The sequence below is a fragment of the Aeromicrobium sp. CFBP 8757 genome (assembly GCF_014841755.1).
Lineage (GTDB): Bacteria > Actinomycetota > Actinomycetes > Propionibacteriales > Nocardioidaceae > Aeromicrobium.
Map to the genome: position 1 here is coordinate 223,404 of NZ_JACYUM010000005.1, position 109,916 is coordinate 333,319.

The window sequence follows — 109,916 nt, forward strand, 5'->3', positions numbered from 1 at the left end:
AGATCCTGGCCGAGCTGGGCATCGTCGACGTCGGCGAGAACCGGCACCCCGAGGCCGGCGACAAGGCCGAGCAGGTCGCCGCGCCCCTGCGCTGGCACTTCCTCGGCGGCCTGCAGACCAACAAGGCCGGTGCCGTGGCCCGCTACGCCGACCTCGTGCACAGCGTCGACCGCGTCAAGCTCGTCAACTCGCTGTCGCGGGGTGCCGAGGCGGCGGACCGGACGCTGACGTGCCTCGTGCAGGTCGACTTCCAGGCCACCGACGCCGGGCGGGCCGGTGTCCTGCCCGACGGCATCGGCGTCGTGGCCGACGCGATCGCCGGCGCACCAGGCCTCGAGCTCGGCGGCCTCATGACCGTCGCGCCGCTCGGCGAGGACCCCCGGCCGCACTTCGACCACCTGGTGCGGTTGTCGGCCGAACTGCGCCGCGACCACCCCGACGCGTCGATCGTGTCGGCCGGCATGAGCGGCGATCTCGAGGCCGCCGTCGCCGCCGGCGCGACACACCTGCGGATCGGGCGTTCGGTGCTCGGCGAGCGTGCCGTCACCGGGTAATCTCAGCACTGTCACAACCGACACGGACCCACGGAGAAATCATGGCTGGCGCAATGCGGAAGGTCGGCGAGTACCTCGGACTCGTCGAACAGGCCGACTTCGACGACGAGTTCGACGAGCTCGAGCCCGACGAGGCCCCGGCCCGGCAGCAGGCGCCCGCGCGTCAGGCCGCTCCCGCCGTCGTGCGCCCCTCGACGGTCTCCAGCATCGACGAGCGCCGTCGTCCCGAGCGCGTCGAGCGCCCTGAGCGTCGCGCCTCCACGGCGTCCGACCTCGCGCGCATCGAGACCGTGACGCCGCGCACCTACAACGACGCCCGCACGGTCGGTGAGCAGTACCGCGCCGGCGTGCCCGTCATCATGAACCTGTCCGAGATCGACGACGACGACGCCAAGCGTCTCGTCGACTTCGCCGCGGGCCTGGTCTTCGCGGTGCACGGATCGATCAACCGCGTCACCGCCAAGGTGTTCCTGCTGTCGCCCGAGAACATCTCGGTCACCGACGAGGACAAGCAGCGCATCGCTGCCGGCGGCTTCTTCAACCAGAGCTGACGGATGGCCACAGTCGGCAACATCCTGCTCTTCGTCCTCTGGATCGCGCTGCTGCTGCTGATCGCCCGGTTCGTGCTCGACTGGGTGCAGATGCTGGCGCGCAACTGGCGTCCCCGCGGTGTCGTGGCGGTGCTGTGCGAGGGTCTGTACTCCGTGACCGACCCGCCGCTGCGCGCCGTCCGCAACGTCATCCCGCCGCTGCGCCTCGGCTCGGTGATGCTCGACCTGTCGCCCATGATCCTGATCATCGGCATCTACATCCTGCAGCGCATCGTCGAGCTCACCTTCTTCTGACCGAGGTCGGTACGCCTGTGGCAGAAGTGAACGCCCACCGAGTACGGTGGAGTCTCCGAGTCCCCAGGACTACCCCGAAACCCGAGGTGTACTCATGCCACTGACGCCAGAGGACGTGCGTAACAAGCGTTTTACGCCAGTCCGTCTTCGCGAAGGCTATGACATGGGCGAAGTTGACCAGTTCCTCGACGAGGTCGAGGCCGAGCTCGAGCGTCTGACGGTCGAGAACGAAGAACTTCGCGCCAAGGTAGCTGCCGCATCGACCGGCGAGCCGACCGGACTGATCCCGGCCCTCTCGTCGTCGACCCCCGCCGCGCAGTCTGCGCCGACCCCTGCGGTGCAGGAGCCGGTGAAGGCTCCCGAGCCCGAGCCCGTCAAGGCTCCCGAGCCCGAGCCGGCCCCCGCGCCGGTCGCCGCGGCTCCGGCGCCGGTCGCGACGCCTCGTCCGTCGATGGGCGACGCCTCCTCGGCGGCCGCCCGTCTGCTCGAGATCGCCTCGACCAACGCCGACCAGCTCATGGACGCGGCCAAGGAAGAGGCCGACCGCATGGTCGGCGAGGCGCGTGCCAAGGCTGAGCGCATCACCAACGAGGCCCGTGGCAAGGCCGACCGCCTCGAGACCGATGCCCGCATCCGCGCGCAGAAGCTCGACGAGGAGACCAACGAGCGCCGCACGGCCGCCGTCGCGACGATCGAGCGCGATCGCTACGAGATCCAGCGCGAGGTCGAGCACCTGCGGGCGTACGAGCGTGAGTACCGCGCCCGGCTCAAGAACTACTTCCAGAGCCAGCTCGACCAGCTCGCGGCCAACGAGAGCACGACGGCCTCGACGCCCGTCCAGGCACCGGCAGACGCGGCCCCGCGCCGTCTCCGCTCGCTGCTCGGCGACGACGAGAACCTCTAGTCACACCGCACCANTTGGTGACGGTGAAGGCGAAGCCCAGCTCGTCGTCGGAGAAGGCCGACGCGTCGGACGTCTCGTTGATCGACGTGGCCAGCACCTCGTCGGCGATGAGGGCGGCGTGGGTGCGCAGCGCGTCGGCCATGCCGCCCTCGGCCGTCCACGTCACCGCGATGCGGTCGCTGATCTCGAGCCCCGACGACTTGCGGGCCTCCTGGATGACGCGGATCGCCTCGCGCGCCGAGCCGGCGAGCCGCAGCTCGTCGTCGAGCTCGAGGTCGAGGGCGACGGTCTCGCCCTGGTCGTTGACGACCGACCAGCCCTCGCGCGGACGCTCCGAGACGACGACGTCGTCGGCGGTGAGCTCGACGGTCCGGCCGTCGACCTCGACGGACGCCGTCGTGCCGCCCAGGAGCGCGTGCGCGACGGCCGCCGGGTCGTCGTGCGCGGCGATCGCGGCGGCGACGGCGGGCGTCCCCTTGCCGAAGCGCTTGCCGAGGTTGCGGAAGTTGCCCTTCAACGAGTACTCGACGAGGTCCTCGCCGCCCTCGCCGAACGGCTGCAGCTCGCGGACGTTGAGCTCCTCGGCGATGTCGGCGCGCAGGTCGGCCTCGAGACGGTGGAAGCTGGCCGAGGCCAGCAGGGCACGTCGCAGGGGCTGACGTGTGCGCACCTTGGCCTCGGCGCGGGCCGCGCGGCCCAGCTCGGTGACGCGGCGCGCGAGGTCGACGCGGGCGCCGAGGCCGTCGACGATCAGCGACTCGTCGGCGACGGGCCACGTCGCGAGGTGCACCGAGGCGGGGGCGTCGGGCGTCACGGGCACGACGACGTCCTGCCACACGCGCTCGGCGATGAACGGCGTGAGGGGTGCCATCAGGCGGGTCAGGACGTCGAGGGTCTCGTGCAGCGTCGCGAAGGCCGCGGCGTCACCGCGCCAGAAGCGGCGGCGCGAGCGGCGCACGTACCAGTTCGACATGTCGTCGACGAAGCCGGCGATCCGCGTGCCGGCGGTCTGGGTGTCGAACTGCTCGAGCGCCGCGGTGACGGCGCGCGTCAGGGTGTGCAGCTCGGACAGCAGCCACTGGTCGAGCACCTCGCGCTCGGCGACCGGCGGGACGCTGCCCGACGTGGGGGTCCACCCCTCCGTGCGGGCGTAGAGGACGTGGAAGGCCGTCGTGTTCCAGTACGTCAGCAGCACCTTGCGGACGATCTCCGACAGTGCCGTGTTGCCGATGCGGCGCGGGGCCCACGGTGAGCCCGAGCACGCCATGAACCAGCGCAGGGCGTCGGCGCCGTGCTCGTCCATCAGCGGCATCGGCAGCAGGATGTTGCCGAGGTGCTTGCTCATCTTCTTGCCGTCCTCGGCCAGGATGTGCCCCAGGCAGACGACGTTCTCGTACGAGCTCTGGTCGAAGACCAGGGTGCCGACGGCCATCAGCGAGTAGAACCAGCCGCGCGTCTGGTCGATCGCCTCGGCGATGTACTGCGCGGGGTACGCCTGCTCGAACTTCTCCTGCGAGCCCTCGGCGTGCGGGTAGCCCCACTGCGCGAACGGCATCGAGCCCGAGTCGAACCAGGCGTCGATGACGTCGGGGACCCGGCGGTACGTGCCCGCCTCGCCCTCGATCTCGAACGTGACCTCGTCGATGTAGGGACGGTGCGGGTCGAGGCCGGACAGGTCGCGTCCCGTGAGGCCCGACAGCTCGGCCAGCGACTCGACGCACACGAGGCGGGACGGATCGGCGTCGTTGCGCCAGATCGGCAGGGGAGTGCCCCAGTACCGGCTGCGCGACAGCGACCAGTCGATGTTGTTGGTCAGCCAGTCGCCGTAGCGGCCGTTCTTGATCGTGCCGGGGAACCAGTTGGTGTCGGCGTTCTCGGCCAGCAGACGGTCCTTGACGGCCGTCGTGCGGATGTACCAGGCGGGCAGCGCGTAGTACATGAGCGGCGTGTGGCAGCGCCAGCAGTGCGGGTACGCGTGCTCGTAGGCCAGCTCGGCGAACATCAGCCCGCGGGACGCGAGGTCGTCGGCGAGCACCCGGTCGGCGGCCTTGAAGAACTGCCCGCCGACGAGCGGGACGTCGTCCTCGAAGTGCCCGTCGGGACGGATCGGGTTGACGACCGGCAGGTCGTACCCCTTGCACACGATCATGTCGTCGGCGCCGAACGCGGGGGACTGGTGCACCAGGCCCGTGCCGTCGTCGGCCGTGACGTAGTCGGCCAGCACCACGAAGTGCGCGGGGCTCGGGAACTCGATGAGCTCGAACGGACGCTGGTAGGTCCACCGCTCCATCTCGGCGCCCGAGAACGTCTCGCCCGTCGTCGTCCAGCCCTCGCCCAGCGCCTTCTCGACCAGCGACTCGGCGACCAGCAGCGTCTCGTCGCCGTCGGTGGCCAGCACGTAGGTGAACGCGGGGTTGACCGCGACGGCGGTGTTCGACACGAGGGTCCAGGGGGTCGTCGTCCACACCAGCATCGACGCGCGCCCGGCCAGCGGGCCGGACGTGAGGGGGAAGCGGACGTAGACCGACGGGTCGGTGATCGTCTCGTAGCCCTGCGCGAGCTCGTGGTCGGACAGCGTCGTGCCGCAGCGCGGGCAGTAGGGGGCGACGCGGTAGTCCTCGGTCAGCAGCCCCTTCTTGAAGATCGTCGACAGCGCCCACCAGACGCTCTCGACGTAGGCCGGCTCCATCGTCCGGTAGGGGTGCTCCATGTCGACCCAGTAGCCCATCCGGTCGGTCATCTCCTCGAAGAGATCGACGTTGCGGACGACGGCCTCGCGGCACTTCGCGTTGAACTCGGCGATGCCGTAGGCCTCGATGTCGGGCTTGCCGTTGAAGCCCAGCTCCTTCTCGACCGCGATCTCGACGGGCAGGCCGTGGCAGTCCCAGCCGGCCTTGCGGTCGACGTGGTAGCCCTGCATCGTCTTGAACCGCGGGAAGACGTCCTTGAAGACGCGGGCCTCGACGTGGTGGGTGCCGGGGGTGCCGTTGGCCGTCGGGGGACCCTCGTAGAACGTCCAGCGCGGAGCGTCGGCCGGGGTGTCGAGCGTCGCCGCGAAGGTGCCCTGGTCGGCCCACAGATCGAGGATCTCGCGCTCCAGGACCGGGAGGTCGACGTGGGCCGGAACCGGCCGGTAGGACGGGCTGTCAGACGCGTGCGAAGTCACACCCTCAATTCTACGGGTGGGCGGCGCGGAGCCTGCGGCGGTGCGAGTTGGCATTGTCCTGACGGGGGTCTAACCTTCGTGCATGCCAAACACCAAGCTCGCCGTGCGAGCGGACGAGACCCCCTGGACCGCAGCCGAGGCCAAGGAGGTCCGCACCGAGCTGGAGGGCGATCTCGCCCGGCTGCGCGTCGAGCTCGACGCCTCGGCCCGCGAGCTGCAGGACCTGCTGCGCGACGGCGTCGACGGTGCCGGCAACGACCAGGCCGACGTCGGCTCCAAGGGCCTCGAGCGCGATGCCGAGATGTCGCTGCGCGCCAACCAGAGCGAGCTGCTGCTGCAGACCGAGAAGGCGCTCGACCGGCTCGAGAAGGGCACCTACGGCCAGTGCGAGGTCTGCGGAGAGGCGATCGGCAAGAATCGTTTGATCGCGTTCCCGCGTGCGACACTGTGCATGACATGCAAGCAGCGCGAGGAGCGTCGCTGAGCCCTGGCGACGACCACGGCGCGACCACGAGGACGTACGTACGGCTGTTCGCCGTCGTCACCGTCGTGTCGCTCGTCCTCGACCAGGTCACCAAGGTCGTGGCCGTCGAGAAGCTGCAGGGCCGTGAGTCGGTCGAGATCCTCCCGGGCGTGCTGTCGCTGACGTTCCTGCGCAACCCCGGCGCCGCGCTCAGCACGGGTGCCGGGTTCACGCTGGTGCTCAGCATCATCGCGATCGCGGTGTGCATCGGCGTCGTCCGCGTCGCGCCCCGGCTGCGCGACCGCGGCTGGGCCGTCGGGCTCGGGCTGCTGCTCTCGGGCGCGCTCGGCAACCTCATGGACCGCATCTTCCGCGAGCCGTCGCCGCTCAAGGGCCACGTCGTCGACTTCATCGACTACGGGGTCTTCGTGGGCAACGTCGCCGACATCGCGCTGACGTTCGCGGCCATCATCATCGTCTGGCGCGCGTGGCGGGGCGTGCGCATCGACGGCACCCGCGAGGAGAAGTCATGACCGCCGACAACGGCACGCACACCGACCTCGACCAGGTCGAGCTCGAGCACCGGGTCATCCAGGTGCCGGAGGGGCTCGAGGGCGAGCGGGTCGACAGCGCCCTCGCGCGTCTGCTGGGCCTGTCGCGCACCCGTGCCAGCGAGCTCGTCGCCGAGGGCCACGTGTCGCTCGACGGCCAGGCGCCCGCCAAGTCCGACCGCGTCTCGGCCGGCTCGGTGCTCGAGGCGTCGATCCCGGCGCCGCGCCGCGCGGTCGTCGTGGCGACCGAGGTCGAGGGCATGCGGCTGGTGTTCCAGGACGACGACATCGTGGTCGTCGACAAGCCCGTCGGCGTCGCGGCGCACCCCAGCGTCGGCTGGTCGGGGCCGACCGTGCTCGACCACCTCGCGGGCGTCGGCATCCGCATCTCGACGTCGGGGGCGCCCGAGCGTCAGGGCATCGTCCACCGTCTCGACGTCGGCACGAGCGGGCTCATGGCGGTCGCCAAGTCCGAGCACGCCTACACCGTGCTCAAGCAGGCGTTCCGCGACCGCTCGGTCGACAAGACGTACCACGCCCTCGTGCAGGGTCACCCCGATCCGCACACCGGCACGATCGACGCGCCGATCGCCCGTCACCCCAAGCACGACTTCAAGTTCACGGTCAAGGACGGCGGCCGCGACAGCATCACGCACTACGACACGCTCGAGGCGCACCGTTTCGCGAGCCTGCTGACGATCAAGCTCGAGACGGGGCGCACCCACCAGATCCGCGTCCACATGAGCGCGATCCACCACCCGTGCGTCGGCGACCTGATGTACGGGGCCGACCCGACGCTGGCCAAGCGCGTCGACCTCGACCGGCAGTGGCTGCACGCGCACAAGCTGGGCTTCGTCCACCCGCGCACGGGCGAGTACGTCGAGTTCGAGTCGCAGTACCCGGACGACCTGGTGCACGCGCTCGAGATCGTCCGCACGATCGACGACAACCCCCTCCCGCGCTGACCCACCCCTCGCGCCGAGCGGTGCGCAGTGGACTTTGTGGGACGGCGTGTCCGGCCACGCCGCACCGGTCGCGGACGTGGATGCACCACTCGCGAGGGGACGGGCCGCCGAGTGGAATGATGGGCGCATGTCCTCCGTCGTGCGCCAGTCCGAGAAGCTCAGGGATGTCCTCTACGACATCCGCGGACCCGTCAGCGCTCGAGCAGCAGCCCTCGAGGCCGAGGGGCACCGCATCCTCAAGCTCAACATCGGCAACCCGCAGCCGTTCGGCTTCGACGCCCCGGCCGAGATCCTGCAGGACGTCATCGCGGCCCTGCCCGACTCCGCCGGCTACTCCGACTCGCGCGGCATCCAGTCGGCGCGCCGGGCCGTCGTGCACAACTACCAGCTGCAGGACGGCTTCCCCGAGATCGACGTCGACGACGTCTGGATCGGCAACGGCGTCTCCGAGCTGATCTCGATCGCCCTGCAGGCGCTGCTCGACAACGGCGACGAGGTGCTGATCCCCGTCCCCGACTACCCGCTGTGGACGGCCGTGACGAACCTCGCTGGCGGTGTGCCCGTGCACTACCGCTGCGACGAGGACAACGACTGGAACCCCGACCTGGCCGACCTCGAGTCGAAGATCACCGACCGCACCAAGGTCATCGTCGTCATCAACCCCAACAACCCGACGGGCGCGGTGTACTCGCGCGAGACGCTCGCGGGCATCGCCGACCTCGCTCGCCGGCACGACCTCGTGCTGATGGCCGACGAGATCTACGACAAGATCCTCTACGACGACGCCGTGCACATCCCGATGGCGAGCGTGGCCCCCGACGTCCTGACGCTGACGTTCAACGGACTGTCGAAGGCGTACCGGGTGTGCGGCTACCGGGCCGGCTGGCTCGTCGTGACAGGTCCTCTGCAGCGTGCGCAGGACTACCTCGAGGGCATCACGTTGCTCGCGTCGATGCGGCTGTGCCCCAACGTGCCGGCGCAGAACGCGATCCAGGTCGCGCTGGGCGGCTACCAGTCGATCAAGGAGCTGATCCTGCCGGGCGGACGGCTGCTCGAGCAGCGCGACACCGCGGTCGCCGAGCTGCGCAAGATCCCCGGCGTCAGCGTCGTCGCGCCGCGCGGCGCGCTGTACACGTTCCCGCGGCTCGATCCCGAGGTGTACCCCATCAAGGACGACCAGCAGCTGGTGCTCGACCTGCTGCTGCAGGAGAAGATCCTGCTGACGCAGGGCACGGGCTTCAACTGGCCCGATCCCGACCACCTGCGCATCGTGACGCTGCCGTGGGCGCGCGACCTCGCCGAGGCGATCCAGCGCCTCGGCAACTTCCTCAGCAGCTACCGCCAGGTCTGACCTGCTGGGCGCGACCGTGAGCGGAGCGAGGCGACGCTCGCGAGCCTCATCAAGTGGGTTCGCCTCGGGCTTCGCCCTCACGCTCGCTGCGCTCCCTGGCGAACGGGGGTGTGGTCGCCAGGGAGGCCGCTTGCGGCCGACCGTGAGCGGAGCGAGGCGACGTTCGCAAGCCTGATCAAGTGGGTTCGCCTCGGGCTTCGCCCTCACGGTCGCTGCGCTCCCTGGCGAACGGGGGTGTGGTCGCCAGGGAGGCCGTCTGCGGCCGACCGTGAGCGGAGCGAGGCGACGTTCGCAGGTGATTCGCCTCGGGCTTCGCCCTCACGGTCGCTGCGCTCCCTGGCGAACGGGGGTGTGGGCACGGTCGCTGCGCTCCTTGGCGAACGAGGAGTGGGCACGGTCGCTCCGCTCCCTGGCGAGCGGGGGTGGCGGACGGGATCCTGAGGCCGAATCGCTGGGTTTCTGTCGGCGTCATGCGGCATGATGTCCTGTGATGTTCCTGATAGGAATACGGAGAGGCATCCAGACATGACCGACATGATCCGGGCGACCGGACTGGTGAAGACGTACAAGGACGTCGAGGCGCTGTCGGGTCTCGACCTGACCGTGCCCGAGGGCAAGGTGCTGGGCCTGCTGGGCCCCAACGGCGCCGGCAAGACCACCGCGGTGCGCATCCTCGCGACGCTGCTCAAGGCGACGTCCGGCACGGCCGAGGTCGCGGGCATCGACGTCGCCAAGGATCCCGACGGCGTCCGGGCGCGCATCGGCCTGTCGGGCCAGTACGCGGCCGTCGACGAGCACCTGACGGGCTTCGAGAACCTGCAGATGGTCGGCCGCCTCTACGGCATGCCCAAGGCCACGGCCTCCCAGCGCGCCCGCGACCTGCTCGAGCGATTCGGTCTCGACGACGCCGGTGACCGCCCGTCGAAGACGTACTCCGGCGGCATGCGCCGCCGGCTCGACCTGGCCGGTGCACTGGTCGCCGAGCCGCCCGTGCTGATCCTCGACGAGCCCACGACGGGCCTCGACGTCCGCAGCCGCCAGCAGATGTGGGGCGTCATCCGCGACCTCGTCGCATCGGGCTCGACGCTGCTGCTGACGACGCAGTACCTCGAGGAGGCCGATCTGCTGGCCGACGACATCGTCGTGATCGACCACGGACGCGCGATCGCCCGCGGCACGGCCGACGAGCTCAAGTCGCAGACCGGCGGCGAGCGCATCGAGATCGTGCTGACCAACGGGAGGCAGCGCGACGCCGCCTCCCGCATCCTGGCCGGCGTCGCGATCGGCGAGGTGCAGACCGGCGACAACGAGCGCGAGCTGACGGCGGCCGTGGACGGGGGAGTGCCCCAGCTGCGCGCCGTGCTCGACGAGCTCGACGCCCAGCGCATCGACGTCCTCGACGTCGGCCTGCGGCGCCCGACGCTCGACGACGTGTTCCTGAGCCTCACGGGACGAGCGGCCGAGACCGCGCCCGACGACACATCCAGCGACGAGGGCACGGAGGTGCCGGCATGACGACCCTGACCCGCCACGCGACCGACGGATGGGTCGTGGCCAAGCGCAACCTCATCAAGATCGTCCGTGTCCCCGAGATCCTCGTGTTCGTGCTGATCTCGCCGATCATGTTCGTGCTGCTGTTCGCGTACGTGTTCGGCGGCGCGATCGACCCCGGCGACGGCGTCAACTACCGCGAGTTCCTGATCGGCGGCATCTTCGCCCAGACCGTCGTGTTCGGCGCGACGTTCACCGGCGCGGGGCTGGCCGAGGACATGCAGAAGGGCATCATCGACCGGTTCCGGTCGCTGCCGATGTCGCGCTCGGCGGTGCTGGTGGGCCGCACGACGTCCGACATCGTCTACAACGTCCTGTCGCTGATCATCATGGCGCTGACGGGCCTGCTGGTCGGCTGGCGCATGCGCGAGGGCGTCGTCGACGCGCTCGCGGGCTTCCTGCTCCTGCTGCTGTTCGCGTACGCGATCAGCTGGATCATGGCGTGGGTCGGCCTGCTGGTCCCGAGCGTCGAGGTCATCAACAACGCCTCGTTCATCGTGATCTTCCCGCTGACGTTCGTGTCCAACGCCTTCGTGCCGCTCGACACGCTGCCGGGCGTGGTCCGGACGTTCGCCGAGTGGAACCCGGTCTCGACCGTCACCCAGGCCTCGCGCGAGCTGTTCGGCAACACGGGGGGCAGGCCGCCGCAGTCCGACGCGTGGGCCATGCAGCACCCCGCCGTCTACACCGTCATGTGGGTCGCGATCATCCTCGTGGTCTTCGTGCCCCTGTCGGTGCGCCAGTACCGCATCGCCAGCAGCCGCTGACGGCGACCGTCAGCCGCCCGAGCGCTTGCGTGCCGCGAACTCGGCGGCCTCGGCGAGGCGGAAGGCCGTGACGTCGGCGATCAGCTCGAGCGGCAGCGGCTCGTCGAGCGAGAACCTGATCGCCGACTTCGAGGTCGAGTACGGCTCGAGCTCGGCCTCGAAGCGGGCGAACGCCCCGGCGGTCGGGAAGAAGTTGAGCGAGGTGTGCTCGGCCTGCCCGGCGAACTGCACCACGACGAGCCCGTGCTGCCGGTACGTCGGCATGTTGTGGCCGATGGTCTCCTCGGCATCCGGCAGCGTCTCGGTGATGACGCGTCGCATCTCGGCCAGCCGCGGCTCGACGTCGTACGTCGCGGCGGCCAGGTAGTCGTCGACGCTCGCGTACGTCTGCTTCTCGCGGTCGGGGTGCCCAGTCATGACCCCAGTATGGGTGCCGACAACTTTTCGTTCGGAGGGCGGGACGGAAGCGGCGGGGTGCGGATTCTCGTCAGGGCCCTCGACTACTCTGGAGACCTTCCCCCGACCCGTCCCAGACCGCACGTCCGTCTGGTCAGATCTCAGCCCCGGAGGCCATCTCTCGATGTCGAGCGACTCGTCATTCGTGCACCTGCACGTGCACACGGAGTACTCGATGCTCGACGGGGCGGCCCTGCTCGACGGACTGTTCGAGCGCACCGCCGAGCTCGAGATGCCGGCCATCGCGATGACCGACCACGGCAACCTGCACGGCGCCTACGACTTCTACAGCAAGGCCAAGGCCCACGGCGTCAAGCCGATCATCGGCATGGAGGCCTACCTCACGCCCAACATCCCGCGCACGGAGAAGAAGGCCGTGCAGTGGAACAAGGGCGCCAAGGACGCCGACGTCGCGGGGCGCGGTGCGTACACGCACATGACGCTGCTGTCCGAGACGACCGAGGGCATGCACAACCTGTTCCGCATCGGCTCGTACGCGAGCCTCGAGGGCCAGTACCGCAAGCCGCGCGCCGACCGCGACCTGCTGCAGCGGTACGGCAAGGGGCTCATCGCGACGACGGGCTGCCCGTCCGGCGAGATCCAGACGTGGCTGCGCATCGGCAACTACGAGAAGGCCCGCGCCTCGGCCGCCGAGTTCCAGGACATCTTCGGCAAGGAGAACTTCTTCCTCGAGCTGATGGACCACGGCCTCGAGATCGAGCGGGTCGTGCGCGACGGGTTGCTGCGTCTCAAGGCCGATCTCGGTCTGCCCGCGATCGCCACCAACGACTCGCACTACACGAGCCCCGAGGACGCCGAGGCCCACTCGGCGCTGCTGTGCGTCCAGTCGGGCAGCACCCTGACCGATCCCAACCGGTTCAAGTTCGACTCCAACGACTTCTACATCAAGTCGGCCGCCGAGATGCGCGACCTGTGGGAGGACCGCTTCGACCTCAAGGAGGCGTGCGACAACACGCTCCTGATCGCCGAGCGCTGCAATGTCGAGTTCACCGAGTCCAACGGTGGCTACATGGCGCGCTTCGACGTCCCCGAGGGCGAGACCGAGGACTCCTGGTTCACCAAGGAGGTCTGGAAGGGCATCGAGAGCCGCTATCCCGCCGGCATCACCGACGAGGTGCGCGCCCGCACCGAGATGGAGCTCGACGTCGTCCGCACCAAGGGCTACTGCGGCTACTACCTCGTGGTCGCCGACTTCATCAACTGGGCCAAGGACAACGGCATCCGCGTCGGCCCCGGCCGTGGCTCGGGTGCCGGCTCGATCGCGGCCTACGCGCTGCGCATCACCGACCTGTGCCCCCTGACGCACGGCCTGATCTTCGAGCGCTTCCTCAACCCCGAGCGCCCGTCGATGCCCGACTTCGACATCGACTTCGACGAGCGTCGTCGCAGCGAGGTCATCCGCTACGTCAGCAACAAGTACGGCGAGGAGCGCGTCGCGATGATCGCGACGTTCGGTCGGCTCAAGTCCAAGGCCGCCATCAAGGACGCCGCCCGCGTCATGGACTACCCGTTCTCGCACGGCGAGCGCATCACCAAGGCGCTGCCCGCCGACATCATGGGCAAGGGCGTCACGCTCAAGGGACTGTTCGACAAGGACGACAAGCGGTACGGCGACGGCGGCGACTTCCGCAAGCTGCACGACGACGACGCCGACGTCCGCAAGATCTACCAGACCGCGCTGGGCCTCGAGGGGCAGATCCGCCAGTGGGGCGTGCACGCCGCCGGCGTCATCATGTCGAGCGATCCGCTGATCGACATCGTGCCGATCATGAAGCGCGAGCAGGACGGCGCGATCATCACGCAGTTCGACTACCCGATGTGCGAGGCGCTCGGGCTGGTCAAGATGGACTTCCTGGGCCTGCGCAACCTGACGGTCCTCGACGACGCGTTGGTCAACATCAAGCGCAACCGCGACATCGACCTCGTGCTGGAGGACCTCGACTTCGAGGACCAGGCGACCTACGACCTGCTGGCGCGCGGCGACACCCTCGGTGTGTTCCAGCTCGACGGCGGCCCCATGCGCGCCCTGCTGCGCAGCATGAAGCCCGACAAGTTCGAGGACATCTCGGCCGTCGGCGCGCTGTACCGTCCGGGCCCGATGGGCGCCGACTCGCACAACAAGTACGCGCGCCGCAAGAACGGCCGCGAGCCGATCGACCCGATTCACCCCGAGCTCGAGAAGCCGCTCGAGACCGTCCTGGGCGAGACGTACGGCCTGATCGTGTACCAGGAGCAGGTCATGGAGATCGCCCAGGTGCTGGCGGGCTTCTCCCTCGGACAGGCCGACAACCTGCGGCGCGCGATGGGCAAGAAGAAGAAGTCCGAGCTCGACAAGCAGTACGCGGGCTTCCAGCAGGGCATGCTCGACCGTGGCTACTCGCAGAAGGCCATCACGACGCTGTGGGACATCCTGCTGCCGTTCTCCGACTACGCCTTCAACAAGGCGCACTCGGCGGCCTACGGCGTCATCTCGTACTGGACGGCCTACCTCAAGGCCAACTACCCGGCCGAGTACATGGCGGCGCTGCTCACCAGCACGCGCGTCGACAAGGACAAGTCCGCGATCTACCTCAACGAGTGCCGGCGCATGGGCATCAAGGTGCTGCCGCCCGACGTCAACGAGTCGGTCTCGAACTTCGCCTCGGTCGGCGCCGACATCCGCTTCGGCCTCGGGGCCATCCGCAACATCGGCGAGAACGTCGTCGCGGGCATCGTCGAGGGCCGGGCCGGGGGACCGTACGCCGACTTCAACGACTTCCTCGACAAGGTCCCGACCCTGGTGTGCAACAAGCGCGTCCTCGACTCGCTGATCAAGGCCGGCGCCTTCGACTCGATGGGCCACCGCCGCCGGGCGCTGACGACCGTCGCCGAGGAGGGGGTCGACCTCTACATCGACCTCAAGCGCCAGGCCGCGATCGGCCAGGACTCGCTGTTCGGCGGCCTGGGCGACGACGTCTTCACGGGCGGACGCGTCGAGGTGCCCGAGCACATGCCCGAGTGGGAGAAGACCCAGCTGCTGGCCTTCGAGCGCGACATGCTGGGCCTGTACGTGTCCGACCACCCGCTGCAGGGCCTCGAGCACGTGCTGCGGGCCAGCAGCGACTGCACGGTCGGCGAGCTGCTGACCAACACCGACCTGCCCGACGGCAGCACGGTGCGCATCTGCGGCCTCATCACGGGCGTGCAGCGACGCATGAGCAAGAAGGGCGACAGCTGGGCCTCGGTGACGATCGAGGACCTCGAGGGCGGCATCGAGGTCATGGTGTTCCCGGGGGCCTACCAGCTGGCCATGCCGGTGCTGGTCCCCGACACGATCGTCGTGGTCAAGGGGCGCGTGCGGCGCAAGGACGACGGCGTCGAGCTCAACGCGCTCGAGGTCACGATGCCCGCGATGGGATCGGGCGGACCCGACCGCCCCATGGTCGTCAGCCTGCCGGTCGCCCGCTGCACGAGCGACACGATCGGCACGTTCAAGCAGGTGCTGTCGGCGCACCCGGGCATGTCCGAGGTGCACCTGCGCCTCATCGGCAACGGCACCACCAAGGTCATGCGCCTCGACGACAGCCTGCGTGTGGCACAGTCGTCCTCACTCATCGCCGACCTCAAAGAGCTGCTGGGACCCCATTGCCTGACCTGAGCGCCACCCCCACGACGTCCGACACCCGCTCCACGGTCCCCGTCCGCCGCCTCGCGATCGTCCTGCTGGGCACGCTGCTGACGGGTCTGGTCGGCGGGCTCGTGTGGCTGTGGCTCGCGCAGCCGGCCGAGTGGGAGGGACGCGACGGAGGCCTCGTGCTGACCGAGGCCGCGGCCCGCGGCCAGTTCTCGGTCGTCGTGGTGTTCGTCCTGGTCGGTGTCATCGCGTCGGTGGTGTCCGGATGGGTCACGGCCCGCCTGCTGCCCGACCTGGGATGGCTCGCGGTGCCGCTCGTCGCGGTGCTCAGCGCCGTCGCCGCGGTCGTCGCGTGGCGCGTCGGGGTCGAGCTCGGCCCGCCCGATCCCTCCACGGTCGCCGGGGTCGCCGACGGCGACCGCGTGCCGGCTCGGTTGGCGGTCGACAACGTCGCACCGTTCCTGGTCTGGCCGATCTTCGGCCTGGTGGGCGTCATCGGCGCGACGTGGTCGGACGGCCGTCGCGACGCGCGCCCGGGCGACCGCGGTGCGGGTGCCGAGGTCAGCGAGCGATTCGAGCCACGACAGCACGGGTGACGCGCACCAGGTCGTCGGGCGCGATCTCGGCCTCGAGCCCGCGGCGTCCGCCCGACACGAAGATCGTCGGCCACTGGGCCGCGCTGCGGTCGACGACCGTGCGGTGCGCCTTCTTCTGGCCGATCGGCGAGATGCCGCCGATGACGTAGCCGGTGGCCCGCTGGGCCTGCCCGGCATCGGCCATCTGGGCCCGCTTGCCGCCCAGGGCGTCCGCGAGCGACTTGAGGTCGAGCGATCCCATGACGGGCACGACCCCGACGCACAGCTCGCCGTCGACGACCGCCATGAGCGTCTTGAAGACGCGTCCCGGGTCGGCGTCGAGCGCCGCGGCGGCCTCCATGCCGAACGAGTCGGCCCGCGGGTCGTGCACGTACGAGTGCGACGTGAACGGCACGCCGGCGCGGTGCAGGGCGACGAACGCTGGGGTCGAGTCGGTGGGCTTGGGGTTGGCTGCCACGGCACCACCGTAGTGCGTCCGTAGACTTGCCGGTGTGATGAGACGTCTCGATCTTCGTTCGCTCGCCCCCTCGCCCGACGAGGCAGCCGTGGTCTACACCGCTGCCGTGCCGCGTGCCGCGGTCGACGTCGAGCACGCCCTGGCCGCCGTCCGTCCGATCTGCGACGACGTGCGGGCGCGTGGCTCGGTCGCGGTGCTCGACGCGGGGAAGAAGTTCGACGGCGTGCGGCCTGCGCAGCTGCGGGTCCCGGCGGCGGCGCTCGCCGACGCCCTGGCCGCCCTCGACCCCGCCATCAGGGCGGCGCTCGAGGAGTCCGTCCGCCGTCTGCGCCAGACGTCGCAGGCCGAGCTCGAGCACAGCCTGACGTCCGACGTCGCCCCCGGCGCGACGGTCGAGCGGCGGATCGTGCCGATGCAGCGCGTCGGCCTCTACGTTCCCGGCGGCCTCGCGCCGCTGCTCAGCACCGTCGTCATGAACGCCGTGCCGGCGCAGGTCGCGGGGGTGCCCGGCATCGCGCTCGCGAGCCCGCCGCAGGCCGAGTTCGGCGGCCTGCCGCACCCGTCGATCCTCGCGGCGTGCGCGCTGCTGGGCATCGACGAGGTGTACGCCGCCGGCGGCGCCCAGGCCCTCGCGATGTTCGCTTACGGCGCGGCCTCCGAGGACGGCACGGTCGACTGCCGCCCGGTGAACCTGATCACGGGCCCGGGCAACATCTACGTCGCGGCGGCCAAGCGTCACCTGCAGGGGACCGTCAGCATCGACTCCGAGGCCGGTCCGACCGAGATCGCCGTCATCGCCGACGCCACGGCCGACCCGGCGTTCGTGGCGGCCGACCTGATCAGCCAGGCCGAGCACGACCCCATGGCCGCCAGCGTGCTGATCACCGACAGCGAGTCGCTGGCCGACGCCGTCGACGTCGAGCTCGCGACCCAGCTCGGCACGACCCGGCACGCCGATCGCGTGCGCACGGCGCTCGACGGCCCCCAGTCCGCGACGGTGCTGGTGCGCGACGTCGACCAGGCCGTCGACGTGGCGAACGGCTACGCCGCCGAGCACCTCGAGGTGCAGACGGCCGATTCCTCGGCGGTCGCGGCGCGCATCGTCAACGCCGGCGCGATCTTCGTCGGGTCGTTCACCCCGGTGTCGCTCGGCGACTACGCGGCCGGCTCCAACCACGTGCTGCCCACGGCCGGCTGCGCGTGCCACTCGTCCGGTCTGTCGGTGCGGGCGTTCTGCAAGAACATGCACGTCGTGACGTACTCCGAGCAGGCGCTGCGCGAGGTCGGCGACCACGTCGTGACCCTCGCCGAGGCCGAGAACCTCCCGTCGCACGGTGCCGCGGTGTCGGTCAGGACGTCACGCTGATGGGCGTGCCCGCCTGGGTGCCGATCCGCGACGAGCTGCGCGACGAGGAGCCCTACGGGGCCCCGCAGCTCGACGTCCCGGTGCAGCTCAACACCAACGAGAACCCGTACGGCCCCAGCGAGGAGACGGCGCGTGACATCGCCGACTCGGTGCACCGGGCCGCGCTGACCCTCAACCGCTACCCGGACCGCGAGGCCCTCGAGCTGCGCACGTCGTTGGCGGGCTACCTCGGTCACGGGCTGACGGCCGACCGGGTGTGGGCGGCGAACGGCTCGAACGAGATCATGCAGCAGGTGCTGCAGGCCTTCGGCGGACCGGGACGCACCGCGGTGTCGTTCGCGCCGACGTACTCGATGTATCCCGAGTACGCCCGCAACACGCACACGCGTTGGGTGGCGGGGCGTCGACGCGACGACTTCGGCCTCGACCTCGACGCCGCGCTGGCGCTGATCGCGAGCGAGCGCCCCGACGTCGTGATCCTGACGTCGCCCAACAACCCCACCGGCACGGCCCTCGACCCGGCGCACACCCGCGCGATCCTCGACGCTGCGCCCGGCGTCGTGGTGGTCGACGAGGCGTACGCGGAGTTCCGCCGCGACGGCACCCCCAGCGCCCTCGAGCTGCTCGACGAGTTCCCGCGGCTGCTGGTCACCCGCACCATGAGCAAGGCGTTCGCGCTGGCCGGCGGACGGCTCGGGTACGTCGCCGCCGATGCCGCGATCATCGACGCCCTGCGCATCGTCCGCCTGCCGTACCACCTGTCGGCGGTCAGCCAGGCCGCCGCGACGGCCGCCCTGCGCCACGAGCCCGAGCTGCTGGCGCAGGTCGACGCCCTGCGCGCGACCCGCGACGGGACGTCCGCGTGGCTGCGCGAGCAGGGCTTCGAGGTCGCCGAGTCCGACGCCAACTTCGTGCTGTTCGGGCGCTTCGACGACCGGCACGCCGTGTGGCAGGGCGTCCTCGACCGGGGCGTCCTGATCCGCGAGGTCGGCCCCCTAGGATGGCTGCGCGTCTCGATCGGCACCCCCGACGAGATGCTCGCGTTCCGATCCGCCCTCCAGGAGGCCACCCGATGAGCCGCACGTCCCGCATCGAGCGCCGCACCTCCGAGTCGCACGTCGTCGTCGAGGTCGACCTCGACGGCTCGGGCGCCCACGACATCTCGACCGGCGTCGGCTTCTACGACCACATGCTGACGGCGTTCTCGCGGCACTCGCTGATCGACCTGACCGTGCGCACCGAGGGCGACCTGCACATCGACGCGCACCACACGGTCGAGGACACCGCGATCTGCCTGGGCCAGGCGCTGCGCGAGGCCCTGGGCGACAAGGTCGGCATCACCCGGTACGGCGACGCGATCGTCCCGCTCGACGAGTCGATCGCCCAGGCCGTCGTCGACGTCTCCGGTCGTCCGTACTTCGTGCACTCGGGCGAGCCCGACCGGCAGATCACCGCGATCATCGGGGGCCAGTACTCCGGCTCGCTGACGGCGCACGTGCTCGAGTCGATCGCGCACCACGCCGCCATGACGATGCACGTGCGCCTGATCGACGGTCGCGACCCGCACCACATCGCCGAGGCGCAGTTCAAGGCCGTGGCGCGCGCGCTCCGGCAGGCGATCGCGCTCGATCCCCGCGAGACGGGCATCCCGAGCACCAAGGGCGCTCTGTGACGCTGCCCAGCGTCGCGGTGCTCGACTACGGCTCGGGCAACCTCCGGTCGGCCATGCGCGCGGTCGAGCGGGCGGGTGCCGAGGCCGTCCTGACCAGTGATCCCGCGGTCGCGGCCGAGGCCGACGGCCTGCTGGTGCCCGGGGTCGGTGCGTTCGAGGCGTGCATGCGCGGGCTGCGCGAGGTCGACGGCGTGCGCATCATCGAGCGTCGCCTCGTCGCGGGACGCCCGGTGCTGGGCATCTGCGTCGGCATGCAGATCCTGTTCGCCGAGGGCATCGAGCACGGCGTGCGCACCGAGGGCTGCTCGGAGTGGCCCGGCGTGATCGAGCGGCTCCAGGCGCCGATCGTGCCGCACATGGGCTGGAACACCGTCGCACCCGGCGACGGGTCGCGGATGTTCGCGGGCATCGCGGACGAGCGGTTCTACTTCGTGCACTCGTACGGCCTGCGCGACTGGGTGCTGTCGCGTCCGCCGGCCATGCCGGAGGCCCGGGTGACGTGGACCGAGTACGGCGGCGACCGGTTCGTCGCGGCGGTCGAGGACGGTCCGCTGTGGGCGACGCAGTTCCACCCCGAGAAGTCGGGCGACGCCGGCATGCTGCTGCTGCAGAACTGGCTCGCGACCCTCTAGTCGTACGACGCGCAGGCCGGTGGATCCGCCACCTTCTCAGCGCGAACGAGGTTGCACATCCACCGTCTGCTCCGTGGTCAGGATGCCTTCAGCCACTTCGTCCAGGCATCCCCGCGGACGCTCTTCGGCGACACGGAGTCGGCCTTGAACGGTGTGTCGTCGCCTGCCTGGTAGCCGGCATCCGCGGCGAACCCGGCCACCTTGATGCGCCGGGGGTTCTTGAGGCACGAGCGCTTGGCCGTGAACTTGACGTAGCCCTTGGCGCCGAGGCGCGCCGTGACCGAGGCGTTGCAGCGCTTGCGCCCCTTGGTGTCGACGACGGCCGCTCGGTCGTCGCCCGAGATGAGGAGGTAGCGGGAAGCCTTCGACGCGCCGTCGAGTCGGAGGCTGGCGATCGGCGTCGTCTCGCCCGAGAGCTCGGCGAACCTGAGGGTGACGGTGATTGACTTCTTGGTGTGCTTGACCCGCATGCTGCGAAGATCCACGCCCGACGCGACGCTGTCCGAGTAGCCGAGCTGGGTGCCGCGCTCGTCGGTGGTCTGGTCGGCGAACGAGATGACGTCGGCGGACTTGTCCCTCAGCGTCGTGGACTGCGCGGAAGCGACCGTGGCGGTCCCGCCGATGACGACGGTGGTGGTCAGGAGCGTCGCGGCGACGCGGGCGCTGGTGCGCATGGGAGCTCTCCTCGGGAGGGTCGTGAGATGGCACCGAACGGTATCCCGGCGAGTCGCCGTCCACGGCTCGCTTCACCGAATCGACACCATGTCTCCCACCGGTCGCCGTGGCGGGCGCGGACGGCCGATAGCATCGCGGCGTGACCCTCGAACTCCTCCCCGCCGTCGACGTCGCCGACGGACAGGCCGTGCGCCTCGTCCAAGGTGCCCTCGGCAGCGAGACGTCCTACGGCTCCCCCCTCGACGCGGCCCTGCAGTGGCAGACCGACGGTGCCGAGTGGATCCACCTCGTCGACCTCGACGCAGCCTTCGGCAAGGGCTCCAACCGCGAGCTCCTCGCGGAGGTCGTCGGACGGCTCGACGTCAAGGTCGAGCTGTCGGGCGGCATCCGCGACGACGCCTCCCTCGAGGCCGCGCTGGCCACCGGGTGCACGCGGGTCAACCTCGGCACCGCGGCGCTCGAGAACCCCGAGTGGTGCGCCAAGGTCGTCGGCCAGCACGGCGACCAGATCGCTGTCGGCCTCGACGTGCGCGGCACGACGCTCGCGGCGCGCGGCTGGACCGAGGAGGGTGGCGACCTGTTCGACGTCCTGGCCCGCCTGGAGCGCGACGGCTGCGCGCGGTACGTCGTCACCGACGTCACGAAGGACGGCACCCTCACGGGTCCGAACCTCGACCTGCTGCGGCGCGTGTGCGAGCAGACCGACAAGCCCGTCGTCGCGTCCGGCGGCGTCTCGAGCCTGCAGGACCTGCGCGACATCGCGACCCTGACGTCGGTCGGCGTCGAGGGCGCGATCGTCGGGAAGGCCCTGTACGCGGGCGCCTTCACGCTGCCCGAGGCGCTGTCGGCCGTCGCCGAGGCCTGACCGTGCCGGGCGCGGACGTGTGGGGCTCGTTCTCCGCCGATCCGCGCGACCCGACCGTCGCGCACCTCCGGGCGTCCGACGCGGACCGTGACCGTGCTGTCGACGTCGTGCGAGACGCGTTCGTCGACGGCCGGCTGACCCGCGACGAGTTCGACACCCGTCGCGATGCCGTGCTGCAGGCGCGCACCGTGGGCGACCTCGTGCCGCCGATGCGCGACCTCGTGCCCACGTCGGGTCGGGCGGTCCGCCGCACCGCCCCCTCACCCGTCGGCACGTCCGACCTCGCCCGGGACGCCGTGCAGCAGTACCGGCGCGACCTGCGCGACGCGCGCAACGGGTGGATCTTCGTCACGACCCTGTGCGTCGCGATCTGGGGCGCGACGAGCGTCGCGGGCGGTGGCCCGTCCTTCTTCTGGCCGGTCTTCCCGTCGCTCGGGATCGGCATCGGGTACTTCTCGACGTGGCTCCGCCGCGATCAGCAGATCGAGCAGATCGAGGAGAAGCTCGTCCGCGAGCGGGAGGCTCGCGAGGTCCGCGAGCGCCGGCACCGCGACTACTAGAGCAGGGGCGGGCACCGCCGGGGCAGGCCGGTAGGCTCGTCCGGTGAGCCTCGCCGTCCGTGTCATCCCGTGCCTGGACGTCGACAACGGTCGCGTCGTCAAGGGCGTCAACTTCGTCGACCTGCGCGATGCGGGCGACCCCGTCGAGATGGCCACGGTCTACGACGCCGAGGGTGCCGACGAGCTGACGTTCCTCGACATCACGGCCTCGTCCGACAGTCGCGGCACGACGTTCGACGTCGTCGGGCGCACCGCCGACCAGGTCTTCATCCCCCTGACGGTCGGGGGAGGGGTGCGCACGCCCGAGGACGTCGACCGGCTGCTGCGCGCCGGCGCCGACAAGGTCGGCATCAACACCGCCGCGATCACCCGCCCCGACGTCATCGCCGAGATCGCCCACCGGTTCGGCAGCCAGGTGCTGGTGCTGAGCGTCGACGCCCGACGCGCGGCCGACCAGCCCAGCGGCTTCGAGGTCACGACGCACGGCGGGCGCCAGTCGGCCGGGATCGACGCCGTCGAGTGGGCCCGACGGGCCACCGAGCTGGGCGCCGGCGAGATCCTGCTCAACTCGATGGACGCCGACGGCACCCGCGACGGATTCGACCTGGAAATGATTCGGGCGGTCCGTGACGTTACACAGGTGCCGCTCATCGCGAGCGGTGGCGCCGGACGGCTCGAGCACTTCGCTCAGGCCGTCGATGCCGGCGCCGACGCAGTGCTCGCCGCGAGTGTCTTCCACTTCGGCGACATGACCATCGGACAGGTGAAAGAGACCTTGCGAGCTTCTGGACATCGTGTCCGCTGACCTGGGCGACGCCCGCACCGACCGCATCACGAGGCGGGGCTTCAGACTGCTCGGACGCGGCATCAGGGAACAGCGGTTCCTGTTCTGGGTGTCGGTCGTCGGCAGTGTGCTGTTCGGCTTCATGACCGTCGCGGACGCCCGCGTGCTGGGCTGGGCCACCGACCACGTCATCCGGCCCTCGTTCGAGGCCGGCGACGTCACGGAGGGCGCCCTGGTCGCCGCGATCGCCCTGTTCATGGCCGTCGCGATCCTGCGCGCCCTGGGCATCGTCGCGCGACGACTGATCGGCGGCATCGTGTACTACCGCCTCGTGGCGGAGTACCGGCGCCGCGTGACGCGCCAGTACCTGACCCTGCCGATGTCGTGGCACCACAAGCACCCCACGGGGCAGCTGCTGTCGAACGCCAACGCCGACGTCGAGGGCGCCTGGGCGGTCTTCATGCCGCTGCCGATGGCGATCGGCGTCATCGCGATGCTGGTCGCGGCGATCGTCGAGATGGTGCGCGCCGACCTCGTGCTGACGCTCGTCGGGCTCGTCGTGTTCCCGGCGCTGTTCGTGATCAACGTGTTCTACCAGCGCTGGCTGTCGCCCAAGGTCGCGCACGCCCAGTCGCTGCGCGGATCGGTCAGCGCAGTGGCGCACGAGTCGTTCGACGGCGCCCTCGTCATCAAGTCGCTGGGCCGCGAGACCGACGAGACCGATCGCTTCCGCGACGTCTCGCACGAGCTGCGCGACGCCAACATCGCGGTCGGACGCATCCGCAGCATCTTCGACCCGCTGCTCGAGGCGCTCCCGAACATCGGCATCCTCGCGGTCGTCGTGCTGGGCGTGGGGCGGGTCGCGAGCGGCGCGGCCGATCCCGGCGACGTCGTGTCCGTCGCGTACCTGTTCACGGTCGTCGCGTTCCCCGTGCGCGCGATCGGCTGGGTGCTGGGCGAGCTGCCGCGCAGCGTCGTCAGCTGGGAGCGGGTCGAGTCGGTGCTCGCCGAGCGCGGCTCGATGCCCTACGGCCCGCAGACGCTGCCCGGACGCGGCGCGGTGGCGCTGGCCGTGCGCGACGTGACGTTCCGCTTCGACGACGCGGACCAGGACGTCCTGCGGCACATCGACCTCGACGTCGAGCCGGGCCGTGTCGTGGCCGTCGTCGGCGCGACGGGCAGCGGCAAGAGCACGCTGACGTCGCTGCTCACGCGTCTGGTCGACCCGCAGGGCGGCACGATCGGCGTGGACGGCGTCGACATCCGCGATCTCACGCACGACGAGCTGGCCTCGGCGATCGCGGTCGTCCCGCAGGGCACGTTCCTGTTCGACGACAGCGTCCGCGCCAACGTGACGCTCGGCGGCGACCACTCCGACGACGAGGTCTGGGAGGCGTTGCGCACGGTGCAGGCCGCCGACTTCGTCGCGTCGCTGCCGCGGGGGCTCGACTCCGAGCTCGGCGAGCGCGGCACGACGCTGTCGGGCGGGCAGCGGCAGCGCCTGTCGCTGGCGCGTGCGCTGGTGCGGCGACCGCGCCTGCTCGTGATGGACGACGCCACGAGCGCCGTCGACCCCGAGGTCGAGCAGCGCATCCTCAAGGCCTTGGCGGCCAGCACGGCCGACGGGGAGGGCCCGACGGTCCTGGTCGTCGCCTACCGCAAGGCCACGATCGCGCTGGCCGACGAGGTCGTCTTCCTCGACGAGGGAGCCATCGCGGCCCGCGGGACCCACGACGAGCTGGTCGAGGCGTCCGCCGACTACCGCAACCTCGTCAACGCGTACGACCAGGCACGGGAGGAGATGTCATGACTCAGGCAGTCGAGAACGACCTCCCCGAGATCACGCCGAGCCGGCAGACCGGCACGCAGATCATCCGGCGCGGGCTCGCCCTGTCGCCGGCGATCAAGGAGGGCCTCGGGTTCACGGTCCTGCTGGCGGTGCTCAGCACGGTCGGCGGCTCGGTCGTGCCGGTCCTGATCCAGCGCACCGTCGACGCGGGCCTCGGCGACGGCGGCGACACGCGGCTGAGCGACATCGGCACGTTCCTCGTGATCGCCTCGGTGCTGATCCTGCTGACGGCCGGCATCGCCTACTGGATGCGCATCCGCCTGTTCAAGGCCAGCGAGACGGGGCTGGCCCAGATGCGGGTCGACGCGTTCCGTCACGTCCACGACCTGTCGATGCTGACGCAGAACTCCGAGCGCCGCGGCGTGCTGGTCTCGCGGGTGACGTCCGACATCGACCAGGTCTCGCAGTTCCTGCAGTTCACGGGCATCCAGATCGTCGTGAGCCTGGGGCAGATCGTCGTCGCCACGGTCATCATGGCCTACTACTCGTGGCAGCTGACGATCGTCGTGATCGTGTGCTTCCTGCCGCTGGCGATCAGCCTCAGGTGGTTCGCGAGCCGCCTGAGCGACGCGTACGACATCGTCCGCCGCACCGTCGGCGAGATGATCGCCGTGATCGCCGAGCCCGTCGTCGGCGCGTCGGTCGTGCGTGCCTACGCGATCGAGGGACGCACGCAGCAGCGGGTCGACGAGGGCATCAAGGGCAACCTCGACGCGAACGTGTCGGCGCAGAAGCTCGTCGCCGTGACGTTCGCGTCGTCCGGCGTCGCCGGGGGACTGGCCAACGGTGCCGTGCTGGCGATCGGCGTCGTGCTGGGGGTCGCCGGCGACCTGTCGATGGGCACCGTCATCGCCTTCGCCTTCCTGGTGGGGCTCTTCGTGGGGCCGGTGCAGACGGCCACGCAGGTGCTGACCGACGCCCAGAACGCCATCGCGTCGTGGCGCCGGGTCATCGACCTGCTCGACACGCCCGCCGACGTCGTCGACCCGGGTGCCGCGGGGGTCTCGCTGCCCGAGGGGTCGCTGGGCGCACGCTTCGACGGCGTGACGTTCGCGTACCCGGGCGGCCCGCCGGTGCTGAGCGACGTCGACGTCGTGCTGGCACCGCGCCAGCGCATCGCCGTCGTGGGCGAGACGGGGTCGGGCAAGACGACGTTCGCCAAGCTGCTGACGCGGCTGATGGACCCGACCGAGGGCACCGTCCGCCTCGGCACCGACCCGCAGGCGGCCGCCGACATCGCGACGGTCTCGTTCGCCGACCTGCGGCGACACGTGCTGATGGTGCCGCAGGAGGGTTTCCTGTTCGACGCGACGCTGCGCGAGAACCTGCTGTACGGCCGGCACGACGCGACCGACGAGCAGCTGCTCGCGGTGGTGTCCGACCTCGAGCTCGACGACTGGTTCGCGAGCCTGCCGCGGGGGCTCGACTCCCAGGTCGGCCAGCGTGGCGAGTCGCTGTCGGCGGGGGAGCGGCAGCTCGTGGCGCTGGTGCGCTCGGCGCTGGCCGATCCCGACCTGATCGTGCTCGACGAGGCGACCAGCGCGGTCGACCCGCAGACCGAGCTGCGCGCCACCCGCGCGCTCGACAAGCTGCTGCTGGGACGCTCGAGCGTCACGATCGCGCACCGGTTGTCGACGGCCGAGAACGCCGACCGCATCCTCGTGTTCGACGCGGGCCGCCTCGTCGAGGACGGCGACCACGCGCAGCTGGTCGACGGGGGCGGCGTCTACGAGCGGCTGCACGCCAGCTGGGTCGCCCAGGCCTCGCTCACGACCCGGGCGGGCGGGTCGGCATGACGACGCCTGAGACACTGGGAGACGTGACCACCCTGGACCCCGCCGTCGCCGCACGGCTCAAGCGCGATGCGGACGGCCTCGTGCCGGCCGTCGTGCAGGACGCGACGACGCACGACGTCCTGATGGTCGGCTGGATGGACGACGAGGCGCTGCACCGCACCCTCACGACGGGCCGTGGCACCTACTGGAGCCGCAGCCGCCAGGAGTACTGGGTCAAGGGCGAGACGTCGGGCCACGTGCAGCACGTCCGCGAGGTGCGGCTCGACTGCGACGGCGACACGTTGCTCGTCAAGGTCGACCAGACCGGCGGCGCCTGCCACACCGGCGACACGACGTGCTTCGACGCGGACCGGCTGCTGTGAGTCGCCGCCGGCTGTACGCGCCCGTGGTGCTCGCGACGCTGGCCGTCGGTGGCCTGGCGTTCTTCGCCGCCGGACGCACGTGGGCCGAGGCGCAGGTCAGGGCCGAGGGGCTCGCCTCGGCGGACGTCGCGGTCAGCGGCACCGACGCGCAGCCGCTCGTCTCGGCGCTCGCGGTCGTCGTCGTCACCGCGGGCCTCGCGATCCTGGCCGCGGGGCCCCGCATGCGTCGGGTCGTGGGCGTGCTGACGATCCTCGTGTCGGCCGGGGCGATCGCCCTGGTGCCCCGGGCGGGCAGCTCGACGCTCGACGACGCGGTGCGGTCGGCCGCCGAGAAGTCGCCCGCGTACACGGGTCCGTCGTCGCTCGGCGACATCTCGTACGGGCCGTGGTACCTGGTGGCGATCGCCGCCTTCGCGGTCGCGGTCGTGCTGGGCGTCGCGATGGTGCGGTTCGCCGGGCGCTGGCCCACCATGAGCAGCCGCTACGACGCGCCGTCCGCGCGCCGTCCGGAGCGGGGCGCCAGTGACGGCGACATGTGGAAGGCCATGGACCGCGGGGACGATCCCACGGCCTAGACGCCGTGGGCGGGCGTAACAGACCCGCACGACGCTCGTTCTCCTAGGTGTGACGCACCACACCGTGGAGAAGGGAACCGTGGCATGAAGATCCTCGTGCACGACTTCAGCGGCCACCCCTTCCAGGTGCAGCTCAGCCGGGAGATCTCCCGCCGCGGCGAGGACGTCGTGTACTCCTCGTGCGGCGCGTACGTCTCGGGCAAGGGACGCCTGACCGCCGGGCCCGGCGAGACGCTGACGTTCCAGACGGTCGGCGACGACATCGTCTTCGACAAGTCCAGCTTCGTGCGGCGGCTGTTCCAGGAGCTCCGTCTCGGTGTCGAGCTCGTGCGCCACGTGCGCACGGTCCGGCCCGACGTCGCCCTCATGTCGAACGTCCAGGTGCCGACGCTGGTCGTGTTCGCCGTCGCCATGGTGCTGACCCGCACGCCGTGGGTGCTGTGGCACCAGGACGTCTACTCCGTCGCGATCCGGTCGTTCGCCGGCGGCAAGCTCTCGCGGTCGTTCGGGTTCGTGGCCCGGGCGTTCGAGGTCGCCGAGCGCTGGTGCTCGCGCCGCGCGGCGGCGGTCGTCGTGATCGCCGAGTCGTTCGTGCCCGTGCACCGGCGGTGGGGCACCGCCGACAAGGTCACCGTGATCCCCAACTGGGCGCCCCTGGACGAGATCGTCCCGCTCGACCGCAAGAACGACTGGGCCGTCGAGAACGAGCTCGACGACACCCTGACCCTGCTCTACTCGGGCACGCTGGGCCTCAAGCACGACCCGGCGCTGCTGGTGTCGCTGGCCGCCGAGGTGCGCCGCGCCGGACGCGACGTGCGACTCGTCGTCGTCAACGAGGGCCCCGCCGTCGGTCTGCTGCGCGCCGAGGCCGAGCGCCGCGCCGTGCCGATCACGCTGCTGCCGTTCCAGCCGTACGAGCGCCTGTCCGAGGTGCTCGCCACCGGCGACCTGCTGGTCGTCCTGCTCGACCAGCAGGCGGGCGCGTTCTCGGTGCCGTCCAAGACCCTGTCGTACCTGTGCGCGGGTCGGCCCGTGCTGGGGCTCATGCCGTGCGAGAACGTCGCCGCCGACCTCGTCAACCGCACGGGCGGCGGCGTGTTCGCGCCCTCCGAGCTCGACATCCCGGCCGCCGGCGCCTGGGCCGCGGAGCTCCTCGGCGACCCCGCCCGTCGCGACCAGATCGGCGAGGCCGCCCGCGAGCTCGCCGAGGGCGAGTTCGCGATGCAGGTCTGCGCCGACCGGTTCGAGCGGGTGCTGCGGTCCACGGCGGAGGGCGCCCGATGAGCGGTGTGACGACGATCGTGACGGGTCCCCGCACGCGGGCGGGCGCCGCCGTCGTCGAGCGCGCGCTGGCGAACGGCGACTCCGTGCACGTCCTGGCCCGGCACGCCGACGATCACGCCGCTCTCTCGGGTGGTGACGTGACCGTGCTGCGCGTCGACCAGGACGTCGACCTGCTCGGGGCCGGCGACGGGCCCGTCCGCCTCGTGGTGTGCGCGCTCGGCCCCGTCCACCCCGACGCCGCTCACGCAGACGCCGAGCTCGAGTCCGCGCACGTCCGCCGCGACCTCGGGGCGATCGAGCGCCTGCTGGTCGCGACGTCCGGCCGACCCGTGGGCGTCGTGCTCGTGTCGTCGGTCATCGCGCTGGCCCCGGGGCCCGACCGCCGCCACTACGGCGGCTGGAAGTGCCTGGTCGAGCAGCGACTCGCCTCCGTCGTGGCCCGCACGTCGCCCCGCGCGACGTTCTCGGTCGTGTACCCGGGGCGCCTCGTGGACGGCCCAGCGCGCCGACGCGTGCCGGGGCTGCACACCACCTACCGCGGCCTCGCCGCCGCGGTCGACATTCTTGGCCGGTCCTCGCGGACGCGCATCAGCGGCATCGATGCTCGTCTGTGGCTGGTCATGCACGGCGCACGACTCCTCCTCACCACGGTTCGACCACCGCGAGCGTCCACTCCCGATCCGTCGCTCGAGCTTCACCTGTCCGCTGACGATAGGAACTCCCACCCATGACCAAGAAGCGCGCTCTCGACATCGTGATCACCGGCCTCGCCGCGGTGATCTGGGTCCCCGTCCTGACCCTCGCGGCACTGGCCGTCCTGGTCCTCAGCGGCCGGCCCGTGCTCTACCGCTCCATGCGTCGCGTCTCGAACGACGACGTCCTGCGCATCGTCAAGTTCCGCACGATGGTCAAGAACGCCGAGGCCCTCGTCAACCGCTCGACCGTCCCGATCCAGAACGACGTTCGCTTCCTGAACATCGCGCCCGACTCGCCGCTGTACACCCGCATCGGCCGTCTGCTGGAACGCTGCGGCATCACCGAGATCCCGCAGCTCGTGCACGTGCTGCGCGGCGAGATGAGCATCGTGGGCAACCGCCCGCTGCCCGAGAACGTGGTCTCGGCGCTGCGCGACGAGTACCCGACGGCGAGTGACCGGTTCCTGACCAAGTCGGGACTGACGGGCCCGGCCCAGCTCGTCGGACGGTCGGCGCTGACCGATCTCGAGCGACTGACCCTCGAGGGCGCCTACTGCCGTGCCTGCGTCCGTCGCTACTCGATCTGGCTCGACGTCTCGATCCTGTTCGCGACGGTCATGATCGTCATCGGCATCAAGAAGGCCTACACGTACCAGGGCGTCCTCGACCTGATCGACCGTCGTTCACGCTCCAGCCGTCGCACGCTGGTCACGGTCGTGGCGGAGGCCGACGAGGTCATCGCGACCGAGGCCGTCTGACCGGGGCGCGACACCCGCCCGGCCGGCGCCGGGTGCGTGAGCCGGCACCGCCGTCACCCAGTAGTCTGGGCTCAGTTCCAGCCACCACGAGGAGAGTCTCACCCATGCACGGATCGTCGCCCGCCGCCTGGACCGGAGTAATCATGTGCCTCGTCGGCATCACGATCGGTGGCATCGCGCTGATCCCCGATCCCAACTGGGTCCTGTTCACGATCGGCACCGTCATCGCGCTCGCAGCCGGTGTCGTCGCCCGCATCATGTCGGCCGCCGGCATGGGTGCCGAGCGCGCCAGCGAGCACTGAGCCGGCGCCGGGGTGAGCGACCAGCCGCAGTACCCGCGCTACCCGGGTGAGGACCCCGAGCCCTCCGGCGAGCGGCCGACCGAGTCCGCTCCGGCACCGACGCAGGGATGGGGCCAGGCTCCTCCGCCGCCGTCCTACGGTCAGGCTCCTCCGCCGCCCGCATACGGCCAGGCCCCGCCCGCCTACGGCCAGGCCCCGCCCGCGTACGGCCAGACGCCCGAGCACGGTTTCGGTCCGCCGCCGCAGCAGCAGGGCTACGGCTACCCCCAGCAGGGCTACGGCTACCCGCCGCGTCCGCAGAACTCCACCAAGGCCGTGCTGGGCCTGGTCTTCGGCATCGTCTCGATCATGTTCTGCTACCTCGGCGTGCTGATCGGCCCCGCCGCCATCGTCCTGTCGGTCATGGCGCGCAAGGAGATCGACGCCGCCCCGCACGGGGCCATCGAGGGTCGTGGCATGGCGATCGCCGGTCTGGCGACCGGCATCATCGGCACCGTCATCTGGGCCGCCGTCATCGTGCTGGTCGTGGCCGTGTCGGTCTCGTGAGCCACCCCGACGTCCTCGCGACGTCGACCGCCCGCGCGCTGCGGGCACCCGCCCTGGCGGCCGGTCTCGGGCTGGCCGCGGCCGCCGTGCTGCACCTGCGCGACCCGCACGACTCGGGCACGTACGGCTTCTGCCCGTTCCAGCGGCTGACCGGCCTGCCGTGCCCCGGGTGCGGCGGACTGCGCGCCGTCAACGACCTCACGCGCGGCGACGTGGTGGGTGCCCTCGGCAGCAACGCCGTCGCGGTCGTGATGGTCGCGGCGGCCGTCGTGCTGTGGTGCGTGTGGGTCGTGCGCCGCGTGCGGGGCGACCACACCGCGCAGCTCGTCGCGGTCGGCACGCGCGGCGGCCTGGTGGTGCTCGCGGGGCTGGTCGTCTTCGGGGTGCTGCGCGTGACGCCGTGGGGGTCGTGGCTCGCTCCGTGAGGATGCGGGGGATCACCCCACCAGCGGCATGGCCCACGACAGCACGACCGTGACGATCGCGCCCCCGCCGACCAGCAGACCCGTGAACGCGACGGTGTCGCCGGTCTCGTACCCCTTCGAGGCGGCGATCTCCCGGCGGGCGTGGATCGCGCTGGTGACGGCCGGAAACCCGACCAGCAGCCCCACGAACGGGGAGAGGTAGATCAGCGCGAACGCGAGGAGCCCGCACAGGACGCTGTACACGGCCTTGCGGTTGAGCACCGTCTGCTCCGTGGGACCTGACATGCGCCGAGCATAGTGAGGGCGCCATGGGGTAACCCCGGGAAACACGGCGCCGTGCGCGGGATACCCTAGGACGACAGGCGCGTCACCACTGCAGAGGAGGAGCCATGTCCGTACTCGACGACATCCTCGTCGGCGTGGCCGAGGACCTCGAGGCCCGCATGGCCACGACGTCCCTCGACGACCTCAAGGAGCGCGCCTCCCGCCAGCACCCGGCGCTCGACCCCATGCCGGCCTTCCGGTCCGACGGCGTCTCGGTCATCGCCGAGGTCAAGCGGTCGAGCCCCAGCGAGGGCCGACTCGCCTCGATCAAGGACCCCGCGGCCCTGGCCGCCGACTACGCCGCCGGCGGGGCCGCCGCGATCAGCGTCCTGACCGAGGAGCGTCGCTTCGGCGGCACCCTGGCCGACCTGCGGGCCGTGCGCGGCACGGTCGACGTGCCTCTGCTCCGCAAGGACTTCATCACGACCTCGTACCAGCTCTGGGAGGCCCGCGCCGCGGGCGCCGACATGGCGCTGCTGATCGTCGCGGCCCTCGAGCAGATCGCGCTCGAGAGCCTCATCGAGCGGGCCAGGTCGATCGGGCTGACGCCGCTGGTCGAGGTCAACGACGCCGAGGAGGTCGCCCGGGCTGCCGACGCGGGCGCCGACCTGATCGGCGTCAACGCCCGCAACCTCAAGACCCTCGAGGTCGATCGCACGACCTTCGAGCGTCTGTCGCCGTTGATCCCCGACACCGCCGTCAAGGTCGCGGCCTCCGGCGTCCGCGGTCCCCGCGACGTCATCGACTACGCCAAGGCCGGCGCGCACGTCGTCCTCGTCGGCGAGACGCTCGTGCGCGGCGACGACCCCCGTGCCTCGGTGGCCGACCTGGTCGCCGCCGGTGCGCACCCCGCTCTGCAGCATCGGTGGTAGTGGCGCCGCCGCTCACGCGGTGGCGCGCCCTCGCCTGCACTCCTGCCCTTCGGGGCCACCGATCTGATCGATGAGAGAAGCCATGACCGACGTACAGCCCGCCCCCGCACGACCCGCCTACTCGCAGCCCGACGGCTCGGGACACTTCGGCCGCTTCGGCGGCCGTTTCATGCCCGAGGCGCTGATCGCGCCCCTCGACGAGCTCGACCGCGCCTGGACCGAGGCCAAGGCCGATCCGGCCTTCACCGCCGAGCTCGACCGCATGCTGCGCGAGTACGCCAACGTCCCGAGCCCCCTGTACGAGGCGCACCGCTTCTCGGAGGCCGCCGGCGCGCGCATCCTGCTCAAGCGTGAGGACCTCAACCACACCGGCGCCCACAAGATCCGCAACGTCATCGGCCAGGCCCTGCTGGCCAAGCGCATCGGCAAGCCGCGTGCGATCGCCGAGACGGGTGCCGGCCAGCACGGCGTCGCGTCCGCGACGGCGTGCGCGTACCTCGACCTCGAGTGCACGGTCTACATGGGCGAGGTCGACACCGAGCGCCAGGCGCTCAACGTCGCCCGCATGAAGATGCTGGGCGCCGAGGTCGTGTCGGTCACGAGCGGCAGCCGCACCCTGAAGGACGCGATCAACGAGGCGCTGCGCGACTGGGTCGCGAGCGTCGACACGACGTCGTACCTGTTCGGCACGGCGGCCGGGCCGCACCCGTTCCCGTCGATGGTCCGCGACCTGACGCGCGGCATCGGCGACGAGGCGCGGGCCCAGTGCCTGACGCTCGACGGCCGGCTGCCCGATGCGGCCGTCGCGTGCGTCGGCGGCGGCTCCAACGCCATCGGCCTGTTCACGGCGTTCATCGACGACGCGGACGTCCGGCTGGTCGGCATCGAGGCCGGCGGCGACGGCGTGCAGTCGGGTCGTCACGCCGCGACGATCACGGGTGGCGACGTCGGCGTGCTGCACGGTGCCAGGTCGTTCCTGCTGCAGGACGACGACGGGCAGACCCTCGAGTCGCACTCGATCTCGGCCGGTCTCGACTACCCGGGCGTGGGGCCGGAGCACTCGTTCCTGGCCGACACCGGGCGTGCGTCGTACGTCCCGGCGACCGATGCCGAGGCGATGTCGGCCTTCGACCTGCTGTGCAAGACCGAGGGCATCATCCCGGCCATCGAGTCGGCCCACGCGCTGGCCGGTGCGCTACGCCTGGCCGAGGAGCTCGGACCCGACTCGACGATCCTGGTCAACCTGTCGGGCCGCGGCGACAAGGACGTCCACACGGCGGCGGAGTACTTCGGCCTCATCGACGAACCCGTGGTGCTCGAGCAGGGGGTCGAGGAGTGAGCGGCTCCGCGATCGACGAGCTGTTCGAGCGCACCCGCGCCGAGGACCGCGCCGCGCTGGTCGGCTACCTGCCGGCCGGGTTCCCGACCAAGGAGCTGTCGATCCGGGCCATCCAGGCGATGGTCGAGGGCGGGGTCGACCTCGTCGAGATCGGTCTGCCCTACAGCGATCCCGTCATGGACGGACCGGTCATCCAGGCCGCGGCCGAGCAGGCGCTCGCGGCCGGCGCGCGGACGTCCGACGTGTTCGACGTCGTCGCCGCGACCGCCGCGACCGGCGTGCCGACCGTCGTCATGACGTACTGGAACCCCGTCGAGCGCTACGGCGTCGAGCGGTTCTCCGCCGATCTCGCGGCGGCGGGCGGCGCGGGTCTCATCACCCCCGACCTGATCCCCGACGAGGCCGGCGAGTGGGTCGACGCCTCGCGGTCGCACGAGCTCGACCGCATCTTCCTGGTCGCTCCGTCGTCGACCGACGAGCGGCTGTCGATGACCGTCGAGGCCGCCAGCGGCTTCGTCTACGCGACGGCCGTCATGGGCGTCACCGGCGCCCGCGAGCAGACCAGCTCGCTGGGTGAGGCCCTCGTGGCGCGGGTGCGGTCGGTCAGCGACAAGCCCGTCGGCGTCGGCCTGGGTGTGTCGAACGGCACGCAGGCGCACGAGATCGCCGCGTACGCCGACGCCGTCATCGTGGGGTCGGCCCTCGTACGCTGTCTGCTGGACGCACCCGACGAGGATGCCGGGATCGAAGCCGTCCGCGCGCTGGCAGCCGACCTGCGCGCAGGCGTCGAGAGGAGCTGACCATGCTCGAGTACATCCCGAGCCCGTCGCAGGGCGTGTGGCACCTGGGCCCGCTGCCGCTGCGGGCCTACGCCCTCGGCATCATCATCGGCGCGCTGGTCGCGATCTGGATCGGCGAGCGCCGCTACCAGGCGCGGGGCGGCCGGGCCGGCCTGATCGGCGACATCGCGATCTGGGCGATCCCGTTCGGCATCGTCGGGGCCCGGATCTACCATGTCGTGACCGATCCCGAGCTGTACTTCGGCGAGGGGCGCCAGGTCATCGACGTCCTGTTCATCTGGAAGGGCGGTCTCGGCATCTGGGGGGCCGTGCTCGGCGGCGCGCTGGGCGCGTACATCGGGTGCCGGCGCTACGGCGCGTCGTTCTCGAAGGTCGCCGACGCCCTTGCGCCGGGCCTGCTGGTCGCCCAGGCGATCGGCCGCCTCGGCAACTACTTCAACCAGGAGCTGTTCGGCAAGCCCACCGATCTGCCGTGGGGCCTGGAGATCTCGCCCGAGAACCGTCCGCCCGGCTACACGCAGTTCGAGACCTTCCACCCGACGTTCCTGTACGAGCTCCTCTGGAACCTCGCCGCCGCGGCGCTGATCATCGCGATCGACCGCAAGGTCCGCCTCACGGGCGGGCGCGCGTTCGCGCTGTACGCGATGTTCTACACGGCCGGTCGTGGATGGATCGAGTCGCTGCGCATCGACACCGTCAACCACATCGGGCCGTTCCGGCTCAACGTGTGGACCTCGATCATCGTGTTCCTGCTGGCGCTCGCGTACTTCGTGGCTACCCGCAACCGCGTGCCCCACGACCCCGACGCGGTGACGTCCGGCGCCGACGCCGAGGCCACGCCGCATCGCGACGAGGTGGACGCGATCGACGACGTCGAGCCGACCGACGACGACGGTGACGCCGTCCGCACCGACGGCGACCGACGCCCACCGATCAGCGGGTGAGCTCCTCGACGACGATCGCCGCGAAGGCGTCGACGTCGTCCACGGTCGTGTCGAACGCCGTCATCCACCGGACCTCCCCGGCGGCACGGTCCCAGTCGTAGAACCGCACACGCTCGCGGATGCGGTCGGCGACGGCGTTGTCGAGCACCGCAAACACGGCATTGGCCTGTGTCGGCTGGCTGAAGGTCAGCCCGTCGACGCCGCCCGCGACCGCCGACTCGAGCGCGGTGCGCAGGCGGGTCGCCATGGCATTGGCGTGCCCCGCCGAGCGCAGGTACAGGTCGTCGTCGAGCAGGGCCAGGAGCTGTGCGCTCACGAACCGCATCTTCGACGCCAGCTGCATCGACAGCTTGCGCAGGTACGGCAGCCCCTCGGCGACGGACGGGTCGAGGACGACGACGGCCTCGCCGTACAGCGCACCGTTCTTGGTCGCGCCGAAGCTCAGGATGTCGACACCCGCGTCGACCGTGAAGTCGCGCAGCGGGACGCCGAGCGCCGCCGCGGCGTTCGCGATGCGCGCCCCGTCCATGTGCAGCGTCATGCCGCGCGCGTGCGCGTGATCGGCGATCGCCCGGATCTCGTCGACCGTGTAGAGGGTGCCGAGCTCGGACGTCTGCGTGATGCTGACGGCCAGTGGCTGCGCACGGTGCTCGTTGCCCCAGCCCCACGCCTCCCGGTCGACGAGGCCGGGCGTGAGCTTGCCGTCCGGGGTCTCGACGGTCAGCAGCTTGAGCCCGCTGACGCGCTCGGGCGCCCCGCCCTCGTCGGTGTTGATGTGCGCGGTGGACGCGGCGACGACGGCGCCCCAGCGCGGCATGACGCTCGTCAGCGCCGTGACGTTGGCGCCCGTGCCGTTGAAGACCGGGAAGACCTCGGTCTGCCCGCCGAACAGGTCGCGCATCGTCTCGACGAGCCGTGCGGTCCAGGCGTCCTCGCCATAGGCGACCTGGTGGCCGACGTTGGCGGCGGCGATCGCCGCCAGCACCTCGGGGTGCGCCCCCGCGTAGTTGTCGCTGGCGAATCCGCGGGTCTGCTCGTCGATCGTCACGACCCCACCCTGCCACCACGGCCGCGGGGCCTTCGGCCAGCCTCACCTCGCGTGACGGATCGGCCGGACCGTCGTACCTTCGCGGTATGACCGACGTCCAGGAACCGCTGCCCGACCCGGCCGGGATCGACCACGAGCACCCCGACGTCACGGGAGGCTGGCTGCGGCCCGCCGTCTTCGGTGCCATGGACGGCCTGGTGTCGAACTTCGCCCTGATGATGGGCGTCGTCGGTGGCAGCCAGGCCTCCGACACCGGACCGGTCGTGCTGGCGGGCCTCGCGGGCCTCGCCGCCGGCGCGTTCTCGATGGCGGCGGGGGAGTACACGTCGGTCGCCAGCCAGCGCGAGTTCGCCCTCCGGCAGGTCGACGTCGAGCGTCACGAGATCCTGACGAACGAGCCGGCCGAGGAGGCCGAGCTCGCGGCGATGTTCGTCGCCAAGGGCATCGACGAGTCGACGGCGCGCGAGATGGCGCGCGAGGTCCACGTCGACCCCGAGCAGGCCGTCCGGGTCCACGCCCGCGAGGAGTTCAACGTCGACCCCGACGACCTCGCCTCGCCGATGCTCGCGGCGGTGTCGTCGTTCTTCGCCTTCGCCCTCGGTGCGGTGATCCCGCTGCTGTCGTACCTCGCGGGCGTCGAGACCCCGTGGCCCGCGATCGTCCTGTCGTTGGTCGGCCTGTTCGCGTGCGGCGCCGTCGTGACGCGCGTGACGTCCCGCAGCTGGTGGTTCGGCGGCGTCCGGCAGCTCGTGCTGGGCGGCGCCGCCGCGGGTCTGACGTACCTGGTGGGCGAGGCCGTCGGCTCGTCGCTCGGCTGACGCGGCGTTCGCACGGTGACGCAGACGACGGTGACGAAGACGTAACCGGCAGTTACCCTGTGTCTCGACGGAACGGAGAACCCATGCCCCAGATCATCCTGGTCGGCGTCGACGGCAGCGACAGCTCGCGCCGGGCCGCCGAGACCGCTGCCTCGCTGGCCGCCTCGACCGGCGCGACGCTGCACGTCATGATGGCCGCCGAGGACCGCGACCGGCCCGCGGAGGGCCAGTACGTCGGCGACGTGCGCATCCAGTCGCCGGCCGAGGCGATCGCGACCGAGATCGCCGACGCTCTCGAGGGCACCGCGCCCAACGTGCAGGCGAGCCCCGCGCACGGCAGGCCGGCCGACGCCCTCGTGCAGGTGGCGACCGACATCGGCGCCGACCTGATCGTCGTCGGCAACCGGCGGGTGCAGGGCATCGGCCGGCTGCTGGGCAGCGTCGCCAGCGACGTCGCGCAGCACGCTCCGTGCGACGTCTACATCGTCAAGACCGTCTGACGACGGCGGCGCGCTCCGCCCGACCGTCGATCTCGCTACGCTGAGGGTCGACCGTCAGGAGAACCACATGCCCAAGATCATTCTCGTCGGAGTCGACGGGAGCGACAGCTCCCGCAAGGCCGCCACCGTCGCGGCCCAGCTGGCTTCCAGCACGGGCGCCGCGCTGCACGTCCTCACGGCCGTCGACCCCCGCAGCCACGGGTCGCAGGCCGAGCCCGGACGCCCCTTCGACGACACCCGCTCCCTGACGCCCGGCGAGGCCGCCGAGGCGATCGCCGCAGAGGTCGCCGGCTCGCTCGGCACGGTCGTGCCGCACGTCGAGAGCAGCCCCATCCAGGGCAAGCCCGCCGAGGCGCTGGTCGAGGAGGCCAAGCGACTCGGGGCCGACCTGATCGTCGTGGGCAACCGCCGCGTGCAGGGCATCGGTCGCATCCTGGGCAGCGTCGCCAGCGACGTCGCGCAGCACGCGCCCTGCGACGTGTACATCGTCAAGACCGTCTGAGGCCGGCCCCGCCCCGCGAACGGCGAGGGGCGTGTAGCCTTGGACCGCTGTCCGAGGCCAACGTCGTCCCCGGTGCGAGAATTTCGTGACCACCGATGACGCAGAAGGGGCTCCAGCATGCGTGCTCAGCCGTTCTCATCAGTTCCCGCCGCCCAAGGTCTGTACGACCCGGCCAACGAGCACGACGCCTGCGGTGTCGCGTTCGTGGCGACGCTCACGGGCGTCCCCACCAACGACATCGTGGTCAAGGGCCTGACGGCCCTGCGCAACCTCGACCACCGTGGTGCGGTCGGCGGCGAGCCCGACACCGGTGACGGCGCCGGCATCCTGATGCAGACGCCCGACCGCTTCCTGCGGGGTGTCGCCGGGATCGACCTGCCCGACGCCGGCGCGTACGCGTGCGGCATGGCGTTCCTGCCGGTCGACGCCGACGCGGCCACCGAGGCACGCGCCTCGGTCGAGGCCATGGCCGCCGAGGAGGGCCTGACGGTCCTCGGCTGGCGCGACGTGCCGGTCAACCCCGAGATCCTCGGCTCGATGTCGCGCGGCGCGATGCCGTCGTTCGCGCTGATGTTCGTGGCCGCCGCGGACGGCTCGCGCACCGGCATCGAGCTCGACCGCGTCGCCTTCGCCCTGCGCAAGCGCGCCGAGCACGAGCTCGAGGTGTACTTCCCGTCGCTGTCGAGCCGCACCCTGGTCTACAAGGGCATGCTGACGACCGACCAGCTCGAGGGCTTCTTCCCCGACCTGAGCGACGAGCGCATGGAGTCGGCGCTCGCGATCGTCCACAGCCGCTTCTCGACCAACACGTTCCCGAGCTGGCCGCTGGCCCACCCGTTCCGCTTCGTCGCGCACAACGGCGAGATCAACACCGCGCGCGGCAACCGCAACTGGATGCGCGCCCGCGAGTCGCTGCTCGAGAGCGACCTGATCCCGGGCGACCTGCAGCGGCTGTTCCCGATCTGCGACCCCCACGGCAGCGACACCGCCTCGTTCGACGAGGTCCTCGAGCTGCTGCACCTGGGCGGACGCTCGCTGCCGCACGCCGTCATGATGATGATCCCCGAGGCGTGGGAGAACAACGCCGACATGGACCCCGCTCGCCGGGCGTTCTACGAGTTCCACTCCTCGGTCATGGAGCCGTGGGACGGGCCGGCCGCGGTGTGCTTCACCGACGGCACCCAGATCGGCGCGGTCCTCGACCGCAACGGCCTGCGTCCCGGACGCTACTGGGTCACCGACGACGGTCTGGTCGTCCTCGCGTCCGAGTCCGGCGTGCTCGACCTCGACCCGCAGTCGATCGTCCGCAAGGGCCGCGTCGAGCCCGGCAAGATGTTCCTGCTCGACCTCGACGAGCACCGCATCGTCGAGGACCACGAGATCAAGAACGCGCTGGCCTCCGAGCAGCCCTACGACGAGTGGCTGTACTCGGGCCTCGTGCGGTTCGAGGACCTGCCCGACCTCGAGCACATCGTCCACACGCACGCGTCGGTCACGCGTCGTCAGCAGGTCTTCGGCTACACCGAGGAGGAGCTGCGCATCCTGATCGCCCCCATGGCGCGCTCGGGTGCCGAGGCGATCGGCTCGATGGGCACCGACACGCCCATCGCGGCGCTGTCGGAGCGTCCGCGCCAGCTGTTCGACTACTTCTCCCAGCTGTTCGCGCAGGTCACCAACCCGCCGCTCGACGCGATCCGCGAGGAGGTCGTGACGTCGCTGGCCGGCACGATCGGCCCCGAGCGCAACCTACTCGCCCCGAGCCCGGCCTCGTGCCGCATGCTGCAGCTGCCGTTCCCCGTGCTCGACAACGACGAGCTGGCCAAGATCCGGCACATGAACAAGGACGGCGACATGCCGGGCTTCTCGGTGCACGTCGTCCGCGGCCTCTACGAGGTCGACGGCGGGGGAGAGGCGCTGCGCGCCAAGCTCGACGAGATCTGCGCCGAGGTGTCGCGGGCGATCGCCGACGGTGCCCGCATCATCGTGCTGTCGGACCGTCACTCCAACTCCGACCTCGCCCCGATCCCGTCGCTGCTGCTGACCGGCGCCGTGCACCACCACATGGTGCGCGAGAAGCTGCGCAGCCAGGCGGGGCTCATCATCGAGGCCGGTGACGTCCGCGAGGTGCACCACGTGGCCCTGCTGATCGGCTACGGCGCCACCGCGGTCAACCCGTACCTCGTGCTCGAGTCGGCCGAGGACCTCGCCCGCGAGAAGGTGTTCGTCGAGGGCGTCCGGCCCGCGCAGGCACTGCGCAACGTCCGGTACGGCCTGGGCAAGGGCGTCCTGAAGGTCATGAGCAAGATCGGTGTCTCGACCGTCGCGTCGTACACCGGGGCCCAGATCTTCGAGGCCGTCGGGCTCTCGCACGACGTCGTCGACGCCTACTTCACCGGCACGTCGTCCAAGCTGGGCGGAGTCGGCCTCGACGTGCTCGCCGAGGAGGTCCGCTCGCGGCACCTTCGCGCGTACCCCTCGAGCGGCATCGCGGGCCCGCGCCGTCACCTCGAGGTCGGCGGCGAGTACCAGTGGCGCCGTGAGGGCCCCGAGCACCTGTTCGACCCCGAGACGGTGTTCCGCCTGCAGCACTCGACCCGCACGGGCTCGTACGAGATCTTCAAGCAGTACACGTCGCGCATCGACGACCAGTCCGAGCGCCTCATGACGCTGCGTGGGCTGTTCGGCCTCAAGGAGGGTCTGCGCCCGGCCATCTCGATCGACGAGGTCGAGCCGGTCTCCGAGATCGTCAAGCGCTTCAGCACCGGCGCGATGTCGTACGGCTCGATCAGCCAGGAGGCCCACGAGACCCTCGCGATCGCGATGAACCGCCTCGGCGGCAAGTCGAACACTGGGGAGGGCGGCGAGGACCCCGAGCGCCTGTACGACCCCGAGCGTCGCTCGGCGATCAAGCAGGTCGCGTCGGGACGCTTCGGCGTGACGTCGGAGTACCTCACCAACGCCGACGACATCCAGATCAAGATGGCGCAGGGCGCCAAGCCCGGCGAGGGTGGTCAGCTGCCCGGCCCGAAGGTGTACCCGTGGGTCGCCAAGACCCGGCACTCGACGCCGGGCGTGGGCCTGATCAGCCCGCCGCCGCACCACGACATCTACTCGATCGAGGACCTCAAGCAGCTGATCCACGACCTCAAGAACGCCAACCCGTCCGCGCGCGTGCACGTCAAGCTCGTGTCCGAGGTCGGCGTCGGCACGGTCGCGGCCGGTGTCTCGAAGGCCAAGGCCGACGTCGTCCTGATCTCGGGCCACGACGGCGGCACCGGCGCCTCGCCGCTGACGTCGCTCAAGCACGCCGGCGGACCGTGGGAGCTGGGCCTCGCCGAGACCCAGCAGACGCTGCTGCTCAACGGCCTGCGCGACCGGATCGTCGTCCAGGCCGACGGACAGCTCAAGACCGGGCGCGACGTCATCATCGCGGCGCTGCTCGGCGCCGAGGAGTTCGGCTTCGCGACGGCGCCCCTGGTCGTCAGCGGCTGCATCATGATGCGCGTGTGCCACCTCGACACGTGCCCCGTGGGCGTCGCGACACAGAACAAGACGCTGCGCGAGAGGTACTCCGGCAAGGCCGAGTACGTCGTCAACTTCTTCACGTACATCGCCGAGGAGGTGCGCGAGTACCTCGCGAGCCTGGGCTTCCGCTCGATCGAGGAGGCCGTCGGCCACGCCGAGGTCATCGACGCCGCCAAGGCCGTCGACCACTGGAAGGCCGACGGTCTCGACTTGTCGCCGATCCTGCACGTCCCCGAGCTGCCCGAGGGCGCCTCGCTGCACCACACGACGTCGCAGGACCACAGCCTCGACCGGGCCCTCGACAACGAGCTCATCGCGCTCAGCGCCGACGCCCTGAGCAACGGTGAGCCGGTGCGCGCGCAGGTCGAGATCCGCAACGTCAACCGCACGGTCGGCACGATGCTGGGCCACGAGGTCACCAAGCGCTACCGCGGCGAGGGCCTGCCCGAGAACACGATCGACCTGACGTTCCTGGGCTCGGCGGGTCAGTCGTTCGGCGCCTTCGTGCCGAAGGGCATCACGCTGCGGCTCGAGGGCGACGGCAACGACTACGTCGGCAAGGGCCTGTCGGGCGGGCGCATCATCGTCCGGCCGCCGCGCGACGCCCAGTTCACGGCCGAGGCGCAGATCGTGGCCGGCAACGTCATCGGCTTCGGCGCGACGACGGGCCAGATCTTCCTGCGCGGACGGGTCGGCGAACGCTTCTGCGTCCGCAACTCCGGCGCCAGCGCGGTCGTCGAGGGCGTGGGCGACCACGCGCTCGAGTACATGACGGGAGGCCGGGTCGTGATCCTCGGCCCCACGGGGCGCAACGTCGCCGCCGGCATGAGCGGCGGATCGGCCTACGTCCTCGACCTGGACGAGTCGCTGGTCAACCTCGACATGGTCGAGCTGCGACCCGTCCCCGAGCAGACGGCCGACGAGCTCCGCTCGCTGGTCCGTCAGCACCACGAGGAGACCGGCTCCGTCGTGGCCGAGCAGCTGCTCGCCCACTGGGAGCAGTCGCTCGCCCGGTTCACCGAGATCATGCCGGTCAACTACCGGCTGGTCCTCGAGGCGCGTGACGCCGCAGAGGCCGAAGGCCTGTCCGAAGAAGACACCACAGCTCGCATGATGGAGGTGGCCGCTCGTGGCTGATCCCAGAGGTTTCATCAACACCCCCCGCCAGGTCGCCGAGCGGCGTCCCGTCGAGGAGCGCGTCAACGACTGGAACGAGGTCTACCCCGGTGGGCCCGGCCGCGCGTTGCTGCCGATCATCACCGAGCAGGCCGGACGCTGCATGGACTGCGGCATCCCGTTCTGCCACAACGGCTGCCCGCTGGGCAACCTGATCCCCGAGTGGAACGACCTGGTCTGGCGCGACGACTGGGACGAGGCGCTCGACCGCCTGCACGCGACCAACAACTTCCCGGAGTTCACGGGTCGTCTGTGCCCGGCCCCCTGCGAGACGGCGTGCGTCGTCGGCATCAACCGCGACGCCGTGACGATCAAGAACGTCGAGGTCTCGATCATCGACAAGGCGTGGGACGACCGTCGGGTCCGCCCCGAGCCGCCCGAGTGGCTGACCGGCAAGACCGTCGCGGTCGTCGGATCGGGCCCGGCTGGTCTCGCGGCGGCCCAGCAGCTGACGCGCGCCGGTCACACCGTCGCGGTGTACGAGCGTGACGACAAGCCGGGCGGCCTGCTGCGCTACGGCATCCCCGAGTTCAAGATGGAGAAGATCCAGGTCGAGCGTCGCATCGACCAGATGGAGCGCGAGGGCACGGTGTTCCGCACGGGCGTCCAGGTCGGCGACACGCTGACGGGCTCGCAGCTGCGCGACCGCTACGACGCCGTGGTCCTCGCCGTCGGCTCGACGGTGCGCCGCGACCTGCCCGCGCCGGGACGCGAGCTGTCCGGCATCCACCAGGCCATGGAGTTCCTGCCGCAGGCCAACCGTGCGGCGCTCGGCGAGGAGGTCGAGTGGCAGATCCTGGCCACCGACAAGGACGTCGTCATCATCGGCGGCGGCGACACGGGTGCCGATTGCCTCGGCACCTCGGTGCGTCAGGGCGCGCGCTCGATCACGCAGCTCGAGATCATGCCCAACCCCGGCACGGAGCGTCCCGGCCACCAGCCGTGGCCCACGTACCCCATGACGTACCGCGTGTCGTCGGCGCACGAGGAGGCCGGCGACCGCGTCTACTCGGTCTCGACCAAGGAGTTCGTGGGCGACGACGACGGTCACGTCTCGGCGCTGCGCCTGGTCGAGGTCGAGTTCGTCGACGGCAAGCTGACCGAGGTGCCCGGCACCGAGAAGGACCTGCCGGCGCAGCTCGTGCTGTTCGCGATGGGCTTCACGGGGCCGCAGACCGAGGGACTCGTCGAGCAGCTGGGCGTCGAGCTCGACGAGCGCGGCAACGTCAAGCGCGACAAGGCGTACATGTCCAGCGTCGACGGCGTGTTCGTCGCGGGAGACGCGGGTCGCGGTCAGTCGCTGATCGTGTGGGCCATCGCCGAGGGCCGCTCCGCCGCGGCCGGCGTCGACGCCTACCTGACGGGCTCGACCACGCTGCCCCGGCCGATCGCGCCCACGGCACGTCCGCTCACCGTCTGAGCCCCCTCCGGCCGTGGTTCACCACGGGGCCCCGGAGACCTGCGTCCGCCCACGGGAGACATCCCGTGGGCGGTCATGGTTCACGACGGGACCGTGGTGAACAGCGTTCACCTGAATTTGTTGTGTGAAACGACAAAAATGACTCGCGGGTAACCGCCCCCGCTGACTACTGTGGGGGACGTGAGAAGAGCCAAGATCGTCTGCACCCTGGGTCCCGCCGTCGGAAGCGCCTACAAGATCCTCAAGCTCGCCGAGGCCGGCATGGACGTCGCCCGCCTCAACATGAGCCACGGCGACCAGTCCGACCACGAGCAGAACTACGCGTGGGTCCGCGAGGCCGCCGACACGACGGGCAAGGCCATCGCGACGCTGGCCGACCTGCAGGGCCCCAAGATCCGTCTCGGACGCTTCGCCGAGGGCCCGGTCCACCTCGAGGCCGGCGCGACCTTCACCATCACGATCGACGACATCCAGGGCGACCAGCACCGCTGCTCGACGACGTACAAGGGCCTGCCGGGCGACGTCAGCCCCGGCGACGAGATCCTGATCGACGACGGTCGCATGCGCTTCCGCGCGACCGAGGTCACCGCCACCGACGTGACGTGCCTGGTCGAGACGACCGGCACGATCAGCAACAACAAGGGCATCAACCTGCCCGGCGTCATGGTCAGCGTCCCCGCCATGAGCGAGAAGGACATCGACGACCTGCGCTTCGCGCTGCACCTCGGCGTCGACTTCATCGCCCTGTCGTTCGTCCGCTCGGCCGACGACTACGACGACGTCCGCAAGATCATGGACGAGGAGGGCATCGTCCGTCCCGTCATCGCCAAGATCGAGAAGCCGCAGGCCGTCGACAACCTCGACGGCATCATGGACGCCTTCGACGGCGTCATGGTCGCGCGCGGCGACCTCGGCGTCGAGCTGCCCCTCGAGGACGTCCCGATCGTCCAGAAGCTCATCGTCGAGAAGGCCCGTCGCAACGCCAAGCCCGTCATCGTCGCGACGCAGATGCTGGAGTCGATGATCTCGGCGCCGCGGCCCACCCGTGCCGAGGCGTCCGACGTCGCGAACGCCGTGCTCGACGGCGCCGACGCCGTCATGCTGTCGGGCGAGACCAGCGTGGGGGAGTACCCCATCCACACGGTCCACACGATGGCCCGCATCGTGGAGTCCACCGAGGACCACGGTCTGCCGCGCATGGCCGCGTTCACGTGGAAGGCCCGCACCAAGAGCGGCATCATCTGCCGCGCCGCGTCCGAGGTCGCCGAGTCGGTCGACGCGCGCTACGTCGTCGCCTTCACGACCAGCGGCGACTCCGCGCGGCGCATGACGCGGTACCGCTCGCGCGTGCCCGTCGTGGCCTTCACGCCCGACCCGCTCGTGCGCAACCAGCTGGCGCTGAGCTGGGGCATCGAGACGTTCACGGTGCCCGAGGTCAAGCACACCGACGACATGGTGCTCCAGGTCGACCGCGCGCTGCTCGAGATCGAGCGCTGCACCGAGGGCCAGCAGGTCGTCATCGTCGCCGGGAGCCCCCCGGGCATCCCCGGCTCGACCAACGCGCTGCGCATCCACAACATGGGCGACGCGATCAACGGCGTCGTGCCGGCCTACACCGAGCCGCAGCGCGACGCCTGATCCCCGCTCACCCCGGACCCGCCTGGACGTGCCGCCCCTTCGGCGCACGACCACGGCGGGTCCCGGCCGTCGTGGACGCTACGCCCACGATGCCGGCGGGCAGATCGGCCTCCGCGATCGGCTCCCAGTCGTCCGACTGGCGGATCTCGGCCCCCAGCAGCGGGTTGTGCACCCACATGCCCGAGGCGGCGTCGAAGAACGAGGGCGAGCCGTGCCGCGAGATGCGGGCCACCTCGGTGTGGCCACCGTCGGTCCGCAGGACGAAGTAACGCGTGCGTCGACGGGACCTGCGTCCGGCTGCCATGTGACCCCTTGGGTCTCCCACCCACCACGAGTGTGCGGGACGTCGGGGCCTGGCGCCAGGCAAGCGACCCATGTGTCGCGGCGCGCTGCGTGCGCGGCCCTCGATGTCACGGGTGCCGAGTGCGGGACTCGAACCCGCACGCCCTCTCGGACAACGGTTTTTGAGACCGTCGCGTCTACCATTCCGCCAACTCGGCTCGCCCCGTTCGAGGCCGTATAACCTTCTCATGTGAACGACCACCACGAGCCATCGGCACCGGCCGCGCAGACGTCACCCGCCCCGCGTGTCGTGATCGCCGAGGACGAGGCGCTGATCCGGCTCGACCTGGCCGAGATGCTCGCCGAGGAGGGCTACGACGTCGTCGGGCAGGCCGGCGACGGCGAACGGGCCGTCGCGCTCGTCACGCAGCTGCGCCCCGACCTGGTCGTGATGGACGTCAAGATGCCCAAGCTCGACGGCATCGCCGCCGCGGCCCTGATTGCGCAGGAGCGCATCGCGCCGGTCGTCATGCTGACGGCGTTCAGCCAGCGCGACCTGGTCGAGCGCGCCCGTCAGTCCGGCGCCATGGCGTACCTCGTCAAGCCGTTCACGAAGTCCGACCTCGTCCCCGCGATCGAGATGGCACGCAGCCGCTTCGCCGAGATCGCGGCGCTCGAGCGCGAGGTCGGCGACCTGGCCGAGCAGCTCGAGACCCGCAAGACCGTCGAGCGCGCGAAGGGCCTGCTGCAGGCGTCCCTCGACATCAGCGAGCCGGAGGCGTTCCGCTGGATCCAGCGCACCGCGATGGACCTGCGCCTGACGATGCTGCAGGTCGCCCAGGGCGTCATCGACCACGGTCCGACGCTGGCCGGACCGACCGACTGAGCGTCGTCCGGCCGCCGCGGCACGTCGCGGGTTACAAATTGGCTACTTAACCGCCGGCTCACACAACCTTGACCCAAATGACCCCGGGAAGAACTAGGTTCAGGGTTATCACAGGCTCCCTGGCGCGGCCACGGGCTTTCTACCCATCCGGAGGATTGATGAAACGCAGTACCACAACGATTCGCCTCGCTGCTGTGGCAGCTGCCAGCGCTCTCGTGCTCGCAGCCTGCGGTGGCGGCAGCGACAGTGATGGTGGCTCGGACGACTCGTCGGCAGCTGCTCCCGCCGCCAAGGGCGACGGCACCCTGACGATCGGCTCGCTCCTTCCGCAGACCGGCAGCCTCGCCTTCCTCGGCCCCCCGGAGTTCGCGGGCGTCGACCTGGCCATCAACGATATCAACGCCGCCGGTGGCGTGCTCGGCAAGGACGTCGTGGGCGTCAAGGCCGACTCCGGCGACACCGACTCGGGCATCGCCCCGGCCGAGACCGACAAGCTGCTCAAGGCCAAGTCCGACGTCATCGTCGGTGCCGCCTCGTCCGGCGTGTCGCTGACCGTCATCGACAAGATCATGTCGGCCGGCACCATCCAGTACTCGCCCGCCAACACGTCGACGTCGTTCGACGAGGGTGACTACTCCAAGCCCGACCTGTACTTCCGCACGGCGCCGTCCGACATCCTCCAGGGTGCCGTGCTCGCCAACCTGCTGATCGAGGACGGACGCCAGAACGTCGCGATCCTGGCTCGCCAGGACGCGTACGGCGAGACCCTGGCCAAGGAGATCTCGAAGAACCTCGAGGCCGCCGGCTCGACCGTCGCCGCCAACGTGCTCTACAGCGAGAAGACCGGTCCGGGCGACAGCCAGATCACCGAGATCGCGGACGCCAAGGCCGACGCCGTCGTGCTCGTCGCGTTCGAGGAGACCACCACGATCGTCCCGAAGCTGATCCAGGCCGGAGCCGGCCCGCAGGACGTCCCGACGTACTTCGTCGACGGCAACACGGCCAACTACGGCGAGGGCGACGCGGCGTCGCTGCCCGACGGCACGCTCGAGGGCACCAAGGGCACCATCCCCGGTGCCGAGGCGACCTCGGACTTCAAGGATCGTCTGGCCACGGTCAACCCCGACCTGAAGGACTACTCCTACTCGGCCGAGTCCTACGACGCCGTGATCACGTCGGCGCTGGCCGCCATCGTGGCCGACAGCGACTCGGGCGAGGCCATCGCCAAGGAGCTGCCGGGCGTCACCGAGGGTGGCGAGAAGTGCACGACGTTCGAGGAGTGCGCTGCGCTGCTCAAGGACGACCCGAAGACCGACATCGACTACGACGGTGTCTCGGGTCCGATCGAGCTCGGCGAGACGGGCAGCCCGACGGCCGCCTCGATCGGCATCTACGAGTACGACGCGAAGAACAAGATCAGCCCGGTCAAGTACATCGCCGGCAACATCTGATCGACCGACCACGCTGATCTGATCAGCAGGGTCACGAGGGCCCCGGTGCTTCGGCACCGGGGCCCTTCCGCGTCCCCCTCCGCCGACGAGTCACCCACGCCCGGTGACGCGCCACCTGTGGACGGGCGGGTGGACGGCGAGGAGCCGCACGCGCTGCGATGTCGCCATGTCGGACGTCGAGATGTTCCACGGCGGGCAGCCCTTCCTGCACCGCGACCACGTCGAGCTGGGCCTGTCGCGAGCCGAGTTCCGGGCTCGTCTGGGTGCGGGCGACCTCGTGCGGCTCGTCGGTGGCGTCTACGCCGACGCCCGGGCCGACGACTCCCGTGAGCTGCGCGTGCAGGCCGCCCGTCTCGTCGTCCCGGAGCACGCCGTCGTGTGCGACGAGACCGCCGCATGGCTGTGGGGCGTCGACGCCCATCGTCCCGGCGACCGCCACCGCTTCACGCCGCGCTGGGTCGTCCCGCACGGACGGGGCCGGACACGGCTCGCGGGTGTCGACTGCCGCCAGGCGCTGCTGGACGACGAAGACGTCACCGACCTGGGCGGACTCCGGCTGACGACGCCCGTGCGCACGACGTCCGACCTGCTGCGCAAGCAGTGGAGGCCGTACGCCCTCTCCTCGGCCGACGCGATGGCGGCCGCGGGTCTCGTGCGGCCCATGGACGTCCGGCAGTACCTCACCGGGCTCAAGGGATATCGCGGCATCCGGCAGGCACGCGTGCTCGCCCGTCACATCGAGCCGCGGTCGGCGAGCCCGGGGGAGTCGTGGACCCGGCTCCGTCTCCTGGACGCCGGGTTCCCGACGCCGACGGCGCAGCTCGAGGTGGTCGACGCCTCGGGCGTGACGCGGTTCCTCGACCTGGCCTACCGGCGCCGCAGGATCGGCGTCGAGTTCGACGGACGCGAGTTCCACACGGCCGAGGCCGACCTCGACCACGACGCCGACCGGCGTGAGCTGATCCGGGCGGTCGGGTTCCGCATCGTCGTCACCCGGCGCGAGCAGGTCTTCGGCACCGACACCTCGTTCGAGGACGAGGTGGGTGCACTGCTCGGGATGACGCCCATCGCCCGGTGGTGGTGAGTGACTCGCCACCGGGCGACGGTGACTCCTCGCCGGGCGACAGCGACTCGTCGGCGGGCGTCAGTGACTCGTCGGCGTCAGTCCTGGTCCTGGCCCAGGGTGCCGAGGTAGAGCTCGATGACGCGGGGGTCGTTCGACAGCGACTTGCCGGTGCCGGAGTACGCCGTCGTGCCGTGGTCGAGGACGTAGCCTCGGTCGCAGATCTGCAGGCAGCGGCGGGCGTTCTGCTCGACCATGATGACCGAGACGCCGGCCTTGTTGATGTTGCGCGTCTGGACGAAGACCTCGTCCTGCAGCACGGGGGACAGGCCGGCGGACGGCTCGTCGAGCAGCAGCACCGAGGGGTCCATCATGAGCGCGCGGCCCATCGCGACCATCTGGCGCTCACCGCCCGACAGCTGCCCCGCCCGCTGCTTGCGACGCTCGCCGAGCCGCGGGAACAGGTCGGTCACGAAGTCGAACCGCTCCTGGAACTTCTTGGGCTCCTGGTAGCAGCCCATCTCGAGGTTCTCCTCGATCGTCAGGCTCGGGAACACGTTCTCGGTCTGCGGCACGAAGCCGATGCCCTTGGTGACGAGCTGGTCGGCGCGCTGGTTGGTGATGTCGCCGTCCTTGAGGGTCACGGTGCCCTCGTGGATCTTGACCAGGCCGAACAGCGCCTTGAGCAGCGTCGACTTGCCGGCGCCGTTGGGGCCGATGATGCCGACGAGCTCGCCGGGCTGGCAGTACAGGTCGGCACCGTTCAGGATGTTGACGCCCGGCAGGTAGCCCGCGATCAGGTTGTCGGCCCGCAGGACGGCTCCGTCGGCGTGCGCGACGTGCTTGTCGCGCTCCGACGTCGGGGTGGGTGTCTCGGTCATGACTTGTTCTCCTCCGCCTCGGCGTCGAGCTCGGCGTCCGCCTCGGCCTCGAGGTCCGCGACGTCGATCTCGGTGATGTCGGTGTCGTGGTGGGCGCCGAGGTAGGCGTCGATCACGCGCTGGTCGGCCATGACGGACTGCGGCGTCCCCTCGGCCACGATCTGGCCCTGGGCCATCACGATGACCCAGTCGGAGATGTCGCGCACCATGTCCATGTCGTGCTCGACGAACAGGACCGTGCGGCCCTCGTCGCGCAGCGACTTCACGTGCCCGAGCAGCGACTGCTTGAGCGCCGGGTTCACGCCGGCCATGGGCTCGTCGAGCATGATCAGCTCGGGGTCGACCATGAGGGCGCGGGCCATCTCGAGCAGCTTGCGCTGACCGCCCGACAGGGAGCCGGCGAAGTCCTCGCGCTTGGCGTCGAGCTTGAAGCGGGCGAGCAGGTCGTCGGCGCGGACGGTGTTGGCGTCCTCCTGCGAGCTCCACAGCGACTTGAACGCGGCCGAGAAGAACTTCTCGCCCCGCTGGCCGGTCGCGCCGAGCCGCATGTTCTCGATGACCGTGAGCTTCGAGAGCACCTTGGTCAGCTGGAACGTGCGGACCATGCCGCGACGGGCGACCTTGTAGGCCGGCACCTTCGCGAGCGACTTGCCGTTGAAGGCCCAGTCGCCCTCGTCGGGCTCGTCGAAGCCCGTCAGCAGGTTGAACAGGGTCGTCTTGCCGGCACCGTTGGGACCGATCAGGGCGGTGATGACACCGCGCTGGATCTCGATGTGCTCGACGTCGACGGCCTTCAGGCCGCCGAACGTGCGGGTGATGTTGCTGCCCTTGACGATCGGGTCGGGCTTGGCGGCACCTGGTTCGTTCGAGACGTTCGCCAGAGCGGCGCGGGCCTCACTGAGTTCAACGGCCATCGATTGCAATCTCCCTTCGGTCTCCGAAGATCCCCTGTGGGCGGAAGATCATCAGGAGCATGAGGCCCAGTCCCAGAAGGATGAACCGGATGAGGCTGGCCTGGGTGTTGGTCATGAGCCACTCGGGCAGCAGCGGGTCGGCGCCGCTGGTGGCCTGGCTGAAGAACGAGCCGATTCCCGCGATGAGGAACCAGAAGATCATCGAGCCGACGACGGGTCCGAGGACGCGCGCCGCACCACCGATCAGCAGCGCCGCGTAGGCGTAGAACGTGAACGTCGTGTTGAAGTCGGTCGGCACCGCCGAGCCCTGCTTCAGGATGTGGAAGATGCCGGCGATGCCACCGAACACACCACCGAGCACGAGCGCCTGCATCTTGTACGCGAAGACGTTCTTGCCGAGCGACCGTACGGCGTCCTCGTCCTCGCGGATCGACTTGAGCACGCGGCCCCAGGGGCTGCGCATCAGGGCGAACACGAGCAGCGAGCTGATCGCGACGAGCGTCCACCCGACCGTGATCGACCAGAGGTCGTTGCGGCTGAACGAGACGATGCCGAGGTCGACGCCGTCGCCGTACGGGTTGAGCCGCTGGTAGGTGCCGGCGAAGCCGTTGAGCCCGTTGGACCCGCCGAACGTGTCCTTGAACTCGACCGCGCCGAAGATCAGGCGCAGGATCTCCGACGTCGCGATCGTGACGATCGCGAGGTAGTCGGCGCGCAGGCGCAGCGTCGGGATGCCGAGCACGAGGGCCAGCACGACCGCCGCGATCATGCCGACGACGATGCCGAGCCAGAAGGGCATGTCCCAGGTCACGACCGTGACGGCGAGGCCGAAGGCCGCGATCGACATGAAGCCGGCCTGACCGAAGTTGAGCAGTCCGGTGTAGCCGAAGTGCACGTTGAGCCCGATCGCCGCGAGGGCGAAGACGATGGCCTGGGGGCCGAGAGCCGCGGAGAACGCGGCGTCGATGATGGTTCCGAAGTCCATGATGCGCGCCCTATCCGATTCGCTGGGCTTTGCCGAGGATGCCTTGCGGCCTGACGAGGAGGATCAGGATCAGCACCACGAGGGCGCCGACCTCCTTGATCGACGCGGGGACGCCGAACACCGGTCCGAGCTCGACCATGAGTCCGATGATCAGCGAGCCGATGAGTGCTCCCCAGATCGTTCCGAGGCCACCGAGGGTGACACCGGCGAAGACGAGCAGGAGGAGGTTGAAGCCCATCTGGAAGTTGACCTGCTGCTGGACCGCGAGCAGGACGCCCGCCAGGCCCGTCAGCGCGGTGCCGAGCACCCACACGGCCGAGATGACGCCATCGACCCGCATGCCCGACGAGGCGGACAGGGCCGGGTTGTCGGACACCGCGCGCATCGCCTTGCCGAGGCGCGTGCGCATCAGGGCGATGCACGTGACCAGCAGCGTCGCGACCGAGACCAGCACGATCGCGATCTCCTTGTGCGACAGGTCGATCGGGCCGTAGCTGTCACGGCCCTGGACGACGTACTGCGAGAGCGTGCGGGTCGAGCCGCCGAAGCCGTACTGGTAGATGCTGCGCAGGAACAGCGCGAGGCCGATCGAGACGATCATCATCGCGATCAGGCCCGTGCCGCGGTTGCGCAGCGGCCGCCACAGACCGCGGTCCTGCAGGAAGCCGAAGGCGGCCGAGACGAGCACCGCCAGGACGCCGGCGACCACCACCGGCAGCCCGAAGCCGCGGTTGAAGACGTAGGTCGCGATGGCGCCGAACGTGATGAGCTCGCCGTGCGCGAAGTTCGTCAGGCCGGTCGTGCCGAAGATCAGCGACAGGCCGAGCGCGGCCAGGGCGATCAGCAGGCCGGCGATGATGCCCGAGCGGGTGCCGTCGACGATCTTGCTGCCGAGCGAGGCCTCCTCGACGACGACGGCGCCGATCTGGAACTGCACGAAGTTGGACGAGGCGAGCTTGACCTGGACGGTCTTGACCGTCTCGCCCGAGCCGCTGAGCTCGACGCCCTTGGGCAGCGTCTTGGGGTCGAGCTCGACGACGTACGTGCCGTTGCCCTCGATCCCGATGCTGACGCGACCCTTGGAGTCGGTGGTCTGGGTGCCCACCTCGGCGCCCGAGCGGCTGTCCTTCAGCACCGTGAGCGAGACCCCGGGGACGGGCGAGGGCTTGCCCTCACCCCCCTTGAGGTCGAGCAGCGTGACGGTGATGTTGGCACCCGGGACGATCGGGTTGTCCGCGGCCGGCGCGGAGCCGGCGGGGGCCGTGGGGGTGGGCGTTGCCTGGGCGAGCGCAGGGCTGGGGGCGAGGAGCATGAGGACTCCCGCCACCGCTGCGAGTAGGGCCGCGAGTCGCAATCGCACGCGTGTACTCCTGTCGGCGTTCAAGGGGTGGTGCTGAGTGAACTTCGGACTATAGACGCATGTCGGAGTCATTCGTGGGTCGAACGAACCGAATCAGGTAACAGTTGGGTTTCGGTCGTTCTGGTCGTGAATCAGCGGGTCGCGATGACGATCTGGCACAGGATCGGTGCCGCCACGAGGGCCGGCAGCAGGTCGGCGACCGCGAAGGCGCGCAGGTCGAGCAGCCGGATCGCGACGCCGACGAGGATCAGCCCGCCCGTCGCGGTCAGGGCCGCGAGGTGGGCGTCGGGCAGGAACGAGCCCAGCAGGACGCCCACGAGCGTCAGCGATCCCTGGATCAGCCCGACCGACAGCGCCGACGCCATGACACCGATGCCGAACGAGGCCGCGAAGGCCAGGGCCGCGAAGCCGTCGAGCGTCGACTTCAGCAGCAGCTGGTCGGCGCCGTTGCCGAGGCCCTCGTTGAGCGAGCCGAGGATCGTCAACGGCCCGACGCAGAAGACCAGAGAGCTGATGACGAATCCCTCGACGAACCGCTCGCGGGCCTCGCCGTCCGTCCCGCCGCGCGTCAGGCGGGTCTGCAACCAGCCGCCGAGACCCTCGAGCCGCTCCTCCAGCCGCAGGGCGGCGCCGACGATGCCGCCGACCACGAGGGCCCCGAGGACGATCAAGGTCGGGGCGCTGTCGCCGACGGCGTCCGACAGGACGGGGTCGGAGACCGCGAGGGCCGACTGCGCCGCGATGAGCAGCGTGACCAGTCCGAGGGCCGAGGTGACGGTCGTGCGCACGTGGGGGCTCAGCCGGTGCCCCACGAGCATCCCGAGGCCCGATCCGACCAGGACGGTCGCGACGTTCGTGACGGTCCCGAACCCGACGAACATGTATGGTCTCCCTGCCGGTTGAGCATTCAACCGGACGCGGTGCCCCGGCTCAGCGCGTAGTGTGTCATCCAGCTCGGCCCCCGTCACGGGAGCGCCCAGGACGAGAGGCAGAACGGCATGTCGGCTCGACCCCACATCGTCCTGCGTGACGCTGACCGCGAGGACGCCAGCGCGCTGGTGGCGCTCTGGGCCGAGTGCGTCGGTGCGAGCCAGGACGAGGGCTCGGAGGCATTCACCCAGCAGGCGCTGTGGCGCGAGCCGGGTGTCGCGGAGGCGGCGTCCGCCCTCGAGCTGGCGCTGGGCCGCCCCGACAAGCGCATCATCGTGGCGCTCGTCGACGGCGAGATCATCGGCGCGACGGTCTGCGACGTCACCACGCTGACGCCGATCACCCTGACGCGCGTGCTGGTCGTGACCGAGATCCAGGTGTCGCCGCGCTTCCGGCGCCGGTCGGTCGCCTCGACGCTGCTGTCGGCCGCCGCGAGCCACGGCGAGGACCACAACTGCGAGATCGTCGTCGCGGCGATCCCCGTCCACTCGCGCGAGCCCCACCGCTACCTGACCAAGATCGGCTTCAACCAGATCGCGGTACTGCGCGCGATCCAGTCGAGCAAGCTGCGGTCGCGCCTGACGACCAAGGCCACCAACTCGCGCGACACCGGCAAGCTCATCGCGGTCCGGCGCACCCTGCGGCGTCGCCAAGGTCAGTCCCGCGCGACCCGCCCCCGGGGCTGAGGCAGCTGTCGGCACCGACGACTAGAGTCGTGCGGGTGGACCGCCTCCTGCTGATCGACGGCCATTCGGTCGCCTACCGTGCCTTCTTCGCCCTGCCCGTCGACAACTTCGCGACGACGACCGGGCAGCACACCAATGCCGTCTTCGGCTTCACGTCGATGCTGATCAACGTGCTGCGCGACGAGACCCCGACGCACGTGGCCGTGGCCTTCGACGTCTCGCGCCAGACCTTCCGCCTCGAGCAGTACCCCGACTACAAGGGCAACCGCTCGAAGTCGCCCCAGGAGTTCACGGGGCAGATCCCGTTGATCAAGCAGGTGCTCGACGCGCTGCACATCCAGACGTTCGAGAAGGACGGCTTCGAGGCCGACGACATCATCGGCACGCTCGCGACGCAGGCCGAGGCCGCGGGCATGGAGGTGCTGATCTGCACGGGCGACCGCGACGCCCTGCAGCTCGTGACCGACCGCACCACGGTGCTCTACCCGCGCAAGGGCGTCTCCGACCTCGCCCGCATGACGCCCGACGCCGTGCGCGACAAGTACGGCGTCGCGCCGGCCAACTACCCCGACATCGCGGCGATGGTCGGCGAGACCAGCGACAACCTGCCCGGCGTGCCGGGGGTCGGACCCAAGACCGCCGCCAAGTGGCTCGGACAGTTCGGCTCGCTCGACGAGATCGTCGCCAAGGTCGACCAGATCCCCGGCAAGGCCGGCGAGTCGATGCGCGCCCACCTCGACGACGTCATCCGCAACCGCAGCATCAACGCCCTGATCCGTGACCTCGACCTGCCGGCGGGCCCGGCCGATCTCGCCTTCACGACCGAGTGGGACCGCGACGCGATCCACACGGTCTTCGACGCGCTCGAGTTCGCGGCGCTGCGCACGCGCCTGTTCGAGTACCTCGGCGGCGGCGACGAGCACGTCGCCGGCGACGCCGCCGTCGCGATCGACGTCTCCGTGCTGGGCGGTGGCCAGGTGCAGACGTGGCTCGACGAGCACGCGGCCGATCCGACCGCCGCCGTGGGCCTCGACGTCTCCGGCGTGCTGCGCCCGGTCGGCGCGCGGGCCGACGCGCTGGCGCTCGCGACGTCCGACGGTGCCGCGGCGTGGATCGACTCCACGACGATCGAGCCGGCCGACGACGCCGCCCTGGGCGCCTGGCTGGCCGACGCCGCGCGACCGAAGGTGCTGCACGACGCCAAGGGCCAGATGCACGCCCTGCAGGCCCAGGGCTGGGCGCTGGCGGGGGTGCGGGCCGACACCGCGCTGGCCACCTACCTGGTCAAGCCCGACCAGCGGTCGTACGACCTGGCCGACCTGTCGCTGCGCTACCTCAAGCGCGAGCTGGGCGTCGGTGGCGACTCCGGCCAGCTCGCGTTCGACGACGACTCGGCCGGCGCCGAGACCGCCGCGCAGCGTGCCCGGGCGACGCTCGACCTGTGGGCCGTGCTCGAGACCGAGCTCGAGGAGCAGGCGTCGCTGACGCTGCTGCGCGACCTCGAGCTGCCGCTGGTCGACGTCCTGGCCCGCATGGAGTCGCGCGGCATCGGCGTCGACACGGCCCACCTCGAGGCCCTGCACGCCGAGTTCACCGAGCGCATGCTCGCCGCGGCACAGGGGGCGTACGACGCGATCGGCCGCGAGGTCAACCTCGGCTCGCCGAAGCAGCTGCAGGAGGTGCTGTTCGACCAGCTCGAGATGCCCAAGACGAAGAAGACCAAGACGGGCTGGACGACCGACGCCGAGGCCCTGCAGCAGCTGTTCGTCAAGACCGAGCACCCGTTCCTGGCCTCGCTGCTGGCGCACCGCGACGTCACCCGGCTGCGGCAGACCGTCGAGGGGCTGCAGAAGACCGTGCAGGCCGACGACCGCATCCACACGACGTACGCGCAGACCATCGCGGCGACCGGTCGGCTGAGCTCGGCCGACCCGAACCTGCAGAACATCCCGATCCGCACCGAGTCGGGCCGCCGCATCCGCGAGGCGTTCTGCGTCCGCGACGGGTTCGACACCCTGCTGACGGCCGACTACAGCCAGATCGAGATGCGCATCATGGCGCACCTGTCCGAGGACGCCGACCTCATCGAGGCGTTCCGCTCGGGGCACGACTTCCACACCGTCATGGCGGCCAAGGTCTTCGAGCGCGATCCGTCCGACATCGACGGCGGGCTGCGCGCGCGCATCAAGGCGATGAACTACGGGTTGGCCTACGGCCTGTCGTCGTACGGGCTGAGCCAGCAGCTCAGCATCACGACGGGCGAGGCGCAGCGGCTGATGGACGACTACTTCGAGACGTTCGGCGGCGTGCGCGACTACCTGCGCGGGCTGGTCGACGAGGCCCGGCAGACCGGCTACACCGAGACCATCATGGGTCGGCGTCGTTACCTGCCCGATCTGCAGAGCGACAACCGCCAGCGGCGCGAGATGGCCGAGCGCATGGCGCTCAACGCCCCGATCCAGGGCTCGGCCGCCGACATCATCAAGGTCGCGATGCTCGGTGTCGAGCGTGCCCTCGACGAGGCGGGTCTGACGTCACGCATGCTGCTGCAGGTGCACGACGAGCTGGTGCTCGAGGTCACCGACGCCGAGCGCGAGCAGGTCGAGGCGCTCGTGCGCGAGCAGATGGCCTCGGCCGCCGATCTGTCGGTGGCGCTCGACGTATCGGTCGGCGTGGGCCGCACGTGGCACGACGCGGGCCACTGACCCGTCGTCAGTCGACCGGCAGCGGCACCCGCAGGAAGCGCGGGCGGTACAGGAACGGATTGGCGTCGACCTTCGACAGGTCGGAGTCGTTCTGGCTGTACGACACGATGACGCTGTCCTTGCGGGGCAGCAGGTCGGGGTGGGCCAGCGGCATGTATCGCAGCGTGCCCGCGCGGGTGTCGGACGGGATCTGGGCGACGGGCTCGCCGGCGACGAACGGCCCGGTGGGCCCCGGCGACGACCAGATCACCAGGTCGGTGCCGAGGAACTCGTCGCGCTTGCTGACGGCGTACCAGCGTCCGTCACGCTCGAAGACGCTCAGGGTCTGCGAGACGCCGCCGTCGGCGTCGATCACGGCAGCCGCCCGGTTCGCGTCGGACTGCCACCGGTCACCGTCCCAGTACTGCCACCTCGACGCGTCGAGCAGGTCGTCGGGGCGCACGCGGGCGACGTGCAGCGAGAAGCCGAACACGAGCTTCTCGTCCGGTCGTGCGGTGCCGTAGACGTAGACCCAGCCGTCGTGGACCGCGCTCGCTGCGCCCCACGTGGGGCGACGGGGATCGGTGCTGTCGGGGCCCATGTCCTGGACCTCGACGAGCTGGGGCGTGCGACCGCGCACGACCGCGAACACCGCGATCGCGGGGCCGAGGTTCTCGAACGCCAGCGCCCCGTCGGGGACCGCGGCACCCCGCACGCGCTGCAGGCCGACGCCGACCAGGTCGTACCCGGTCCGCTTGATCGTCGCGATCGACATGGGCCAGTAGCCCACGCCGTCGTCGCGGTCGGGCACGAGGGCCCCGTGGTCGGCGGGCAGGACGACGTTGGCGCACGAGTCGTCGAACACCAGCATCGAGTTGCGGACGAAGCGCTGGCCGTCGAAGTCGGCGGAGCGGAGGGTGTCGCCGAAGACCCACAGGCGCCGGCCGTCCTGCAGCTGCGCGTCGGCGCCGACGTCGGCACCCTGGAACTCCTGACCACCCCGCATGCCGGTGGCGAGGCGGTCGAGGTCCTGGGCGGTGCGCAGCTTCTCGAACGGCAGGCAGGACGTCTCGGTCGCCGGCCGGGCGTCGGCGGCAGCGGCGGGCCCGGGATCGCGGGCGACGGCAGCGGCGCCGAAGGCCAGCACCGTCACCGGCAGCGTCAGCAGCACGACGCGCAGCCGCCAGGGGAGCCGCTCGCCGAGTGAGGTCGTGGTCTTCATGCTGGGTACAGTCTGCGGCATGGACGGCCTGCGACGCGTCAGCCGTCCGGCGGCCGTGACGGCCGCGGTCGTCGTGGTGCAGGTCGTCGTGGGCCTGCTGGTGGTGCTGCTGCCGTCCGGCGGCACGCCGCACGAGGTGCCGGTCGCGATCAGCGGTCCGATCATCATCGCCGAGTCGATGGCCGAGCAGGCCGATCAGCGCACGGGGACCGCGCTCGACGCCCACGCGGTCGCCTCGGCCCAGACCGCGCGCGAGGAGGTGCGGCGCGGCACGGCCGTCGCGGCGATCGACATCGACCTGCGCCGCGACCGGGCGACCCTCTACGTCGCATCGGCTCAGGGCGAGCAGATGACCCGCGCGGTCGCCTCGTCGGTGCGGACGATCGCGGGTCCGTTCGGCGTGACGGTCGCGACCCGCGACCTCGTGCCCACCGCGGACGTGCCGGGGGCGTCGTGGGCGCTGCGCGTGCTGGTCGCTGCCGCGGTCGCGCTGGGCCTCGCGCTGGCGGTCGTCGTGACGTGGCGGCGAGGGCCCGTCGCCGACACCCGGCCCGAGTCGGCCCGCCGCGTGCTCGTCGTGGTCGGGACGGCGTCGGGGGCGGCCGCGATCGGCGCCACCGCCGCGACCGTGTGGGTCGGAGGAGCCTGGCCCGGGTGGTGGGCCGTCCTGGCGCTCACCTCGATCGCGGTCGGCGGGCTGACCCTGGCGCTCGAGGGCGTGCTGGGGGTCGCGGGGGTCGGCCTGTCGGTGACCGCCGCGCTGGCCACGGCGGCGCCCCTCGTGCGGGTCGACCACGCCCTGTTGCTCGCCGAGCCGTGGCGCACGGTGACGCCGTGGCTGCCGCACGGGGCGGCGCTCGACGCCGTCCGGGAGATCGCGTACTTCGGCGGGGCCGGGGCCCTGCGCCCCGTCGCGGTGCTGGTCGCCTGGACCGTCGTGTCGTACGTCGTCCTGGTCGTCGCGCGCCGCGAGCGGCTGCGGGCCGGTGTGCGCTGGTCGGACGCGGCGCGAGGCGACGCTACGACGCGCTGACGGGCTCGCGCGACCGCATCGGCACGAGGTACACGGCGGTCGCGAGCACCACCGCGACGCCCGCCATCGTCAGGGCCAGGCCGGTGATCCCGACGCCGATGCCGTAGGCCGACGCCAGCACGGCGAGGACGGCGCACCACACGAGGACGACGACGCCGTGGGCGTTGCGGGCCAGCGCCTCGAACACCAGCAGGTGGACGACGGCCAGCGTCGATCCCGCGAGGGCGAACAGCCACAGGCGTCCGGTGATCTCGGAGTACTGCTCGCCGCCGACGAGGATCAGCGCGACGCGGGGGAGCGCCGCCGTCGCCGCGACGGCCAGCACGCCGAAGCCGGCCACCAGCGTGACCGCCCTCAGCCGGGCGTGGTGCGTCGTCGCGCGAGCCAGGTTCGGGAACACCACGACGCTGACGAACTGCGGGAAGAACAGGGCGGCCTTGGCCAGGATCAGTCCGGACGCGTAGAGACCGCTGTCGTGCTGGTCGAACTGGTTGCGGGCGATGAGCGAGTCCATGTTGCTGAGCACCAGGTAGGCGAGCAGGGCGTGGGTCGAGAACACCGCCTCGCGCAGCAGGGAGCGACGGCTGAGCCGCTCGCCGGCGTCGCCGTGCCCCACGAGCAGCCGGGCACCCACGAGCACGGGCAGCCACGAGCCGATCGCCAGGCCCACCATGGCCGCGGTCGGCGTCGCGGAGACCAGCAGACCGGCGGCGCCGCCGATCAGCCGTCCGAAGCCGTTGGCCAGGTACACCGCAGTCAGCGAGCCCCACTGCTCCTGCCCCTGCGCGATGCCGCACTGGGCGCCCATGATCGTCAGGGGGACCAGTGCGAGACCGCACAGGACGACCGGCAGGTACGAGTCGAGCTTGAGCGCGGGGGTGAGGACGACGGTCGAGGCCGCCACGACGGTGCCGACGGTCGTCGCGACGAGCAGCGTCGTGCGGACCGTCGCGCTGATGATCGCCGAGCGGTTGTCGTGGTCGACCGCGATGCGGCGGGCCGTGACGGCCTGCAGGCCCAGGGCCCAGACGGTGCCGACGAGGATGATGCCGAACAGGGCCGTGAGGGCGCCGAAGTCGCGAGGGACGAGCAGGCGGGCGGCGACGACGTTGAACCCGTACACCGCGATGTTCATGCCCATCATGCCCGCCGCGACCAGCCCGCCGCCGGTCAACGCCGCGCGCAAGGACTTCACCACGGCACAATAGCCCGCGGAGGGTCCGACGACGATCAGGGGCGACGATGCGGCACGGGTGGACTGACGGGTCACGGTGGAGCGCCCTCGTGGTGCCGGCGTGGTCGGTGGTGCTGGTGCTGGCCATCGCGCTGCCGTGGCTGCGCGGCGGCTACGTGCTGTCCTACGACATGGTGTGGGTGCCGCACCTCGACCTCGACCGGGCCGAGCTGTGGGGCCTCGGCACGGGCCTGCCGAGGGCCGTGCCGTCCGACGCCGTGATCGCCCTGCTCGATGCGGTGCTGCCGATGGCGCTGGTGCAGCGGCTGGTCGTGATGGGCGCGCTGCTGCTGCTCGCGCTCGGAGGCGCCCGGCTGCTGAGGGAGCGGGGCACGGGGCCCCAGCTCGCGGCCGCGACGTTCGCGGTCTGGAACCCGTACGTCGCGGAGCGCCTCGTGCTGGGGCAGTGGCCCGTCGTGGTGGCCGCCGCCGGGCTCATGTGGCTCGCCGCGACCCTGGCCGGTCCGGACGGTCCCCGCTGGCCCGTCGTGGTGCTGGCCCTCGCGGCAACGGCCATGACCCCCGCGACGGGCGTCATGGGCCTGGTGCTGGCGGTGGCCTTGGGGGTGCGCTCCGGGCTCGTCGGCATCGTGCTGGTCGCGGCCCTCGTCAACGGTCCGTGGATCGTGTCGGGACTGCTGCACGCCTCGATCGCCCGCACCGACCCGGCATCGGTCCGGTTGTTCGAGCTGCAGGGCGAGGGATTCCTCGGGCGCCTCGGATCGGCCCTGACGCTGGGCGGCATCTGGAACACCGAGGTCGTGCCGACGTCCCGCACGCTGCCGCTGACGATGGTCATCGCACTGGTGATCGGCACCGTCATGGTCATCGGTCTGGTCGGCCTCGTGCGACAGCGGTCGGCGACCGCCGCCGGGCTGGCCGTCGCGGGAGCGGTCGGCCTGGCGGTCGCGCTGGCCGGGTGGCTGGTCCCCGACCTCGTGGCCCGGGTCGTCGAGGACGTGCCCGGCGGCGGGCTGGTGCGCGACGGCACGCGCTGGCTCGTGCTCCTGCTGCCGCTCGAGGTGGCGGCGCTGGGCCACGGCGTCGCGGCGCTGATCGGTCGCGCGAAGGACACGTCGTGGGCCGTGCCGACGATGGTGCTGGGCGTGCTGGTGCCGCTCGCGGCGATCCCGGATCTCGCGTGGGGGGTCGCCGGGCGGCTCGAGCCCGTCAGCTACCCCTCGTCGTGGGTCGACGCCCGGCGCGTCGTCGACAAGACGTCCGTCCGCGGCGACGTGGTCTCGCTGCCGTTCTCGGCGTACCGCAGGCCGTCGTGGAACCGTGACCGCCCGGTGCTCGACCCGGCGGGTCGCTACTTCGGGCGCACGACCGTCACGAACGACGAGCTGGAGGTCTCCGGCCGCGTCATCGCGGGGGAGGACCCGCGGGCAGCGGCCGTCGGGCGCGTGCTGGCGTCGGGAGACGACGTCGCCGAGGGCCTCGCGCGGTCCGGCGTCGGGATCGTCGTCCTGCAGACCGACGCCCCCGGTGCGGATGCGGCAGGTCGTGCGGTGCGGGGTCTGCGCGAGATCCCGGTCGCCGGAGAGGGGCTGCGGGTCTTCACCGTGCCCGGTGCCGAGGTGCGCGCGGTCGACCCCGACGACCGGCGGACCATGACGATCACCTGGGCGCTCGCCGGCGCCACGGTGCTGCTCGCGCTGCTGGCGACGGTCCGCGGGGCGGTCCGTTCGGTGGTCGGTGCGACGCGCGGGCGGACTCGTTCGCGTTCGGGACCGTCATGACCTCCGCGGCCTGTTAGACTCGTCACGCCTTGAGGGAGGTAATAACGTGGGAACAATCACAGGCGGACTCATCGCCTTCATCGCCGGTCTCGGACTGGCCGGCGCCACCGTCGTCGGTGTCGTGCAGACGCAGCAGAGCGCCGGCGAGAAGCCGGTCTCGACGACCAGCGTCAGCTACGGCTCGAACGGCTGACACCAGCGCACACAGCATGACGAAGGGCGGCTCCCGATCGGGAGCCGCCCTTCGTCATGCCCGAGCAGCTCGCCCGGGTCAGATGTGGACTCAGGCCGACAGCACGACCTGGGCGAAGGCCGCCTGCGAGGCCGACCACGAGAACGTGCGCGACTTCTCGAGCGCGCCCTCGCCGAGGAACGCGCGCAGCTCGGTGTCGTCGACGAGCTGACGGATCGCCGCCGTGAGCTGCTCGGGGGTGTCGACCAGCAGGCCGGAGTCCTTGTGGTCGATCGACTCGGTCGTGCCACCCGCGGTGCTGTAGGCGACGGTGGGCACCGCATGGCCCCCCGCCTCGCCGACGACCAGTCCCCAGCCCTCCTTGATCGACGGGAGCGCCATGACCCACGCCTGGGCCAGCAGCTCGTGCTTCGTGACGTCGTCGACGAAGCCGTGCAGCACGACGTGGTCCTGCAGGCCGCGATCGGCGACGTAGGCCCGCAGCTCGTCCTCCCACCAGCCCGCCCCGATGACGTCCAGGACGACGCCGGGGTGGTCGTGCACCAGGGCCGCGACGGCGTCGACGGCGTGCTCGACCTGCTTGTGGGGCACGAGTCGACCGACGACGCAGATGCGCGGCTCGGGCGACCGCGTGGCCGTCGTGCGGGGAGCCGCCTCGTTGCCGTTGTGGATGACCGTGATGCGGTCGCGGTCGACGCCGAGATCGATCAGCTCGAGGCGCGTCGCGTGCGAGACGGCCACGTACTGGCTGCGCCGGTACAGGCGCGGCGACAGGCGGCTCTCGATCCACCAGCCGAACCGGCCCATCAGCCCGGGGTAGACGACGGGCCACTGCTCGCGGTGCACGTGGTGCACCAGGACGACGACGGGCTTGCGGGTCGCCAGGCGGGTGAAGAACGGCAGGCCGTTCTGCACGTCGACGACGACGTCGACCTTGCCGTAGCGACCCAGCAGGAGGGCGAGGAAGGTGCGCAGGTAGATGTCCATCTTGGTGCCGCGCCGGACGAACCGGACGCCGTCGACGACCTCTCGGCGGGGGGCGCCGTCGTGCGCGGCGCACGCGATCGTCACGCGGTGACCGCGCTCGGCGAGCCCCCGGGCCATGTTCTCGACGTAGCGCTCGGACCCGCCGCCCTCGGGGTTGCGGGTGTCGCGCCAGTTGCAGAAAAGAATGTTCATCGCGGTGCCCGGCGCGCGGCCGGTGCCTCCTGTCGCCGGATCGGTATCCGGCAGTCCCTCGGCCGCACGTCCCTCAACGTCCGGCGCGGGTCCCTCGTCCCGCTGCCCTCACCCTAACATTCTGTGGTCCACGTCTCACGTATGATCTCCGGGTGCCCGGCCAGACCTTTCGACCGACCCTGCGGCGGTCCTGGCGACTGTTCCGGGTGTTCCGGGTCGAGCAGACCGACCCCGCCCTCTTCTACGGAACGCTCGCGACCGACTCGGTCGAGCAGCTCGGCACCTACGCCGACCTCGACGGCCGGTGGGTGCTCGACGTCGGGGGAGGCCCCGGCTACTTCGCCGACGCGTTCGCGGCGGCCGGAGCGACCTACACGCCGCTCGACGCCGACCTCGGAGAGCTGTCGGGCATCGGCGACCCCCTGCCGGGAACCGTGCTCGGCAGCGGCATGCAGCTGCCGTTCGCCGACGGTAGCTTCGGCGTCACCTACTCGTCCAACGTGCTCGAGCACGTGCCCGACCCGTGGCTCATGGCCGACGAGATGGTGCGCGTGACCGAGCCCGGCGGGCTCGTGTTCATCTCCTACACGCTCTGGTACGGGCCCCACGGAGGGCACGAGACGTCGCCGTGGCACTTCGTCGGCGGTCACCGCGCCGCCCGGCGGTACGAGAAGAAGCAGGGACACCCGCCCAAGAACGTCTTCGGCACGTCGCTGTTCGCCGTCACCGCCGCGGAGGGCATCGCGTGGGCCGCGCGCCAGACGGCCGCCGACGTCGTCGAGGTCGTCCCGCGCTACCTGCCGCGCTGGTCGTGGTGGGTGCTGCGGGTGCCGGTGCTGCGTGAGCTCGTGACGTGGAACCTGGCCATCGTGCTGAGGAAGAAGTGACGGCACTCGAGACACCGCGTACCGGCCTCTGGCGCTTCCGACTGGCGGCGTGGTGTCTCGCCCTGGTGGCGGTCGCCTTCGCCCAGGCGCCGGGTCGCGTCGTGACCGACACGAAGCTCGACCTGACGGTCGATCCCGTCGGGTTCCTGGGACGTGCCCTGACGCTGTGGGACGCGCAGGGCGCCTTCGGCCAGGTGCAGAACCAGGCCTACGGCTACCTGTTTCCGATGGGGCCGTTCTTCGCGCTCGGCCGACTGGGCGACGTGTCGCCGTGGGTCGTGCAGCGACTGTGGTGGTCGCTGCTGCTCGTCACGGCGTTCCTCGGCTGCGTCAAGCTGCTGGGTGCCATGAGGATCGGTGCGCCCTGGGCCCGGGTGCTCGCCGGGCTCGTGTTCGCGCTCTCGCCGAGGATGCTGTCGGTCCTCGGGGCGTCGTCGATCGAGATGTGGCCCTCGGCCCTGGCGCCGTGGGTGCTGGTGCCGCTGGTGATCGGGGCCCGTCGGGGTGACCCGCGACGCCTCGCGGCGTTGAGTGCGCTCGCGGTCGCCGTGGTGGGCGGCGTCAACGCGGTCGCGACCTTCGCCGTCGTGCCGCTCGCGGCGTGGTGGATCTGGTGCTCGCCGGCCGGTCCACGTCGCCGGTCGATGATGCTCTGGTGGCCGCCGTTCGTGCTGCTGGGCACGATGTGGTGGATCCTGCCGCTCGTGCTGCTGGGGCGCTACAGCCCACCGTTCCTCGACTACATCGAGAGCGCATCGAACACGACGGTCGCGGCGACGGTGGTCGATGCACTGCGTGGGACGACCAACTGGGTGCCGTACGTCGACCCCAACGCCGATGCAGGCCGCATGCTCATCACCGAGCCGCTGCTGCTGCTCAACACGGGAGTCGTGGTCGTGCTCGGCGTCATCGGCCTGGCGCGGGTCGACCTGCCCTGGCGACGGTTCCTGGTGACGGGACTGCTGGGCGGTCTGGTGCTGGTGACCCTCGGGCACGTCGGCGCGACGTCCGGCCTCGGCTCGGGGACGCTCAACGACCTGCTGGACGGAGCCCTGGCACCCCTGCGCAACACCCACAAGTTCGACGTCCTGGTGCGCCTGCCCCTGGTGATCGCGCTCTGCCACGCCGTGAGCAGCCTGACGAGCGGTCGCACCGTCACCGAGGACGGCACGCGTCGGCCCGATCCGCTCGCACTCGGGGTGGGACTGCTCGCGATCGTCGGCGTCCTGGGGGCGACCGTTCCCGCGTGGACCGCGCACGTGGCGCCGAACGGCACCTACGCCGACGTGCCGCAGTACTGGGACGAGACGGCCGACTGGCTGGGAGACAACGCGGTGGGCACGACGCTCGTGACGCCTGCCACGGCGTTCGGCACCTACGTGTGGGGGCGGACAGGTGACGAGCCCCTGCAGCCTCTGGCCTCCTCTCCGTGGGCGGTGCGCAACGTCATCCCGCTCGTGCCCGGGGCCGGCATCGAGATGCTCGACACCGTCACGGCCGCGCTGGCGACCGGGCAGGGCAGCGAGGGGCTCGCCGCCTTCCTGCGGCGGTCGGACATCGGCACGGTCGTCGTCCGCAACGACGTCGTCCGCGGCAACGACGTGGTGTCGCCGGAGCTCGTCCGCGCGACGTTGACGTCGACGCCGGGCATGCGACGCGTCGCGTCGTTCGGGCCGACGGTGGGCGGCGGACCTCTGCTCCCCAGCCCCGACGGCCGGCAGGTGTTCGTCGACGAGGGGTGGCAGGAGCGCAGGCCCGCGGTCGAGGTGTTCGCCTTCGTCGGTCTCGTCGACCGGAAGGTCACGGCGCTCGACGACCTCGACGTGCTGGTGGGCGGGTCAGGATCGCTGCTGCGGCTGGACGAGCTGGGCGTCACCCGCGGACGCTCGACCGTGATGGCCAAGGACCTCTCGGACGGTGTGGTCCCGGGCGGCGGCACGATCCTCACCGACGGCAACCGCCGGCAGGAGGTCGCGTTCGCCCGGGTGTCGCGCAACCGGTCGGCGTCGCTCGCGACCGACGAGCCCTACCGGGCGTCGCGGCGTGTCCACCGCTACGACGAGGACGCGATCGAGCGATGGACGAGCACGCCGCAGCTGCGGGGAGCCAGGTCGCTCGAGGCCAGCTCGTCGCTGTCCGACGCGGGAGCACAGCCCGAGCCCGACCGCTCGTCGCAGCCTTTCGCCGCCTTCGACGACGACCTCTACACCGCCTGGCGGCCCGATGTCTCCGAGGTCGGACGTCGGTCGTCGCTGACGCTGCGGCTCGACGGTCCGCAGGACGTCGGGACCGCCACGATCTCGATGGACATGCCCGCGGAGGAGAGCCGTCAGCTCACGGTGACGACCGACCGCGGCCGTCAGACGGTGACCGTGCGCGGGCGCACCCCCGCCCAGGTGGACGTCGGCCGGATCTCGCGGATCACGCTGTCGGCGCGATCGACCCCGGCGCGTCCGATCGCGATCGCGGACGTCGAACTGCCGACGGTCTCGCTGTCGCGCCCGTTGGTGCTGCCGTCGCTGCCGGACGGGTCGGGCAGCCCGTCGCGCATCCTCCTGCAGGACGCGGACGGGCGCGAGCCGGGATGCCTCGACATCGCCGGTGCCACGCGGTGCTCGGACTCGCACGTCCACCGGGTCGAGGACCAGCGCGTGCTCGACCGCGAGCTGACGATGCCGCAGGACGCCTCGTACTCGGCGCAGCTGCGAGTCGCGTCCCGCGGCGGCCAGGCGCTCGACGCCCTGGTGCAGCAGGGACGCCTCACCACGGTCGAGGTCAGCTCCCAGCAGACCGACGAGGGCCGGGCCGGGGCCGTGGCGGCGGCGGACGGCGACGATCGGACCGGGTGGGTCGCGGCCGCGGACGACGACGACCCGACCATCACGGCGCGGTGGGTCGGAGCGCGGACGATCAGCTCGTTGCGGCTCGCGACGTCGTCCACGCTGGCCGCCACGACGCCCGATGCGGTGGTCCTGCGGTTCTCGGACGGGTCGCAGCAGGAGGCGGTCGTCCGTGACGGCGCGGTGTCGTTCGACCCGGTCCGGTCGTCATACGTCGAGGTGCACCTCGACGCGTCCGCGTCCCGCGCGTCCGTCGGCTTCGACGGCTCGGTCAGCAGCCTCCCGCTGGGAGTCAGCGAGCTCAGGGTCGGCGGTGTCCGCGGGCTGCCGATCCGCCTCGACGACACGCCCCGGACCCTGCCCTGCGGATCGGGCCCGACCGTCGACGTCGACGGCACGACCGAGCGGACGCGGCTCGTCGCGTCCCCGCTGCAGCTGTATCGGGGGGCGACCCTGGACGCCGTCTGGTGCGGGACGGGGACCGTCGACCTGGCGCGTGGCACGCACCGCGTCGTGCTGGCCGGCACCGACGCCATCCGTCCCGTGGACCTCTTGCTGAGCTCGACGTCCGCCCCGACCGTGGCCGCGCCGACCTCGTCGGTGCTGTCGCGCGACGTCGTCGTGGCCACGGGCCACAACGCCAACCTCGGCTGGCGCGGACGGGTCGCCGACGGCATCGCGCCCCCGATCGTGCTCGACGGCTGGGTGCAGGGCTACCAGACGCCGCGCAGCGAGGCCTCGTCGCTCACGGAGTCGTTCGGGCCCGGTGCGATCTACCGCAGCTCGTTGATCGTCGGTGCCATCCTGTGGCTGGCCCTGCTGCTGATCTGCCTGGTGCCCGGGCGCGACGGACGACGGTGGGTGAGGGGGCACGCCGACACGACGCGCACCGGAGTGGGCGTCGTCGCCGCGGTCGTCGCCACCGCCGCGCTCGTCGGCGGGGTGCCCGGGCTGGTGGCGACCGCGGTGGGGGTCGGCGTGGTGCGGGCCCTGCGGGGTCGGGTCGCGCAGCAGGCGGTCGGCCCGGTCGCCGTCGGTCTGGCGATGGTCATCGCCGTCGCCCGGCCCTGGGCGGGCCCCGACGGCTGGAGCGGAGCCCTCGCCGTGCCTCAGCTGCTCGCGCTCGCCGGCCTCTCGGCGGCGGTGGTCGCGGGCGTGCGCCGGCCCACGTCCTTCAGACGCATGAAGGGTCGCTCGACGAGCCGGTAGAGGATCTCCGAGAGCACGAGGCTGACGGCCAGCACCCCGACCAGCATGACGAGCATGTTCTCGCCGAACAGCACGAGGTCGAGCCGCTCGAACGCCACCGCGATCACGATCAGGTGGCAGCAGAAGAGGCTGTAGGAGATGTGCCCGAGATGACGCAGGGGCGGCAGCGCCAGGATGCGCGCGTACGTCGTGGAGGGGTCGCCGAAGATGCTGGGCAGCACGACGGCGACCGCGACCACGGCGTACAGGACCGTGCGGCACACGCCCTCGGCCGCGGTACGACTGACGAGCTGCACGGGTCCACCGAGGGGTGTGCTGGCCACGAGGAGCACCGCGACGGCCACCAGCCAGCAGGTCCACGGCGCGGCTGCGGCCGTGCGGCACCAGCGGACGGCCGCGAGCTCTCGACCCGGCTCCGCGTGCCGACCCTCGACGTCGAGGACCGCCAGCGCGATGCCCGCGCCGAACCACCCCAGGTATCCGGGCAGGGCCTGCGTCACCCAGGCGCCCCAGGCCGTGAGTGGTCCGGCAGCCAGCACGACCCACACCAGGGAGGCGAGCGACAGGACCGCCAGTGCGCCCAGCATGGCGACCGGCCGCCAGCGGCTGCGGGCCACGACCCGCACGAGCACGGCCATCAGGACCGGCAGGACGACGTAGAAGGCCACCTCCGTGGCCAGGCTCCACATCTGCGTCAGCGACTGCAGCAGCGTGTCGTCGACGTACAGGTCGATCATGAGCAGGGCGTCGATCCACCGAGCGGGCGACGTGCCGGCGTTCTCCTGGACTAGCAGGATCGCGCCGACCACGACGACCCAGTAGACCGGCAGGATGCGCAGGGCGCGCTTGACGAAGTACCGCCCGGTCGAGTCACGCCGCGCACCGGTGCGCAGCTCGCGGAGCCACGGGTGGGCCAGCAGGAATCCCGACAGGACGAAGAAGATCGCGACGCCGACCTCCAGCCGTTGGACCACCGCTCCGATCAGACCGGCGTCGTAGTAGCCCACCCAGAACCCCACGTGCGTCGCGACGACGGCGATCGAGGCGACGGCCCGGATGGAGTCGAGGCCGGGGAACACGGGGGCTCCGGTGCTCGTCGTGGTCGAGGTGGCGATCGTGTCAGGGGTCGTCATGGCAGTGCCTTGATCTCTCCGGCGCGCACGCGGTCGACGCACATCTGCACGTCAGGCGTCCGTGCGCGCAGCGTCAGCCGGGAGTACGCGCCGTCGGTGCGCAGGAAGTAGGTGTGGGGACCTGCGGCCACGTCGAGGTCGGGAAGAGCACGGCCGTCGGCCGTGATCGACACCCGCCCGGCTGCCGATCCGGCGTACGAGATCGCAGTCCACGGGTCCACGCTCATCTTCGTGAAGTCGAAGGTCACGGACGACGGTCGCGTCGTGACCCTCAGACCGCACCCGGGCTCGTCGACGGGCGCGACCTCGGTGCCACCCTCGACGACGGCTTGACGGCTCGTGCCCGAGGCGTCGAGGACGCGGATGTCGTTGCCCGCGTCCGTCGTCTGCACCACGTCACCGTACGGGGCGAGCAGCCGGGACGGCAGGTTGCTGGGGTAGTGGATCGACAGCTGGACGAGGTCGGGCACCTCGAGGTCGGCCACCGGAGTGGGGTCGGCACGCAGGCTGGCGACTGCGTTCGCGACGAACGCGCGGGCCGGGAACGAGTCGTGCCACGGCCGCGCGTATCCGATCGTGCTGACGATTCCGCCGATCAGGGCCACGCCGAGCGCGACGGACAGCCCCACGCGGGCGGGGCCGGCCAGTGCCCTCGGAGAGGGGAGCGGACGGCGGAACGTCGGTGCGACGTCGTCGAGCAGGGGCATGGTCATCAGGCCGATCACGAGCACCGTGACCGGCAGGGCGTCCGCGAGGTACCGCATGTTGAGTCCCGCGAGCGCTCCGAGCTGCAGCGCGCGGCCGAACACGAGAGCCACGTAGGTCGCGGTGAGCTGGGCCACCATGATGGCGGCGGCGGCGGCCGTCGGCCCGGGGTTGCGGCGGAGGAGCACGACGACGGCCGCCACGACGACGAGGGCGGCGACGACGGCGACGGTGTCGGACGGGTCGGGCACGGAGACGGGGTCGGCGACGAGCTCCCACTGCCACGGGCCCCCCACGACGGACGGCAGCCAGGCGCGACCCACGAGGTTGCCGGCGAGTCGCAGCAGGGGAGCGTCCGTGCTGGCTGCGACCGGCGATGTCGTGGTGGTCGCGTAGAGCGCCAGGTAACCCACTCCGAGCAGGGCGAGGGGGACGATGAGCAGGGCATGGCGACGCAGGGTGTCGAGCGGCCGGCGCCACCACGGCCCGGAGGTGAGGAAGAGCATCATCAGCAGGCCGATGGGCACGATGGTCACGAGTCCGCGCGGCCCGCTCGCGACCGTCAGGGCGAACGCGGCGGCGGCGAGCCAGGCCCAGCGCGCCCTCCGCTCGCGCGACCAGAGCAGGACGGCCGTGACGGTCAGCATGAAGCCGATCTGCATGGGCAGGGCATTCAGCGCCGCGGCCCACCAGACCATCCCCTCGATGCCCATGGCCGAGAACAGGAACAGACCGAAGGGCACCAGGATCGCCCACCGTTCGCCGAAGGCGGTGCGGAGCATGAGCCAGCAGCACCCCACGGCGACGGCCTGCAGGGTCAACGTCAGCAGGGCGGCGGTGCCCCACGCGTAGGGTCCCGCGTGGGCCACGACCCACGAGACCAGGACGCCGACGGGCATCAGCTGGCTGTCGTGGGGCGTCATGAGGAATCCGGCCGTCAACGGGTTCGACGTGCCGTCCTCGATGAACCGGAGGTCGTCGCTGTAGAACCACGCGGGGAGGAGCGCCCAGGCCCTCAGGACCAGGTGGGCCACGACCATGACACCTGCCACGAGCCGGACCCGCTGGGGGGTCGTGACGTCGGCGGGCACGATCGTCCGGAGCGTCGGCGCGAGGATCGAGGTCACAGTGGTCGATGATCCCATACGAACGGGCCATCGACGGGGTCGAGGACCAGGCGCGACCTCGCCTGGAGCCGTCCGACGAGCCCGCGACCAGCGATGCCAAACGACACGATGTGACGCACGCTTCATGTGACCCCCACCCGGTGTTACCGTTCGGTAATCATTCCGTGGAGGGAGCCCACAGTGGGTAAGAAATTGGGGACAGTCGCCCTGTTCCTGGGAGCATTCGTGCTCGCCTTGGCCGTGTTGTCGAAGTTCTACATGTACGACCGGCTGGCGGTGGTCCCGTTGAACAACGAGACCACCAGCATCTCCGAGACAGCGCCCGGACAGGACGGGACGTACCTCGACATCGCCGGCGGCCTGCGCGTCGCCGAGGCGCCGCTGAAGTCGACCCGCATCGTCAGCGGCGACGTCGAGGCGAGCAAGAAGGCCAGCGACGAGCTGGGCAAGGACGTCGCGGTCTGGGACACCTACGTGTGCACCGCGCCGGCCGCCTTCGACTGCTCCAGCGGCGAGACGCCGCTGAGCGCCAGCGACGAGACCGTCGCCTTCGACCGTCAGACGGGCGAGGCCGTGGCCTGGAAGGGCAACACGTCGTCGTCCGACGGCGAGACCGAGAAGGACTTCCCGTTCAAGGGCCAGTACTTCAAGTTCCCGTTCGACACCCAGAAGAAGACGTACCAGTTCTGGGACGGCACGCTCAACAAGGCGACGCCGGCCACGTACGACGGTGAGGGAACCGTCGACGGCCTCAAGGTGCTGAAGTTCAAGCAGACGATCGCCCCGGTCAAGACCGGCACGATCGACGTGCCCGGCTCGCTGGTCGGACGTCCCGACGAGGGAACCGTCACCGCCGACCGCATCTACTCCAACGTCCGCACGTTCAGCGTCGAGCCCGTCACGGGCGTCATCGTCGTCGGCGGCGAGGCCCAGGACGGCTACCTCGAGCTCGACGGCGAGCGGGTGCTGACCACGACGAAGGCGACGCTGCAGTACACCGAGTCCAACACCAAGGACACGGTCGAGGAGTACAAGCCGAAGGCGACGCTGCTGACCGCGGTCAAGACCTACGTCCCGATCGGCGGCGCCGTCCTCGGCATCGTGCTGATCGGCGTGGGCCTGCTCGCACGTCGCAGCGGCAACGCGGCCGGCACGCGCCGCTCCGACGACCCCGAGCTCGTCGAGTCGCGCTAGCACCACCACCTCCACACAGCGGGTGCCGTCCTTCGGGGCGGCACCCGCTGCGTGCGTCCGGGGTGCGGCGGCCCGCCTAGAGTGGCGGCATGACGATCGCCTCCTCCGCCGCCGCAGACCTGTGCGCCTTCATCGACCGCTCGCCGACCCCGTTCCACGTCTGCGCGACGGTGGCCGCCGAGCTGGACGCCGCGGGGTACCGCCGCCTCGACGAGCGCGAGTCGTGGCCGTCCGAGCAGGGCCGCTTCTACGTCGTCCGCGGCGGCTCGCTCGTCGCGTGGTCGTCCGAGTCGAGCGCGTCGCCGGCCGACCCCTTCCGCGTCGTCGGCGGCCACACCGACAGCCCCAACCTGCGACTCAAGCAGCACCACGACCTGGCGCCGGAGGGTCTCGGCGTCGTCGCGCTCGAACCGTACGGCGGGGCGTGGCTGCACTCGTGGCTCGACCGCGACCTCGGCATCGCCGGACGTCTGTCGCTGCGCGACGGCCGCGACGTGCTGGTGCACGTCGGCGAGCCGGTGCTGCGGGTGCCGCAGCTCGCGATCCACCTGTCCGACCGCAAGCCGCTCGAGGTCGACCCCCAGCGTCACCTCAACGGCATCTGGTCGACGCGCCGGGGCACCTTCCTCGAGGTCGTCGCCGAGCGGGCCGGGGTCGACGTCGCCGACGTGCTGGGCTTCGAGCTCATGACCCACGACGCCCAGCCGAGCGCGCTGATCGGCGTCGACGCCGAGCTCGTCAGCGCGCCGCGCCTCGACAACCAGGTCACGTGCTTCGCGGGCACCCGTGCGCTGCTGTCGGCGACGCCGACCCCCGGCGTCCGCCCGGTGCTGGCGCTGTTCGACCACGAGGAGGTCGGCAGCACGTCCGAGCGCGGCGCGCAGTCCGACCTGCTGGCCACGGTGCTGGAGCGCGTCGTGCTCGCGGCCGGCGGCACGCGCGACGACTACCACCGCGCGGTCGCGGCGTCGGTGTGCGCGTCGGGCGACATGGCGCACGCGACCCACCCCAACCACCCCGAGCGGCACGAGCCCCTGCACCACATCGCGATCGGCGGGGGACCCGTGCTGAAGCTGCACCCCAACCTGCGCTACGCCAGCGACGCCCCGGGAACGGCGCACTTCGTCCGGGCGTGCGAGCAGGCGGGTGTCCCGCTGCAGCGGTACGAGCACCGGGCCGACCTGCCGTGCGGCTCGACGATCGGTCCCCTCAGCGCCGCCCGCACGGGCATGCTGACGGTCGACGTCGGGGCGCCACAGCTGGCGATGCACTCGGCGCGCGAGACGATGGGGGCGGCGGACGTCGAGCCCTACGCACGAGCGCTGTCGGCCTTCCTGTCGCCCGCGTGACCCACCTGTCTCGCTGACGGCGGTGTCGCGTACGCTTGACTCTGCGCAGATGGCCTGTACGCACCTCGGACAGAGCAGGCCCGTGCTCGTGCCTCGCCGGGCGAATCTCCCCGGCATCTCCACGATCCAAGGGCTGTCATGCGTGCCCGACAATTCCACCCATCCATCGGAGCAACTCCTTTATGACAAGCAGCATCGCCCACGTGGCACCCCAGGTAGCGGTCAACGACATCGGCTCTGAGGCAGACTTCCTCGCCGCGATCGACCTCACCATCAAGTACTTCAACGACGGCGACATCGTCGAGGGCATCATCGTCAAGGTCGACCGTGACGAGGTCCTCCTCGACATCGGCTACAAGACCGAGGGCGTCATCCCGTCGCGCGAGCTGTCGATCAAGCACGACGTCGACCCCAACGAGGTCGTTTCCGTCGGCGACAGCGTCGAAGCCCTCGTCCTCCAGAAGGAGGACAAGGAAGGCCGTCTGATCCTGTCCAAGAAGCGTGCGCAGTACGAGCGCGCGTGGGGCGACATCGAGAAGATCAAGGCCGAGGACGGCGTCGTCGAGGGCACCGTCATCGAGGTCGTCAAGGGCGGCCTCATCATGGACATCGGTCTGCGCGGCTTCCTGCCCGCGTCGCTGGTCGAGATGCGCCGCGTGCGCGACCTCGACCCGTACATCGGTCAGAAGATCGAGGCCAAGATCATCGAGCTCGACAAGAACCGCAACAACGTGGTCCTGTCGCGCCGTGCCTGGCTCGAGCAGACGCAGTCGGCCGTCCGCCAGAACTTCCTCACCGAGCTCCAGAAGGGGCAGGTGCGCAAGGGCGTCATCTCGTCGATCGTCAACTTCGGTGCGTTCGTCGACCTCGGCGGCGTCGACGGCCTCGTCCACGTCTCCGAGCTGTCCTGGAAGCACATCGACCACCCGAACGAGGTCGTGCAGGTCGGCGACGAGGTCACCGTCGAGGTGCTCGACGTCGACATGGACCGCGAGCGCGTCTCGCTGTCGCTCAAGGCCACGCAGGAAGACCCGTGGCAGCACTTCGCGCGCACGCACCAGATCGGCCAGATCGTGCCGGGCAAGGCGACCAAGCTGGTCCCCTTCGGTGCGTTCGTCCGCGTCGAGGAGGGCATCGAGGGCCTGGTGCACATCTCCGAGCTCGCCGAGCGTCACGTCGAGATCCCCGAGCAGGTCGTCCAGATCGGCGACTCGGTCATGGTCAAGATCATCGACATCGACCTCGAGCGTCGTCGCATCTCGCTGTCGCTCAAGCAGGCCAACGAGACCGAGGCCGCCGTCAGCGACGACTTCGACCCGACGCTGTACGGCATGACCTCCTCGTACGACGAGCAGGGCAACTACATCTACCCCGAAGGTTTCGACCCCGAGACCGGCGAGTGGCAGGAGGGCTTCGACGAGGCCCGCGCCACGTGGGAGAAGCAGTACGCCGAGGCTCACGAGCGCTGGGAAGCCCACAAGAAGCAGATCGAGGAGGCCGAGAAGGCCGGCCTCGAGGCTGCCGAGGCGTCGAACTACTCGTCGGACTCGTCCGCCGGTGCCGACGCTCCCGCGCAGGAGGGCTCGCTGGCCTCCGACGAGGCGCTGCAGGCGCTGCGCGAGAAGCTCACGGGCGGCGAGGCGTAAGCCTTCCGTTCCACCTCAGAACCCCCGGTCCTCACGGACCGGGGGTTCTGTCGTTCGTGGCGCCGGCGGGGGGCTCGGCAGTCAGAGCTCGGTGCGCCTGACCTTGCCGGTCGCCGTGCGGGGGAGGGCGTCGTGGCGAACGTACGTCTTGGGACGCTTGGGCGGAGCCAGCCGCTCCTCGGCGACGGCACGCAGCGCCGCCTCGTCGACGTCGCCGACGTAGGCGGCGCACACGCGCTGGCCCCAGCGCTCGTCGTCCCGGCCGTGCACGGCGACGTCGACGAGCCCCTCGACGGTCTGGAGCACCGCCTCCACCTCGGCGGGGTAGACGTTCACGCCGCCGGTGATGATGAGGTCCTCGCGGCGGGAGTCGAGGAAGACGTGCCCGTCGTCGTCGACACGGCCCAGGTCGCCGACGCTGAACGCCCTGCCGTCGGGGGTGTCGTGCCACGCGCGAGCTGTCTTGTCGGGAGCGTCCCAGTACGTGAACTCGGCCCACGCGGGCACGGTGCACCACAGCTGTCCGTCGGCGTCCGCGGTAACGACCCGGCCGGGACGCGCGCGCCCGAGGGTGCCCGGACGGGCGATCCACTCGGGGGCGGGGCACGCGGTGAACTGTCCTTCCGTCGAGCCGTAGAACTCCCAGACCACGTCCACGCCGAACAGGTCGTGCGCGCGACGTCGCACGGCTTCGGGGCACGGGGCGCCCGCGTGGGCGACGAGCCGGAACGAGCTCACGTCGGGTCGCAGACCGTGGTCGTCGACGTGCGCGAACAGGCGCTGCAGGTGCGCGGGGACGCAGAACATCGAGGTCGGGCGCAGCTCGGCGACGGCCGTCAGGAACGGCGCGGGATCGAAGCGGGGCAGCACGGCGACGGATCCGCCCGCAAGGATCGTCCCGGTCGCGAAGCGCAGCGGTGCGGAGTGGTAGACCGGCGACACGACGAGGTCGAGGTCGTCCGGGGCGAAGCCCCACAGGTCGCGCTCCTCGGCGACCAGGGCGGCGGCGTCGTCCGGTGACAGCATCCCCGACCAGACGCCCTTGGGACGTCCGGTGGTCCCCGACGTGAAGTGCATCGGACGGCATCGCGGGGAGGCGTCGAGCTCCGCCTCCGGCCCGTCGAGCAGGGCCAGCAGGTCCGCCTCGTCGGTGACGACGAGGCGGGGTGAGACGTCGGCGACGATCGCGTCGCGCTCGTGCAAGGTCAGACGAGGGTCGAGCGGCACCGGCACGACGCCGCTGCGGGCAGCGCCGAGCACGACGCTGACGTACGATGCGCTGCCGGGTACTGCGAGGACCACCCGGTCGCCCGCGGCGAGCCCGCGGGCCCGCAGGGCGCCGGCGACGCGTCGCTGCTGCTGCTCGCTGCGGGCTGCTGTCAGGACGTCGGGCACGCTGGATCCTCGCGATGGTGGGAGATGGGTCACATCGTCCCGCGGCGGGGACGGCATTCGGGGTGAACGATTCGTAACAGTATGGTTGACTCGGACGCTGAGCCGATTGTCGTCGACGCACTAGGTGGTACTTCGTGGCAGACCAACGCCACAGCAAGCACGCTGCACCGCGCACCATCCGGCGCAAGCGCCGCACCCTCTCCGCATGGGCCGTCCTCCCGACGGTCGGGATGCTGACCGTCGCCGGTGCGGCAGGAGCCGCCGTCTTCCACGACGGCGGTCCGGTGACGTCAGAGACCCTCGCGACGGCGAAGGCCCAGGCGGCCCCGTCGAAGGATCTGTTCGCCGCGTCGGCCAGCCGTGGCCAGGCGCCTGCGGCCGTCAGCCGCAGCGCCGAGCGTCCTCCGGTGCCGAACGTCGCGGCCGTCGAGGAGAAGATCGCCGGCCTGCGGTATGCCACGACCGACATCGAGGTGCACGCCGACGCCAAGTCCGGCTCGCCGGTCCTCGCCACGGTCGGGTACGGCGACTCGGTCGACATCACGGGCGAGACGAACGGCAAGTGGGCCCAGATCATGCACAACGACCTGCCGCGGTGGGTCGAGGCCGACAAGATCTCGGCCGAGGAGCCCCTCGGCACCGCGCCCTGTGCCTCCGGCTCGGGCGTCGAGAACGGGCTGCTGCCCGACACGATCAAGGTCCACCGCGCCGTGTGCGCCAAGTTCCCGTCGATCGTCAGCTACGGCGGCATCGCCGGTCGCGGCGAGCACGCCACGGGTCACTCGCTCGACATCATGGTCTCCAGCGACCTCGGCAACGAGATCGCCTCCTACCTGCAGGAGAACCGCGCCGAGCTGGGCGTGGAGTACCTGATCTGGCGTCAGCGCATCTGGCGTCCGGCGACCTCGGGCGCGTGGCGTGGCATGAGCGATCGCGGCGGCGCGACCGCCAACCACATGGACCACGTGCACGTCACGGTCTACGGCAACGCCGCGACCCGCTAGGCGTCGCGTGCTGCGGGTGGGCCTGACCGGGGGCATCGGTGCCGGCAAGAGCACCGTGAGCGCCCTGCTGGCCGCCCACGGTGCCGTCGTGATCGACTACGACCGACTGGCCCGTGAGATCGTCGAACCCGGACGTCCGGCGCTCGCCGTGATCGCCGCACGGTTCGGCGACGGCGTCATCGGCGCCGACGGGACCCTCGACCGTCCCGCCCTCGGGTCGATCGTGTTCGGCGACCCCGAGGCCCTGTCGGACCTCAACGGCATCACGCACCCGGCGATCCGCGACCTGGCCGCCGAGCGCGAGGCGTCGGCGGGGCCGGACGCCATCGTGGTGCACGACAATCCGCTGCTGGTCGAGATGGGTGCCGATGCGCACTGCGACGTCGTCGTGGTCGTCGACGTCCCCGTCGAGGTGCAGGTCGACCGGCTCGTCACGATCCGCGGCATGTCGGCCGACGAGGCGAGGGCGCGCATCGCCGCGCAGGCCCCCAGGGACACGAGGACCGGTGCCGCCGATCTGGTGATCGACAACACCGGTCCGGAGGGCGAGCTCGCCCGCATCGTCGGGGGTGTGTGGGACGAGCTCGCGTCCGTGGCCGCCGCCCGGCGCGAGCCGGACGGCGACTGACCCTAGGCGGCCAGGTCGGGGTCCGCGATGCGTCGCAGCGTCGCGAGCGCCTCGCGCTCCAGCTGGCGGACCCGCTCGGCCGAGATGCCGTGCCGCTTGCCGATGTCGGCGAGCTTCTGCTGGCGACCGTCGAGCAGGCCGTAGCGGGCGCGGACGATGTCGGCCTCGCGCTCGCCGAGGTTGTCGACGAGGCTCGCCACGAGGTGCCGCGACTCGTCGTCGAGCACCGCGAAGTCAGGACCCGGCGCAGTCTCGCGGGCGATCAGGTCGCCCAGCGAGGTGTCGCCGTCGTCGTCGACGGGGGAGTCGAGGCTGACGTGGTCACGACCCCACGACATGAGGTCGATGACGCGCTCGACGTCCATGCCGAGCTCGAGGGCGATCTCGGCGGGCTCAGGATCGTAGCCGAGCTGGCGCTCGAGGTTGCGGCGCGCGGCCGTGACCTGGTTGAGCTCCTCGACGACGTGGACTGGGAGCCGGACGACGCGCGCCTGCTGGGCGATGCCGCGGGTGATGGCCTGACGCACCCACCACGTGGCGTACGTCGAGAACTTGAAGCCCTTGGAGTAGTCGAACTTCTCGACGGCGCGGATCAGGCCCGTGTTGCCCTCCTGCACGAGGTCGAGCATCGGCATGGCCGAGCGTCCGTACTTGCGGGCGATCGACACGACGAGGCGCAGGTTGGCCTGGATGAACTCCTGCACGGCCCGGTCGCCCTCCTCGGCGAGCCAGGTCAGCTCCTCCTCGGTCGCGGACTTCGGGGCGCCGCCCTTGCGGCGACCGATGCGGCCCTCCTCGAGGAGGTGGCGGGCGAAGAGCCCGGCCTCGACGGTCTTGCTCAGCTCGACCTCGCGTGCAGCGTCGAGCAGGGGAGTGCGGGCGATCTCGGCGAGGTACATGCCCACGCTGTCCTTGCCCTCGGCGGTGGTGTTGCCGGTTCTGGTGCTCACGGTGCGACTCCCATCAGTGTCTGTACTGAGTGGAACGCGCGAGTGTCCCCGAGGATTCCGCTCTCAGTCAAGTCTTAGGGTGTGCGTGCTAGGGGCCACGACCTCTGCACGGAGTCGACGACCTGCACGATCCGGCGCTGCGAGTCGGCGTCCTTGACCGCGACCCGCACGGCGCGGTCGCCGAGCGTCCGGCCCATCCCGGCGGCATCGCGCAGGAAGACCCCGTGCTCGCGGGCACCCGCGACCAGCTGGGCCGCCGTGGGTCCCTCGTCCGGCAGGTGCGCCAGGACGAAGCCGGCGCAGCCGTCGACGACGTCCCACCCCAGCCCCCGGAGGTCGACCGTCAGCTGCCGGCGCAGCCCGTGCGTCTCGTCCCAGCGGTCGCGGTAGTAGCCGGGTGACTGCAGCGCTCTGACGGCCGCGACCTGCGACACGAGGCCCACGACCCACGGCGGCGTGATGGAGCGCAGCTCCTCGAGCTGGTGCGAGGCCGCGGCGAGGTAGGCGACGCGGGCACCGCTGAGGGCGTATGCCTTCGACATCGACTTGCACACGACCAGGTGGTCGTGGCGGCGGATCAGCGGCTCGACGCTCTGGCCGGCGAAGTCGACGTACGTCTCGTCGACCCACACCCGTGTCGACGGCGGCGCCGCGCGCAGGAGCAGGTCGACCTCGTCGACCGTGAGCACCTGGCCCGTGGGGCTGTTCGGGTTGACCAGCACCACGAGGTCGGGGCCGGACGCGACCAGGTCGACCAGCGCCGCGAGATCGGGGCGGTAGTCGTCCGACCGCTCGAGCGGCAGCCGCTCGACCCGGCAGCCGACGACCTTCTCGAGCACGTGGGCGTACTCGCCGTAGGTGGGGTCGAGCAGCACGACGCGCGACGACCGGTCCAGCCACCGCGTCAGCGCCCTGAAGATCAGGTCGGACGATCCCGCACCGGGCAGGACGCAGCCGGCGTCGAGGCCGCGCGCGGTGGCCACCGCTGCGACGAGCCCGGCGCAGTCGACGGGCGGCGACGTGCGCAGGAGCCACGGCAGCTCGTCGTGCAGCGCGTCGAGCACGGCCGGTGCGGGTGGGAACCAGGCGTCGAGCACGTCGGCGTTGACGACGTCGCGGTGTCGTCCGAGGTCGTCCAGGCCCACGCCGACCGCCTCGAACGAGACGCCGCCGTGGAAGCACGCGGCGGGCTTGCGCAGCGGCACGTGCAGCCGCCAGTCGACGGCGCGCTCGATCGCGGCGACGACCGACTCGAGGGCGTCGAAGGCGGCCCGCACCTCGGCGACGTCGGCGTGCATGAGCTCGAACGTGACGGCGCCGGACGTCGTGGTCAGCCCGGTGCGACGCATGCCGCCGCGGACGTACATCGGCGTGACCTCGTCGCGGCCGATCGCCACGACGGTGCGGCCGCCGCGCGCCTCGATCCACCGGTAGGCCGCGACCATGAGGGTCGCCGCGAGGTCGGTGTCGCGGTGCTGCTCCAGCACCGTGAGCAGGCGGATCTCGTACGTCCCGCCGTCGAGGTCGAGCGGCATCTCGGGGCGCTCGAAGTACTTTTCGACGGAGTAGCCGAGGGGGCCCGGCGGCGTGATGCTCACGAAGGCCGCTACCTCGCCGTCCCGCAGGGCGACGAGGAAGCGGTTGACGTCGTCGAGGCGGTCGGTCAGTCGCCCTGCCGTGTTGACGGGGTGCTGGCCGAGCTCGACGGCGTACACGTCGTGCCGGATGCGGTAGATCGCCTCGCGCTGCGCGGCGTCCGCCTCGGCGACGACGGTGCTGGGACGGGGGCGCGCGGTGGTCACGCCGTCATCCTGCCCCACGGTGAGGCGACACCGCGATGCGACAGACTGTGCTCGTGCACGAGTCGACGTTCCGCACCATGGCGGGCCTGGACGTCACCGCCGTCGGCGGTGCGCTGCTGCACGTGCGTCGTGGCCGGTGCTGCAACGGCGAGGCGCCGACGTGACGACGGCTCCGGATCCGTCGGTGCTGCCGAGCTCGACCGACGTCGTCCGGGTCTGGATCTGGACGAGCGCGGAGGTCGTCGCACTCGACTCGTTCGCCGTGGGTGACGTGGTCGAGTGGAGCTGTCGCGACGACACGGACGTGGAGGTCGAGCTGCCACCGGACGTCTCACGACACACGCTGCTGATCGAGGACGCCGACTGCATGACCGGCCACGACGACGTGTTCGTCGAGGTGACCGGCCGCGTCGTCACGATCCGGGTCGCGCACGACCGGTGGCGCGAGGTCGAGGAACGGGGGTGGGTGGCCACCCCCGGATCGCGCACGTGGAGCGTCGCCGAGCGGACCCAGGCCGAGTCCCAGGGCCCACCACTCGGTGGCGCGTCGGGGTACCTCGTCGAGGTCGTCGTCGGCTGACCCCAAGCGCTCAGGCCTTCGCGCCGACCGTGTCGATGATCCAGGCGAGCTCCCAGGCCCGCTCCTTCCACGACGCGTACCGTCCGCTGACGCCGCCGTGACCGGCGTGCATCTCGGTCTTCAGCAGGATCGGGGCGTCGCCCGTGGCGGTCGCGCGCAGGCGTGCGACCCACTTCGCCGGCTCGACGTACATGACACGGGTGTCGTTGAGGCTCGTGACGGCCAGGATCGCGGGGTAGTCGTGGGCGCCGACGTTCTCGTAGGGCGTGTACGACTTCATGTAGGCGTACACCTCGGGGTCGTCGAGGGGGTTGCCCCACTCGTCCCACTCGATGACGGTCAGCGGCAGCGAGGGGTCGAGGATCGTCGTCAGCGCGTCGACGAACGGGACGGCCGCGACGATGCCGGCGAAGGCCTCGGGCGCGAGGTTCGCGACGGCACCCATCAGGAGGCCACCGGCGCTGCCGCCCTCGGCGACCAGGCGGTCGGACGACGTCCAGCCCTCGTCGACCAGGTGGCGGGCGGCGGCGACGAAGTCGGTGAACGTGTTCTTCTTGCTCAGCGTCTTGCCGTCGTCGTACCAGTGCCGGCCCAGCTCGCCGCCCCCTCGCACGTGCGCGATCGCGAACACGAAGCCGCGGTCGAGCAGCGACAGCCGCATGACCGAGAAGCCGGGGTCCATGCTGGCCTCGTACGACCCGTAGCCGTAGATCAGCGCCGGTGCCGTGCCGTCACGCGGCGTGTCCTTGCGGCACACGATCGACACCGGCACACGGGTGCCGTCGTCGGCGACGGCCCAGCTGCGGTGCTGCTCGTACTCGTCGCTGTCGTAACCGCCGAGCACCGGGGCCTGCTTGCGCAGGATCAGCTCCTTGGTCGAGGGGTCGTAGTCGAGGACCGACGACGGGGTGACGAACGAGCCGACGCCGACCCGGATGAGCGGCGGGTCCCACTCGGCGTTGCCGCCGACCCCGCTCGTGAACAGCTCCTCGCCGAAGTCGACCTCCTCGAGCGCGCCGATGCCGTCGGGGCCGAGGGGCAGCACGCCGATGCGGGCCAGCGCGTCGCGCCGGTACGACAGCACGATGTGGCGCGCGAACACGTCGACGTCCTCGAGCCGGGTGGTGTCGCTGCCGGGGATCACGACGGTGCAGCCGCTGAGGTCGGCCAGGGGCTCGTCCTGCACGGGGACGGTGACGAGCTCGAAGTTCAGCGCGCCCTCGTTGTGCAGGACGACGAAGCGGTCCTCCCCACCCACGACGGCGTGCTCGAGCGAGTACTCGACGCCGTCGCGGCGGGGGAGGACGACGCGGAACTCGCCCTCGGGGTCGTCGGCCTCGAGCACCCGGTACTCGCTGGTGATCTTGGACGACATGCCGATCACGAGGTACTTCTCGGAGTGGGTGCGTCCGACGCCGACGAAGTAGCGCTCGTCGGTCTCCTCGTGCACCAGCACGTCGTCGGCGCCCGACCCGACCGCGTGCCGCCACACGCGGAACGGACGCCACGCGTCGTCGACCGTCGTGTAGAAAAGGTGCGTGCCGTCGGCCGACCAGGTGGCTCCGCCGCTGGCGCCCGTGATCTCGTCGGCCAGCACCTCGCCGGTGCGCAGGTCCTTGACGCGGATCGTGTAGCGCTCGTCGCCCTGCGTGTCGACGGACCAGGCCAGGAAGTTCTCGTCGTCGCTGACGCTGAAGGCGCCGAGCGAGAAGAACTCGTGACCCTCGGCCTCGACGTTGGAGTCGAGCAGGACCTCCTCGCCGGGGATCGCGCTGTCGGCCGTGAGCGTGGGGGGCGTCCAGTCGTCGGGGTCGGTGACGGCGCAGCGGCAGCGGATCGCGTACTGCTGGCCCTCGAGCGTCCGTGCGTAGTACCACCACGCGCCGTGACGGGTGGGCACCGAGAGGTCGGTCTCGAGGGTGCGCGACTTGATCTCGTCGAAGATCTGCTGGCGCAGCGGCTCGAGGTGCGCGGTCGCGGCGTCGGTGTGGGCGTTCTCGGCCTCGAGGTAGGCCAGGGTCGCGGGGTCGTCCTTGTCGCGCAGCCACTCGTAGTCGTCGACGAAGGCGTCGCCGTGGTGCGTGCGGGTGACGGGGCGTCGCTCCGCGATCGGTGCGGGAACGGTCGGGTCGGTCGCGGTCATGACTGAAACGTACCCGTGTGCCCCGTGGCGAGTGCCGGGTCGTCGGCGCGGAACGTGTGCACCGGCCCCGGCGGCGTCCAGCGGGTCTCGAAGCGCACCGTGACGCGACCGAGCCCGGCGCCCCAGACCCAGCCGTCGCCGTGGGTCTCGTGGTGCACGTCCATGCCGGGGTACCAGCGCACGGGCCCGGCGTCGGGCTGCTCGTCGATCTCCTGCAGCTCGCGCTCGGCGACCTCCTGCGCGTCGTCGTCGGCGGCGAACAGGTCGTCCTGCACCCAGTCGGCGAGCCCGCTGACGCCGACGCCGATCAGGCGCAGCCCGTTGCTGACGTCTTCTACCGCGAGGAGCCCCCGCGCCTTCTCGGCCAGGACGCGCGCGTTGTCGGTGGGGTGCGCCAGCGTCGACGACCTCGTGTGGGTCTCGAAGTCGTGGTGACGCAGCTTGATCGTCACGGTGCGTCCGGACAGCCCGCTCTTGCGCAGGCGCGCCGACACGGTGCGGGCCATGCGCTCGATGATCGTCTCGAGCTGCAGCCGGTCGGAGATGTCCTGCTCGAAGGTGTCCTCGACGCTGACCGACTTGGCCTCGCGCGAGGCGACGACGGGGCGGTCGTCGTCGGCGCGGGCCAGCCGGTGCAGCGACCGTCCGGACGCCTGGCCCAGCAGGCGGACGAGCTCGTCCTCGCTCTGGCGGCGCAGCTCGTCGACCGTCAGGATGCCCATGCGCCGCAGGCGCTCGGCGGTCGCCGGGCCCACGCCGGGGATCGCGGTCGCCTGCATGGGGCCGAGGACGTCGGCCTCGGTGCCGGGGGCGATGACGAAGACCCCGTCGGGCTTGTTGACCTCGCTGGCGATCTTGGCCATGAGCTTGGACGACGCGACGCCCACCGACGCCGTCAGGCCGCCGGTGATCTCGGTGATGTCGGTGCGGATGCGCTCGACGACCTCCTCGACGCGCGCCGGGTCGAACGCGCGGCCGGACGTCGGGTCGCCGGCGGCCAGGTCGACGAAGGCCTCGTCGAGCGACAGGGGCTCGATCAGCTCAGACTCCTGGCGCAGCCGCTCCATGACCAGGCGGCTGGCCTCGCGGTACGCGTCGAAGCGCCCGCCCAAGAAGGCCGCGTGCGGACAGCGCGCCCGGGCCTCGGCGGTGCGCATCGCCGACCGGACGCCGTGTACGCGCGCCTCGTACGACGCGGTCGCGACGACGCCGCGGGGCCCGATGCCGCCCACGATGACCGGCCGGCCGCGCAACGACGGCTTGTCGCGCTGCTCGACCGACGCGAAGAAGGCGTCGAGGTCGAGGTGCATGATCGACGCCGTGGACCGCATGCGTCCATTGTCGCCCGAGCGTGCGACACCGCGACCGTCCACACCGCACGGACCGGGCACGGACGTTCCACAGGCCTCGCCGCGGCGCTGTCGACGCCGACTCCGAGCGGCGAGCGTTGGGGCATGACAGAGACCCCGTCGACGTTCGTGGCGCACGACGCCTCCGACCTGATCAACGCCCTGCCGACCTTCTTCGGCTTCACGCCGCACGAGTCGGTCGTCGCGGTCGCGACGCACGGCCTGAGACGCCGCTTCGGCTTCCGGCTGCGGGTCGACGTGCCCGCCCAGCAGGACGTCGACGCGCAGGCGCGCCAGATCGTCCAGCACCTCCGGCGCAACGGTGCCGAGGGAGTCGTCCTGATCGCCGTGACCCGGCAGCAGGATGTCGCGCTCCGCCTGCTCGACGCGATCCACCGCTCGATCGACGAGCTGCCCGACCTCGAGCTCGTCATCCGCGTGCGCGCCGACGGCGAGCGGTACTGGACCGACTCGCTGGGCGCGCCGGCAGAGGGCGTCGCCTACACGACCTCGTCGCACCACCTCTCGATCGTCCAGGCCGTCGCGGCGGGCCAGCAGATCCTGCCCGACCGCGCGTCGCTGGTCGAGCGGTTCGCCGCGGTGGTGGGGGAGCGGCGCCGTTGGCTCGAGCGCTCGACCGACGAGATCGTCGCCGAGGTCGTGCGGACGGTCGCCCGCACCGATCCCGACCAGCTGGGGGCCGTGGGGATGTCCGTCGTCGGACCGATCCTCGACCGGGCGCTCGACGGCCGACGGCTGCTCGACGCCGACCTGGTGCGGGTCGCGGTGTGGGTCTCGGGCGTCGAGGTCCGCGACGCCGTGTGGGCGCGCATCACGCGCGAGACCGCGGACGACATGCTGCGCGTGCTGACGCTGGTCGCGGGCAGCGTCGTGCCGCCCTTCGAGCCCGCGGTGCTGAGCCTCGCGGCCTTCGCGGCGTGGCTGACGGGCGACGGCGCGCAGGCGCTGATCGCGGTCGAGCGGGCCCTCGACGCCGACCCCTGCTACTCGATGGCACGGATCGTCCTCGACGTCCTCGAGCAGGGCGTCTCGCCCGTCCACTGGACCGGCTTCGTCGAGGGCGCCGCGTGCGAGCCGGGCGAGGCGTAGGGGCGGGCCTCGCCCGGCCATCGGCGCGGTGGTCCTCGCAGCCCTAGGCTGTCGTCATGGGACAGGACGTCGACGCACGTGAGTTCAGTCGCGAGGACCGCACCCTCTACCGGGCCAAGGTCCGCAGGTGCCTCGACGTGTTCGCCCGCATGCTGGGCGAGCACGACTTCAGCGTCGGGCACCCGCAGGTCGGCATCGAGATCGAGTTCAACCTCGTGGACGGCCGCGGCGAGCCGGCGATGAAGAACGCCGAGGCGCTCGAGGCCATCGCCGATCCCGACTTCCAGACCGAGCTGGGGCTGTTCAACGTCGAGATCAACGTGCCGCCGTCGCGGATCGACGGCACGGGGCTCGAGACGCTGCAGGCGGCGCTGCGCGACGACCTGAACGCGGCGCAGCACAAGGCCGCCGGCGTCGACGCGCACCTGCTCATGATCGGCATCCTGCCGACGCTCCAGGACGGGCACTTCAGTCGCGAGGCGATCTCGGCCAACCCGCGCTACCACCTGCTGTCCGAGCAGATCCTGGCCGCGCGCGGCGAGGACATCGAGATCCTGATCGACGGGGTCGACCGCCTCGACACGACGGCCGACACGATCATCCCCGAGGCGGCCTGCACCAGCACGCAGCTGCACCTGCAGGTCGAGCCGGAGGACTTCGCCACGACGTGGAACGCCGCGCAGGCCATCGCGGCCGTGCAGGTCGCCGTGGGCGCCAACTCGCCGTTCCTGCTCGGACGTCAGCTGTGGCACGAGACGCGCATCGCGCTGTTCGAGCAGGCCACCGACACGCGCAGCGAGGAGCTGAAGGCGCAGGGCGTCCGCCCGCGCGTGTTCTTCGGCGAGCGGTGGATCACGTCGGTGTTCGACCTGTTCGAGGAGAACAGCCGCTACTTCCCGGCCCTGCTGCCGATCGTCGACGACGAGGATCCCGTCGCCGAGCTCGAGGCGGGTCGCGTCCCCAACCTCGCCGAGCTGCGGCTCCACAACGGCACGGTCTACCGCTGGAACCGGCCGATCTACGACGTCGCCGACGGACGCCCGCACCTGCGCATCGAGAACCGCCTGCTGCCGGCCGGCCCGACCGTCGTCGACACGATGGCCAACGCGGCGCTGTTCTACGGGCTCGTCAAGGTGCTCGGCGCGAGCGAGCGGCCCGTGTGGTCGCAGCTGTCGTTCCGCGCGGCCGAGGACAACTTCCACCAGGCCGCCCGCGACGGCATCGACGCCGAGATCTACTGGCCCGGCGTGGGGCACGTCGCCGTCCGCGAGCTCGTGCTGCGCCAGCTCCTGCCGCTGGCCCACACGGGGCTGACCCAGCTCGGCGTGGACGACGACGTCCGCACCCACCTGCTGGGGGTCATCGAGCAGCGCTGCATCACGGGCCGCAACGGCGCCACGTGGCTGATCGAGGAGTTCGCCCACCACAGCGCGTCGGTGGACGGTCGCGCCGAGGCGATGCGCCTGACGACGGTGGAGTACGAGCGCCACATGCACGACGGTGCTCCGGTGCACGAGTGGCCGACCCGGTCCTGAGAGGACCCTGAGATGCCGGCCCTTGGTCGGGCGTGACACACTAGACGAAGAGGTTGACCACAGGCCTCTTTGTTGCGCCCTTCTACCGTTTGTGAGGTTGACGTGCCGGTGAATCCCGCTTCTTCATCACGACTCCGGGCCGTCACGAAGCTCCTCCCGGGCTCGTCCGACGACCATTCCTCAGAGAACCCTGAGAGCGATCAGGCCCCCGCCGAGAAGGCGCCGGCGGCCAAGAAGACCGCTGCCAAGAAGACCTCAGCGACACCCGTCCCAGCCCCTGCGAAAACAGAAACGACCGTGACGAAGACTTCAGCCACCACCGTCAAGAAGACTCCCGCCGTCAAGGCTCCCGCCAAGAAGGCGGCGGCCAAGAAGACCGCCGCCAAGAAGGCGGCGGCCCCCGAGGAGGAGGGCAGCGTGCCAGCTGCCGTCGACCTCGCGGACGCGCTCGAGACCCCGGCCGTCGCTGACGCCGCGGCGGTGGACGCGCAGGGCAAGAAGATCCTGCCCGACATCCCCGACGAGGAGTTCGAGAAGGACCTCGCGACCGATCCGACGCTGAAGGAGGACGAGAAGTCGTCCTACACGCTGTCGGCGGCCGACGAGTCCGACGAGCCCGTCCAGCAGGTCATGGTCGCGGGTGCGACGGCCGACCCGGTCAAGGACTACCTCAAGCAGATCGGCAAGGTCTCGCTGCTGACCGCCGGCCAGGAGGTCGAGCTGGCCAAGCGCATCGAGGCCGGTCTGTTCTCGGAGGAGAAGCTCGGCAAGGGCGGACGCATCTCGCCCAAGATGACCGAGGAGCTCGAGTGGATCGTCATCGACGGTCGCCGGGCCAAGAACCACCTGCTCGAGGCCAACCTGCGCCTCGTCGTCTCGCTGGCCAAGCGCTACACGGGTCGCGGCATGCTGTTCCTCGACCTGATCCAGGAGGGCAACCTCGGCCTGATCCGCGCGGTCGAGAAGTTCGACTACACCAAGGGCTTCAAGTTCTCGACCTATGCGACGTGGTGGATCCGCCAGGCCATCACCCGCGCGATGGCCGACCAGGCCCGCACGATCCGCATCCCGGTCCACATGGTCGAGGTCATCAACAAGCTCGCCCGCGTCCAGCGCCAGATGCTGCAGGACCTCGGCCGCGAGCCCACGCCCGAGGAGCTCGCGATCGAGCTCGACATGACGCCCGAGAAGGTCGTCGAGGTGCAGAAGTACGGTCGCGAGCCGATCAGCCTCCACACCCCCCTCGGCGAGGACGGCGACTCGGAGTTCGGCGACCTGATCGAGGACTCCGAGGCGATCGTCCCGGCCGACGCCGTGTCGTTCACACTCCTGCAGGAGCAGCTGCACGCCGTGCTCGACACGCTGTCCGAGCGTGAGTCGGGCGTCGTGTCGATGCGCTTCGGCCTGACCGACGGTCAGCCCAAGACGCTCGACGAGATCGGCAAGGTCTACGGCGTGACGCGCGAGCGCATCCGTCAGATCGAGTCCAAGACCATGAGCAAGCTGCGTCACCCGTCGCGTTCGCAGGTCCTGCGCGACTACCTCGACTGACGGTCGCTCGAGGCGCGCACGGGCACCCTGGTCAGGGTGCCCGTGAGGCGCGTCCTATTGAGTTAGACTGTCGCGACCATCCACGAACGTCTCGGAGAGCAAACCTGTGCACACATTCGGCGGATCACGGCGCGTAGCCCGCGCTCTCGGGGTGGCTCTCCTGGCGGGAAGCGTCGTGCTCGGCATGACGTCGATCGCCTCGAGCGCCGAGGACGTCCCCACCGACACCTCCGCGACCGAGACGACCCCGGCCAGCGGCGACGGTGTCACCGTCGGCACGCCGGCCGCGTCCGTCAAGGCTGCCGCCGCGCCGTGGGGTCCGGACTACCCGGTCACGCTGGAGTCCAACTTCTCCAGGCCGTACCGGGCCGTGACGAGCTCGCGCAACGGTGACTTCACCCTGCTCGACGACCTCGAGCGCATCATCCGCGGATCGTTCATCGACCCCCGCTCCGGCAAGTACCTGCCCAAGGCCACCCGCCGCGCCAACACGGTCTACCTGTCGATCTCGCAGATGCCCGAGTCCAAGCGCGTCGGGCGCACCCTGATCCAGGCCGCCAAGGCCGGTGTCCGCGTGCGCGTCATCCACGGCCGCGCCACGCAGTCGTCGGCCTCGCGGGCTCTCCGCAAGGCGCTCAACAAGAGCAACCTGCGCGACTCGTCGTTCAAGATCTGCGCCAAGGGCAAGAGCCTCGCGTGCCTGTCGAGCCTCAACGGCGCGATCATGCACTCCAAGCTGCTGCTGGTCAACAACACCTTCACGCGCGACAACAAGCCCGCCAAGGGTGCGATCTGGTCGGGCTCGGCCAACCTGGGCGGCCGCAGCGCCGAGCAGACCTACAACAACGGCCTGACGATCTACAACGACACCAAGATGTGGCAGCAGACGTCGCAGCTCTGGAAGGACATGTGGGCCGAGCGCAACATCGGCAACGACTACCTGAACTACGTGCGGAAGAACTCGACCCGCTACGGCTACCCGACGGCCGACGCGCGCGCGGCGGGCTACACCGAGGGCTACGCCAAGTACGGCATGTTCTACTCCAACCTCGCCAACGCGACGATCTACGCCACGCCGATCCGCGCGACGCCGACCAACGGCAAGGACCCCGTCCTCAACCTGCTGAACCGGGTGCAGCCCGACAGCCAGTGCCGCATCCGCCTGCAGCACAACCGCTTCAAGTACCGCCGCATCGCGGTGGCCGAGAAGCTCGTCGAGCTGTCCAACGGCGGGTGCAAGATCAGCGCCGTGGCGTACGAGGACGACCTGAAGGTCAACCGCAAGCTGCACTGCCAGCAGCTGATCCGTATCTGCCGGCCGATCCTCGACGTCCTCAAGACGTCGAGCCAGCGCATCGACGTCGCGTGGGCCAAGCCGCACGACAAGACGATGCTCGTCGACGCCAAGCTCGGCCCCAACCGCCTCAACCCCGAGGAGGTCGCACCCGACGGCACGGGCAACTGGCCCGCCGGTGGCGTGCGGATGAAGATGGTCCAGGCCGGCTCGGCCTCGCTGACCGGCTCGAACCTCGTCGCGAGCGACGAGATCACGACCGAGACGACCGACCCGTCGATCTACGAGGACTACCTCGAGCACTGGAAGGCGATCCTGAAGTCGCACGAGTACAAGGCGTACGCCTACTAGGCACCCGCCGCAGGACCACGAGAAGAGCCGGCCAGATCATCTGGCCGGCTCTTCTGGGTTCGGGGGTGGATGGGTCGTGCTGGCTGCTCAGACCTCGTCGGCCACCGGGGTGGTCGATCCGGAGAGGCGCTCGCTCTCGTCGTGGATGAGCGCGGACATCTCGCGCAGCTTCTCCTCGTGCTGGCGGGCGTGGTGAGCGCAGAACAGCAGCTCGCCACCTCCGCCGAGCGTCACGCGGACGTACGCCTGAGCGCCGCAGCGGTCGCAGCGGTCGAGGGAGCTCAGCTTGGGGGCTGTCAGTGTTGTCACGGTGACCTTCTCTCTGAGCCATCGGCGGGGGTGTACAGAAGTCAACATCCAACCACGGGGCGGTATTCCGTGTGGTCGTTCGTGACCTATGACATAGATACTCCCCGGCGGGTGCAAACCGGGGCAGGCGCGCGGGCCCCGGAGCGTGTCAGACGACGTCACGTCGGCCCCGCTGACTAGGCTGGGCACGGTCATCGTCTCGAGAAGGAACCCATCATCGACAGCACGTACGACGCCCGCAACCTCCTGGTCCTCGAAGGTCTCGAGGCCGTCCGCAAGCGTCCCGGCATGTACGTCGGCTCGACCGACACCAGGGGCCTCATGCACTGCCTCTGGGAGATCATCGACAACTCGGTCGACGAGGCGCTGGGCGGGCACGGCTCGCACATCCTGGTGGCGCTGCACGCCGACGGCTCGGTCGAGGTGCACGACCAGGGGCGCGGCGTGCCGGTCGACGTCGAGAAGAAGACCGGGCTGACGGGCGTCGAGGTCGTCTACACCAAGCTGCACGCCGGCGGAAAGTTCGGCGGCGGCTCCTACGTCGCGACGGGCGGTCTGCACGGCGTCGGCGCCTCGGTCGTCAACGCGCTGTCGTCGCGGCTCGACGTCGAGGTCGACAAGGGCGGAGCCACCTGGGCGATGTCGTTCCGCCGTGGCGAGCCCGGCGTCTTCGACGGCGACGGCCCCGACGCCCCGTTCACCCCGGGCAACGAGCTGCGCAAGGTCGGCAAGGTCGCCAAGGCGCGCACCGGCACCCGGGTGCGCTACTGGGCCGATCCGCAGATCTTCATCAAGGGCGCGAAGTTCGCCTACGACGAGCTGGTGTCGCGGGCGCGGCAGACCTCGTTCCTGGTGCCTGGCCTCGAGCTCGTCATCCGCGACGAGCGGGGCGACGAGCCCCACGAGGAGTCGTTCCGGCACGATGGCGGCATCGCCGAGTTCTGCGAGTTCCTGGCACCCGACGAGCCGGTCTCCGACGTGCTGCGGCTGCAGGGCGAGGACGTGTTCACCGAGACCGTCCCGCTGCTCGATGCCAAGGGTCAGATGACGCCCCAGGACATCGAGCGCACCCTCGGCGTCGACGTCGCGGTGCGGTGGGGCACGGGGTACGACACGCACGTGAAGTCGTTCGTCAACATCATCGCGACGCCCAAGGGCGGCACGCACGTCAACGGCTTCGAGCGGGCCGTCACCAAGACGTTCAACGAGACGCTCAAGACCACGCGGCTGCTGAAGGCCGGCGACCCCGACGTCATCAAGGACGACGTCCTCGAGGGCGTCACGGCCGTCGTCACGGTGCGACTGGCCGAGCCGCAGTTCGAGGGGCAGACCAAGGAGGTGCTGGGCACGCCCGCGGTGACCAAGATCGTCAACCAGGTCGTCGCGCGGGAGCTCAAGACGTTCCTCAACGCCACGAAGGCCGCCGACAAGGCCCGCGCCCGTCTGGTGATGCAGAAGGTCGTCGACGCGTCGCGCACCCGCCTGGCCGCCCGCCAGCAGCGCGACACGCAGCGCCGCAAGAACGCCCTCGAGTCGAGCGCTCTGCCGGCCAAGCTGGCCGACTGCCGCAGCAACGACGTCGACCGGTCCGAGCTGTTCATCGTCGAGGGCGACTCGGCCCTCGGCACCGCCAAGTCGGCCCGCGACTCCGAGTTCCAGGCGCTGCTGCCGATCCGCGGCAAGATCCTGAACGTCCAGAAGGCCAGCATCGGCGACATGCTGAAGAACGCGGAGTGCTCCTCGATCATCCAGGTCGTCGGGGCGGGGTCGGGTCGCACGTTCGACGTCGACGCCGCCCGCTACGGCCGCATCATCTTCATGGCCGACGCCGACTCCGACGGCGCGCACATCCGCTGCCTGCTGGCGACGCTGTTCTTCCGCTACATGCGCGACCTCGTCGAGGCCGGCCGGGTGTACACCGCGGTGCCGCCCCTGCACCGCATCGAGCTGACCAACCCTAAGAAGGGGCAGGACAAGTACATGTACACGTACTCCGACCCCGAGCTGCAGCGCACGATGGCCGAGCTCAAGCGCAAGGGCGTGCGCTGGAAGGAGCCGGTCCAGCGCTACAAGGGCCTGGGCGAGATGGACGCCTCCCAGCTGGCCGAGACGACGATGGACCCACGGCACCGCACGCTGCGACGGCTGACCGTCGACGACGCCGAGGCCGCCGGCGACGTGTTCGAGCTGCTGATGGGCAACGAGGTGCCGCCCCGCAAGGAGTTCATCGTGCAGGGCGCCTACGAGATCGACGCCGACATGATCGACGCGTGACGCTGGAGTCGTCCTCCGACTTCGACGCAGGTCGCGTCGGGCGCCGCGACCGGCGTCGTGCCGTCCGGCTCATCGGTGCGGCCCGTGGCATCACGGACGCCGACCGCGAGCTGCGCATCCGCGATGCGCGAACGGCGCAGACCCGCGGCGAGCTGCACGCGCTGACACGAGGGCTCGACGCGATGCCCGTGGCAGTCGCCGGCCGGCCCTCGACGCCGGCCGTGCCGAACGCGCCGCCCGCAGCGTCGGCACAGCGACGGCGGTTCGGCGGCAAGGTCGTCATCGGCCTGATCGCCGTCGTGCTGGTGCTCGGCACGAGCGTCGTCTCCTGCCTGAGCGGACTCGCCGACACCTCGACCGAGTCGTCGACGCGATCGTCGTCGGGCAGCGCGCCGGTCACCGTCACCGACCTGACGACGCGTGCTGACTGGGACGAGATGGTCGACGCGCTCGACGACGAGGCCGATCTCGACCGCACCGTGCTGCTCTTCGCGGACCGTCGCTCCGCCACGCTGCAGATCGCCGAGAGCGACACCTCGTCCGCGCGCTACCTGTACGACGGCGACGTGGCCCCTGCGTCATCGGTGCTGCGTCTGCCCAGCGAGCAGGCCTTCGACCTGAGGGACGTCGATGCTGAGGTCGTCATGAGAGCGCTGGTCCGCGCCCGTCGCTCGAGCGGGGTCGCCGACACCTCGGAGGCGCAGGTGCTGCTGACGCGCGGTCGCCGCGGCCCACAGGTCTTCGTCTCGTTCCCCGACGGCTCCGCCGGCACGTACGGTCTGCTCGTCGACGCGCGCGGCGACGTGATCAGCGAGCTCGGCTAGCGGCTGCGGGGCGTGAGCAGATCGTCCTGGTCGAGCAGGCGCTCGATGTAGGGCGTCATCGTCGTCATGTAGGTCTTGCTGATGTGGCTGCGGTCGCGATAGACGTTGACGCCGCCGATCACGGCAGGGCACGACGAGTCGGTGCAGTAGTAGCGGGTCAGGTCGAGCAGCGTGCTGCCCTTCACCTGCTCGGTGGCCTTGATCAGCGGGTCGTAGTTCGGGAACGCCTCGTCGCGCGGGAGCGCGCAGCTCGACGACGTGATCTCGCTCTGACGCGCCAGGCACTCGTTGGTGTTGGCCGGTTGGTAGGGGTTGTCGCGGACCGCGACGACGGGGACCCCGCGCCCGGTCATGGTGCGCCAGGTCTCGGCGAAGCCTGCGACCTGCTCGTCGGGCCCGGTGGCGGGGCGCGGGTGGGCCAGTGCGCCCGTGACGATGACGTCGATGTCGTCGGCGTTCGCGTCGAGCCAGGTCGCGACGCTGTCGCGCCACGTGTAGCAGTCGTCGGCGATCGCGCGGTCGTCGTTGGGGTGCGGGTTCGTCGACCACGTGCACCCGCCCTTGACCTGCGCCGTCAGGTAGATGCGCCCCTGCTCGGCCATCGTCACGAACGGCGGCAGGAGGGAGCGGGCGTGCGAGTCGCCGATGACCAGGACGTGCGGCAGCGACGCGTCGTCCTTGTCGCCGAACGTGCACGTGTCGGTGGCCCGGTCGGTCGACGCGCACCCGGGGTAGTTCGCGTCGTCGCGCTTGATCGCGGTGGTGTCGGGCACCAGGAGGCCGTCGAGCGCGGGGTTGTCGCAGGCGGGCCCGGGTGCCATCGACGCGGCACCGAAGCAGCGGGGCGCGTCGGAGGCGACCTCGGCGGTCAGCTGCTCGGCCCGGTCGGCGGCGGCGTCGGCGCTGCGGATTCCGCCCAGGCAGGCGGCGGCGATCGCCGCAGCGCCCACCGCGGTGAACGCGAACGTGACGGTGCTGCGCTGGATGCCGAGACGTCGTCCGGTGCGCACCGGGTCCTCGACGAACCGCTTCGTCAGCGCCGCCGCGCCGAAGGTCGCGACCAGGATCGCGACGCGCGGCCAGAAGCCCAGGTCGTGCCCGAGCACGACCGGCAGCAGGACGATCGGCGGCCAGTGCCACAGGTACAGCGGGTACGAGATGTCGCCGGTCCACTGCACGAAGCGGGTCTCGATCAGACGACGAGGCGAGAACCGCGAGGCGGGCATCCCCACGGCGATGACCGCGACGGTCGCGAGCACCGGCAGCAGCGCCGCGAGCCCCGGGAACGGGGTCGAGCCCGTGAGGAACAGTCCGCAGCCGAGCAGGACGAGCAGGCCGGCCCACGAGACGAGGGCGGCGACCGGCGCGGGCAGCAGCGGCGTGGTCGAGGCGCGGCGGCCCTCCGACGCGCGCAGCGTCAGCAGGGCCAGCAGGGCGCCGGCGCCGAACTCCCAGGCGCGGGTGAAGGTCGAGAAGTAGGCGTAGGAGACGTTCTCGTACGTCAGCCACCACGAGTAGGCGAAGCTGGCGACCGTCGCGACCGCGACGACCGCGGTGACGGTCGGCAGCTGGCGCAGGCGCAGCCGGGCGGCGAGCAGGACGGCCGCCAGTACCAGCAGCGGCCACGCGACGTAGAACTGCTCCTCGACCGAGAGGGTCCAGTAGTGCTGGGCGACGCTGGGCGCGTTCTCGGCGGCGAGGTAGTCGACCGCGTCGGCGGCGAGCCGCCAGTTCTGGAAGTACAGCGCCGACGACATGATCTCGCGGAAGTTCTGCGCCCAGTTGAGCTGCGGCACCCACACGAACACCGCGACCGCCGACGTCGCGAGCACCAGGTACGCCGCGGGCAGCAGACGGCGGGCGCGGCGGGCCCAGAACCGTCCGAGGCGGACCCGACCCGTCGAGGCGGCCTCGCGGGCCAGGTGCGACGTGATCAGGAAGCCCGAGATGACGAAGAAGACGTCGACGCCCATGAAGCCGCCGGGCAGGCGGCCGGGCCACAGGTGGTACAGGACGACCAGCAGCGCCGCGCCGGCGCGCAGCGCCTGGATCTCGGGCCGCAGCGGTCGTGGGGTGCGAGCCGGCGGGCCCGTGGTCGTCGCGGGTGACGTGGGGGTCACCGGCATCAGACGATGGGCTCGAGCAGTCCGCTGTCGACGTCGTACAGGAAGCCTCCGACCGACACCGCGTCACCGATCAGCGGATGGGTCTTGACGCGGATCACGTCGGCCTCGATCGTGCGGCGCTGGTCGTCGATCGCGCCCAGCGTCATCCACTCGGCGTCGCGGCCCGCGCTCTCGGTGAGCCGCTGCTTGAGCTCGTCCTCGGAGGACGACGCCATGGCGCAGCGGGTGTGCTCGACGACGAGCACGCGGTCGACGTTGAGCAGGTTGACGCCCAGCACCAGTGCGACGAGGGCCTGGTCGGTCACGCGGCCGCCGGGGTTGCGCAGGATCTTGGCGTCGCCGGCCTTCAGGCCGATCATGTTGAGCGGGTCGATGCGCGAGTCCATGCACGTGACCATCGCGACGCCCGCGCGGGCGATGCCGTCGAAGCCGGCGAGCGAGAACGAGTCGGCGAAGGACCGGTTGGCGGCGAGCAGGTCGTCGAAGTCAGCCATGGCACCAGCGTAACCAGCGGCGCCGCGCCGTCACGCCTCAGCCCGGGACGTGTCGTGCGCCGGTCGCAGCAGCACGAGGGCCAGCACCGCGGCGATCACGGCGCAGGCGGCTGCTCCGACGAACACGGCGTGGAGCTGGGCGATGCCGGCGTCGCGCACCGCGTCGCGGTAGGCCTGGCACAGGGTGCCGCCCGCCCCGCACAGCCGGTCGACCGACGGTATGCGGTCCGAGGCGTCGTAGAACGCGCGCAGGCCGATCGTCGTGAGGGCCGAGATGCCCAGCAGCATGCCGACCATGCGGGCCACGATCAGCAGGGCCGACGAGACGCCGTGGACGGCGTCGGCCGTGTGGGCCAGCAGGACCGCGTTGACGGGTGCGATGGCGAGCCCGAAGCCGAGGCCCGCGAGCACGAGCGACCAGGTCTCGGCCTGGCTCGCGAGCGACGTGGCGTCCCACGTCGACATGTGCCAGAACGCGATGGCGCTGAGCAGCATCGCGACGGCGGTCAGGACGTGGGCGGGCACCTTGCGCAGCAGCCACCCTCCGAGCAGGGCACCGACGGGCAGCGCCACCAGGAAGCGCACCAGCACCAGTGCCGCGTCGAGCTGCGAGTCGCGGTACACCGTCAGGCGGGCGAAGAACGGGATGTCGACCAGGGCGGCGATCAGCGCGGCGCCGACGAAGAACGACACGACGATCGCCCCCCACGCCGGACGAGCCCGCAGGGCGCCGCGCGGCACGAGCGGACGGGCCGCGCGGCGCTGGCGCAGCACGAAGCCGGCTGCTGCGACGACCGCGATCGGGACGAGCCACGGGGCGTCGGGGGAGACCGCGCCGCTCTCGGGCTCGGCCGAGGCGAAGGTCAGGATCACGGCGCCGAGGGCGACCGTGAGCAGCGCGGCGCCCCACAGGTCGGTCTCGCGGGCCAGGGCCGGCCAGGCGCGCCAGTCGACCAGTGGACGGCGGGCGGTCGCGAGCCGCAGCACGAGCAGCACGAGCAGGCCGAACGTGACGAGTGCCAGCGGCGTCAACCACCGCGAGTCGCCCGTGACCGGCAGGTAGGCGCGTCCGATCTCGACGTCCTGGACGAGCCGGGTCGGGGCCGCCATGACGAGTGCGACACCCGTGAGCGCCAGGACGGCGAGCGCCGCCCCGGGCCAGTCGAAGCGGCCCGTCGACGGGTCGCGGCGGCCATCGACGTCGATCGAGGAGGCGCGACGCAGCGGCAGGATCGCGGCGACCAGCACGAGGCCGATCGCGCAGTTGAGCCAGAAGATCGCCCGCCAGTCGCCCACCGCGAGGACGACCGCGCCGTAGAGGGGGCCGAGGACGCTGCCGAGCTCCTGCACCGCCCCGACCACGCCCAGCGGCATGCCGCGGCGGTGCGGCGGCCAGAGGTCGGCGACGAGCGCGAGGGTGGGCGGGATGAGCCCGCCGCCGCCGATGCCCTGGATCAGCCGACCCGCCACGACGGTCTCGAGGTCGTACGCCGCGGCCGTCACGAGCGAGCCGACCGCGAACACGACCAGCGAGCCGAGCAGCACCGGCACGCGGCCGCGCAGGTCGGAGATGCGGCCGATCAGCGGCAGGATCGCGACGTAGCCGAGCAGGAAGCCCGACACGATGGGGGCGGCCCGTTGCAGCTCCTCGGTGCCGAGGCCGACCGACGTCATCATCTCGGGCAGCGCCAGCACCACGACGTACGTGTCGGCCGCGGCGAACGAGATCGCGACGGCCGCGAGCGCCAGGAGCGTCCTGGACGCCGGCGTGACGGTGCGCCCGGACGTCGTCATGTCGTGGTCAGGGAGCGGTGATCGTCACGGGGGTGTCGGACGTCGCGAGCGACACGGTGTAGGTGACCTTGTCGCCGCCGGGGTAGAACGGTCCGCTGATCGTGGCGTCGCGCAGCTGGTCGTCGTCGTCGAGGCGGTACGTGACGGCGAAGTCCTGGTCGGCCGCGGCCGAGGGGATGATCGTCGCGACGACGCTGCCGGGCAGGGTGCCCTTGATCGACGTCAGCACGTCCTGGCCGTCGCGGGACTGGCCGTCCTCGGCGAGGTCCTCGGTGCTCGTGAGGATCGAGGTGATGCCGCCGTCGACCTGCAGCAGCGCGGCCGGGTCGGGCGCCTTGAGGTCGGCCGGGTCGATCGGCGCGAAGTCGGGCGTGAAGCCGGTCTTGGCGTAGACCTTGCCACCCGTCGCGACGACGTCGGCGCCGAGGCTGGCGCCACCCGTCACGACCGTGACCTTGCCCTCGAACGCGGGGGAGTGGTTGCCCTTGCCCGTGGCCGAGAGCAGGCCCGTGACGCCGTCGGGGACGCTCTTGGTCGACAGCGAGATGTCGATGGTCTCGGCGGTGTCGAGCGTCGTCTTGGCGTCGGCGAGGCGGGTCGCGAGGTCGTCGCCTCCGCCTCCACCACCGTCGGAGCCGTCCGAGGAGTCGGACGAGCCGGTGCAGCCGCTGAGCAGCAGACCGGCGGCGAGCAGGGCGGGGAGCAGGTGTCGGGTGCGCACGGGCTCAGTCTCCCACGACGTCGGCGGGTGCGGCGTCGACGCCGAGATGGGCCGACGGGGGGCCGGCGACGGCGGCGATCGGCTGGGCCACGGGGACGCCCGAGCCGTCGCGTCGGTCGCTGACGGCCGGCAGGTCGACCGCGGTGCCGCTGGTGGCCGACGCCATCGGGACCCCGTCGCCGACCCAGGCCAGCAGCAGGCCGTCCTCGCCCTTGAGCAGCCGCTGGCAGCGGACGCCACCAGTGGCACGACCCTTGGGCGGGTAGATCGACATCGGGCTGACCTTGACGGCACCCGTCTGCGTGCCGGGCAGTGCGCTGCTGGAGCCCGCGACCGTCACGACGTGGGCGGCGTCGACGTCGGCGACGGCACCGAAGAACACCGCGGACTGGCCGGCCGCGAGCTTGATGCCCGCGACGCCTCCGCCGGAGCGACCCTGGGGCCGCACGAGGGAGGCGGAGAAGTACAGCAGCTGGGCGTCGGACGTGACGAAGACGAGCTGCTCGTCGCCGGTGGCCAGAGGCACCGCGCCGACCAGCGCGTCGCCGTCGGCGAGCGAGATCAGCTCCCAGCGGTCGCGGCCGAGGTGATCGGGCCGCACCCGCTTGACGACGCCCTGCCGGGTGCCCAACGCGATGCCGGGGCCGTCCTCGTCGAACGTCATGAGCGCCAGGGCGGGGGAGTCGAGCGGGACGATCTCGGTGATCGGCAGACCGCCCTGCAGGTGCGGCGAGTGGGCCCCCGGCGGCAACGCGGGCAGCTCCAGCACGCTGATGCGGCGGACGCTGCCGTCGGCCGTCACGATGCCCACCTCGCCGCGGGCCGTGCTGCGGACCGCCGAGACGATCGTGTCGTGCTTGACGCGGCGGTCGACCGCGCCGATCGGCGAGTCGTCGGAGGTGCGGGCCAGCAGGCCCGTGGCCGACATCAGCACCCAGCACGGGTCGTCGGGCACCTCGAGGGGAGCTGCGGACGTCGCGGTCTGCCCCGACGACTCCAGCAGCACGGTGCGCCGCGGGGTGCCGAACGTCCGGGCCATCTCGCCGAGCTCGTCGCCGACGACGCCGCGCAGGACCTGCTCGTCGCCGAGGATCGCGTCGAGCTGCTCGATCGTCCGGCGCAGGTCCTCGGCCTCCTTCTCGATGTCGATGCGCGACAGCCGGGTCAGGCTGCCGAGGGTGCGGTTGAGGATGTAGTCGGACTGCGCCTCGCTGAGGTCGAACACCGACATCAGGCGCTCCTGCGCGGCGGCCCGGTCGTCGCTGCTGCGGATCAGCTGGATGACCTCGTCGATGTCGACCAGCGCGAGCAGCAGGCCGTCGAGCAGGTGCAGCCGGTCGGCGGCCTTGCCGCGGCGGAACGTCGTGCGTCGTCGGACCACGACGATGCGGTGCTCGAGGTAGACCTCGAGCATCTGCTTGAGGCCCAGCGTGCGCGGCTGGCCGTCGACCAGCGCGACGGCGTTGATGCCGAACGAGCTCTCCATCGGGGTGCTCTTGAACAGCTGCGCGAGGACGGTCTCGGGGATGAAGCCGTTCTTGACCTCGATGACCAGGTGCAGGCCCTTGTGGCGGTCGGTCAGGTTGGTGATGTCGGAGATGCCCTGCAGCTTCTTGGCCTGCACGAGCTTCTTGATCGCCTCGATGACCTTCTCGGGGCCGACGTTGTAGGGCAGCTCGGTGACGACGATGCCCTTCTTGCGGGGCGTCACGTTCTCGATGCGGGTCGAGGCGCGCATGCGGAACGAGCCGTTGCCGGTCGCGTACGCGTCGCGGATGCCGTCGAGTCCCACGATCTTGCCGCCGGTCGGCAGGTCGGGGCCCGGCACGAAGCGCATCAGGTCGTCGAGATCCGCTTTCGGGAACGCGATCAGGTGACGCAGGGCCTGCACCACCTCGACCAGGTTGTGCGGCGCGATGTTGGTCGCCATGCCGACCGCGATGCCGCTGGCCCCGTTGACCAGCAGGTTCGGCAGCGCCGCCGGCAGCACGACGGGCTCGAGCTCGCGACCGTCGTAGTTGGGTCGGAAGTCGACGGTGTCCTCGGTGATCGAGGCCGTCATCGCCTCGGCGGCGGCGTCCATGCGGATCTCGGTGTACCGCATCGCGGCGGGCGGGTCGTCCTGCGAGCCGAAGTTGCCGTGCCCGTCGGCCAGCGGCAGGCGCAGCGACCAGGGCTGGACGAGTCGCACGAGGGCGTCGTAGATCGAGCTGTCGCCGTGCGGGTGGAAGCGGCCCATGGTCTCGCCGACGGGCCGGGCGCTCTTGACGTGCCCGCGGTCGGACCGCAGCCCCATGTCGTCCATCGTGTGCAGGAGGCGGCGCTGGACGGGCTTGAGCCCGTCGCGGGCGTCGGGCAGGGCGCGGGAGTAGATGACGGAGTACGCGTACTCGAGGAAGCTCGATCGCATCTCGTCGCCGACGTCGGTGTCGAGGATGTGCTCCTCGAAGTCCTCCTCGGGTGCCGGCTTGCTGCTGCGGGCCATGCCGTCCTCTCCAGTCGTGCCAGGGGCGTGGGCGTGCGGGTGCCGCCGACCCATTTTGACGGGTCGGCGCGCGCCGGGCACCACCGCCACGCCGGGGCCGGACCCGATAGGTTGGGGACGTGACCAGTCAGGCGAGCTCGTTCGAGCACTGGGAGGCCGACGTCCTGCTCAAGGACGGCCGGGTCGCCCAGCTGCGGCCCATCCACGAGGACGACGCCGACCGGTTCATCGAGTTCTACGCCCGCGTCTCCGACGAGTCCAAGTACTTCCGCTTCTTCGCGCCGTACCCGACGCTGTCCGACCGCGACGTCAAGCGGTTCACGACGGTCGACCACGACCGTCGTGTCGCGTTCGTCGTGACGCTCCACGCCACGATCATCGGCGTGGGACGCTACGACGCCGTCAGCGACGACGAGGCCGAGGTCGCCTTCCTCGTCGAGGACGCGCAGCAGGGGCGCGGGGTCGGCCAGCTGCTGCTCGAGCACCTCGCCCAGGCCGGTCGCGAGCGCGGCATCCGGCGCTTCGTCGCCGACGTCCTGCCGTCCAACGCCCGCATGCAGCAGGTGTTCCGCGAGATGGGCTACCAGATCGAGGGCGCGATCGAGGACGGCGTGCAGCGCCTGACGTTCCAGATCGAGTCGACCGACGTCGCGATCGGCGTGATGCAGGCGCGCGAGCAGCGTGCCGAGGCCGCCTCGATCGAGCGCATCTTCAAGGCCCGCAGCATCGCCGTGATCGGCGCGAGCCGGCGGCAGGACTCGATCGGCCAGGCCATGGTGCGCAACCTCGTGCTGGGCGACTTCGGCGGCAGCGTCTACGCCGTCAACTCCAACGCCGAGGCGGTCTCGGGACTCCCGGCCTACAAGCGGGTGCAGGACATCCCCGGCGAGGTCGACGTCGCGATCGTCGTCGTGCCGGCCGAGTCGGTCAACGACGTCGTGCTCGACTGCGCCGCCAAGGGCGTCCACGGCCTCGTCGTGATCTCGGCGGGCTTCGCCGAGGAGGGCCCCGAGGGGCGCCAGCGGCAGCGGGCGCTGCTGGGGCTCAGCCGGTCGTACGGCCTGCGCCTCATCGGCCCCAACTGCCTCGGCATCATCAACACCGCGCCCGACCTGCAGCTCAACGCCTCGCTGTCGCCGAGCATGCCCCCGCAGGGCCGCGTCGGCTTCTTCTGCCAGTCCGGCGCACTCGGCACGGCGATCCTCGAGTCGGTGTCGCGACGCGGGCTGGGCCTCTCGACGTTCGTGTCGGCCGGCAACCGCGCCGACGTGTCGGGCAACGACCTGCTGCAGTACTGGCAGGAGGACGACTCGACCGAGGTCATCCTGCTGTACCTGGAGTCGATCGGAAACCCCCGCAAGTTCTCGCGCATCGCGCGCCGCGTGTCCGCCACCAAGCCGATCGTCGCGGTCAAGTCGGGGCGCTCGACGCAGGGCGTCCCCGTCGGGCACACCGTCGCGCGCACCTCGGCGCCCCAGTCGGCGGTCGACGCGATGTTCCGCCAGGCCGGGGTGATCCAGGTCGACACCCTCGACGAGATGTTCGACGTCGCCCAGCTGCTTGCCCACCAGCCGCTGCCGCGCGGCAACCGCATCGCGATTGTCGGCAACTCCGACGCCGTGGCGCTGATCGTCGCCGACGCCGCGTCGGCCGCCGGCCTGCAGGTCACCGAGCCCGTCTCGCTCGGAGCCAACGCCAACGCCGACGACTTCGAGGAGGCGATCGAGGCCGCGATCGCGCGCCCCGACACCGATGCGCTCGTCGCGGTGTACATCCCGCCGCTCAACACGACCGGCGAGGACGTCGCCAACGTGCTCGCCGCGATCGGCGAGCAGTCCGACAAGCCGATCGTCTCGACGTTCCTCGGCACCGAGGGCGTGCCGGTGCTGCTGCGGGTGCCCGACCTGCTCGGCGGCTCGGCCGGACGCGGCTCGGTGCCGTCGTACGCCGCCCCCGAGTCGGCCGTCCGCGCCCTGGCCCGCGTCGTCAACTACTCCGAGTGGGCCGCCCGCGACCACGGCGAGTTCCACCTCGCGCTCGACCACCGCACGGGTGACGCCCGCGCGCTGGTGCGCGACGTGCTGCGCCAGGCGCCGCGCGGCGCGATCCTGTCGACCGAGCAGGTGCACGCCCTGCTGGCCTGCTACGGCATCGACATCTGGACGTGGATCAACGTGCACGACCGCGACGAGGCGATCGCGGCCGGCGAGACCCTCGGCTGGGACGTCGTCCTGAAGGCCGGCAGCGAGCACCTGCGCAGCCGGCCCGACATCGCGCACATCTGGCGCGGCATCCAGAACGCCCAGGAGATGGGCGACGCGTGGGACCAGCTGACCGGCTGGACGGGCATGCGCAAGGACACCAAGTTCTTCGTGCAGCGCGTGGCCCCCGAGGGCGTCGCGGTCTCGTTCAGCGTCAGCGAGGACCCGCTGTTCGGGCCGCTCGTCTCCTTCGGCCTCGCGGGCGCCCCGAGCGAGCTGCTCGACGACCGCGCCTACGGCATCCCGCCGCTGACCGACCTCGACGCCGAGGCCATGATCAAGAACCTGCGCTCGGCGCCGCTGCTCTACGGCTACCGAGGCTCCGAGCGCGTCGACGTCGACGCGTTGCAGGACATCATCGTGCGCCTGGCGGCCATGAAGGACGACCTTCCCGAGATCGCCGAGCTCGACCTCGAGCCCGTCACGGTGCACGCCGACGGGTTCACGGTGCTGAGCGCCCGGGCCAAGGTCATCCCCTCGGCCGACCGTCGCGGCGAGTGGTACGTGCGCCGCCTCAGCCAGCCCGCTGCCACGGGGGATACGCTCGCGTGATGACTGCCGACCACACGGCCTCGCTGTTCGACGAGGTCTCCCGCAGCGGCTACTACCCCGAGATCGTGGCGGCGGGGCTGCGCGACGCGCTCGCCGACGAGGTCGTCGACGGGTACGTGCTGCACCACGAGCCCACGTTCGACCGCGACGAGATCCGCCGACACATGACGGTGCTGGCCCTGACGCCGAGCCGTCTGATCCTCGTGCACACCGACGAGCACCCCGGCGACGACCTGCTGCCCAAGCCGTACACGTCGACGACGTCCGAGGCCGTCGCCCTCAGCCAGGTGCGGTCGGTCGTCGTGACGCGCATGGTCACCTCGACGTCGAAGAAGCTCGAGGAGGCGCTCCTGACGATCGGCTGGGGAGCCGTGTCGCGCGTCGAGCTCGAGCCGGCTCGGTGCTCCGACCCCGAGTGCGAGGCCGACCACGGCTACTCGGGCAGCGTCACGGGTGACGACTTCTCGCTGCGCCTGGCGGCCGCGGGTGACGGTGGCACCGCGGTCGAGCGTCTGCTCGCATTCGCCCGCACCCTGTCGGCGGCCACGAGCGGGCGGATCGGGTGACGGGGCCCGGCCTCGCCGGACGCCGCACGATCGACCAGATCATGCCGTCGGTCGGCGCGGCCCTCGGCGCCGCCGGCTTCGACAACACGCTGGGGCTGCCCGACGCGCCCCGCTACGTCGTCTTCCTGGTCGACGGGCTGGGGCTCGACCTCCTGCGCGAGCACGCCGACGCCGCCCCGTTCCTGTCGTCGCTGCACAACGTCGACGACGTCGTGTGCGGCGTGCCGTCGACGACCGTCACGAGCCTGACCTCGCTGGGCACCGGCGTGCGGGGCGGACAGCACGGCGTCGTCGGCTACACGTCGCGCGTGCCCGAGACGGGCCGCCGGCTCAACTCCCTGAAGTGGGACCAGCCGCTCGACCCCGCCGTCTGGCAGCCGTTCCCGACGGTCCTGCAGCGCCTGCAGCAGGCGGGCATCTCGGCGTCGTCGGTCAACGACGCGAAGTTCGAGGGCACAGGGCTCACGGTCTGCAGCCAGCGCGGCGTGCCGTTCCACGGCATCAACTCGGTCTACGAGCGCCTCGACGTCGTGGTCGACGTCATCGAGTCGGCACCGCGCTCGGTCACGTATGCCTACGAGTCGCGTCTCGACCACACGGGCCACGGCAAGGGCTGCACGTCCCGCGAGTGGCGCGAGATGCTGACGACGATCGACACCGAGCTCGCCGAGCTGCGCGACGAGCTGCCGCGCGACACGGTGCTCGTCGTCACGGCCGACCACGGCATGATCGACCTGCCGTTCGAGAACCGCTTCGACGTCGACACCGAGCCGCGCCTGCTCGACGACGTCGACCTGCTGGCGGGCGAGGCGCGGTTCCGTCACCTCTACACCCGTCCCGGTGCCGCCGACGAGGTCGCCGACCGCTGGCGGACGATGCTGGGCGACCGGGTCGAGGTGCGCACGCGCGACGGCCTCGAGGACTGGTTCGGCCCGATCTCGCCGCAGGTCGCCGGACGCATCGGCGACGTCGTGGTGGCCTCGCTGGGCGACTTCGCGGTGTTCTCGTCGCGCGAGTTCGCGATCGAGCTCAAGATGACGGGCTTCCACGGCTCGATCACCGAGCCCGAGCTGCGCATCCCGGTGCTCGTCGGCACCTGAGCGTGCATGCCCGCCGTCCGATCGGGTACTCGGCGCTCATGACAACCATCGCGATCATCGGAGCAGGCAAGGGACTGGGCGCGGCTGTCGCCCGTCGATTCGGCGCAGAGGGATTCGCCGTCGGACTCATCTCACGACACCAGGGACGGCTCGACGCGCTCGCCGCCGAGCTGTCGGCCGAGGGCGTGCAGGCGCAGGGCTTCGCGGCCGACGTCCGCGACCCGGCCTCGATCGCCGCGGCCCTCGAGCAGGTGACCGAGACGCTCGGCCCCATCGAGGTGCTGCAGTACAGCCCGCTGCCGCAGAAGGACTTCATGCGTCCCGTGCTCGAGACGACGCCCGCCGACCTGGTCGGGCCGATCGAGTTCTCGGTCTACGGCCCCGTCGCCGCGGTGCACCAGGTGCTGCCCGGCATGCGGTTCCTCGGCGAGGACAAGGGCACGATCCTGTTCGTGAACGGCGGATCGGCGGTGAAGCCGGGGCGCAACGTCACGGGCACGTCGATCGCGTTCGCGGGACAGGCCGCCTACGTCGAGCTGCTGCACGAGGTGCTGGCCGAGGAGGGCATCCACGTCTCGCAGCTCATCATCGGCGGGCAGATCATCGAGGGCGACGACGAGAAGGGCCCCGACGTCCTGGCCGAGCACCTGTGGAACCTGCACGACAAGCGCGACACCTTCCGCCAGCAGATCAGCGAGGACTGAGCGCGCGTCAGTCGAAGGGGAGCAGCTCGGGCTCGGCCAGACGACCGGTCGCCCGGGCCCGGGCCACGGTGAGCGCGTGGCGGTGGTGCTGACGGCACAGCACCTCGTACGCGACCTCGGGCGGCTCGTCGACCGAGTCGGCCTCCTCGACGTCGCCGACCACGACGACCTCGCCCTCGGTCACCATGACGCCGTTCTCGGTGCGGGCGTTGTGCGTGGCCCGCTGGCCGCACCAGCACAGCGCCTGCACCTGCAGCACCTCGGTGCGGTCGGCCAGCTCGACGAGACGTGCGGCACCGGGGAACAGGCGGGTGCGGAAGTCGGTGAGGATGCCGAAGCAGAACACGTCGATGCGCAGCTCGTCGACGATCATCGCGAGCTGCTCGACCTGCGCGGGGGAGTAGAACTGGGCCTCGTCGCAGATCAGGTAGTCGACCTTGGTGCCGCGCGTCAGGGCGTCGACGACGTACGTCCAGAAGCTGAAGTCGTCGTCGACCTCGACCGCGCTGTGCGACAGGCCGAGGCGGCTCGTGAGCACCGCGGTGCCGGTGCGGTCGTTGCTGACGAAGATGATCCCGGCGCGACCGCGGGCGGCGTGGTTGTGGTTGGTCTGCAGCGCGAGGGTCGACTTGCCGGCGTCCATCGTGCCGGTCCAGAACATCAGCGCTGCCACGCAGATGATTCTGTCACTGACCACACGCGAGCGGACGCCCGCCCGTCGTTCGCCAGGGAGGCCGCTTGCGGCCGACCGTGAGAGAGCGCCGGCGACCGAGGCGAGGCTGTCGTGGGTCGCCTCGCTTCGCTCACGCCGCTCGTTCCTCGCGGCTGGCGATCGGGCCTCCGTTCGCCAGGGAGGCCGCTTGCGGCCGACCGTGAGGGAGCGCCAG

94 protein-coding genes, 1 tRNA gene and 1 pseudogene (1 of these 96 only partly in view) are annotated in these 109,916 nt (G+C 71.1%); 66 read left to right on the forward strand and 30 right to left on the reverse strand.

The annotated features are described in order from the left end of the window. The 4 genes from IFT73_RS15255 to IFT73_RS15270 form a co-directional block, all read left to right on the forward strand. A protein-coding gene (locus tag IFT73_RS15255; protein WP_192168363.1) for a YggS family pyridoxal phosphate-dependent enzyme crosses the window boundary here: on the forward strand, positions 1-554 show its 3' portion. The gene continues 154 nt to the left of window position 1, outside the view; 554 of the gene's 708 nt are visible here — the last part of the coding sequence; its start codon lies off the left edge, out of view; the stop codon is at positions 552-554. Positions 555-595: 41 nt separating this feature from the next. Next, positions 596-1,105, forward strand: coding sequence for a cell division protein SepF (locus IFT73_RS15260; RefSeq protein WP_056609311.1), 510 nt, complete (start codon positions 596-598; stop codon positions 1,103-1,105). A gap of 3 nt (positions 1,106-1,108) precedes the next feature. Further along, positions 1,109-1,399: a YggT family protein gene (locus tag IFT73_RS15265; protein ID WP_056609308.1), complete on the forward strand. Its 291-nt coding sequence runs from the start codon at positions 1,109-1,111 to the stop codon at positions 1,397-1,399. Positions 1,400-1,493: 94 nt separating this feature from the next. Next, positions 1,494-2,303: a DivIVA domain-containing protein gene (locus IFT73_RS15270; RefSeq protein WP_192168364.1), complete on the forward strand. Its 810-nt coding sequence runs from the start codon at positions 1,494-1,496 to the stop codon at positions 2,301-2,303. Positions 2,304-2,317: 14 nt separating this feature from the next. On the opposite strand, the pseudogene ileS reads toward IFT73_RS15270, so the two are convergent. Continuing rightward, positions 2,318-5,523 (reverse strand): annotated as a pseudogene (gene ileS, locus IFT73_RS15275) (isoleucine--tRNA ligase); the annotation flags it as partial. Positions 5,524-5,551: 28 nt separating this feature from the next. On the opposite strand from ileS, the gene IFT73_RS15280 reads away from it, so the two are divergent. The 6 genes from IFT73_RS15280 (at position 5,552) to IFT73_RS15305 (ending at position 11,117) form a co-directional block, all read left to right on the forward strand. Next, positions 5,552-5,953: a TraR/DksA C4-type zinc finger protein gene (locus tag IFT73_RS15280; RefSeq protein ID WP_056609302.1), complete on the forward strand. Its 402-nt coding sequence runs from the start codon at positions 5,552-5,554 to the stop codon at positions 5,951-5,953. Continuing rightward, positions 5,926-6,465: a signal peptidase II gene (gene lspA, locus IFT73_RS15285; protein WP_244633475.1), complete on the forward strand. Its 540-nt coding sequence runs from the start codon at positions 5,926-5,928 to the stop codon at positions 6,463-6,465. Before IFT73_RS15280 ends, lspA begins: the two co-directional genes overlap by 28 nt. Beyond that, positions 6,462-7,448 (forward strand): RluA family pseudouridine synthase, encoded by a 987-nt coding sequence (locus tag IFT73_RS15290; RefSeq protein WP_192168365.1) that lies wholly within the window; start codon positions 6,462-6,464, stop codon positions 7,446-7,448. Before lspA ends, IFT73_RS15290 begins: the two co-directional genes overlap by 4 nt. 127 nt (positions 7,449-7,575) lie before the next feature. Continuing rightward, entirely contained in the window at positions 7,576-8,799 is a 1,224-nt protein-coding gene (locus tag IFT73_RS15295; RefSeq protein WP_056609296.1) for a pyridoxal phosphate-dependent aminotransferase, read from the forward strand. Positions 8,800-9,324: 525 nt separating this feature from the next. Continuing rightward, on the forward strand, positions 9,325-10,314 hold the full coding sequence (locus tag IFT73_RS15300; protein ID WP_192168366.1) for an ATP-binding cassette domain-containing protein: 990 nt from the start codon (positions 9,325-9,327) through the stop codon (positions 10,312-10,314). Further along, positions 10,311-11,117: an ABC transporter permease gene (locus IFT73_RS15305; protein ID WP_192168367.1), complete on the forward strand. Its 807-nt coding sequence runs from the start codon at positions 10,311-10,313 to the stop codon at positions 11,115-11,117. The genes IFT73_RS15300 and IFT73_RS15305 overlap by 4 nt, the downstream gene beginning before the upstream one ends. Positions 11,118-11,126: 9 nt before the next feature. Here the strand turns inward: IFT73_RS15305 and IFT73_RS15310 are convergent, their stop codons facing one another. Next, a complete protein-coding gene (locus IFT73_RS15310; RefSeq protein WP_056609289.1) occupies positions 11,127-11,534 on the reverse strand; it encodes an iron chaperone in 408 nt (135 codons plus the stop codon). A 163-nt stretch (positions 11,535-11,697) separates the two neighbouring features. Between IFT73_RS15310 and dnaE the strand changes: the two genes are divergently transcribed. Both dnaE and IFT73_RS15320 read left to right on the forward strand, forming a co-directional pair. Next, complete coding sequence (gene dnaE, locus IFT73_RS15315; protein WP_056609287.1) at positions 11,698-15,231, forward strand: DNA polymerase III subunit alpha; 3,534 nt, start codon at positions 11,698-11,700, stop codon at positions 15,229-15,231. Next, entirely contained in the window at positions 15,219-15,803 is a 585-nt protein-coding gene (locus IFT73_RS15320) for a hypothetical protein (RefSeq protein WP_192168368.1), read from the forward strand. Before dnaE ends, IFT73_RS15320 begins: the two co-directional genes overlap by 13 nt. On the opposite strand, the gene ybaK is transcribed toward IFT73_RS15320, so the two are convergent. After that, positions 15,769-16,260: a Cys-tRNA(Pro) deacylase gene (gene ybaK, locus IFT73_RS15325; protein ID WP_056609283.1), complete on the reverse strand. Its 492-nt coding sequence runs from the start codon at positions 16,258-16,260 to the stop codon at positions 15,769-15,771. The genes IFT73_RS15320 and ybaK overlap by 35 nt on opposite strands. A 34-nt stretch (positions 16,261-16,294) precedes the next feature. Between ybaK and hisD the strand changes: the two genes are divergently transcribed. Genes hisD through hisH form a run of 4 tightly spaced genes read left to right on the forward strand, consistent with a single transcriptional unit; the run spans position 16,295 to position 19,930 of the window. Then, entirely contained in the window at positions 16,295-17,626 is a 1,332-nt protein-coding gene (gene hisD / locus IFT73_RS15330) for a histidinol dehydrogenase (protein WP_192168369.1), read from the forward strand. Then, the gene (locus IFT73_RS15335) at positions 17,626-18,702 is read left to right on the forward strand and encodes a histidinol-phosphate transaminase (protein WP_192168370.1); all 1,077 of its coding nucleotides are present in this window, start codon (positions 17,626-17,628) and stop codon (positions 18,700-18,702) included. Before hisD ends, IFT73_RS15335 begins: the two co-directional genes overlap by 1 nt. After that, the gene (gene hisB / locus IFT73_RS15340; RefSeq protein WP_056609276.1) at positions 18,699-19,298 is read left to right on the forward strand and encodes an imidazoleglycerol-phosphate dehydratase HisB; all 600 of its coding nucleotides are present in this window, start codon (positions 18,699-18,701) and stop codon (positions 19,296-19,298) included. Before IFT73_RS15335 ends, hisB begins: the two co-directional genes overlap by 4 nt. Next, entirely contained in the window at positions 19,295-19,930 is a 636-nt protein-coding gene (gene hisH, locus IFT73_RS15345) for an imidazole glycerol phosphate synthase subunit HisH (protein WP_192168371.1), read from the forward strand. The genes hisB and hisH overlap by 4 nt, the downstream gene beginning before the upstream one ends. A 77-nt stretch (positions 19,931-20,007) precedes the next feature. Here hisH and IFT73_RS15350 read toward each other — a convergent pair whose 3' ends face one another. Further along, positions 20,008-20,604, reverse strand: a complete 597-nt coding sequence (locus IFT73_RS15350) for a hypothetical protein (RefSeq protein ID WP_192168372.1) — start codon at positions 20,602-20,604, stop codon at positions 20,008-20,010. Between the two features lie 140 nt (positions 20,605-20,744). On the opposite strand from IFT73_RS15350, the gene priA reads away from it, so the two are divergent. From priA to IFT73_RS19090, 13 genes are all read left to right on the forward strand, one after another. Next, positions 20,745-21,470 (forward strand): bifunctional 1-(5-phosphoribosyl)-5-((5-phosphoribosylamino)methylideneamino)imidazole-4-carboxamide isomerase/phosphoribosylanthranilate isomerase PriA, encoded by a 726-nt coding sequence (gene priA / locus IFT73_RS15355; protein ID WP_056609268.1) that lies wholly within the window; start codon positions 20,745-20,747, stop codon positions 21,468-21,470. A 2-nt stretch (positions 21,471-21,472) separates the two neighbouring features. After that, on the forward strand, positions 21,473-22,030 hold the full coding sequence (locus IFT73_RS15360; protein WP_082556207.1) for a DUF1707 domain-containing protein: 558 nt from the start codon (positions 21,473-21,475) through the stop codon (positions 22,028-22,030). A 43-nt stretch (positions 22,031-22,073) separates the two neighbouring features. Further along, positions 22,074-22,835 (forward strand): imidazole glycerol phosphate synthase subunit HisF, encoded by a 762-nt coding sequence (gene hisF, locus IFT73_RS15365; protein ID WP_056609265.1) that lies wholly within the window; start codon positions 22,074-22,076, stop codon positions 22,833-22,835. Beyond that, entirely contained in the window at positions 22,825-24,624 is a 1,800-nt protein-coding gene (locus IFT73_RS15370; RefSeq protein ID WP_371811294.1) for an ABC transporter ATP-binding protein, read from the forward strand. Before hisF ends, IFT73_RS15370 begins: the two co-directional genes overlap by 11 nt. Continuing rightward, complete coding sequence (locus IFT73_RS15375) at positions 24,621-26,459, forward strand: ABC transporter ATP-binding protein (protein WP_192168373.1); 1,839 nt, start codon at positions 24,621-24,623, stop codon at positions 26,457-26,459. The genes IFT73_RS15370 and IFT73_RS15375 overlap by 4 nt, the downstream gene beginning before the upstream one ends. Beyond that, positions 26,456-26,821, forward strand: coding sequence for a phosphoribosyl-AMP cyclohydrolase (gene hisI, locus IFT73_RS15380; RefSeq protein ID WP_192168374.1), 366 nt, complete (start codon positions 26,456-26,458; stop codon positions 26,819-26,821). The genes IFT73_RS15375 and hisI overlap by 4 nt, the downstream gene beginning before the upstream one ends. Next, positions 26,818-27,396 carry a Trp biosynthesis-associated membrane protein gene (locus IFT73_RS15385; protein ID WP_192168375.1) on the forward strand — a complete coding sequence of 193 codons (579 nt, stop codon included), beginning with the start codon at positions 26,818-26,820 and terminating at the stop codon, positions 27,394-27,396. The genes hisI and IFT73_RS15385 overlap by 4 nt, the downstream gene beginning before the upstream one ends. 84 nt (positions 27,397-27,480) lie before the next feature. Further along, positions 27,481-28,680: a glycosyltransferase family 4 protein gene (locus tag IFT73_RS15390; protein ID WP_192168376.1), complete on the forward strand. Its 1,200-nt coding sequence runs from the start codon at positions 27,481-27,483 to the stop codon at positions 28,678-28,680. Continuing rightward, entirely contained in the window at positions 28,677-29,411 is a 735-nt protein-coding gene (locus tag IFT73_RS15395; protein WP_192168377.1) for a hypothetical protein, read from the forward strand. Before IFT73_RS15390 ends, IFT73_RS15395 begins: the two co-directional genes overlap by 4 nt. Beyond that, positions 29,408-30,133 carry a sugar transferase gene (locus IFT73_RS15400; protein WP_192168378.1) on the forward strand — a complete coding sequence of 242 codons (726 nt, stop codon included), beginning with the start codon at positions 29,408-29,410 and terminating at the stop codon, positions 30,131-30,133. Before IFT73_RS15395 ends, IFT73_RS15400 begins: the two co-directional genes overlap by 4 nt. Positions 30,134-30,237: 104 nt before the next feature. Continuing rightward, on the forward strand, positions 30,238-30,435 hold the full coding sequence (locus IFT73_RS15405; RefSeq protein WP_056609249.1) for an HGxxPAAW family protein: 198 nt from the start codon (positions 30,238-30,240) through the stop codon (positions 30,433-30,435). A 12-nt stretch (positions 30,436-30,447) separates the two neighbouring features. Continuing rightward, the gene (locus tag IFT73_RS19655) at positions 30,448-30,981 is read left to right on the forward strand and encodes a DUF4190 domain-containing protein (protein ID WP_192168379.1); all 534 of its coding nucleotides are present in this window, start codon (positions 30,448-30,450) and stop codon (positions 30,979-30,981) included. Next, positions 30,978-31,406 carry a DUF2752 domain-containing protein gene (locus IFT73_RS19090; protein WP_192168380.1) on the forward strand — a complete coding sequence of 143 codons (429 nt, stop codon included), beginning with the start codon at positions 30,978-30,980 and terminating at the stop codon, positions 31,404-31,406. Before IFT73_RS19655 ends, IFT73_RS19090 begins: the two co-directional genes overlap by 4 nt. Positions 31,407-31,418: 12 nt before the next feature. Here IFT73_RS19090 and IFT73_RS15420 read toward each other — a convergent pair whose 3' ends face one another. Further along, the gene (locus tag IFT73_RS15420) at positions 31,419-31,691 is read right to left on the reverse strand and encodes a hypothetical protein (RefSeq protein WP_192168381.1); all 273 of its coding nucleotides are present in this window, start codon (positions 31,689-31,691) and stop codon (positions 31,419-31,421) included. A gap of 104 nt (positions 31,692-31,795) precedes the next feature. Here IFT73_RS15420 and trpC point away from each other — a divergent pair, with 104 nt between their 5' ends. The 4 genes from trpC (at position 31,796) to lgt (ending at position 35,685) form a co-directional block, all read left to right on the forward strand. Continuing rightward, complete coding sequence (gene trpC, locus IFT73_RS15425) at positions 31,796-32,602, forward strand: indole-3-glycerol phosphate synthase TrpC (RefSeq protein WP_192168382.1); 807 nt, start codon at positions 31,796-31,798, stop codon at positions 32,600-32,602. An 82-nt stretch (positions 32,603-32,684) separates the two neighbouring features. Next, positions 32,685-33,941, forward strand: coding sequence for a tryptophan synthase subunit beta (trpB, locus tag IFT73_RS15430; RefSeq protein ID WP_056609239.1), 1,257 nt, complete (start codon positions 32,685-32,687; stop codon positions 33,939-33,941). Then, on the forward strand, positions 33,938-34,741 hold the full coding sequence (trpA, locus tag IFT73_RS15435; protein WP_371811295.1) for a tryptophan synthase subunit alpha: 804 nt from the start codon (positions 33,938-33,940) through the stop codon (positions 34,739-34,741). The genes trpB and trpA overlap by 4 nt, the downstream gene beginning before the upstream one ends. A 2-nt stretch (positions 34,742-34,743) precedes the next feature. Continuing rightward, a complete protein-coding gene (gene lgt / locus IFT73_RS15440) occupies positions 34,744-35,685 on the forward strand; it encodes a prolipoprotein diacylglyceryl transferase (protein ID WP_192168383.1) in 942 nt (313 codons plus the stop codon). On the opposite strand, the gene IFT73_RS15445 is transcribed toward lgt, so the two are convergent. Beyond that, positions 35,675-36,733 carry an aminotransferase class I/II-fold pyridoxal phosphate-dependent enzyme gene (locus tag IFT73_RS15445; protein ID WP_192168384.1) on the reverse strand — a complete coding sequence of 353 codons (1,059 nt, stop codon included), beginning with the start codon at positions 36,731-36,733 and terminating at the stop codon, positions 35,675-35,677. The two genes, lgt and IFT73_RS15445, sit on opposite strands and share 11 nt — an antisense overlap. 86 nt (positions 36,734-36,819) lie before the next feature. On the opposite strand from IFT73_RS15445, the gene IFT73_RS15450 reads away from it, so the two are divergent. From IFT73_RS15450 to pyk, 6 genes are all read left to right on the forward strand, one after another. Then, positions 36,820-37,551 (forward strand): VIT1/CCC1 transporter family protein, encoded by a 732-nt coding sequence (locus tag IFT73_RS15450; protein WP_192168385.1) that lies wholly within the window; start codon positions 36,820-36,822, stop codon positions 37,549-37,551. Positions 37,552-37,634: 83 nt separating this feature from the next. Next, positions 37,635-38,051 carry a universal stress protein gene (locus IFT73_RS15455; protein WP_192168386.1) on the forward strand — a complete coding sequence of 139 codons (417 nt, stop codon included), beginning with the start codon at positions 37,635-37,637 and terminating at the stop codon, positions 38,049-38,051. Between the two features lie 67 nt (positions 38,052-38,118). Beyond that, complete coding sequence (locus tag IFT73_RS15460) at positions 38,119-38,553, forward strand: universal stress protein (RefSeq protein WP_056609230.1); 435 nt, start codon at positions 38,119-38,121, stop codon at positions 38,551-38,553. A 117-nt stretch (positions 38,554-38,670) separates the two neighbouring features. Further along, positions 38,671-43,215 (forward strand): glutamate synthase large subunit, encoded by a 4,545-nt coding sequence (gene gltB / locus IFT73_RS15465; RefSeq protein ID WP_192168387.1) that lies wholly within the window; start codon positions 38,671-38,673, stop codon positions 43,213-43,215. Then, a complete protein-coding gene (locus IFT73_RS15470) occupies positions 43,208-44,674 on the forward strand; it encodes a glutamate synthase subunit beta (protein WP_056609228.1) in 1,467 nt (488 codons plus the stop codon). Before gltB ends, IFT73_RS15470 begins: the two co-directional genes overlap by 8 nt. A 180-nt stretch (positions 44,675-44,854) precedes the next feature. Next, the gene (gene pyk / locus IFT73_RS15475) at positions 44,855-46,312 is read left to right on the forward strand and encodes a pyruvate kinase (RefSeq protein ID WP_192168388.1); all 1,458 of its coding nucleotides are present in this window, start codon (positions 44,855-44,857) and stop codon (positions 46,310-46,312) included. Between the two features lie 7 nt (positions 46,313-46,319). On the opposite strand, the gene IFT73_RS15480 is transcribed toward pyk, so the two are convergent. Both IFT73_RS15480 and IFT73_RS15485 read right to left on the reverse strand, forming a co-directional pair. Further along, complete coding sequence (locus tag IFT73_RS15480) at positions 46,320-46,616, reverse strand: hypothetical protein (protein ID WP_192168389.1); 297 nt, start codon at positions 46,614-46,616, stop codon at positions 46,320-46,322. A 113-nt stretch (positions 46,617-46,729) separates the two neighbouring features. Beyond that, positions 46,730-46,812, reverse strand: a tRNA-Leu gene (locus IFT73_RS15485). Positions 46,813-46,844: 32 nt separating this feature from the next. Here IFT73_RS15485 and IFT73_RS15490 point away from each other — a divergent pair. The 3 genes from IFT73_RS15490 to IFT73_RS15500 all read left to right on the forward strand — a co-directional run bounded on the left by IFT73_RS15490 (position 46,845) and on the right by IFT73_RS15500 (position 50,015). Then, positions 46,845-47,480: an ANTAR domain-containing response regulator gene (locus IFT73_RS15490; protein WP_371811296.1), complete on the forward strand. Its 636-nt coding sequence runs from the start codon at positions 46,845-46,847 to the stop codon at positions 47,478-47,480. A gap of 194 nt (positions 47,481-47,674) precedes the next feature. Then, the gene (locus tag IFT73_RS15495; RefSeq protein WP_371811297.1) at positions 47,675-48,931 is read left to right on the forward strand and encodes an ABC transporter substrate-binding protein; all 1,257 of its coding nucleotides are present in this window, start codon (positions 47,675-47,677) and stop codon (positions 48,929-48,931) included. A 166-nt stretch (positions 48,932-49,097) separates the two neighbouring features. Further along, a complete protein-coding gene (locus IFT73_RS15500) occupies positions 49,098-50,015 on the forward strand; it encodes a hypothetical protein (RefSeq protein WP_192168391.1) in 918 nt (305 codons plus the stop codon). Between the two features lie 77 nt (positions 50,016-50,092). Here IFT73_RS15500 and IFT73_RS15505 read toward each other — a convergent pair whose 3' ends face one another. The 5 genes from IFT73_RS15505 to IFT73_RS15525 all read right to left on the reverse strand — a co-directional run bounded on the left by IFT73_RS15505 (position 50,093) and on the right by IFT73_RS15525 (position 55,015). After that, positions 50,093-50,875 carry an ABC transporter ATP-binding protein gene (locus tag IFT73_RS15505; RefSeq protein WP_192168392.1) on the reverse strand — a complete coding sequence of 261 codons (783 nt, stop codon included), beginning with the start codon at positions 50,873-50,875 and terminating at the stop codon, positions 50,093-50,095. Then, positions 50,872-51,789, reverse strand: a complete 918-nt coding sequence (locus tag IFT73_RS15510; RefSeq protein WP_056609217.1) for an ABC transporter ATP-binding protein — start codon at positions 51,787-51,789, stop codon at positions 50,872-50,874. Before IFT73_RS15510 ends, IFT73_RS15505 begins: the two co-directional genes overlap by 4 nt. Next, the gene (locus IFT73_RS15515) at positions 51,779-52,774 is read right to left on the reverse strand and encodes a branched-chain amino acid ABC transporter permease (protein WP_056609215.1); all 996 of its coding nucleotides are present in this window, start codon (positions 52,772-52,774) and stop codon (positions 51,779-51,781) included. Before IFT73_RS15515 ends, IFT73_RS15510 begins: the two co-directional genes overlap by 11 nt. A 10-nt stretch (positions 52,775-52,784) precedes the next feature. After that, positions 52,785-54,086 carry a branched-chain amino acid ABC transporter permease gene (locus IFT73_RS15520; RefSeq protein ID WP_192168393.1) on the reverse strand — a complete coding sequence of 434 codons (1,302 nt, stop codon included), beginning with the start codon at positions 54,084-54,086 and terminating at the stop codon, positions 52,785-52,787. A gap of 179 nt (positions 54,087-54,265) precedes the next feature. Next, positions 54,266-55,015: a DUF554 domain-containing protein gene (locus IFT73_RS15525; RefSeq protein ID WP_192168394.1), complete on the reverse strand. Its 750-nt coding sequence runs from the start codon at positions 55,013-55,015 to the stop codon at positions 54,266-54,268. Positions 55,016-55,132: 117 nt separating this feature from the next. Here IFT73_RS15525 and IFT73_RS15530 point away from each other — a divergent pair, with 117 nt between their 5' ends. Next, positions 55,133-55,750 (forward strand): GNAT family N-acetyltransferase, encoded by a 618-nt coding sequence (locus IFT73_RS15530; RefSeq protein WP_056609210.1) that lies wholly within the window; start codon positions 55,133-55,135, stop codon positions 55,748-55,750. 35 nt (positions 55,751-55,785) lie between these two features. Beyond that, positions 55,786-58,455, forward strand: coding sequence for a DNA polymerase I (gene polA, locus IFT73_RS15535; RefSeq protein WP_192168395.1), 2,670 nt, complete (start codon positions 55,786-55,788; stop codon positions 58,453-58,455). A gap of 7 nt (positions 58,456-58,462) precedes the next feature. Here polA and IFT73_RS15540 read toward each other — a convergent pair whose 3' ends face one another. Then, on the reverse strand, positions 58,463-59,656 hold the full coding sequence (locus tag IFT73_RS15540) for a DUF4185 domain-containing protein (protein WP_192168396.1): 1,194 nt from the start codon (positions 59,654-59,656) through the stop codon (positions 58,463-58,465). Between the two features lie 19 nt (positions 59,657-59,675). On the opposite strand from IFT73_RS15540, the gene IFT73_RS15545 reads away from it, so the two are divergent. Continuing rightward, a complete protein-coding gene (locus IFT73_RS15545) occupies positions 59,676-60,689 on the forward strand; it encodes a hypothetical protein (protein ID WP_192168397.1) in 1,014 nt (337 codons plus the stop codon). On the opposite strand, the gene IFT73_RS15550 is transcribed toward IFT73_RS15545, so the two are convergent. Further along, positions 60,676-61,884, reverse strand: a complete 1,209-nt coding sequence (locus tag IFT73_RS15550; protein WP_192168398.1) for a polysaccharide biosynthesis protein — start codon at positions 61,882-61,884, stop codon at positions 60,676-60,678. The two genes, IFT73_RS15545 and IFT73_RS15550, sit on opposite strands and share 14 nt — an antisense overlap. A 47-nt stretch (positions 61,885-61,931) precedes the next feature. On the opposite strand from IFT73_RS15550, the gene IFT73_RS15555 reads away from it, so the two are divergent. Next, a complete protein-coding gene (locus IFT73_RS15555; RefSeq protein ID WP_192168399.1) occupies positions 61,932-63,665 on the forward strand; it encodes a hypothetical protein in 1,734 nt (577 codons plus the stop codon). Positions 63,666-63,711: 46 nt separating this feature from the next. Beyond that, complete coding sequence (locus IFT73_RS15560) at positions 63,712-63,858, forward strand: hypothetical protein (protein ID WP_157432599.1); 147 nt, start codon at positions 63,712-63,714, stop codon at positions 63,856-63,858. A 90-nt stretch (positions 63,859-63,948) separates the two neighbouring features. On the opposite strand, the gene IFT73_RS15565 is transcribed toward IFT73_RS15560, so the two are convergent. Next, entirely contained in the window at positions 63,949-65,037 is a 1,089-nt protein-coding gene (locus IFT73_RS15565) for a glycosyltransferase family 4 protein (protein ID WP_192168400.1), read from the reverse strand. Positions 65,038-65,189: 152 nt separating this feature from the next. Here IFT73_RS15565 and IFT73_RS15570 point away from each other — a divergent pair, with 152 nt between their 5' ends. Together IFT73_RS15570 and IFT73_RS15575 are read left to right on the forward strand one after the other, a co-directional pair. Next, on the forward strand, positions 65,190-65,924 hold the full coding sequence (locus tag IFT73_RS15570; protein WP_056609195.1) for a class I SAM-dependent methyltransferase: 735 nt from the start codon (positions 65,190-65,192) through the stop codon (positions 65,922-65,924). A gap of 65 nt (positions 65,925-65,989) precedes the next feature. Beyond that, entirely contained in the window at positions 65,990-69,973 is a 3,984-nt protein-coding gene (locus tag IFT73_RS15575) for an alpha-(1->3)-arabinofuranosyltransferase family protein (RefSeq protein WP_371811298.1), read from the forward strand. Here IFT73_RS15575 and IFT73_RS15580 read toward each other — a convergent pair. After that, the gene (locus tag IFT73_RS15580; protein WP_192168402.1) at positions 69,874-71,106 is read right to left on the reverse strand and encodes an acyltransferase; all 1,233 of its coding nucleotides are present in this window, start codon (positions 71,104-71,106) and stop codon (positions 69,874-69,876) included. The two genes, IFT73_RS15575 and IFT73_RS15580, sit on opposite strands and share 100 nt — an antisense overlap. Then, the gene (locus IFT73_RS15585) at positions 71,103-72,938 is read right to left on the reverse strand and encodes a hypothetical protein (protein ID WP_192168403.1); all 1,836 of its coding nucleotides are present in this window, start codon (positions 72,936-72,938) and stop codon (positions 71,103-71,105) included. The genes IFT73_RS15580 and IFT73_RS15585 overlap by 4 nt, the downstream gene beginning before the upstream one ends. Positions 72,939-73,130: 192 nt before the next feature. Between IFT73_RS15585 and IFT73_RS15590 the strand changes: the two genes are divergently transcribed. From IFT73_RS15590 to rpsA, 3 genes are all read left to right on the forward strand, one after another. Further along, positions 73,131-74,132: a DUF3068 domain-containing protein gene (locus IFT73_RS15590; protein WP_192168404.1), complete on the forward strand. Its 1,002-nt coding sequence runs from the start codon at positions 73,131-73,133 to the stop codon at positions 74,130-74,132. Between the two features lie 89 nt (positions 74,133-74,221). Next, positions 74,222-75,481 carry a M18 family aminopeptidase gene (locus IFT73_RS15595; RefSeq protein WP_192168405.1) on the forward strand — a complete coding sequence of 420 codons (1,260 nt, stop codon included), beginning with the start codon at positions 74,222-74,224 and terminating at the stop codon, positions 75,479-75,481. Positions 75,482-75,663: 182 nt separating this feature from the next. Beyond that, complete coding sequence (gene rpsA / locus IFT73_RS15600) at positions 75,664-77,127, forward strand: 30S ribosomal protein S1 (protein WP_056609184.1); 1,464 nt, start codon at positions 75,664-75,666, stop codon at positions 77,125-77,127. Between the two features lie 81 nt (positions 77,128-77,208). On the opposite strand, the gene IFT73_RS15605 is transcribed toward rpsA, so the two are convergent. Next, positions 77,209-78,522, reverse strand: a complete 1,314-nt coding sequence (locus tag IFT73_RS15605; RefSeq protein ID WP_371811299.1) for a class I adenylate-forming enzyme family protein — start codon at positions 78,520-78,522, stop codon at positions 77,209-77,211. Between the two features lie 134 nt (positions 78,523-78,656). On the opposite strand from IFT73_RS15605, the gene IFT73_RS15610 reads away from it, so the two are divergent. Together IFT73_RS15610 and coaE are read left to right on the forward strand one after the other, a co-directional pair. Then, complete coding sequence (locus IFT73_RS15610) at positions 78,657-79,526, forward strand: SH3 domain-containing protein (protein ID WP_192168407.1); 870 nt, start codon at positions 78,657-78,659, stop codon at positions 79,524-79,526. A 7-nt stretch (positions 79,527-79,533) separates the two neighbouring features. After that, complete coding sequence (gene coaE, locus IFT73_RS15615) at positions 79,534-80,154, forward strand: dephospho-CoA kinase (RefSeq protein ID WP_192168408.1); 621 nt, start codon at positions 79,534-79,536, stop codon at positions 80,152-80,154. 2 nt (positions 80,155-80,156) lie between these two features. Here the strand turns inward: coaE and IFT73_RS15620 are convergent, their stop codons facing one another. Together IFT73_RS15620 and IFT73_RS15625 are read right to left on the reverse strand one after the other, a co-directional pair. Beyond that, a complete protein-coding gene (locus tag IFT73_RS15620) occupies positions 80,157-81,053 on the reverse strand; it encodes an RNA polymerase sigma factor RpoD/SigA (protein ID WP_056609178.1) in 897 nt (298 codons plus the stop codon). A gap of 125 nt (positions 81,054-81,178) precedes the next feature. Beyond that, positions 81,179-82,906: an aminotransferase class I/II-fold pyridoxal phosphate-dependent enzyme gene (locus tag IFT73_RS15625; RefSeq protein WP_192168409.1), complete on the reverse strand. Its 1,728-nt coding sequence runs from the start codon at positions 82,904-82,906 to the stop codon at positions 81,179-81,181. 35 nt (positions 82,907-82,941) lie between these two features. On the opposite strand from IFT73_RS15625, the gene IFT73_RS19340 reads away from it, so the two are divergent. Together IFT73_RS19340 and IFT73_RS15630 are read left to right on the forward strand one after the other, a co-directional pair. Next, positions 82,942-83,070 carry a hypothetical protein gene (locus IFT73_RS19340; RefSeq protein WP_256435532.1) on the forward strand — a complete coding sequence of 43 codons (129 nt, stop codon included), beginning with the start codon at positions 82,942-82,944 and terminating at the stop codon, positions 83,068-83,070. Continuing rightward, the gene (locus IFT73_RS15630; protein WP_192168410.1) at positions 83,067-83,486 is read left to right on the forward strand and encodes a DUF6578 domain-containing protein; all 420 of its coding nucleotides are present in this window, start codon (positions 83,067-83,069) and stop codon (positions 83,484-83,486) included. Before IFT73_RS19340 ends, IFT73_RS15630 begins: the two co-directional genes overlap by 4 nt. A gap of 10 nt (positions 83,487-83,496) precedes the next feature. On the opposite strand, the gene IFT73_RS15635 is transcribed toward IFT73_RS15630, so the two are convergent. Both IFT73_RS15635 and IFT73_RS15640 read right to left on the reverse strand, forming a co-directional pair. Then, entirely contained in the window at positions 83,497-85,629 is a 2,133-nt protein-coding gene (locus IFT73_RS15635) for a S9 family peptidase (RefSeq protein WP_192168411.1), read from the reverse strand. After that, complete coding sequence (locus IFT73_RS15640; RefSeq protein ID WP_192168412.1) at positions 85,626-86,960, reverse strand: DNA polymerase IV; 1,335 nt, start codon at positions 86,958-86,960, stop codon at positions 85,626-85,628. Before IFT73_RS15640 ends, IFT73_RS15635 begins: the two co-directional genes overlap by 4 nt. Positions 86,961-87,083: 123 nt before the next feature. On the opposite strand from IFT73_RS15640, the gene IFT73_RS15645 reads away from it, so the two are divergent. The 4 genes from IFT73_RS15645 (at position 87,084) to IFT73_RS15660 (ending at position 92,819) form a co-directional block, all read left to right on the forward strand. Continuing rightward, positions 87,084-88,088, forward strand: a complete 1,005-nt coding sequence (locus IFT73_RS15645; protein WP_192168413.1) for a DUF4192 domain-containing protein — start codon at positions 87,084-87,086, stop codon at positions 88,086-88,088. A 56-nt stretch (positions 88,089-88,144) separates the two neighbouring features. Next, positions 88,145-89,623, forward strand: a complete 1,479-nt coding sequence (locus IFT73_RS15650; protein WP_192168414.1) for a glutamate-cysteine ligase family protein — start codon at positions 88,145-88,147, stop codon at positions 89,621-89,623. 102 nt (positions 89,624-89,725) lie between these two features. Then, positions 89,726-91,174, forward strand: coding sequence for an RNA polymerase sigma factor (locus tag IFT73_RS15655; protein WP_371811300.1), 1,449 nt, complete (start codon positions 89,726-89,728; stop codon positions 91,172-91,174). Positions 91,175-91,325: 151 nt separating this feature from the next. Further along, positions 91,326-92,819 (forward strand): phospholipase D-like domain-containing protein, encoded by a 1,494-nt coding sequence (locus tag IFT73_RS15660; protein ID WP_056609135.1) that lies wholly within the window; start codon positions 91,326-91,328, stop codon positions 92,817-92,819. A gap of 87 nt (positions 92,820-92,906) precedes the next feature. On the opposite strand, the gene IFT73_RS15665 is transcribed toward IFT73_RS15660, so the two are convergent. Then, positions 92,907-93,176 (reverse strand): hypothetical protein, encoded by a 270-nt coding sequence (locus IFT73_RS15665; RefSeq protein ID WP_082556194.1) that lies wholly within the window; start codon positions 93,174-93,176, stop codon positions 92,907-92,909. Between the two features lie 165 nt (positions 93,177-93,341). On the opposite strand from IFT73_RS15665, the gene IFT73_RS15670 reads away from it, so the two are divergent. Together IFT73_RS15670 and IFT73_RS15675 are read left to right on the forward strand one after the other, a co-directional pair. Next, positions 93,342-95,402 (forward strand): DNA gyrase subunit B, encoded by a 2,061-nt coding sequence (locus tag IFT73_RS15670; RefSeq protein WP_192168444.1) that lies wholly within the window; start codon positions 93,342-93,344, stop codon positions 95,400-95,402. Next, positions 95,399-96,226 carry a hypothetical protein gene (locus IFT73_RS15675; protein ID WP_192168415.1) on the forward strand — a complete coding sequence of 276 codons (828 nt, stop codon included), beginning with the start codon at positions 95,399-95,401 and terminating at the stop codon, positions 96,224-96,226. Before IFT73_RS15670 ends, IFT73_RS15675 begins: the two co-directional genes overlap by 4 nt. Here the strand turns inward: IFT73_RS15675 and IFT73_RS15680 are convergent. The 5 genes from IFT73_RS15680 to IFT73_RS15700 are packed head-to-tail and all read right to left on the reverse strand — an operon-like array spanning position 96,223 to position 103,846. Continuing rightward, positions 96,223-98,352, reverse strand: a complete 2,130-nt coding sequence (locus IFT73_RS15680; protein ID WP_192168416.1) for an acyltransferase family protein — start codon at positions 98,350-98,352, stop codon at positions 96,223-96,225. The genes IFT73_RS15675 and IFT73_RS15680 overlap by 4 nt on opposite strands. Next, on the reverse strand, positions 98,352-98,846 hold the full coding sequence (locus tag IFT73_RS15685) for a carbonic anhydrase (protein ID WP_192168417.1): 495 nt from the start codon (positions 98,844-98,846) through the stop codon (positions 98,352-98,354). Before IFT73_RS15685 ends, IFT73_RS15680 begins: the two co-directional genes overlap by 1 nt. Before the next feature lie 30 nt (positions 98,847-98,876). Next, complete coding sequence (locus IFT73_RS15690; protein WP_192168418.1) at positions 98,877-100,640, reverse strand: MFS transporter; 1,764 nt, start codon at positions 100,638-100,640, stop codon at positions 98,877-98,879. Positions 100,641-100,647: 7 nt separating this feature from the next. After that, complete coding sequence (locus IFT73_RS15695; protein WP_192168419.1) at positions 100,648-101,361, reverse strand: LppX_LprAFG lipoprotein; 714 nt, start codon at positions 101,359-101,361, stop codon at positions 100,648-100,650. A 4-nt stretch (positions 101,362-101,365) separates the two neighbouring features. Next, positions 101,366-103,846, reverse strand: a complete 2,481-nt coding sequence (locus tag IFT73_RS15700) for a DNA topoisomerase (ATP-hydrolyzing) subunit A (RefSeq protein WP_192168420.1) — start codon at positions 103,844-103,846, stop codon at positions 101,366-101,368. A 119-nt stretch (positions 103,847-103,965) separates the two neighbouring features. Here IFT73_RS15700 and IFT73_RS15705 point away from each other — a divergent pair, with 119 nt between their 5' ends. The 4 genes from IFT73_RS15705 to IFT73_RS15720 are packed head-to-tail and all read left to right on the forward strand — an operon-like array spanning position 103,966 to position 109,029. Next, entirely contained in the window at positions 103,966-106,659 is a 2,694-nt protein-coding gene (locus IFT73_RS15705; protein WP_192168421.1) for a GNAT family N-acetyltransferase, read from the forward strand. Further along, positions 106,659-107,225: a DUF5998 family protein gene (locus IFT73_RS15710; protein ID WP_192168422.1), complete on the forward strand. Its 567-nt coding sequence runs from the start codon at positions 106,659-106,661 to the stop codon at positions 107,223-107,225. The genes IFT73_RS15705 and IFT73_RS15710 overlap by 1 nt, the downstream gene beginning before the upstream one ends. Beyond that, positions 107,222-108,325, forward strand: coding sequence for an alkaline phosphatase family protein (locus tag IFT73_RS15715; protein ID WP_371811301.1), 1,104 nt, complete (start codon positions 107,222-107,224; stop codon positions 108,323-108,325). The genes IFT73_RS15710 and IFT73_RS15715 overlap by 4 nt, the downstream gene beginning before the upstream one ends. 38 nt (positions 108,326-108,363) lie before the next feature. Then, on the forward strand, positions 108,364-109,029 hold the full coding sequence (locus IFT73_RS15720; protein WP_056610544.1) for an SDR family NAD(P)-dependent oxidoreductase: 666 nt from the start codon (positions 108,364-108,366) through the stop codon (positions 109,027-109,029). 7 nt (positions 109,030-109,036) lie between these two features. Here the strand turns inward: IFT73_RS15720 and IFT73_RS15725 are convergent, their stop codons facing one another. Further along, on the reverse strand, positions 109,037-109,702 hold the full coding sequence (locus tag IFT73_RS15725; protein ID WP_192168423.1) for a thymidine kinase: 666 nt from the start codon (positions 109,700-109,702) through the stop codon (positions 109,037-109,039). Between the last annotated feature and the right edge of the window lie 214 nt (positions 109,703-109,916).

Bases quoted from the DNA above. Each gene is read 5' to 3' on its own strand.
- IFT73_RS15455 (WP_192168386.1), top strand. From the start codon at position 37,635: ATGCCCCAGATCATCCTGGTCGGCGTCGACGGCAGCGACAGCTCGCGC.
- IFT73_RS15460 (WP_056609230.1), top strand. From the start codon at position 38,119: ATGCCCAAGATCATTCTCGTCGGAGTCGACGGGAGCGACAGCTCCCGC.
- IFT73_RS15515 (WP_056609215.1), bottom strand. From the start codon at position 52,774: ATGGACTTCGGAACCATCATCGACGCCGCGTTCTCCGCGGCTCTCGGC.
- hisI (WP_192168374.1), top strand. From the start codon at position 26,456: ATGACGACGCCTGAGACACTGGGAGACGTGACCACCCTGGACCCCGCC.
- IFT73_RS15620 (WP_056609178.1), bottom strand. From the start codon at position 81,053: ATGTACCTCGCCGAGATCGCCCGCACTCCCCTGCTCGACGCTGCACGC.
- IFT73_RS15295 (WP_056609296.1), top strand. From the start codon at position 7,576: ATGTCCTCCGTCGTGCGCCAGTCCGAGAAGCTCAGGGATGTCCTCTAC.
- IFT73_RS15290 (WP_192168365.1), top strand. From the start codon at position 6,462: ATGACCGCCGACAACGGCACGCACACCGACCTCGACCAGGTCGAGCTC.
- IFT73_RS15505 (WP_192168392.1), bottom strand. From the start codon at position 50,875: ATGACCGAGACACCCACCCCGACGTCGGAGCGCGACAAGCACGTCGCG.
- IFT73_RS15530 (WP_056609210.1), top strand. From the start codon at position 55,133: ATGTCGGCTCGACCCCACATCGTCCTGCGTGACGCTGACCGCGAGGAC.
- IFT73_RS15650 (WP_192168414.1), top strand. From the start codon at position 88,145: ATGGGACAGGACGTCGACGCACGTGAGTTCAGTCGCGAGGACCGCACC.
- IFT73_RS15480 (WP_192168389.1), bottom strand. From the start codon at position 46,616: ATGGCAGCCGGACGCAGGTCCCGTCGACGCACGCGTTACTTCGTCCTG.
- IFT73_RS15405 (WP_056609249.1), top strand. From the start codon at position 30,238: ATGCACGGATCGTCGCCCGCCGCCTGGACCGGAGTAATCATGTGCCTC.
- IFT73_RS15335 (WP_192168370.1), top strand. From the start codon at position 17,626: ATGGGCGTGCCCGCCTGGGTGCCGATCCGCGACGAGCTGCGCGACGAG.
- IFT73_RS15390 (WP_192168376.1), top strand. From the start codon at position 27,481: ATGAAGATCCTCGTGCACGACTTCAGCGGCCACCCCTTCCAGGTGCAG.
- rpsA (WP_056609184.1), top strand. From the start codon at position 75,664: ATGACAAGCAGCATCGCCCACGTGGCACCCCAGGTAGCGGTCAACGAC.
- IFT73_RS15545 (WP_192168397.1), top strand. From the start codon at position 59,676: ATGGACGGCCTGCGACGCGTCAGCCGTCCGGCGGCCGTGACGGCCGCG.
- IFT73_RS15690 (WP_192168418.1), bottom strand. From the start codon at position 100,640: ATGACGACGTCCGGGCGCACCGTCACGCCGGCGTCCAGGACGCTCCTG.
- IFT73_RS15685 (WP_192168417.1), bottom strand. From the start codon at position 98,846: ATGGCTGACTTCGACGACCTGCTCGCCGCCAACCGGTCCTTCGCCGAC.
- IFT73_RS15595 (WP_192168405.1), top strand. From the start codon at position 74,222: ATGACGATCGCCTCCTCCGCCGCCGCAGACCTGTGCGCCTTCATCGAC.
- IFT73_RS15300 (WP_192168366.1), top strand. From the start codon at position 9,325: ATGACCGACATGATCCGGGCGACCGGACTGGTGAAGACGTACAAGGAC.
- IFT73_RS15280 (WP_056609302.1), top strand. From the start codon at position 5,552: ATGCCAAACACCAAGCTCGCCGTGCGAGCGGACGAGACCCCCTGGACC.
- IFT73_RS15635 (WP_192168411.1), bottom strand. From the start codon at position 85,629: ATGACCGCGACCGACCCGACCGTTCCCGCACCGATCGCGGAGCGACGC.
- IFT73_RS15555 (WP_192168399.1), top strand. From the start codon at position 61,932: ATGCGGCACGGGTGGACTGACGGGTCACGGTGGAGCGCCCTCGTGGTG.
- IFT73_RS15395 (WP_192168377.1), top strand. From the start codon at position 28,677: ATGAGCGGTGTGACGACGATCGTGACGGGTCCCCGCACGCGGGCGGGC.
- IFT73_RS15510 (WP_056609217.1), bottom strand. From the start codon at position 51,789: ATGGCCGTTGAACTCAGTGAGGCCCGCGCCGCTCTGGCGAACGTCTCG.
- IFT73_RS15540 (WP_192168396.1), bottom strand. From the start codon at position 59,656: ATGAAGACCACGACCTCACTCGGCGAGCGGCTCCCCTGGCGGCTGCGC.
- lspA (WP_244633475.1), top strand. From the start codon at position 5,926: ATGCAAGCAGCGCGAGGAGCGTCGCTGAGCCCTGGCGACGACCACGGC.
- IFT73_RS15565 (WP_192168400.1), bottom strand. From the start codon at position 65,037: ATGAACATTCTTTTCTGCAACTGGCGCGACACCCGCAACCCCGAGGGC.
- IFT73_RS19340 (WP_256435532.1), top strand. From the start codon at position 82,942: ATGCGACAGACTGTGCTCGTGCACGAGTCGACGTTCCGCACCATGGCG.
- IFT73_RS15265 (WP_056609308.1), top strand. From the start codon at position 1,109: ATGGCCACAGTCGGCAACATCCTGCTCTTCGTCCTCTGGATCGCGCTG.
- IFT73_RS15450 (WP_192168385.1), top strand. From the start codon at position 36,820: ATGACCGACGTCCAGGAACCGCTGCCCGACCCGGCCGGGATCGACCAC.
- IFT73_RS15420 (WP_192168381.1), bottom strand. From the start codon at position 31,691: ATGTCAGGTCCCACGGAGCAGACGGTGCTCAACCGCAAGGCCGTGTAC.
- gltB (WP_192168387.1), top strand. From the start codon at position 38,671: ATGCGTGCTCAGCCGTTCTCATCAGTTCCCGCCGCCCAAGGTCTGTAC.
- IFT73_RS15700 (WP_192168420.1), bottom strand. From the start codon at position 103,846: ATGGCCCGCAGCAGCAAGCCGGCACCCGAGGAGGACTTCGAGGAGCAC.
- IFT73_RS15665 (WP_082556194.1), bottom strand. From the start codon at position 93,176: ATGTTGACTTCTGTACACCCCCGCCGATGGCTCAGAGAGAAGGTCACC.
- IFT73_RS15580 (WP_192168402.1), bottom strand. From the start codon at position 71,106: ATGACGACCCCTGACACGATCGCCACCTCGACCACGACGAGCACCGGA.
- IFT73_RS15710 (WP_192168422.1), top strand. From the start codon at position 106,659: ATGACTGCCGACCACACGGCCTCGCTGTTCGACGAGGTCTCCCGCAGC.
- IFT73_RS15375 (WP_192168373.1), top strand. From the start codon at position 24,621: ATGACTCAGGCAGTCGAGAACGACCTCCCCGAGATCACGCCGAGCCGG.
- IFT73_RS15640 (WP_192168412.1), bottom strand. From the start codon at position 86,960: ATGCGGTCCACGGCGTCGATCATGCACCTCGACCTCGACGCCTTCTTC.
- hisB (WP_056609276.1), top strand. From the start codon at position 18,699: ATGAGCCGCACGTCCCGCATCGAGCGCCGCACCTCCGAGTCGCACGTC.
- trpC (WP_192168382.1), top strand. From the start codon at position 31,796: ATGTCCGTACTCGACGACATCCTCGTCGGCGTGGCCGAGGACCTCGAG.
- lgt (WP_192168383.1), top strand. From the start codon at position 34,744: ATGCTCGAGTACATCCCGAGCCCGTCGCAGGGCGTGTGGCACCTGGGC.
- IFT73_RS15500 (WP_192168391.1), top strand. From the start codon at position 49,098: ATGTCGGACGTCGAGATGTTCCACGGCGGGCAGCCCTTCCTGCACCGC.
- IFT73_RS15520 (WP_192168393.1), bottom strand. From the start codon at position 54,086: ATGCTCCTCGCCCCCAGCCCTGCGCTCGCCCAGGCAACGCCCACCCCC.
- IFT73_RS15260 (WP_056609311.1), top strand. From the start codon at position 596: ATGGCTGGCGCAATGCGGAAGGTCGGCGAGTACCTCGGACTCGTCGAA.
- IFT73_RS15680 (WP_192168416.1), bottom strand. From the start codon at position 98,352: ATGCCGGTGACCCCCACGTCACCCGCGACGACCACGGGCCCGCCGGCT.
- IFT73_RS15310 (WP_056609289.1), bottom strand. From the start codon at position 11,534: ATGACTGGGCACCCCGACCGCGAGAAGCAGACGTACGCGAGCGTCGAC.
- dnaE (WP_056609287.1), top strand. From the start codon at position 11,698: ATGTCGAGCGACTCGTCATTCGTGCACCTGCACGTGCACACGGAGTAC.
- IFT73_RS15270 (WP_192168364.1), top strand. From the start codon at position 1,494: ATGCCACTGACGCCAGAGGACGTGCGTAACAAGCGTTTTACGCCAGTC.
- IFT73_RS15720 (WP_056610544.1), top strand. From the start codon at position 108,364: ATGACAACCATCGCGATCATCGGAGCAGGCAAGGGACTGGGCGCGGCT.
- trpB (WP_056609239.1), top strand. From the start codon at position 32,685: ATGACCGACGTACAGCCCGCCCCCGCACGACCCGCCTACTCGCAGCCC.
- IFT73_RS15400 (WP_192168378.1), top strand. From the start codon at position 29,408: ATGACCAAGAAGCGCGCTCTCGACATCGTGATCACCGGCCTCGCCGCG.
- IFT73_RS15645 (WP_192168413.1), top strand. From the start codon at position 87,084: ATGACAGAGACCCCGTCGACGTTCGTGGCGCACGACGCCTCCGACCTG.
- IFT73_RS15305 (WP_192168367.1), top strand. From the start codon at position 10,311: ATGACGACCCTGACCCGCCACGCGACCGACGGATGGGTCGTGGCCAAG.
- IFT73_RS15525 (WP_192168394.1), bottom strand. From the start codon at position 55,015: ATGTTCGTCGGGTTCGGGACCGTCACGAACGTCGCGACCGTCCTGGTC.
- IFT73_RS15350 (WP_192168372.1), bottom strand. From the start codon at position 20,604: ATGCGCACCAGCGCCCGCGTCGCCGCGACGCTCCTGACCACCACCGTC.